The sequence below is a fragment of the Streptomyces sp. NPDC028305 genome, from assembly GCF_055569495.1.
Genome location: NZ_JBVHTN010000005.1, coordinates 115,344 through 230,686, shown reverse-complemented (window position 1 = coordinate 230,686; position 115,343 = coordinate 115,344). Strand labels below are relative to the sequence as shown.

Genomic DNA, 115,343 nt, shown 5'->3' with positions numbered 1-115,343 from the left:
CCCGTGGCCTGCCAGGTCCCCCGGATCTCCTCGCCCGCCTTCTCGTACGACTCCTTGCTGTAGTCCGGACGCCAGGTATCCCCCGAGAACAGCTCGCCCCACTCCTTCTGGGTGACTTCCTCCTCGCTCAGATGCGGGTTTCCGGCCACCGAGTTCGCCACGACCTTGTACGTGCCCTCGATGTACCGGTCCTCCTCCCACTGCATCCCCGCCGCGAGGCCCACCTTCTTGGCCAGCTTGTTCGCGTCCTGGATCAGGCCGCGCACCCCCCACTCCCAGCACTCACAGAAGTCCTCGAAGTCCTTGGCGAGGCCGTTGTGCCCCGCCTCCATCGACGTCAGCGACAACTCCTCGAACCCCGCCCCCTGCACCGCGCCCGTGGCCGACCCGATGTCCTTCAACTCGGCTATCGCCGCCCGCAAGCCCTTCGTGATGTCCTCTAACGCTTCCTTGTCCAGCGCGAGATCCGGCTCCTTGCCACCGCCACCGCTCACCGGGCGCCCTCCCCGGACAGCGCGATGCCCAGGGCACGTCTGAGCTCCTCCACTACACGCGTAGCGAGTTCACAGCAGCCACCCCGTCGTATCGCGATCTGCCCCGGCAGGCTCATCACGCCCCCTCACCCTTCATGGTCGAACCCCCGTGCTACGCAACGGTATTCGACAGACAACGGAGTGTCACCGCCATTTGCGGGCGTGTCACGGGCTCAGTGCGGTGGTTGCGGCCGCTCTGACTGGGTGCGTGTCGCACTCTCAGCGCAGAACGGCCGGCAGAGGGGAGGAAAGGGGGCAAGGAGCCGCCGTTGCCGTCAGGCCTCCCGGTGGCGCGGCGGGTGGGTGGTCCCGCCAACTCGTATCCATCACCAGCTCAACACAGATTTGCGGCGATTCTCTGCATGCGCAAGAAACCTTCATCGCTGCACGCGAGAACAACCTGGAACCGCGCCCGGCCCTTCACGCCACATCTACCAGCACATCCAGGAAGATGTGGCGGCCAAGGCGCGGGCCGCCGCGACGGCGCCGGCCTCCTTGCCCTGCCAGCACGCGCGAAGAGGCGGTGCACGAACCGATACGGGTGTGCACCGCCCCTTCGTACGCCATGCTCAGGAGGCCGCGATACTCCGCACGTTGAGTTCCTCAACGCGCTCCAAACCGGCCTCCTTCGTATCGACCCGCTTCAGGTCTGACCGGTACCGCCGCTCAGGTCGTGTAGTAGAAGGCGTAGCCGTCCTTGCCGCGCGGCTGACAGGTGAACGTGGTTATTGCACCCTTCTGGGCCAGAGTGTTCCCCACGGTCAGGCACTTGCCCAGGCTGCTGTACACGGTCCCCTGGTACGGCAGGAGCGGGCTGGCCGAGGCCGTCCCGGCGCCGAACATGGACAGGCCCACGGCCGCTGCCATGGCGCCGACGACAAGCGTGGCCTTACGGGAAACGGAATTCACTTTCTCTCCACTCTTTTCGATGCCTGAGGTCAGGCATTCCGGAATTCTCGCGAGATCGCCCGATCGGGCCGAACGGGCCGAACGGGCTGAACGGGGCATTCACGGAAGGCGCGGATAATGCGCGATCGGCTCCAGCGGAAAGCGGTTTTACTCGCCTTCCGCTCCTGCGTCCATCCTGTGGATTGCGAATACAGGTGTCGGGACTGCGAGGGTCGGAGCGGCGGCTGCCGCAGCGATCACTCCCCCTGCAGTGAGGGGCTTCTTGATTCGGGACATTGTCCGGCCGGCTCCTTGTGCTGCCGCCATACGTCGGATGGAAACCCAAAGGCCGACATCGCCCGAGAGAGCCGTCACCACTTAAACGGATCACAGTCGAACACCCTGGGGGAATGCGAGATTAGCAGGACTGACTTGTCATTAGGTGACATGATCCGTGCGCACTTTGTTCGCCTGCCCGCCGAAGGGAAACGACCGTACGGCGACTGCCAGGCCGGCCGATCGGGTCGACCCGAGCCGCCCACGTCGCGGCGCCGTACGACCGGGTCCTGGAGCAGTTCGGCTGCCACATCGGGGTCGTTGTCGTGCAGGTGGCGATGCCTGGCGGCGGGCGCCCGCATCACCCTCGGCCCACCGGACATGTCCTACGAACTGTGCGGCCAGTTATGGGCGGAGCCAGAGCCGGATCACGGCAACGGTGACGGTGCGGTGATTCTTCCAACGCCCGCCCCGGCCCATATCGCCTGAAACGATGAGTGTCCGCCACCGGTCACGCGACCCATCGGACAGCGCCTGATTCCTCCGGGCGTCGATCGTCCGGAACAGCGTCTCGCCCACATACCCAACCGCCCCGGCGGCGAAGGGTCATCGTACAGACGTGCCACCGGACCGGCTCGCCGTTGCGGCGGAAACGCAGCTGCTCCACGTCGCTCTCGTCGCGCACCAGCTCGACGTCGGCGGCTGACCACCGCGCCCCCCGTGCACGCCGGTCAGCCGCCGGCGCCGCGCGGCGCCAGCCCCTCCGTCACCAGTGTCAGCAGCCTGTCCATTTCGGCCGCGCCGTTGGGGTGGTGTTCCGTGGCGAGGGCGATGCCCGCGACCACGGTCAGCAGGTCGGCGGCGGTGGCGTCCGCCCGTATGGCGCCCGCGGCGACGGCGCGGCGCACCAAGGGGGTGGCGGCGGTGGCGAGTTGGGTGGCGCAGTGTTCGCCTTCGACGGGGGTGTGGCCGGTCAGGGCTGCCGCCATGCCGCGCGCGCAGGCGACGTAGTGACCGATGGCGCGCAGCCATTCCAGCAGCGCCGCTTGGGGGTCGTCCCGCGCGGTCAGGTCCGCGGCGAGGTCGCACAGGGCCTCGTACCGCTGCTCAAAGACGGCGGCGAGCAGGGCGCCACGGTTCGGGAAGTGCCTGCGCAGGGTCGCCGATCCCACCTGGGCGGTGCGGGCGACCTGCTCCAGCGAGACGTTCGCGCCGTGGACGGCGACCTCCTCCGCCGCGGCGGCGAGCAGGCGCGCGTGGTTGCGGCGGGCATCGGCGCGCTGTGTGCGGGATTGGACGTCGGACACCTTCGTCACCTTCGACCTTTGCTAAATGGCGGACCCCTCCGTATTGTACGCGGTAGATAAATGGCGGACCCCACCGTTTAGGAGGCTGCGGCATGACCACCGCATCCGCACACGCGCCCGTACTCGTCACCGGCGCCACCGGCAAACAGGGCGGCGCCACCGCCCGGGCCCTGCTCGCGCAGGGCATCCCGGTACGCGCCCTCGTACGCGACCCGGGCAGTGAACGGGCCCGCGCCCTGGCTGAGCTCGGCGCCCAGCTCGTCACCGGCGATCTGCGGGATCGCGACGCCGTGGCGCGGGCCGTGGACGGGGTGCGCGCCGTCTTCTCGGTGCAGATGCCGGACCTGGCCGACCTCCAGGGCGACGCGGAGTGGGTGTGCGGGCGCAACCTGATCGACGCGGCGGCCGAAGCGGGTGTCGAGCAGCTTGTGCACACCTCCGTCTCCGGCGCCGGACAACACCGTGAGGAACCCGGCTGGGCCGAGGGGCGCTGGAAGGCGGTGGAGCACTACTACGAGACCAAGACCGCGCTCCAGGACCGGGGGCGGGACGCGGGATTCCGGTACTGGACGCTCCTCAAGCCCGGCTTCTTCATGGAGAACTTCCTCGAACCCGGCTTCATGTTCGGCTCCGATGGCCGCCGACTGGTAACCGTCCTCAAGCCCGACACCGTGCTGAAGCTGATCGCCGTCCAGGACATCGGCCATGCCGCGGCGGCCGCCTTCGCCGACCCCGAGCGATTCCACGGCGTGGAGCTGGAACTCGCGAGCGACGAGCTCACCATGACCGAGGTCGCCGCCGTGCTCTCCCGCGCCAGCGGAACCGAACTGGCCGCGCCGGACATGACGGTGGAGGAGGCCATCGCCGCGGGCATGCCGCCCGTTTTCGGTGTCTCGTACGACCGGCTGAACGTCGTGGGACAGCCCGCGTCGCCGCGGTACGCGCTGGCGCTCGGCCTGAGCGTGACGGGCTTCGAGGAGTGGGCGCGGGAGCACGGGGCGGCTCTGCCGCCGGCCCGTCAGGGGTGACCGCTCGTGCTGCCCCGCGACCGCCAAGGTCACGGGGCGGCATCCGGCCTTGGAGACCAACGGGACAGCCAGTAACGCCAAGCACTTGATCTTGGATGACCGATAGCGCGTGAGGTCCCTTCAGCGCCGAGCGTCGGTCACGAGGGAGCTGACGCGGCTCTCGTACTCCCGCCGGGCCTTGCGCTGTGCCGGGATCGCTGGGTTGCCGTCGAGAGGCTGCCAGCGGGCGAGATGATCGCGGTGGACTGCGCCCTGGAGGGGTGGAGGCGGCTGAAGGTGCCGGACTCCCCCACCGGGCGGGGAGGCCGGAGACCGGCGGAACACGGTGGGGGCGCGAAAATTCGTGGGCGCCGGTCAAGTCCACAGTGCGGCAGACCCGGCGGGCGGCACGCTGGTGGATATGGCGACACCGGCCGACGGCCTCGCGACGCCGGGAACCTGACCGGCAGTCGGCGCAGAAGAGCGGCCACCCCAGCGTGCTGACCGGCGGCGATCGGCCGGGGAGGAGTCCCGCTATCCCTTTCGGCCGTATCTCGGCTGGCTCTCTACTCCGTGTTCTGCGTCCGAGTGCCTGGAGCGTACGGGCCAGGTCAGGGCCTGGGCCTTCCCGGCCGCGGCCCTCGCCCTCGCGGTCACGGCTTCTGGGTGGCCCGGTGCACGAAGGCGGGTGGGAGGTTTGGCCACACCACGGTCGAGCGTTCCAACCGGCTGAAACGGCGGGAAAGTTCGGCGGTGAAGTGACGGGCGGGCGGAGTCCAGGCCGCGTGCAGATAGGCGAAGGTGGTGAACCGGCCGCCGGGCTTGAGGACTTCGGTCACGGCGTCCAGGATGTGCCCGCGCTGTTCCCGTGGCATGACCGTCCACGGCAGCCCGGAGATCACCGCGTCGACCGATTCGCCCACCGCGGCGGCCAGCTCGGCGGCCGAACCCCGTATCACGGTCAGCCGTGTGTCGTGCCGGGTGGCCGACAGCCGTGCCGCGAGCACCGGGTTGAGCTCGATCGCGACGAGTCGTGCGTCGGGCGCGAGCCGGGCGAGGACAGCGTCGGTGAACACCCCGGTTCCCGGGCCGAGTTCGACAACGAGCCGAGCCCCCTCCAGGCCGATGCCCTCGGTCATCGCGTACGCCAGCCGTCGTGAACTGGCCGCTATGGCCCCGGTCATGAGGGGCCGTCTGAGGAACTCGGCGGTGATCGACATGGCGGCCATGGTGGAAGCACGCCGGGTGGCTGCACGTCGTATCCCCGGCCGGTACGTGTACGACCGTGGGAGGACTCCATGGCGCCCGTCGGGACGATGTGGGGGAGCGGCCCCGGCCGTAGCGTGAGGTGGTGCATCGGCTGATGGAGACCCTGCCCCGCTTGCGGCGGGGCCACCCGTGGCTGACGGACGTCCTGCTGGTCGTGCTCGTGGCGGTGCCGCCGGTGATCCGCCCGCAGCCGGGCTGGCGGCCGGTCTGGGTACAGGCGGGCGTGTACGTCGCCCTGGTGCTGCCCCTGCTGTGGCGCCGCCGTCGGCCGGTGCTCGTCGCGGCCCTGGTGACGGCGGCGTTCTGGGCGCAGTATCTCGGACAGGTGTGGGGACAGGAACCGGGACGCGGCGCCATCGCCCTGGCCGCGGTCCTGGCCACCCTCACTGTGCGTGGCCTGCGCCGCGCCGCCGCGGCGACGGTGGTCTGTGCCGCCGGCTGCGTTCTGCTGTGGATTCCCGCGTGGCAGCGGGACTACGGGGGCCCGGGTGCCCGGGGGGCCTGGCTCACTCCGCTCGCGGTGGGGCTCCTGCTGGCCGGGGCCTGGGTGTTCGGCGAGTACGTCCGTGCCCGGCGCGCCTATGTCGCCGAGTTCGAGCGGCGGGCCGCGCTCGCCGAGTCGGAACGCCTCGCCCTGGCCCGGGTCGCCGTCGCCGAGGAGCGGGCGCGCATCGCCCGCGAGATCCACGATGTCCTCGCGCACAGCGTGAGCGTGATGGTGCTGAACGCCGAGGGCGGCAGGCTGATGCGGCAGGTCGACCCCGCCGTCGTCGATCGCACCCTTGGCGTCATCAGCGCGACCGGCCGCGAGGCCCTCGGCGAACTGCGCCGGCTGCTGGAGGTGCTGCGCACCCCCGACGCGGACGCCTTGGCCGACGACTCCGGCTCCGGTCCCGATGGGGCCGCCGAACACCTCTCGGCCGATCTGCGGCGGCTGGTCGGACGCCTCAACACGAGCGGCAGGCGCGCCCTGCTGGACCTTCACGGAGAGCGGGACGGCCTTCCGGCGGATCTCACCGTGCAGACGTACCGCATCGTGCAGGAGGCGCTCACCAACGTCGTCAAGCACGCGCCGCCGGACACCACGGTCCATGTACGGGTCGACACCGGCAGGCAGGGGCCCGGGCGGCTGGTCCGCGTCAAGGTGGAGAACTCGGCCGGAGCGGGAGCCGGGACGGAAGCCGGAGCGGCGGGCGAGCGTCCCGCCCCGCTGCTCCCGTCCGGTCGCGGACTCACCGGCATGCGCGAGCGCACCGCCCTGTACGGCGGGCGCGTCGACGCCGGGCCCACACCCGACGGCGGCTACCGCGTCGCCGCAACCCTGCGCCCCGCCGAGCCCGAGCCCACCAGGGCGACCCCATGACCGACCCGACCCCGACCCCGACTCGCACCGCGTCATCGTCCCGGGTGCTGATCTGCGACGACCAGGAGCTGATCCGGATGGGGCTGCGCATGGTCGTCGACAGCCAGCCCGACCTCACCGTGGTGGGCGAGGCCGCCGACGGCGACGCGGCGATCGCGGGCGTGGCCGCCCTGGAGCCGGACCTCGTCCTCATGGACGTACGCATGCCCGGTCTGGACGGGCTCGCCGCGACCGAACACCTCTGCGCGCGGCCCCATGGGCCCCGCATCCTCGTCGTCACCACCTTCGACCTCGACGAGTACGCCTACGCGGCCCTGCGTGCCGGCGCCAACGGCTTCCTCGTCAAGGACGCCCCCGCCGAGGAGATCCTGGTGACCGTCCGCGCGGTGCTGCGGGGCGAGGTCATGGTGGCGCCCTCGCTGACCCGGCGCCTGGTCGAACGCTTCGTCCTGCACGCCCCCGCGTCCGCGCCCGCCCAGCGCAGCCGCCTGGCGGCTCTCACCGAGCGGGAACGGGAAGTCCTCGCCCTGGTCGCCCGGGGACTGGCCAACGGCGAGATCGCGGAGCGCCTCTTCGTCGGGGAGACGACCGTCAAGACCCACCTCGGCCGGATCCTGACCAAACTCGGCCTCCGGGACCGTATCCACGCGGTGATCTTCGCCTACGAGAGCGGGCTGGTACGGGTCGGGGACTGAGCGGGGATGGGCCTCCCGCCTGGTGGCCCGCATCGTTGTGGTGAGCGTGTGACAGGTCATACCGCGCACCAAGTCCAGAGCGGGTGGGGAAGACCACGGGCTGGATTCCTGGACCGCACACAGTGGATTCGGCGCCCCTACTTCGCGCCGGGGTCCAGCAGTCGGCGGATGCGCTCGTACTCGGCCGCCATCTCGGGCGTGGCGAGGAAATCGTCGAGATCGGCGGACACCTCGTGGTCGACGTCCTCGATGGAACGGATGGCGAGTTCGTAGAGCTCGCCGCGCCGGTTCTGCTCCAGGTAGCTCTTCCAGTGCGCCAACGCGCTGATGGCGGTGAGAACTCCCGTGTCCAGATCGTCATCGACCAGGATGCCGCCATAGATCGCCGCAAGCTGGTCGTGCAGCTCGGCGGCGCTGATCGTCAGGACGTTCGCGCAGGCGGTGGTGAGTGCCGCCCGGGCGTCTTCGGTGAGTTCGTCCTCGGCCGCACCGCGCAGCAGCTCCGGCCGCACCAGACGGGTGACCGTCTGCTCTCCGAAGGCACGAACACTGCCCTCGGTGGCTTCGACGATGAGCCGGAGAACGTCCGCCTCAAGTTCGCTGTACTTCACGCCCGCAGCCTAAAGTATCGGCTCCGAAAGTCCTTCGGGGGTTGGCTTCGGGGCCGGTCGTGGGGTCTACCGGGGGTTGACGACGTGCTGTCCCCTCCGGACCGCCGGGGGGAGACCCGCGCGTTCGCGGAACTGAAGGTTCTTCAGCGCGAACCCAGGGGTCCAGCGGTGTGTGTCAGGCTGACACGTCGGTGAGTTCGGGTGGAACACGAGGATGCTGAGCGATCCACAGACTTCGGCGGCGATGTCAGCGGACATCCTCGGCTATGACGGGCGCCCGCCGAACTGCCAGTTGTGCACCTCAATGTCGGCGTACCGGTCCGGGGTCAGGATGGCGCGTGCCGTGCCCGGGTCCGGCGCCCGGACCAGCACCGCGGTACCCAGCCAGGTGGCGCCGTCGTCGGACGGCAGCGGCCCGTAGGCGATCAGCTCGTTCCGGTCGGGCGGCACCGCGAGGTCGGCGGCCTGTCCCGTGCCGAGGCCGATCACCAGGTACCGGTTGCCGCCGGTCCGGCCGCCGGGATCCGCAGCTGGGTGTCCTCCGAGCCGCGCGGCCGGTTCATCTCGTCGATCGGGCACGCGACCACCCGGCCGGTCATCCGGTGGAGCTCGACCTTGTGCCGCAGCTCCAGAATCACCGACCGGGGGACCCCGAAGCCGTGCGCGCCTTTTCAATCGGCCCGGGATCGTACCGAAGTTCCGAGGGGTCGACCTCGTACGGGGCGGCCCACCAGTCAGGCACATAGCCATCTGGGTAGTGCTCAAAACTTCGGCACGTACTGCACCACTCCCACAGCCTTCCGCGGCCGGTGAAACTCTGTCCGCCAAGAACTTTCGGCTCGCCACCTTCCAGGATGTACCACCTGTGCAGCGTCCTCGCCGAACATACTGGGCACGGAGACGAAATCCGAGAACCGCTCCAGTCCTCGTTGAAGATCCGACGCCACTCCTTGTATACGGCTGTGCCGAGCTCACGCCACTCGGTCGATTCGCTCACCTGTTGCCCTCGATCCAATCCTGCAAAGCATTTCCAGACCCATAGGGAGTGCCATCGGCCAACGAGCCTTCGTCACCGTGAACTTCCCCATGGAAGCTCTGATGCTTTAGATAATATCGCGCGTGACTGAGCTCATGGGCAATGGTATTCGCCGCAGTGGCGTCATCGATGATTCCACTCGGACCGATGCGAATGACCCGGCCTCCTTCCGCGGCTCGCGTAACACCGGCCTGTCCCGGAGGGAGATCCGGATCGTAGATCACCCGGATGTCCTGGCCAGAACCCCTCAGATTGATACCGTACTTTTCGGCTACATCTCTGAGGTACGTGTCCTTGTCCAGGGCGTTGTCGAGTGTCCGCTCCACCTCTCCTTGCCTGGTCCCTCGCGCACCCCTCTCATCAGGTGCTTCAGGAGTGCACGGAGAGAGACCCAACGGGTCGACCAGCACATGGGGATTCCGGACGTAGGCAACGGGATTGGGAGCGGGCGCGAGCCCTAACGGGTCGCTCGAAAGATACCGGGCAGCCTCTGGGTCGTAGTACCGGTGCACGTTGTAGTGCAGACCGCTTTCGGGGTCGTAGTACTGACCCGGGAAGCGCAGCGGAGTGTACGCGGTGCTGCCTCGCGCCCAGGTCGTACGGCCCCACAACGTGGTACGGGTGCGCCAGACGATTTCGCCGCGCTCGTCGATGAGTTCCGTGGGGGTGCCGACCAGGTCGGTGACGATGGCGAAGAAGCGTCGATCGACTTCGTGTTGACCTGTGGAATCAGTGATGCGCTCGGTCTGGGCGACGGGATGGAGATGGGCGTGGTCCCAGGTAACCGTCACCAGGTCTGAGCGGCCCGGAACGGTCGTGGTCTGCTCGACGAGGGTGTTGTCGTCCCAGGTGAAGTCGGCCCGTTCCAGGACGGTTTCACCGTCCTCAGCCAATCGCAGCTTGGCGATCCGTCGGCCGAGAGGGTCGTAGAGGTAGCGCCACACCGTGCCGTCGGGGGTGGTGACGGAGGTCAACCGGTCCTCGCTGTCCCACGCGTAGCGCCAGGTGTCCGGCTTCTTCGACAGCCGGTTCTTCTGCCGCAGCGTGACCCGCCCTGCGGCATCGTGCTCGTAGCGGACCCGGCCCGCGCGGGTGATGCGGGTGCCGGTGTACGCGCGCTCGCCCGTTGCCTCCGCGCCCGGGTGCTTGGCGGGCCAGGTGGCGTGGGTCTGGTTACCCGACTCGTCATAGGCGTACGTCTCGCTCCAGCCCTCTCCCTGGACCGCTGTGACCCGGCCCGCCGCGTCCAGATCAAAGGTGCGGTGGCCGGTGAATTGGTCGTCAGTCGCGGTGAGGTGACCGTCGACCCGGTAGGTGTAAGCGCGGCGCTGGACCATCCCGGCGACCTCTCCCGCCAGGGACTGTTCGGCCAGACGGCCCGCCGGGTCCCATAGTTGGGACATGGACAGATCGCGGCCGATGTGGCGGACAACCTCACGGCCCGCGGCATCGTGCTCGAAGCCGAGGGTGTGGCCGGTGGCGGTCAGAGTCGTGCGGCGGCCTCCGGCATCGTAGGTGTAGACGGTGGTGGCTCCACCGGGGGTGGTGCGGCAGGTGCGGCGCCCCAGGGCGTCGTAGCGGTGCGTCGTCACACGGTCGGCCACCGTCTCGGACACCACGCGGCCCATCCGATCCCGCTGGAAGATCACCTCTGCGTCCGGGCCGACGGCCGAGACCAGCCGTCCGGCGGTGTCGTAGCCAAAGGTGGTGGTCTGTCCGGAGACGTCTCTGGCGACGACGCGGCCGAGCACATCACGTGCGAAGGAAACGGATTCCCCCATCGGGGTGGTGCGTGAGATCAGATCCCCGGTGGCGTCGTGCCCGTAGCGGACCGTACGGTCATCGAAGTCGGTCTCGGATATCAGTCTGCCTGCCGGGTCGTACTCGTAGGACCAGGTCAGCCCCTGCGGGTTGGTGACCTTGGCCAGACGCAGCTCGGCGTCGTGCTCGAACTCGTAACGCACCCCATCCGGGCCGGTCCGCGCGGCAAGCCGATCGAAGTGGGTGTACTCGTACGAGGTCACCCTGCCTGCGGCGTCGACGTGGTTGGTGCGGTTACCTTCACCGTCGTACGTCCACGACTCCTGTGCCCCACCCGGCCGGGTTCGACGCAGGAGCTTGCCCTCGACCGACCAGTCCAAGGCAGTCGTCGCACCGAGCGGGTCGACGATGGCGACGGGACGGCCGAACCCATCACGGCGGTAGATGGTGACCGCGCCGAGAGGGTCGGTGACCTCCACGGGCAGACCGGCGGCGTCGCAGCGCAACTGTGTCGTTTCGCCAATGGCGTTGGTGACCGCGGTGAGCCGGCCGAAGTCGTCATAGGCATAGCGAGTGGTGGCCCCGGCGGGGTCTGTGACGGCGATGCGGTTGCCGCGCTCGTCGTACTCCCGGGTCCAAGTGGCCCCGTCCGCCCCGGTCAACGTGACGGGCAGTCCCGAGTCGTTGTAGGCGACGCCGGCCCGCTTGCCATCGGGGCGGGCGAAACCCGCCAAGCGGCCGCACTCGTCGTAATGACATTCGGTGCGGCGCCCGAGGGCGTCGATGTGGGCCAGTAGCCGGCCGTGGCGGTCGTATTCGGTCCGGGTGTACGCGCCCAGCTGGTCGATCACGCCGACGACCTGGCAGGCGTCGTTGATCAGGTACTTGGCGGTGTGGCCGGCGGCCGTGGTGACGGTGGTGATCCGGTGGCCGGTGCGCTGGTCGACGCCGTGGTAGTCCAGCCGGATGGAGACATGGCCTTCGGTACCGCCCTCCGATATGCAGCGGTGGCGGTTGTCGTAGACGTAGTCGTAGCGGCGGTCGTTGGTGTCGGTCCAGGCGATGACGCGCTTCTCGTCGTCGTACTCGAACCGCAGCGGCAAACCGGAGGAGTTGAACACCTCCGTGAGATTGCCGTCGGTGTAGGCGTAGCGGACGATCTCCTGGTCCGAGCCGTCGGGGGCGGCGCCCGCGAGGTGCAGCGCGGTGATACGGCCGTCCTCGGCCGTCAGCTTCAGGTGGTAGCCCGCCGAATGGACGATGTCGGTCGGGGTGCCGTCGGGGGCGTAATGGAAGGCGATCCGGTTGCCGTTGCGGTCGCGGATCTCGTCGATCGGCGCGATGCCATCGGGTTCGTTCCGGGGCGCGGTGAAGGAGTACGTGCGGCCGTTGTCGACATCGGTGAGGGTGTAGTCGCCGTCGACCGTGCGCTCCAGCGGCCAGCGCGCGATGCCCGCCGTGGGCAGGGTCGGGAGGTCGGGTGCGGGGTGCGGGTAGTCCAGCAGACGGCCGTCCTCGCAGACGAACACCACACCCTCCGGGCCGATCTCCAGGTGCTGATCGGCCGTGCTCGACCACGAAGGCCCGAACCACCGACCCGCCGTGTAGCCGGACTCGACTTGGCGGCGGAAGACCAGCGGGAGCATGCCCGGCAGTGTCACGTCCGTCTGGGGCAGGAACATCCGGCCGGTGGCGAAGTCGATCGGGTCCGAGCCGTCCGACTTCTTCCCACTGTTGGGGGTGTCGTGGCCATGCGGCCCGTTCTCGTCCAGCAGGCCGCGGGCGGGCGGCTTCGTCTCGGCCACACGCCTCGCGGTGGTCGCGACCCTCTTGGCGCCGCCCAGGCCCCTGGTGCCGATCAGCTCGGGCACGAGTCGGCCGAGGCCCTCGGAGGGATCCTGCTGGAAGGTGTCCCACATGCTGCCCAACGTGCCCCACGGGTCATTGGCCATCTGGACCAGCCCGGCGGCCGTGCTGTTGAGATTGGTGACGTACTCCGCAGGGTGCGTGATGTTGTAGAGGTCGAAGGGGTTGATCTGCCGCGCGAAGCTGACGACGCCCGCGGTGCCCCTGATGATGCCGCCGTAGAAGTGCGAATAGTGCAGGGCCAGCCCCGTAAAGCCGTCGTTCACCTGCTCCGCGTACGACGGTTTGTCGGGCGCCGCGTCGCGCGCCGTCTCCACCGCCGCCTTCGCGGTCGTGTGCGCCTCGTTCCGCTGTCGCCGCGCCTCGCCCAGGATCTCCTGGGCGACATTGAGATGCGAGGTGCCCGGGTCGCGGAACTCCCCCGGCTTGTCCGGCAGCGTCGAGCGGTCACGCTCGCCGGCGGGTGCGGCGTTGTACGCGTCGACCGCCGTGTTGTACGCCGACACCCGCTCGTTGTGTGCCGAGCGGGCCTCCTCCGACGCCTGCTTGCCCTGCTTGTAGCGGGCGATGGCCTCCGCGGCCTGCCCTTGCGCCCACTCCACCGTCCCCGCGAAGCTGTCCAGCGCCCCGGCGGCCTTCTCACAGGCGTCAGCCGCCGTGAACCACTTCCTCGGCTGGACCGACACGCTCTCCCGGAAGGCGTCCGCCGCCGCGCCCTTGAGATGGTCGGCGTCCAGCCCGCGTAATCCCCTTCCCACATTGTCGAACGCGGTCTGGAAATCACTCAGATGATCCGCCGTGGAACGCAGCTTTCCAGGGCTGCCGTGGATCAGCTTCTTCGGGTCCTCGGTCTCGCCGAGCTGCATCTCGTCGACATTCGCGCCCAGCGCGTTCGCCGCCGAATCCGACGTTTCCCGGACCCAGTCCGCACCGCTCTCCCAGCCGACGTCGTCCAGCCGGTCCGCGGTCCAGTCACCGGCGACGTCGATGGCCTCACCGACGTCCTCCACCCGGTCCTCGACCCAGTCCTCCAGCGAGTCCGGAACGAAATCCCCCCACCCCATGATCGCTTATCCCCCGATCAGCGTCCGTATGAGCAACTCCCCACACGGTAGTGCCAAAGAACGGCAAAGTTGCGGTCAAGAAGTCCGCTGTTGCAAATCCCGCACAAACGGGATCCGGCTGTATCAGGGGGCGCGCGGGATCGGTTACTCCTCGTACCACTCCTTGATCACGTCATCGATGCAGTCACGCAAAGCCGACCTCCGGTCGGCCGCTCCGCCGCCGACGTCGATGCGCGCGGCCAATTCCTCGAGCGAGCGCCGGAAGCCCGGTTCGCCGTCCATAAGGTCGTCGAGGGCCGGAAACGCCATCAGCCGCAGGTAGTCCTCCAGGACACGTGCCAGCACGGGGTCGGGAGGGCTGGACGACGGCTGACCGGACGACGGGGAGATGCGCGACTCCGGGGCGTCCAGCATCCAGCCCGTGAGCAGTCCGTCCGCGAAGAGCAGATGGAGCCCCGGCGCCACCTGCACGCGCAAGCGCTCCGCTGTCGGCGCGTCCGGGCCGTCGCGCAGGAGGATCAGCTCGCGGTCGGTGCTCCATCGCGCCCCTGCGGGCTCGACGTGGAAGTCCGCCTTCGGCTCGATCAGGCGAAGGTTCCCCGGCGTGGACTCCGCCGACAGCCAGCCCAAAGCCCGGTCGCGGTCCTCTTCCAGATACTCCGGAATGCGCAGGGAGACCCGGGACAAAAGCCCGGTCGCGCGGTCGAACCGAAATTCGTCCACGCCTTCCGGTGAGTCCCAGTCGACGCTTCCGACGGTCTCGTGGATGACATACCGCTCGTACTCGGCCGCGTCCATGCGCGGACCGGCATCCACGAAAAGGCCCCTTGGGAAGTACCTGGGCGGTTCGGGGATTCCCGGAAGGCCGCACAGTTCGACGACGACTGAGGGTTCGAGCCTGAGCATCTGCGTCACCCCTCGGACGGGAAGTTCGGCCAGATCTCCTTGGCCGGGGCGATCGGGTTGCCGCCGGAGGGAATCTTGCCATTGATGATTTGATCCCTCGTGATCGGCAGTCCGGGTTCCTCGGGCGAGCCGCCGAACGCCTTGACCCCCGACTCCATACGAGGACCACTCGGCCCATAGCTGGTGACGATCTGCCCCGCGCGGGAGCCGGGTCCTTCCGTGATGACGATGTCCTCCCCCTGGTGGAAGAGCATGCGCCCGCTCTTTCCTTGAGACAGATAGACCGCGTCCGGGTTCGAGAGGATCTCGAGCTCCCGGGTGGGCGACAGATGGCCGTGGTAGCCGCGAGGCGACCCCTCGTACGGCTTGAGTTCTTTCCTGACACCGTTCTGCGCGTTGTTGACGACCTTGTCGGCCGCTTTGTTGGCCCGCTTGTACGGAGAGAGACCGAGCGGATCGGCCCATGTGTGCGGGTTGTGCACATAGGTGGCCGGGTTGGGGGCCGGGGCCAGCCCCAGGGGGTCCGGGGTGGCGTAGCGGGCGGTCTCGGGGTCGTAGTAGCGGTGCACGTTGTAGTGCAGGCCGCTCTCCGGGTCGTAGTACTGGCCGGGGAAGCGGAGGGGGGTGTACGCGGTGCTGCCGCGGGCCCAGGTCGTGCTGCCCCACAGGGTGGTACGGGTGCGCCAGGCGATCTCGCCGCTCTCGTCGACGAGTTCGGTCGGGGTGCCGACGACGTCGGTGACGATGGCGAAGAAGCGCTGGTCGATCTCGCGCTGACTGGTGGCGTCGGTGATGCGCTCGGACTGGGCGACCGGCTGAAGGCCGTCGTGGTCCCAGGTCAGGGTGACCAGGTCGGTGCGGCCGGGGACCGTGGTGGTCTGCTCGGCGAGGATCGCGCCGTCCCAGGTGAAGTCGGTCCGCTCGACCACCGTTTCGCCGTCCGCCGCCAGTCGCTGCTTGGCGGTGCGGCGTCCGAGGGGGTCGTAGAGGTAGCGCCACACCGTGCCGTCGGGGGTGGTGACGGAGGTCAGCCGGTTCTCGGCGTCCCACGCGTAGCGCCAGGTGTCGGGCTTCTTCGACAGGCGGTCCTTCTGCCGCAGGGTGACCCGGCCCGCCGCGTCGTGTTCGTAGCGGACCCGGCCCGCGCGGGTGATGCGCGTGCCGGTGTACGCGCGCTCGCCCGCCGCCTCCGCGCCGGGGTGCCTGGCGGGCCAGGTGGCGTGGGTCTGGTTGCCCGCCTCGTCATAGGCGTAGGTCTCGCTCCACCTCCTGGCGTGGACCGCGGTGACCCGGCCCATCGCGTCCAGCTCGAAGGAGCGGCGGCCGCGCAACTGGTCCTCGACGCCGACCAGATGGCCGTCGGCCCGGTAGGTGTAGGCGCGGCGCTGCACCATTCCGGCCGAGGGGCTGGTCAGGGCCTGTTCGGCCAGGCGGCCCGACGGGTCCCAGGCCTGGGACAGGGACAGGCTGCCCCCGATGTGGCGGGCGATCTCGCAGCCGGAGGCGTCGTATTCGGACGCCAGCGTGCGGCCGGAGGCGGTGAGGGTGGTGCGGTGGCCCGCCGCGTCGTACGCGTAGGTGGTGGTGGCGCCGCCGGGGGTGGTGCGGCGGGTGCGGCGGCCCAGGGCGTCGTACCTGTGCGTCAGCACGCGGCCGCCCACCAGCTCGGACTTCACCCGGCCCGCCCGGTCCCATTGGAGGACGATCTCGGTGTCCGGGCCCGTGGCCGAGACCAGATGTCCGGCCGGGTCGTAGGCGTAGGTGGTGGTCAGGCCGTCGGCGTCCTTGGCGACGACGCGGCCCAGCACGTCGCGCTCGAAGGCGATGGTCCGGCCCAGTGGTGTGGTGCGCGCGATCAGCTGCCCGGCGGCGTCGTGTTCGTAGCGGATGGTACGGTCGTCGAAGTCGGTTTCGGATATCAGCCGTCCCGCCGGGTCGTACTCATAACTCCAGGTGAGCCCCTTGGGGTTGGTGACCTTGGTCATGCGCAGCTCGGCGTCGTGCTCGAACGCGTAGCGCGCCCCGTCCGGGCCGGTCTGCGCGGCGAGCAGGTCGAAGTGGGTGTACTCGTACGTGGTCACCCCGCCCGCAGCGTCGACGTGGTCGGTGCAGTTGCTCTCGCCGTCGTAGGTCCAGGTCTCGCGCGTTCCGTCCGGGTTGCTCCGGCGCAGGAGGTCTCCCTCGACCGACCACTCCAGGCGGGTCGTGGCGCCGAGCGGGTCGACGATGGCGACGGGGCGGCCGAACGCGTCGCGGCGGTAGGCAGTGACCGCGCCGAGAGGATCGGTGATCTCCATCGGCAGGCCCGCGGCGTCACAGCGCACACGGCTGGTCTCGCCCAGGGCGTCGCTGATCGAGGTCACCCGGCCCAGGTCGTCGTAGATGTAGCGGGTGGTGGCCCCGACGGGGTCGGTGTCGGCGAGGCGGTTGCCGCGCGCGTCGTGTTCATGGGTCCAGGTGGCCCCGTCCACGCCGGTGACGACGGCCGGCAGGCCGAGGGCGTCGTAGGACACGTGCGACTGCTTGCCGTCGGGGCGGGTGAGGGAGACCAGGCGGCCGTGGTCGTCGTAGGCGTACGCGGTGCGGTGCCCGAGGGCGTCGGTGTGGGCCAGCACGCGGCCGTGGCGGTCGTATTCGGTCCGGGTGTACGCGCCCAGCTGGTCGATCACGCCGACGACCTGGCAGGCGTCGTTGATCAGGTACTTGGCGATGTGGCCGGCGGCGGTGGTGACGGTGGTGATCCGGTGGCCGGTGCGCTGGTCGACGCCGTGGTAGTCCAGCCGGATGGAGACATGGCCCGCGGTGCCGCCCTCGGCGATGCAGCGGTGGCGGTTGTCGTAGATGTAGTCGTAGCGGCGGTCGTTGGTGTCGGTCCAGGCGATGACGCGCTTCTCGTCGTCGTACTCGAACCGCAGCGGCAGGCCGGAGGAGTTGAATACCTCCGTGAGATTGCCGTCGGTGTAGGCGTAGCGGACGAGCTGCTGGTCGCTGCCGTCGGGGGCGGCGCCGGCGAGGTGGAGGGCGGTGATCCGGCCGTCCTCCGACGTCAGCTTCAGGTGGTAGCCCGCCGAGTGCACGATGTCGGTCGGGGTGCCGTCGGGGGCGTGGTGGAAGGCGATCCGGTTGCCGTTGCGGTCGCGAATCTCCTCGATGGGCGCGATCCCGTCGGCGCTGTCCCGAGGGGCGGTGAAGAAGTAGGTGAGGCCGGTGGTGGGGTCGGTGACGGTGTAGTCGCCGTCGAACGTGCGCTCCAGCGGCCAACGCGCGGACCCTGCCGTGGGGAAGGTGGGCAGGTCGGGTGCCGGGTGCGGGTAGTCAAGCAGGCGCCCGTCCTCACAGACGAAGACCACGCCCTCCGGACCGATCTCCAGGTGCTGGTCGGCCGTGCTCGACCACGACGGGCCGAACCACCGCCCCGCCCGGTAGCCCGACTCCACCCGGCGCCGGAACTCCAGCGGCAGCACGCCCGGCAGCGTCACGTCCGTCTGGGGCAGGAACATCCGGCCGGTGGCGAAGTCGATCGGGTCCGAACCCGTGGTGGTCTTCGCACCGTCGCGCGTGGCCCGCGAGGCCGGGCCGCCCTCGTCCAGCAGGCCGCGGCCGGGCGGCTTCACCTCGGCCACGCGCCGGGCGGTGGTCGCGACCTTCTTGATGCTGCCGAGACCCTTGGTGCCGATCAGCTCCGGCACCAGCCGGCCGAGGCCCTCGGAGGGGTCCTTCTGGAAGGTGTCCCACATGGTGCCCAACGTCCCCCACGGGTCATTGGACATCCGGACCAGGCCGGCGGCCGTGTTGTTGAGGTTGGTGACGTACTCCGCGGGGTGGGTGATGTTGTACAGATCCAGGGGGTTGAGCTGCCGGGCGAAGTTGACGATCCCGGCGGTCCCCTTGACGATGCCGCCCACGAAATGCGACGCGTCCAGGTTCAGCCCGTCCACGCCGTCCGCCAGCTGCCTGGCGTACGAGGGCTTGGCCGGCGCCTTGTCACGCGCCGTCTCCACCGCCGCCTTCGAGGTCGTCTGCGCCTCGTTCCGCTGCCGCCGCGCCTCCTTCAGAATGTCCTGCGCGGCCTGGACATCCGCCGTCCCCGGGTCATGGAACTCCCCCGGCTTCTCCGGCAGCGTCGACTTGTCACGCTTGTCCGACGGCTTCGCGTTGTACGCGTCCACCGCCGTGTTGTACGCCGACACCTTGTCGTTGTGCGCCGACCGCGCATCATCCGACGCCTTCTTGCCCTTCTTATAACGCGCGATCGCGGTCTCGGCCTGCTTCTGCGCCCACTCCACCGTCCCCGCGAAGTTCTCCAGCGCCCCGGCCGCCTTCTCACACGCGTCCGCGGCCGTGAACCACTTCTTCGGCTCGACCGACACACTCTCCCGAAAAGCATCCGCCGACTTGCCCTTGAGATGAGCGGCGTCCAGCCCCTGCAACCCCTTGCCCACATTGTCGAACGCGGTCTGGAAATCCCTCAGATGACCTGCCGTGGTCCGGAGCTTGTCCGGACTGCCGTGCACCAACTTCTTGGGATCCTCGGACTCACCCAACTGCATCTCGTCGACATCCGCGCCCAGCGCGTTCGCCGCCGAATCGGTCTTGTCCCGGACCCAGTCCGCACCGCTCTCCCAGCCGACATCGTCCAGCCGGTCCGCCGTCCAGTCACCGGCGACATCGATGGCCTCACCGACGTCCTCCACCCGGTCCTCGACCCAGTCCTCCAACGAGTCCGGAACGAAATCCCCAAGCCCCATGGACGCTCATCCCCCGATCAGCCGTTCAATCCTCGACGGATCCGGCCCTGGCGCAGGCCCGCTCCTGCTCCGGGACCCCGTCCCCACCTGCACAACGTGCAACCTTTGACACAATACGGTCGCGCCTCGCCGTGATCGCCGCTGGAGCTCAGGCTGTTGCAAAGCCCATACAAACGACATCGCCGGGCTCGACCGCCGCCCGGCACGGCCACCGAGCCGCCGTCGCCGCGGGCCACCGGGATGGAACTCCGAAGAGTTTCCCCCTGTTATTGCGCTCTGTTACCTTCCTTGTTCTGCCATGAAGAACATGGTTCAGCGGGTGGAGGAAGGCAGTATGGGGGACTCAGGGCTGTCTGAGCGTTGGCAGGCGTATTACGACGCGGCGGGCGGAACGGATACCGACGGCAAAAGCGTCCAAACCAGGCTGGCCAGTGCGGACGGGAATAAAGGGGATGGCAAGGGCGGCGGCGACGGCGATCTGAAATCGTCGAAGGGGCCGTGGAATACCGCGTCGACATCCATGGACGATCTGCGCCGGAATGCCGTGCGTGCGCTGGGCGACCTTCAGCACGGGCAGCAGGGCGCGGGAACGGCCAGCAAAGGCGTGGAGGGGCTGGAGAGCACCTCCATGCAGCAGCGGGTCTTCAACTCCTGGGAGGCCCGGCTGGAGGTCCTGCGCGATGAATGCGGCGAACTCATGGGAAAGCTGAAGAAGGCGGGCAATGACCTCGCCAACCAGGACGACGCCATTGAGGCGCTCTTCAAGGCGCAGGATACGAGGCCGATTCCCCCGCCGGGCGGCCCGTCGGGGAGTTGGTGACCGGCATCATGGTTACTTTCGCGCAGTTGAGGGCGCTTGACCCGGCCCAGTTCGAGGAGGCGGCGGACGGCTGGCACAAGGTCAGCAGCAATGCGAGCGCGTCCAAGGACCGGCTGGACAATGAGATCAATGCGAAGCTCCGCGGGGCTCTGAAGGGCCAGGGGGTCGGTACGGCGCTGGGCCGGCTGGAGCGGCTGAGCGAGAACTTCCACTACATGCAGGTGGAGTGCGCGCTGGTGCTCACGGCCTTGAACGGGCTGGCGGCGGAGTTGCGGGCGGCGAAGAAGAAGCTGGACAACGCCGTGCAGGACGCCCGGGACGCGGGGATGACCGTCAAGGAGGACGGTTCGGTGCAGTACACGCCCCCGCTGGTGTTGCTGCCCGGCCAGGAGTACGAGCCGGCGGGGAACGGCCGGACGCCGTTCGTCACCACGACGCCGAAGGAACGGGCGCAGGGGTTCGCCGACCGGATCGGTGACGCGCTGAAGGACGCGGCCGAGGCGGACGGCAAGTACGCGAAGACGCTGGGCAAGCTGATCACGGTGGCGGATCTGTCGGTCACCAAGGAGGACTGGACCGACGCCGACGCGGACCGCGGGGCGGTCAAGAAGACCGTCGGCGACTATCTGCGGGATATCCCGAAGGACAAGTCGCCCAAGGACAACGCGGCCTGGTGGAAGAGCCTGTCCAAAGAGGAGCAGGCGGAGTACATCTCCCTGTATCCGGCGAGCGTGGGCAAGCTGGACGGCCTTCCCGTCGAGGACCGCGACGAGGCGAACCGCGTCTGGTTCAACGAGCAGCGGGCGAAGTACCAGACCGAGCTGGCCAATCTCCCGCCCGAGCCCAAGCCCAGGAACATCATGGTCGGTCGCACTTCCATGACCAACCCTGAGTGGACCAAGTGGAACAACCATAAGAAGCAATTGGAGTCCTCCCTCAACGGCATGAAACGCATTCAGATGCGTTTCGATGACACGGGGAAGGCCGACGCCTTCGACAACACCCGGCCCAAGGGTTACAAACCGACCGGCGACGGGCTGCCGCCGGCGTATCTGCTGGATTTCGACCCCGAGAAAAACGGCCGCGCGATCATCGCGAACGGCAACCCGGACACGGCCGAACACACCGCGGTGATGGTCGGTGGCACCAACGGCACGCTCGGCGGCATCAACAAACCCGTTATCGCGGGCACGAACCTGTGGCAGGCCGCCAGCGCGATGCCGGGCGACCCCAAGGTGTCGACCATCACCTGGCACGGCTACGACGCTCCACAGAACTTTTTCCCGGAAGCCATGAAGGACAAGTACGCGGACCGGGCGGCGGGAGACTTCAACGACTTCCTGTCGGGGCTGCGCACCTCGCACGACCCGTCGGTCAACGACCACCTGTCGGTGCAGGCCCAGAGCTACGGGACCGTGGTGGTGGGCTCCGCCGCCCGCCAGGGCACTCTGGACGCGGACGACGTGATGCTCAGCGGCAGCCCCGGCGTACAGGTGGGGCGGGCCGAGGACCTGGACGTGCCCTCAGGACATGTGTGGAACCAGAAGGCGCAGGGTGACTGGGTGCCCAAGTGGGGGGCGCCCACCCATGGCCACCACGAGGGTCTGACGCAGTTCATCACCCCCAGCGACCCGATCTTCGGCGCCAACCAGATGGCCACCGACACCAAGGGGCACGGAAACTACTGGCTGGCCGGTTCGGAGAGCCTGGAGAACCAGGCGAGAGTCGTGGTGGGACGCTACGACGAGGTCCAGCTGAAGTAGCGGGGTGTTTTCGATGTCCGACGTATCCGATGCATCCGACGTGCCCGACTCCGGTGATCACGGTCTTGGCTACACCCCCGAGGAGCGGGAGGTCTCCGCGCCCCGGGAGGAGGCCAGGCAGCTCTCCAGCGAGCTGTACGACCTGCTGCGGGTGAAGGGGAAGACGACCGCGCCCGGCCCGGGCGTGGACGTGTGCGGCGACCTGGACCCGGAGACGTTCTATGTCATCCGCCACCTGTGGTCGGTGTACGGCGTGCCGGCCGGGGACCTCGAGGCCGGCTGGCAGGGCCTCAGCGAGGATCTCCCCCGGCACGGCTGGGAGATCGTCCACGAGGGGCGGGAGTCGACCGTCGCCCGGTCCCCGTTCCTGATGGCCGACTCCACCCGGAAGAAGTTCACCCTCAAAGCCACCTTGCTGATCCCGACCGCAAGGGACGCCGAGAGGAGCGGCGCGGAGGCCGGGATCATGTTCCACCTCGTCTCCGCCTGCTTCCGGGTCCCCGAGGGCACCACGGTGGACGCCTACTGAGCCCGTACGGCCCCGGGCACCGCGGAAACCGCGTGACCGGGGCCGCCGGCGCATCGGGCACCATGGGCGGTATGAGCTCTCGCACCCCGGCCGCCTGGGTCACCGTCGCGGCCTACGAAAACCTGCCCGGCCGTCCCCGGCCCCTGGCGGCCGCGCGCGCTTGACTGCGCGACCGCGGCATCGACTGGATGCCGTTCCGGCCGGAGGACGAGATCCGCTGCGAGGTGATGTGCGGCGTCGGGCCCGACGGCAGCCGCCACGGCTGGATCCGCGTCCACGTCCACCCCGACGCGCTGCGCCGCCTCGGGCTCCATCCCGACCAGCCGACCGCGAGGGTCGACGGACCGTCCCCGCCCGGCTGGTGGCACGCCGCCGCGGAGCGCGCCGCGGGCCGGGCGCCCCGGGGCGGGTAGCGCGCGCCCATCCCCTATCCCCGCGGCGTGCCGGGCGGCCTTCTCAGCCGGCCTCGGCAGTCTCGCTGTCCCCGCCGAGGGCGAGGGGCTGGGCGGCATAGGTGATGCGGACGACGCCGTCCGCGTGCCGGTCGGTGGTGGCCCGCACGCCGAAGACGTCGTGGAGGATCTCCGGAGTCAGGACGTTCAGGACTGGTCCCGCCGCCACCACGGTGCCGTCGTGGAGCACCACGAGGTGGTCGCAGAGCCGGGCGGCGAGGTCCAGGTCGTGCAGGACCGCCAGGGTGGTGATCCCGGTGGCCCGGATCAGGTCCAGGAGTTCGAACCGGGCCCGGATGTCGAGGTGGTTGGTGAGTTCGTCGAGTACGAGGAGTTGCGGACGCTGGGCGAGGGCGCGGGCCAGCAGGACGCGCTGGCGTTCGCCGCCGGACAGGGTCGCGTAGTCGCGGTCCTCGAACGGGCCGACACCGCACCGGTCGATCGCTTCGGCCACGGCCCGGCGGTCCTCGGCGCCGTCCCGCCCCATCAGGCCATGGTGCGGCGTACGCCCCAGAGCGACGATCTCGGTGACGGACAGGCCGGTGGTGTGACCGGAGTCCTGGAGAACAGCCGCGGTGCGGCGGGCGGCCGTGCGGACGGGCAGGGACCACACATCGTCCCCGCCCACCGTGACCACGCCGCCGGCCGGGCGCAGCGAGCGGTAGACCGCGCGCAACAGGGTGGATTTGCCGCTGCCGTTGGGGCCCACGAGCCCGACGATGTCGCCCTCGCGGGCTTCCAGGTTCACCTCCCGGAGGATCGGGTCGCGGTCCAGGGTGACGTGGAGCCGGTCCACGGTCAGCTTCATACGGTGTCCAGGCCCTTGTTGCGGCGCAGCAGCCACAGGAAGAACGGTGCGCCGAGCAAGGCGGTGAGGATGCCCAGTGGCAGCTCGTTGGGGCGGGTGAGGGTGCGGGAGAGGAGGTCGACGATCACGAGGTAGACGGCGCCCAGGAGTGCGGTCAGGGGCAGCAGTCTGCGGTGGTCGGCACCGACGGTGAGGCGTACGAGGTGGGGGATCATGAGGCCGACGAAGCCGATGCCCCCGGCGACGGCGATGACGGTGCCGGTGAGCAGCGCGCTGATCACCAGCAGGACGGCGCGCAGCCGGTTGACGTCCACACCGAGCGCGGTGGCGGACTCGTCGCCGGCCAGCAGGGCGTTGAGCCTGCGTCCGAACAGGGTCAGCACGGCGGTGCCGGTGAGGACCACGACCGTGACGGTGGGCAACTGGTCCCACTGGGCACCGGCGACGCTGCCCAGCATCCAGAACATCACGGTTCGCAGTTCGGTGGGGGTGGCCAGCAGCTGAACGAAGCTGGTCACCGACAGCAGGACGTAGCCGACCGCCACCCCGGCCAGCACCAGCCGGGTCGGGGCCAGTCGGCCCCGCCGCTGTCCGAGGGCGAAGACCAGGGCTCCGGCCGCGAGGGCGCCGACAAACGCCGCGCCCGACACGCCGAGACCGCCGACCGCGGCGCCGCCGAGGGTGATGACCAGCACGGCGCCGAGGGACGCGCCGTAGGAGAAGCCCAGGACGGTCGGGTCGGCGAGCGGGTTGGAGACCAGGGTCTGCAGCACCGCCCCGGCGACGGCCAGGCCCGCGCCGACCAGGGCGGCCAGGGCGACACGGGGCGCCCGGAAGTTCCAGACGATCTGGTCCAGCGCCGGGTCGCCGGTGGCTCCGCTGCCGGTGATGTGGCGCAGCAGGATCCGCCACACATCGGCCAGCGGGACGTTGACCGCTCCTATGCTCACCGCCACCACCATGGCGGCGACGAGTACGGCCAGCAGTCCGACCACCGCCAGCGACTGCCGCACGTGGCTCAGAACTTGTCGGGGTGCAGCATCCTGGCGATCTTCTCGACGGCGAGGTCGTTGCTGGGGCCCAGGTACATCGAGTCGGACAGGACCACGTATGTGTTGTTCTTGGCCGCCGGCCACTGAGGGAACTCCTTGAGCAGTTTCTTGGCGTAGGCCGCCGGATCGGGGTCGTTGTAGCCGATGACGATGAGCGCGTCGATGTCCGTGGCGGCCACTTTCTCCTTGCTCAGGTCGGCGAAGGAGGTCTTCGAGGCGTTCTGGAAGGCGTTCCTGCCGCCGGACTTGGCGAGGATGTCGTTGAAGATGCCCTTGGCGACGACGGAGCTGAAGTCGTTGCCGCCCATCACCATGTTGGAGAAGAGGACCATGACCTTCGGTTTCTTCTCGCCGTCGACCTTGGCGGACACCTCGTCGATGTGCTTCTTCGAGGCGGCGATCAGCTTCTCCGCGCGGTCGCCGACGTTGAAGATCCGGCCCATGTCCCGCAGGAGCGTGTAGCTGTCGTCGATGGTCATCCTGGAGGTGTCCTGGTCGCAGCCCTGCGGGGAGACATAGCTGTTCGCGTTCACCCCCTTGAGCTGCTCCCGGGTGGTGAAGCCGTTCTTGGCGTCGAAGCCGTAGGAGGTCGTGGACAGCACGAGGTCGGGCCGCAGGCCCAGCATCGCCTCGCGGGGGATGTCGTAGGCATCGTTGAGGTTGACGTTCCCAGTGGGCAGATCCTTGATGGCCTTGGCCCGGCCCGGTACCTCGGACATCCCGTAGCTCTGCTGGTTGGCCACGATCTGGTCGCCGAGGCCGAGGGCGAGCAATGTGGAGACCTCGGCGACGGAAGCCCCGTTCATGACGACCACTCTGCTGGGCGTCTCGGTGAAGGTCTCGGCCATTCCGCAGTTCTTGACGGTCACCGGGTAGCCGGGCTTCGCGGCTGCCGCGGATGTCTTGTCCCCGGCGTCATCGGTCGAGGAGTCGGCGCATGCCGTGGCGGCCAGACAGAGGGCTGCGGCCAGGGCGACGTCGACAGGACGCTTCTTCGACATGCTGGTTCCTTGCTGCGGGATGCTCGTGGGGCGGCGTGCTCTGATGCAGTAGTCGGGAAACAGAGCAGGCGAGTTCCCGGAGATGTCCTACTTCTCTCGGAGCGGCGAGATGGTGCCGGTTCCCGGCCGGGGCGGGCGGCGTTGCCCTTCGTCATCCTCAGGTGCGTGGCTCCAACGCCCCGGTTGCCGCGGCGGCGGTCGGCTCCTGGTGGTCGAAGGCGATCAGCGGGTCGCCGGTCAGCGGGTGGTCGACCACGGCCGCCCGTACGCCGAACACCTCGGCCATCAGCTCGGGCGTGAGGACGTCACGCGGTCGGCCGGATGCGAGCACGGCTCCGGCGCCACTGGCTTCAGATGGCCGTAGACGGTGCGCAGGAGGGTGGACTTGCCGCTGCCGTCGGGCCCGACCAGGCCAGTGATCTCGCCTTCGGCCGCCACCAGGTGCGCGCCGGCCACGACCGTACGGCCGGCGTAGGCGACGTGCAGGTCATCGATGTCGATCCGCCCCCCGATCCCGGGAGCCGGCACAGCGGGCGCCGGGCCCGCTCCGCCGGATGAGAGCAGCGCCCGAGCGCCCCGTCGCACCCACCACCGACACAGCCCCACCAATGGGGCTGTGTCTGTTTCCGAGCGCCCGCTCCCTTGGACCCCCGCAGGTCAGCGCACGTCGCCGCGCGGTTTCAACGGCAGGTTCGGCAGCTCGGGGGCGGGCAGGCGGTCTCCGTCGTAGCCGTTCACCTCGCCGAAGCGCGAGCCCGTCATCCAGTCCTCGCGCGCCTGCGTGATGTCCTCGTGGCTGCGGCCGATGAAGTTCCACCACATCACGATCTGCTCCCCGAACGGCGGCCCGCCGAGCAGCACCATCCGCGCGGCCGCGTCCGTGGTGTTGGTCAGCTCCAGCGTCCGGTTTCCGGGGGCGAGATAGCCGAGCTCGGCGGGGCTCAGCAGGGTGTCGGCCATGCGGACCTCCCCGCGGTCGAGGAGGAGGCCGTGCTCGAAGCGGGCGTCGATGTCCAGGGTGACCGTGGCGTGCGGCTCCAGGATGAGTTCGGCGCCGAGCAGGGGGGTGAAGGTGGGGACCGGTGAGGTGTCGCCCGCGAGGGACCCCAGGAAGACCCTGGCCTCGCCCACGGGCCCGTCCCCGGCCGCCTCGTCCCCGGCCGGGGCCTGCCCGGTCAGGGGGATGGCGCGCGGCTCGTAGTGCCGGAAGTCAGGGGCGGTGTCCCGGTGCGCCTCGGGCAGCGCGACCCACAGCTGTACGCCGTGCAGGATCGTGGTGCGGGCGGTGGAGACCTCGGAGTGGCTGATGCCGTGGCCGCCGGTCATCAGGTTGAGCTCGCCGGGCCGTACGAAGGCGTGGCTGCCCAGGCTGTCGCGGTGCTCGATCTCGCCGCTGAACAGCCAGCTCACGGTCTGGAGGCCGGTGTGCGGGTGGGGGGCGACGTCCATCCCGCCGGTGGCGGCGACGTCGTCGGGCCCGTAGTGGTCGGCGAAGCACCAGGCGCCGATCAGCGTCCGGGCCCGCTGTGGCAGGGTACGTCGTACCGTCATCGCGCGCGGGCCGCCCAGCGGGACGTCGCGCGGGGTCAGGATCTCCACTCGCGGGCCGGTCTCCTCGTCCGGGGAGCCGCCGCAGCGCTGCACGGCGGGCTGGGTCTCGGTGTTGCTCATGGCGCGACGCCTCCCAAGCGGGTGATAGTTGTACGCTCAACAATCACGATGATAGATCGACACCTCGGTGAGGTGCGCAACATACCGGAAGCGGCCGAAGCGGCCCGGTGAAGGAGTTCAGGTGACTGACGCGGCAGCGGCCTCCGCAGCGACCTCGATCGACGAGACGGCCTCCGCCGAGGGGCGGGGCAGGCGGGTCTTCATCGACAAGCAGAGCCCCCAGGTCTACAGCGCGATGGTGCAGACCGCCGAGGCGGTCCGCGCGACCGCCGCCGAGGCCGGGCTCGACCGGCAGCTCGTGGAGCTGGTCAACCTGCGGGTGTCCCAGATCAACGGCTGCGCGTTCTGCCTCAACCTGCACACCAAGGCCGCCCTGCGGGCCGGCGAGACGGCGCAGCGCCTGGGCGTGCTGGCGGCGTGGCGCGACACCGAGGTGTTCACCCCGCGGGAGCGGGCCGCGCTCGCCCTCGCGGAGGCGACCGCCAGCCCCGCGGACGCCGCCGCGCAGGAGGCGGCCTACGGGGTCGCGCGCCAGGCGCTGACCGACGACGAGATCTCGGCGGTGATCTGGGTGGCGATCGCCATCAACGCCTTCAACCGCGTCTCGATCATGAGCAAGCACCCCGTACGGCCGGTCCCGGCGCCGCGGCAGACGCCCTCCGCCTAGGGGGTGTCCGGCGGCCACGCGGCGGAGCCGCATATCGGTGCTGTTCCCCTACCCGCCCCTTCCCCCGGTGTCGAGCCCCTGCTGATTTGCGGCTCCGCCGCGCGGGGCTCCGCCGCGTGGCAAGGGCTTCGCCCCTGGCCCCCGGGTCCGGGGCGGAGCCCCCACGCGGCGGAGCCTCATAACGGCAGCGGCCGGGAAGGGGCGGGTAGGGGGTGAGCACGCCGCAGGCGTCACCAACCTGTCCGGTCAGCACACCTAGGCCGTGCCCAGCACCGTCGCCTCCCGCTCCGGGGCAAGGCCCACCGGCGGGCGGTCCGGGCGGTGGGGGGCGCGGCCGCCGAGCTGTCGCAGCCACTCCCAGGTGGCGGCCACGGTCCCGGCGACGGGACGGCAGCGCAGGCCGGCGGCGAGCGCCCGGGACACGTCCCCGCCGTACATCGTGTCGTACAGCTCCCCCGGCGGCAGCCAGACCGGCAGCTCGGTCCACGGCTCGACACCGGCCGCCAGGACCGCCTCCGGGTCCGTCCAGCGCAGCTCGGCGTCCGCCCCGGTGACGGCCACGCACGCCTCCAGCAGCTCACCGAAGGTCGTCTGACCCGGCGGGCCGACCAGGTTGTACGGGCCGCCGAGCCCGCGCCCGGCGGCGTCCAGCACCCAGCCGGCCAGGTCGCGGACGTCGATGTACCGGAGCGGCAGCTCGCGCGGCCCCGGCGCCAGGACCGGGCCGCCCCGGGCGATGCGGGTCAGCCACCACGGCAGCCGGCCGACGTTCTCGTACGGGCCCAGGATCAGCCCCGCCCGGGCCAGCAGCGCCCGCTCGCCGAACGCCGCCTCCGCCGCCAGCTCCCCGCCCCGCTTGGCCTCGGCGTACTCGACCGCTCCCGCGTCCGGCGACGCCTCCACCAGCGGGCCGTCCTCGTCGAGCCCGGCCGGGGCGGGGTAGGCGTAGACGGACCGGCTGGAGATGTAGACGTAATGCCCGGCCCGCCCGGCCAGCAGCCGGGCCGCGTCGCGCACGGCGGACGGCGCGCCCGTCCAGGTGTCGACGACGACGTCCCACTCCCCCGTGCCGTCCCCCTCCAGGGCCGCCAGGCCGCCCGCGGCGCTGCGGTCGCCCCGCAGGGCGGCCACGCCCGGGGGCGGGTCGTGGCGTCCGCGGTTGAACGCCGTCACCTGCCAGCCGCGCGCCAGCGCCTCCTCGGCGATGGCCCGCCCCACGAATTCCGTACCGCCCAGCAGCAGAAGCCTCATGACGGTGACTCTGCCCGCCGCGCGGGGCCGGCGGAATCGGCGCATGCTGTGAGCGAATCCGCTGTCAGCGGAACCCGGGCGCGGAAGACGGGTGCGGAGCGGTAGCGCTACGCCCCCGCCATGACCGCGCGCAGCGCCTCGGTGCCCGGGGCGCAGGACTCCCGCAGGGCGGACAGCTCGTCCGCGGGGAGGCGGAGGGCGGAGCCGCGCCGGCCGTGGTCGAGGGTGGCCTCGGCCGCCGTCAGCCACTCCTCCGCCGGATCGACGCCGATGAACTCCGCCAGCCGGGCCAGCTCCCGCCGGGGCGCGTCGAGCAGCTGCTCGTAGGACAGGGACGTACGGGAGCCCTCCGGGACCCGGGCCAGCGCCGTCAGACCCCGGGTGATCAGGTGCGACCACATCTCGCCGAACCGGGCGACCGGCACCGGCGCCTCCATCAGCAGCGCGGGGTCGAACCGCTCGGCGAACAGACCCGCGAGGTCGGGGGGCAGGGCGCGGACGTGCTCGTCGGTGAGCCGGGCCAGCAGGCCCGCCCCGGCGGCGCTCCTGGCGTCCATGGTGCGCAGGGTCATCCGGAAGCCGGGGTGGCGGCTCATCGACAGCGCGCAGTCCGGCCCGTCCCGGAACATATGGACGAACCGCGCCCCGGGGAACGCCTCCCGCATCCAGGGCACCCAGCCCAGGGAGCCGCCGGAGCGCTCGACGACCACCCCGCGGCCGAACCGCTCGGCCAGCAGCTCGAACAGTGCCGTGTAGTGGCGGGCGACCGGGCGGCCTGGCCACGCCGAGACCCGCGGCGCCAGCTCGTCGAAGAGGCCGTCCGGATCGTCGGTGAGGTGCGGCAGGACCATCATGCTCAGGGCGGGGATGCCGGTGGTCTCGGCCGAGAAGCGCCCGGGGCGCCGGTTGTAGAGGAACTCCGGAGCCGGGGCGCCGCTGCGGATCATCCGGTCGAAGCTCTCGTTCGGCCGGGTGACCAGCTCCCAGAACTCCGCGCCGGACACGGTCCGCGCGGGCAGCGGATGCCGGTGGGGCTCCATGCCGAGGGAGGTGAACAGCTCGTTGACGCTGAGGATGCCGGGATGCAGGTTCAGGACGTGCGACAGCGCGGTCGAGCCGCTGCGTCCGGTGCCGACGACGAACGTCAGGGGCCGCGTGCTGATGTGGTCCACCTCCGGTGCTGGCTCGCCGCGCGCGCGGAGGCGGTGCGGCGGTATGGCGGTACGGCGTGACGGGCGGCGGCCGTCGCGCGCGCGGCCGCCGGGCAGCGATCAGTAAAGGGCGTGGCGTCGGCGGGGCGCAAGGGTGTTGACGGCACTGGGGAGTTCGCCCGGCGGGGCGGCCGGGCGAACTCCCCATGAGTCTCGTACGTCTCCTCGGGGCGCCCGGCCGTCAGCCGCGGGCGATCGCGAAGACGTGAAGATCCGCGTTGTCCGGCAGGGTGACGCTCTTGATCGTCTTGCCGTCCGGCGCCCGGAACGCCTTGGTCGCGAAGATGTAGGCGTCCACGACGTCCTTGTCCCCGCCGCTGATGTTGCGGTACGGGGTCCTGGCCACGGTCACATTGCCGTACTGGACGGTCCCTCCGCCGCCGCCCACCGTCCAGTCGGTGAAGGCCAGCTCGGCGCTGTCCGAACTGCCGTCGGTGTAGGTGACCTTGGCGGTGGCCCGCTGGTTGCCGTTGACCGCGCTGCCGACGAACGACAGGGCGGTGGAGGCCGGCAGGTCGATGGTCTGGCCGTCGGCCGAGGCGTTGTCGGGGCGGCCGGCGGGCGAGTCGGGCCAGGTGAACTCCAGGCCCTGGACGGTGCCCCGGGCGCCCGGCGCGAGACCGGCCTCGGCCAGTGCCTGGCGCGAGTAGCTCCAGCCGCCGCCGTCGTAGTCGCCCTCGTCGTGCTCACCCGCGTCGTCGGTGGCGCCGACGTTGTTGTACGCGGCGAGCAGCCCGCCGGGCCCGGCGACGGTCACCGTGACCGGCTGGACGACCTCCGTGCCGCCGCCGGTCACCGTCACCTTCGCGTCGTAGAAGCCCTCGGCCGTGTCCTTCCCCGCGCGCAGCGTGATCTCGGCCGTGCCGTCGGGCCCCACCGCCCCGGAGGCGGGCGAGGCGGTGAGCCCGTCCGGGGCGTCGGCGGTGAAGCGCACCTCGGGACGGTCCCCGTCGCGGACGGGGACCGCGGCCACCTTCACCGTCAGGCTCTCGCCGGGCGCGACGGTGCCGGTGGTGGGCCCGACCCCGATCTGGTACGGCTGCTCGCCGTCGCGGAAGGACGGGGGCGCGTCGGCCGCGGCCGAGCCCCAGGCGCGGTTGGGCTCGGTGCCCAGGACGTACTCCAGCGTGCCGCCGCGCCCGACGAACGACTCCGGCAGCCAGGCCCGGCCGCTCGCCCGGCCGTCGACCTTCAGCGACTGGACGTACGGCGCGTCCGGCGCGGCCTGCGGGGCCCGGATGGAGATGTCACGGCCGCCGCGCTCGATCTCCACGCGCGGGAACAGCGGGGAGGCCAGCACCAGTTCGCCGCGGGAGGGGACCTGCGGATACATGCCGAGGGCCGAGAACACGTACCACGACGACATCTCGCCCAGGTCGTCGTTGCCGGGGATGCCGCCGGGCTCGGTGCTCCACAGCTGCCGCATCGCCGCGCGGACGGTCTCCTGGGTCTTGTACGGCGCTCCGGCGTAGTCGTACAGATACGGCACGTTGATCGACGGCTCGTTGTCCAGTTCGGCCTTCTCGCCGCCCGCGCCGGTGAGCGCCCAGCCGCCGTCGGCGTCGTGGAAGAAGGAGTCCAGGCGCTTCACCGCGGCGTCCCTGCCGCCCAGGGCGGCGAACAGGCCCGCCGGGTTGTGCTGCACCATCCAGGTGTACTGGGCGCTGGTGCCCTCGACGAAGCCGTTGCCGGTGGCCGGGGTGAAGCCGGTGACCCAGCTGCCGTCCGCCTTGCGGTTGGCCATGTAGCCGCCGGTGGCCGGATCGGCGGCCGCGTTGAAGTTGTTCTGCCACCACTGGGCGCGGGCCGTGAAGGCGCGGGCGGTGTCCGGCTCCCCCGCCGCCTCGGCGAGCTGCGAGATCGCGAAGTCCGCGCCGGACATCTCCAGGGTCTCGGCCGCCCCGCCCCAGGCGTTGGAGACGGACGGCATGTAGTGCAGCTTCAGATACTTGTCGAGGGAGGGCCGCTGGCCCACCGACATGATCGGCTTACCGGCCGGGCTGGTGTCCTTCTCCGTCGGTACGGTCGCGGCCCGGACCAGCGAGTCGAGGGCTCCGTCGAGGTCGAAGCGGGTGCCGCCGAAGGCCCGGATCCCGGCGAGGGCGGCGGCCGACGGATCGCCGTTCATGACATGGGTGCCGGAGGAGTTGTGGATCCACCGGTCCCACACGCCGCCGTTCTGGCGCGCGAAGTTCAGCAGCGACTGCGCGATGTCGGAGCCCCGGCCGGGGTCGAGGAGGGTGAGCAGCTGGACCTGGGAGCGGTAGACGTCCCAGCCGGAGAAGGTGCCGTACTGGGCCCGGTGGCCCGGGGTCACCGAGTGGACCTCGCCGTCGCTGCCCCGGTAGCGGCCGTCGGTGTCGCTGATGACGTTGGGGTGCAGCAGCGCGTGGTAGAGCGCGGTGTAGAACGTGGTGCGGTCCGTGTCCGAGCCGCCGCCGACCCTGATGTCGGCCAGCCGGCGGCGCCAGGCGTCGTACGCGGCGTCGCGCACCTGCCCGAAGCCGCGCCCCGGCGGGTTCTCGGCGGCCAGATTGGCCTTGGCGCCCGCCTGGCCGACATAGCTGATGCCGACCTTGACCCCGACCCGGCGGGTGCCGTCGGGGAAGCGGAGGTAGCCGCCGGAGCCCTTCCCGGCGACGGGGCGGCCGTCGGTGCCGTAGCCGCCCGTGCCGCCCTCGGCGGTCGTGGTGCCGGGGCGCAGCCGGTCGTCCTGCCAGGTGCCGTGGGCGGTGAACGCGGTGTCGAAGGTGGCGGTGAAGTGCAGCGTGTAGTAGCTGCGGCGCCCCTCGGGGTCGAGGTAGCCGCAGAAGTTGCCGCTGGTGACCGAGCCGGAGACGGTGCGGCGCGCCGGGTCGATCGTGAGGTCCGCGTCCGTGCTGCCGACCTCGGACGCGGAGGTGCGGATGAGCAGCGAGGCCGCCTTGCCCTCGGGGTAGCTGAAGCGGGCGGACCCGGTGCGGGCGGTGGCGGTCAGCTCGGCTCCGGCGCCGGAGGCGAGGGTGACCCCGTACCGGCCGGGCCGCGCGGTCTCGTCCTCGTGCCGGAAGTCGGACGCGTACACCTCGTCCTTGGTGTCCGCGGCGGGGGACGAGGTGACCTCGCCCGGGAAGGGGAAGAACGGGATGTCGCCGGAGCCGCCCGCGCAGCCGGTGCCGGACATATGGGTGAGGCTGAAGCCCCGGATGCGGGTCGCGTCGTACTGGTAGCCGCCGGGGGCGGCGGTGCGGGTGGCGTTGCCGCGAGTGTTCTCGGGGCTCCAGGAGAGCATGCCGAACGGGACGACGGCTCCGGGGTAGGTGTTGCCGCCGTTGCGGCTGCCGATGAGCGGATCGACGTAGGCGGCGGGGTCCTTGACGAGTGCGGCCGTCGTGGAGGTCGGCTCGGCCGCCGCGGGGGTGGCGGTCAGCGCGGACGCGAGCAATCCGGCGGTCAGGGCCACGGCCGCCAGGGCGGCCGGGGGTCTTGAGGGCATCGCGGTCCCATCCTTCGCACAGGGCCGCGTTCGCCAGGTCGAGCAAGCCGCAGGGACCGTACCTCACTCGGCGCGGCGGGCGTAAGGGCGCCTCGGGCCGCCTGGCCGCGTCAACAGCCTTCAGCGGACAGGGACTTGACAGCCCGGGCCGGTTGACGGCGTACTGATCTCTACAGCCCTTTTGACAACGTTGTCGCGTTTCCGGGTCGACCAAGCCACGTCCACACGACCGACAACGAGGTTTCGCGCGCCCGCCAAGCGGACCGCCATCATGGACACATGATTGTCCGCCGGCTACGTGACACCGAGGAGGACGCCGAGGCGGTACGTACCGTGGCCGCCGCCGCCTTCGGCACCTCCCGCGCCCTCCTCGGCGAGACCGACGACGAGTGGCCGCCGCGCCGCATCGCCTCCGTCCACGGCCGCAACCGGCACCTCGCCCGCACCGACCCCGGCGGCTGCTGGCTCGCCGTGGACGACGACGGGATGCCGGTCGGCACGGCGCTGTCCCACAGACGGGAGGGCACCTGGGGGCTGGCGCTGTTCGCGGTGCTGCCGAGGGCGCAGGGGCGCGGCCTCGGCCGTGAGCTGCTGGCGGCGGCGCTCGCGTACGGGCGGGCGTGTCTGCGCGGGATCATCGTCGGCTCCGAGGACCCGCGGGCGGCCGCCACGTACAGGCAGGCGGGTTTCACCCTGCACCCTGCCATCCGCATGCGCGGAATCGTCAACAAGGAGCGGCTTCCGGCGCCGGACGGGGGCGTGTTCGAGGGCGGCGCCAGGCAGCGGGACATGATGGACTCCGTGGACCGCCGCACCCGGGGCGGGGCGCACGGGCCCGACCACGAGTTGCTGCTGCGCCAGTGCCGGCTGTTCGTCTCGGACGACCTAGCGGGCAGCGGATACTGCTACGTCGGCGACGACGGCAAGGTCGAACTGCTGGCCGCGACCTCCCGGCGGCTGGCGACGCGGCTGCTGACCGCCGCGCTGCTCAGCCTGCCGGAGGGCGCCGAGGCCCGGGTCCCGAGCCTGACGGCCGAGCAGGAGTGGGCGGTCGACGTGGGGCTGGCGGCGGGGCTGGAGCTGTCCACCCAGGGCTATGTGTGCCTGCGCGGGATGCGGCCGCCGACTCCGTACATCCCGTCCAGTACTTTTCTCTGATGTACGTGTCAGTGCCGCCCGATACGATCTACGGCACACATGCTTTCGGGGGAAACCAGATGGACGAACGGACGACAGGCGACGGTGACGATGCCGGAGCCGACGCCGGTGGCGGACGGCTGCGCCGCGCCCTGACGGGCCGGCGAGGACGCGCGGCGCTGGCGGGCGGACTCGCCGTCGCGCTGGTGGCGGGGTGGCTGGTCATCAGGGCCGTCGACGACGCCGACGCCGCGAAGAGATACTGCTGGGGCGCCTGGTCGGAGCAGGACGAGCCGTCGCTCCTCCTTGAGAGGGACGACCGTGCCTTCCGGGAGACGGCCCCGACACCCGAACGCCCACGCGGCTCGTGCACGATCACCGCGAGCAGGACTTACGGCACCGACGAGACCATCCCCGAGAAGATCTCCGTCAGTTACGGCACCGGCCCGAAGGACGCGAAGAAGCGCCGTGCATGGCTGGCCGGGCTCTTCGCCGGTGCGAGGGATCAGCTTCCCGAGGGGCTGCCGGGCTTCGTCAGCCAGGGCTCCGCCACGCTGGTGCTCCCCGAGAAGTGCGATGTCGACGGCCGCCCCTCGGTCGTGACCGTCAGCGGCGTGCAGAGCGACAATAAAGGCGACACCGCCCGTCTGCCGAACGTCTCGTCCGAGCCGTGGAAGGCGGGGCAGGTGCTCATCAAGGTCGCCAACCGTGGTATGGAGAAGGCCGGTTGCGCGCCGGAGAAGCCGCTGGGCTTCACCGCGCCCATCGTGCCGGGACACGCGCCTGACACCACCTTCGCCACCAGCTTCTCCCCGGGCGCCTGCCGGATCGACGGGCTCGGCCCCGCACCCCGCCGTGGCGAGGAGGACGAGGAGGGCCTGCACTCCGTCGTGGGCCCGGTCGGCGACGACCTGCAGACCTGCGTCGTCCGCTGGTACGAGGACATGGCCGCCCAGTTCACCATGACCGCCCAGCCCCGGCTGGTGAAGCTCTTCGACGGCCTCACCGGCGGCGCCCCGCTCGCCCGGGGCTGGCGCGGCCAGGGCTATGCGGACACGGATGGCGCGCTCGTCCGGACCGGGTGCGCGGGCCGTACGACGGTGATGTTCATGGAGAGGACAGCCATCGCCAAGGCCACCCCGTTCGCCACCCCGTCGCGCGTCTTCCCCGGCTACGCCACCGCCGTGGCCAAGCGCCTCGGCTGCGCCGCCGTCACACCGCATGGAGACTCCACATGAGCACCCCTGATGAGCTGCGGCGACAGGAGCACATCCGCATCGCCACCGAGGCAGTGCGCAAGGGCCGGTGGGCGCGGCGTGGCCGCCGGGCCTGGGGCCTGCTGCGGTCCCGGCCCGGTCAGCTGATCTCCGTGGGGGTCGTGGGCGCGCTCCTCGGCGGCCTGCTGACCGCCTGGCAGACGACCGGCCTCTCGTGGTCGGACGGGGAACAGACCGTGTGCTGGGGGACGCTCCCCAAGAAGGACGCGGAGATGTTGTTCCGCGACGATCTCTCGGTCCGCGCCGAGGAGATCCGCCCCAGCGACGGGAACGACAGCTCCTCTGATGCCCAGGGCGCCTGCCGGCTCCTGGCGCTGGACGACGGCCGCCCCGTCGCACATATCGACTTCCGGCTCCACCAGCTCGACCCGCAGTACGACCCGCAGACCACGGGCTGGCTGGCGGACTTCCTCTCCCCGCTGGCGGTGCCGTTCGGCAAGGGATTCGTCGGGATGGCCTCGGAGAACCGGACCTGGCTGGCGCTCCCCCGCGGTTGCGCCGACGCGAGGCTCTCCGACGGGCCCGCGGTCGTCGACGCGTCCTGGGGCAGGCTGCCGATGAGCTCCCGCGACAAGCCCCGCTGGCGGGATGAGGTGGCGCGGGCGACCGTCCGGCTGGCGAACGGCGCCATGCGTGCCCTGCACTGCGACGGCACCCTCCCGCTCCCCGGCAGACTTCCCGCAACCCCGCGCCAGAAGAACACCGAGCCACGACGGCTCTGCGGCATCGACGGGCTGAGCCTGGCCCTCTCCAAGGACGAGCGCTACCAGCTCGACGGCACGCTGCTCGCACACAGCCCCGGAACGGCCCGCGTCTGCGGCGTCGGTCTCGGTGTCGCCGCGACCCGGGCGCGGCTGCGGCTGGTCACCGTCGAGGACCCGCGGCTCGCCCAGGTCCTCTCCGAGCTGGCGAGCACCATGGGACGGCGCGAGTACGACAAGAGAGGCAGCGCTTCCGACCGCTCGGACCTGGCTCTGTACCAGACCTCGTGCCAGACCGGTCTGGTCATCTTCCTCGTCCAGGACGACGGCACCGGCATGGACGACCTTCCGCGCAACCTCCTCCCCCGCTACGCCGCCGCCGAGGCGGAGCGACTGGGCTGCGGCCGGGTGAAGGTCGAGTTGCCGCGCTGACCGCCGGGCACCGAGGAGGCCGCCACTCGCAGGAGGCCACTGACCACGGCAGCCTGCGGGTTACGCGCTGGTCTAGCGTTCGGAACATCGGGGGCATGTGTGGCCCAATCCCAGGGCTACGCTGGACACATGAGTGCAGACCTGGCAAGGCGAGTCCGAGAGGCACGGAAGCGCGCTGGACTGACACAGAAGGAGTTGGCGCGGCTGTCGGGCGTGTCTCTGTCCTGGATTCGAGCGCTGGAACAGGGGGCCTACACGGACACCCGGCTGGAGACCGCACGCAAGATCGCGGCGGCCGTTGGCGTTCCCACAACGGCCCTGATAACAGATCACGCCGAAGAACCGGCGGACGCGGCGACTGCTGACCAGTGGGAGCCCGTAAGCGCTGCTGTCCTGAACCCGCTCAGCGTCCCCGAGGAACCTGCCCAAACACCAACCGTCGAAGGTGTGCGGGACGCGCTGACCGCCGCTACCCCTCTCTTCTCGGATGACGCCTTCAGCGAACTTCGTGCAATTCTCCCGCACTTGCTGCGAGACGCAGACAGACTTGCGGAACTCGAACCGGCTGGACAGTCGGTTCGAGCCAGGCTGTTGCAATTGACCGGCTGGTTGCTGACGCAATCCCGCGAGTTCGATGCTGCGGAAGTCGCTCTACGCCGTGCGTTCAACGCAGCTCCCGACGCACTTCATGCAGCTACCACCGTAAGCACACAATGTTGGCTACTCCTGCGGAGGGGGCGATTGACTGAGGCTCGGGAACTGGCGATTCGTTGGGCCGATGATGTTGAGCCACGCATGTCCCGAGCAACCGCAGATGAGTTGTCCGCTTGGGGTTGGCTTCTGTTGCGGGTATCAGCGGCCAGTATCAGAGATGGCCGGGATGATGAGGCGAAGGCAGCTTTGCGGTTGGCTAAGTCAGCAGCCGTAGCTATGGGAAAGGAAGCAGTTCCTAGCGAGGATTTTCTCCGGGCATTTGGACCTGTGACTGTGGACTTGAAACGTGCCGAAAATGCGATGGTGTCAGATCATCCGGACGAGGTCCTTCGGATTGCGTGCAGCAATCCGGCCAAACGGCTCAGCCCAACCTCGAATAACCGTAACCGGCATCTACTAGATGTCGCTGACGCCCACTCGCAGATGCGCGAATACTCGGAAGCCATCGACACACTGACGCGAATCAGAGTCGCGTCCCCGCAGTGGTTGCCAAATCAGCGGTACGCACGTGACATCCTCGGGAGAATTGTTGAGAAGCGCCGGACGCTGACGCCGGAGATGCGCGAGTTGGCTACGGCGGTCCGTCTACCCCTGTAGCTCACACATTCGCTGGTACTTCGCACTGGCGGGCGCCATAACTACCAGTGACATGATTAGTGCATTTCGTCACCCTGGGGCTACCCAGACCCTCAGGGAGGCACCCGTGACCTTCGAAACCGCTCCCCCGCCGACGCCTACCCCCAGGCAAGCGACACACCGCGCGCTGGATGAGCTGCGTGCGGCGCTGGATATGCGCGGCATTACCCTCCCGTCACTCGACCTGGCCCCCCTGACGCTGGCCGCCATCCACAACGGCGCCCTGGTGCGCGACGCCAAGCACGATCACTTCGGCGTCTACAGGGACAGCGAATGGCAGGCACGCCCGGAAGATCTTCGCTGCCCGGCAGGGGGTTGCCGTGCCTGAGCGTGAAGTCTCGGAACACCCCCGCGCCGCTGACATTGAGCAACTTCAAGCGGCGTACCTCATGCACCGGGCCGAGTGCCAGACGTGCACGCCCGACCAGTCGTGCGACATAGCGCGACGGCTGGAAGAGGCGCGGCGTACGGCGGGAGCTTCATGAGCGCGAACTGTGCGGAGTGCGCCCGCCTGGAGCGCGAGAAAGAAGCGGCGCGTCGAACGGGAGACCTGAGCAAGGTCACAGACTGTGCGGTGTTACTGAGGCGCCATCCCGACCACAGCAAGAGGCGCGCTCGCGCTGGAAGGGGGCGGGTATGACTCGGGTTGTCTACCGGTTCCGTGAGTTCCAGCTCATCCCCGACACCGAGCCTGACGCCGAACCGCTCACGTACGTGATGCAGTGCGCGGTGTGCGAGCAGTCAGGGAAGCGCGGCGACGACCAGGCCACCGCGCACACGTGGGCGACCGGCCACCTGAAAGCGAACCCGGACCACTACACCTATCGGGAGATCATTACCCGCCCCTGCCGGTTCGAACCGGGAGCGTGGCGGTGACGCGAACCATCATGAGAGGTTCGGACCTGGTACTCAGCGCCGAACGCGCACAAGGAGCGCCGGACGGGATCTATCTGGCCGAGTGCATGGCGTGCCCCGCCACGTCGGGGCGAGTGGACAGCAACCCCGGTCCCGTCGCGCGCTGGGCCATCCTCCACGCACAGCAACAGGGGCTGAATCATGGTCAGTTCCTCGTGACCGTTGAGCGTCACTGGCGTGTGGACCCCGTGCGCACCCCGAACGCACGCGGCACGGTCACGCTGCCCCCGACCCACAGCGCCGGCGCCACCAACCGGACGCCCGCCACGCACCGCGCCCCCAGACGCTGGGGCACCTGCTGGCGTCGCACCGTGGCATGCCTGGGGCGATGCGCCGGGCCGCTGGTCCTGACCACGTTTTTCTTGGGCGCCGCACTCGGCGGCTACCTCATCGGGACCGGTCAGAACACCGGCTGACCCGCTGATGACGCCGCACGGCCCAGTGACTTTGTGGTGAGTATGAGACGGCGACACGCCGTCGCTTCGGCGTGTCGCCGTCTCAAACTCACCGCAAGCCCATGCCTCGGCTGTGCTAGTCGATATGCTCCAGAACTCTTACTCAAGAACATCGGGACTTTCCGAAGCTGGGGTTCCGCCATAGACCCCGGGGTCTGGGGCGGAGGTCCCCGCCGGATACCCCCTGATCCCGGCAGCGAACAGCGAACGGGCCGCACCCCCGCGCAGGGGAGTGCGGCCCGTCGACCCGTCCGTAAGGACTCGCGTCCGGGACTTACTTGCGGAGCAGCGAACGCAGCACGTACTGCATGATGCCGCCGTTGCGGTAGTAGTCCGCCTCACCGGGGGTGTCGATGCGCACGACCGCGTCGAACTCGACGCCTGTGTCGGTGGTGACCTTCACCGTGCTCGGGGTGGTGCCGTCGTTCAGCTCGGTGACGCCCGTGACGGAGAAGGTCTCCTCGCCGGTCAGGCCCAACGAGAGCGCCGAGGCGCCCTCCGGGAACTGGAGCGGCAGCACGCCCATGCCGATGAGGTTCGAGCGGTGGATGCGCTCGTACGACTCGGCGATGACGGCCTTGACGCCCAGCAGCGCGGTGCCCTTGGCGGCCCAGTCGCGGGAGGAGCCGGAGCCGTACTCCTTGCCGGCCAGGATCACCAGCGGGACGCCCGCGGCCTGGTAGTTCTGCGACGCGTCGTAGATGAAGGAGACCGGGGCGCCGTCCTGGGTGAAGTCGCGGGTGTAGCCGCCCTCGGTGCCCGGCGCGACCTGGTTGCGCAGCCGGATGTTGGCGAAGGTGCCGCGGATCATGACCTCGTGGTTGCCTCGGCGCGAGCCGTAGGAGTTGAAGTCGCGGCGCTCGACGCCGTGCTCGGTGAGGTACTTGCCGGCCGGGGTGTCGGCCTTGATGGCGCCGGCCGGGGAGATGTGGTCGGTGGTGACCGAGTCGCCGAGCTTGGCGAGCACCCGGGCGCCGGTGACGTTCTGGACCGGCGCCGGGTCCATGGCCATGCCCTCGAAGTACGGGGGCTTGCGGACGTAGGTGGACTCGGGGTCCCACTCGAAGGTGTTGCCGGTCGGGATGGGCAGCGCCTGCCACTGCGCGTCGCCCGCGAAGACGTCGGCGTAGCTGGTGTTGAACATCTCCTGGCCGATCGCGGAGGCGACGACCTCCTCGACCTCCTTCTCGGAGGGCCAGATGTCGGCCAGGTGGACCGGGTTGCCGCTCTGGTCGGTGCCGAGGGCGTCCTTGGTGATGTCCACCTTCATGGAGCCGGCGATGGCGTACGCGACGACCAGCGGCGGGGACGCCAGGTAGTTCATCTTGACGTCCGGGTTGATCCGGCCCTCGAAGTTGCGGTTGCCGGACAGCACGGAGGTGACGGCGAGGTCGGCCTCGTTGACGGCCTTGGAGACCTCCTCCGGCAGCGGGCCGGAGTTGCCGATGCAGGTGGTGCAGCCGTAGCCGACCAGGTTGAAGCCCAGCTTGTCGAGGTACGGGGTGAGGCCCGCGCGGTCGTAGTAGTCCATGACGACCTTGGACCCGGGGGCCAGGGTGGTCTTGACCCACGGCTTGCGGGTCAGGCCCTTCTCGACGGCCTTCTTGGCCACGAGGGCGGCGGCGACCATGACGTACGGGTTGGAGGTGTTGGTGCAGGAGGTGATCGCGGCGACGGTGACGGCGCCGTGGTCGATCTCGTACTGGCTGCCGTCGGGGGCGATGACCGGGGTCGGCTTGGTCGGCACGCCGTTGTGGTCGAGCGCGGGGGCGTCGGAGGCCGGGAAGGACTCCTTGCCCGCCTCCTCGTCCTCGGCCACGTAGTTGCGGATGTCCTGGGCGAACTGCTGCGCGGCCTCGGCCAGCACGATCCGGTCCTGCGGGCGCTTGGGGCCGGCGATCGACGGGACGACCGTCGACAGGTCGAGCTCCAGCTTCTCGGAGAAGTCCGGCTCGGCGGCCGGGTCCAGCCACAGGCCCTGCACCTTGGCGTACGCCTCGACGAGCGCGAGCTGCTGCTCGCTGCGGCCGGTGAGCTTCAGGTAGTTGATGGTCTCGACGTCGATCGGGAAGATCGCGGCGGTGGAGCCGAACTCCGGCGACATGTTGCCGATGGTGGCGCGGTTCGCGAGCGGGATGGAGGAGACGCCCTCGCCGTAGAACTCGACGAACTTGCCGACCACGCCGTGCTTGCGCAGCATCTCGGTGATCGTGAGCACCAGGTCGGTGGCGGTGGTGCCGGTCGGCAGCGAGCCGGTGAGCTTGAAGCCGACGACGCGCGGGATGAGCATCGAGACCGGCTGGCCCAGCATCGCGGCCTCGGCCTCGATGCCGCCGACGCCCCAGCCCAGCACGCCCAGGCCGTTGACCATGGTGGTGTGCGAGTCGGTGCCGACCAGGGTGTCGGGGTAGGCCTGTCCGCCCCGGACCATGACGGTGCGGGCCAGGTGCTCGATGTTGACCTGGTGGACGATGCCGGTGCCCGGCGGGACGACCTTGAACTCGTCGAACGCCGTCTGGCCCCAGCGCAGGAACTGGTAGCGCTCCTTGTTGCGCCCGTACTCCAGCTCCACGTTCTGGGTGAACGCCTCGGGGGTGCCGAAGCGGTCGGCGATGACCGAGTGGTCGATGACCAGCTCGGCGGGGGCGAGCGGGTTGATGCGGGCGGGGTCGCCGCCCAGCTCCTTGACGGCCTCGCGCATGGTGGCGAGGTCCACGACGCACGGCACACCCGTGAAGTCCTGCATGATCACGCGGGCCGGCGTGAACTGGATCTCCTGGCTGGGCTGGGCGCTCGGGTCCCAGTTGCCCAGCGCGCGGATGTGGTCGGCGGTGATGTTCGCGCCGTCCTCGGTGCGGAGCAGGTTCTCCAGCAGCACCTTCAGGCTGTACGGCAGACGGGCGGACCCCTCCACCTTGTCCAGCTTGAAGATCTCGTACGACTCGTCGCCCACCTGGAGCGTGCTGCGGGCGTCGAAGCTGTTCGCCGACACGACTGTCTCCTTCATGCATGATCTCGCGCGTACTACCGCAATCCTGCCGTCACATGCCCTCGCCCATCAGGTAAGGTCAGGCTTACTTAGGCAAGCCTTACCAGTGCGGCCGCGGTGCGCCTTCTGGCAGATATCTCGATGTCAAGATAACCCTAATACATGGACCGCCGCACGGGGGGCTTGCACCGCCATGCCCCGCGTGGCGATCTTCCGCGCCTCCGCGCACCATGAGGGTCATGCGAAGGAGGACCGCATGGACTCCTCGAGCACCCCTCCGGCCGAACCTCCCGAAGGATCTGCCGGCGCATCATCCGGCGGCTCCCCCGCCGAGCCTCCGCTGAGCGCCGCCGAGCGCCGGGAGTACGAGCGACTGCGCAAGGCACACGCCGTACGCCACCGCCGACTCCGGTACGCCGGCGCGTCGGTGCTGCTGGTGCTGGCCGTGCTGCTCGCCCCGCTCGCCGTGGTCGCCACCTGGACGCACGAGGAGGTGACCGACACCGACCGGTACGTCCAGACCGTGGCTCCGCTGGCCTCCGACCCCGCCGTACAGAACGCGGTGACCGACCGGCTCACCAAGCGCGTGGTCTCCAACGTCGATGTGGCGGGCGTCACCGCCGCGCTCTCCAAAGCCCTGGACCGGGTCGGCGCCCCGCCCCGGGTGGCCGACAGCGCCAAGCTGCTGACCGAGCCGCTGAGGACCGCCCTGACCACGGCTGTGCACGACGTGGTGGCCAAGGTGGTGCGCAGCCGGCAGTTCGCCCAGGTGTGGACCGCCGCCAACCGCCGGGCGCACGCCGCCGTGGTGAAGGTGCTCACCGGAGAGGGGAGCAGCGCCGTCCAGGCCAGGGGGAACACCATCGTCCTGGACCTCGGCACCCTCATCGACAACGTCAAACACCGGCTGGTCGCCGCGGGCTACCAGAAGGCCGCCCACATCCCCACCGTCGAGCGGACGATCCCGCTGCTGAAGACCCAGAAGCTCGACAAGGCGCAGAGCGCCATGCGGCTGCTGGACGTCCTGGGCGTCTGGCTGCCGGTGACGGCGATCGTGCTCGCCGCCCTCGCCGTGTGGACGGCCCCCGCGCACCGGGTGGCGCTGATGAGCGTGGGCGTCGGCGTGGCGGTGATGATGCTGGTGCTGCTCGTCGGCCTGGCCGTCCTGCGCCGCGTCTATCTGGACTCCGTGCCGCCCACCACGCTGCCCGCGGACGCCGCCACCGTCATCTACGACACGTTCGTGCGGTTCCTGCGCGAGAGCACGCGCACCATCCTGGTCGTCGCGGTGATCACCGTGGTGTCGGGCTATCTGTACGGCCCCGGGCGCGGCGCCCGCGCCGTGCGCTCGGGGGCCGCGCTCGCCACCGGCGCCACCGGCCGGTCCCTGGCCCGCTTGGGGCTGCGTACCGGCGGCGCCGGCCGCTGGCTGGACGCCCACCGGGGCTGGACCACGGGCGTCGTCATTTCCGGCGGCGCGCTCGCCCTCGTCCTGTGGAACCACCCCACCCCGGCGTCGGTGGCGCTCGTCCTGGGCATCGTCGTCTTGGTCCTGGCGCTGCTGGGCGTCCTCGCGGCGGCTGCGGACGGGCGTCACCGGCATCCGTTATCGGTGGCGCGCCCCTTATCGGTGGCGGTGGCGGCGGTGAGTTCCCGCGGCCGTCCGAGGTGGCAGCCTGGTACGCAGGAGGCAGGCGGTGAGTTCCGGTTCCGGCGGAGACGAACACCGGCCACCCCGGTTCGGCAGAGCGCGGAGTGTCCTGGCCTCGGCGCGCGCCCCGGCACCGGCGATCGCCCGGCTGATGGAGCGGCTGCTCGCCGTCAACACCCTGGAGGCCGCCACCCGGCTGGCCGCCCAGGCGTTTCTGACGGCCCTGCCGCTGCTGATGGCGGTGGCGGCCTTCGCCCCGGCGGGATGGAAGAACCTGCTGGCGGACTCCGTGCGCTCGGTCGTCGGTGTACACGGCAAGGCGCTGGCGGAGCTGCGCCGGACCCTCGCCGCGTCCGGCACGACCAGAAAGCCCTCGGGCGCCGCGGGCCTCGTGGTGGCGCTGATCGCGGCCACCGCCTTCAGCCGGGCCCTCCAGACGGTCTGCGAGCGGTGCTGGAGCCTGCCCAGGGCGCGGATGCGCGTGACGGCGTGGCGCTGGCTGCTGTGGCTGCTGGTCTGGCTGGCGGTGCTGTTCGTCCAGGCGCCGCTGCGCAGGGGCTTCGGCGCCGGGATCGTCTCGGGACTCGTGCTGTCCCTGCTGTCGTCCGTCCTGCTGTGGTGGTGGACCCAGCACCTGCTGCTGGGCGGCCGGGTCGGGTGGCTGCCGCTGCTGCCCGGCGCGGTGCTCGCGGGCGCCGGCGCCGTCGCGCTGGGCTATGCCTCCCGTCTGGTCATGCCGCGGGCCATGGACCGCAGTCTCGCCGACTTCGGCCCGCTCGGCCCCGTCTTCACGCTGCTGTCCTGGCTCATCGCGGCGTTCCTGATCGTGGTGGCGGGACTCGTGATCGGCCGTCTGGTGGCCTCCTCCACCTGGTACGCGCGGCTGGTGGGCCGGCCGCCGTACACCCCGGATTCGAACGCTCGCGCCAAGGACGCTCCCTGAGCGTCAGCCACCCGGCGACCGGGCCATCGGGTGCCGCGCGAGCCGGAATACTGAGGCGATGGATCCGCACCTGCTCCGCACCTTCGTGTCCGTGGCCCGCCGCGCGTCCTTCTCGGAGGCCGCCCGCGACCTGGGGTTCACTCCGTCGGCCGTGTCGCAGCACATCGCCACGCTCGAAGCCGATCTGCGGACCCCCCTGCTGACCCGGCGTCCGGTGGCGCCGACCGCGGCGGGCGCTCGGCTGCTGGAGCACGCGGGCCCGCTGCTGCGCGGGCTGGACGCGGCCCGTGCGGACGTCGAGCGCCTCGCCGGCGCCACCGCCGCCCGGCTGACGCTCTGCGCCTCGCCCCTGGCCATGACGGTCCGGGTCGCGGCGGCCCTGGCCGAGGCGCGCCGGGCCCACCCGGGCGTGCGGACGGCCGTACGGGTCCTGGGCCGCGGCGAGATCCCCGCGGCGGTGGCCGCCGGGCAGTTCGACCTCGGGCTGACCGACGGTCTTGCGGCGCCCGGCGACCCGCTGCCGCTGCCTGCCGGCGGCCCGCTGTCCGCACTGGCCGTCGCCGAGGGCTCGCTCGTCGTGCCGCTGCCCCTCGGCCATCCGCTGGCCCGCCGCCTCGGCCTGCGGCTGACCGACCTCGCCGACGCGCGCTGGCTGGACGCGCCCGAGGCCGCCGTCCCGCTGCGCCGGCTGCGCGCCGCGAGCGGCACCGACGGCTTCCGCGCGGCGCTGCGGTACGAGGGCACCGACGTACGGGCGCTCCTCGCCCTGGCCGCCGCGGGCCACGGCCTGGCCCTGCTGCCGCACTCCGCCGCCGAGGGCGCCCCCGGCCTCGTCGCGGTCCCGCTGGTCTCCCCGCGCCTGGTGCACCGCGTGGAGCTGCTCCACGCGGCGGCCCTGCACGACCCGGCGGCGGACTTCGCGGAGCTGGTGACGGGCATCGTGGCGGGGACGGGGTCGGGGTCGGGCGGTCACCGGTACGAGTGATCGCCCGCCCTCAGCCGCCGCCCGCGAGGCCGTTCCGCACCAGGGCCAGCAGTTCGTCGTCGGAGAGCCCGATCGCGCGGGCCTGGCCGACCAGGCCGTGGACGCCCTCGACGAGGCGGGCGCGGCCGGCGGAGGTGGCGGCTCCGGTGACCACGGCGCCGCGGCCGCGGCGCAGTTCGATCAGGCCCTCTTCGCGCAGGCGCTGGTAGCCGCGGAGGACGGTGTGCACATTGACGCCGAGGGAGTCGGCGAGGGCACGGGCGGCGGGGAGACGCTCGCCGGGATGGACCGTGCCGTCGGCGATGGCGCGGCGTACGGAGGCGGCGATCTGGTCGCCGAGCGGGACCGGGGAGCCGGGGTCGACCGTGAACAGCATGTCAGCTCGCCGCCGCCGGACGGTCCCCGCCGCGCTCGGCGAGGGCGCGGTCGACGAGGGTGTTGAGCAGCGCCGCGGCGGTGCGGGCGTCGTCCACCGTCACCACGAACTCCTTGCCGGTGCTCAGCCGCAGGCACAGCGCGTCCCCGGAGCGCAGCACCACGCCGCGCCTTCCTGGCCTGATCCGGTAGCCCCAGCCGCCGAAGTCGCCGACCGCGTCCACCCGGCGGCTGGTGGCCTCCTCTATGCGGCCGAGCGGCACCCGCAGGCGGGGCAGCCGGACGACGGGCGGGGACACGGTCAGGCCGCGCCGGTCGACGGTGACCCGGCAGCCGGACAGCAGCACGGCGATCGCCCCCACGACGGCCATCGGCAGCCCGCTCCTGGGGTTCACGGTGAACGCCAGCACCGCGCCCACGCCCGCGAGCCCCAGCCCCGCGGCGAGCAGCACGCGTGAGGTGACGGTGCGCGTCCAGCTGGCGGCCTCGCCGTTGCCGAGCGGCAGGCGGTGCGGCACACCTGCGGGGCCGGGCGCGGGCGCGGCGTCCGCCCCGGCCAGCAGCCAGCCCACCCCTCCGGCGGTCAGTGCGCAGGCCAGGGCCACGGCCAGCTGCCACATCGGGAAGCGGACGTCGGCGGCGTCGGGGACGTCGGCATTGACGAAGAGCGTGGCGGGGAACGCGTAGCCCAGCAGCCCCGACACCCCGTATGCGAACGCGGCCATCAGGCGCAGCGAGCCGAGGCCCCGGCTCGGGCGATGGGCGAGGACGGCGAAGACCGCGCACTGGACCGCGAGGAGGGTGATGGCCACCGCGAGGAACGAGCCCGCGCCGGCGAAGCCGTCGGCCTTGCCGCTCGCCGGGAAGTGGGTGGCGAGCGGATCCGGGAGCCGGTCGCGCAGGGCCGCGTAGGTCGTGAGGACGGCGGCGCAGGCGAGGGCGGAGGGGAGGCCGATCACCAGGGTGCGGCGCTGGGAGTCATTCACGGCTGCCTCCGATTCGTCGACTGCCTGCATATTAGTTGTTCGCATGCTAGTAGAACAATATTCCCGGGAGTGGCCCGCTTCCGACACGCTCACCCGAACGCCGCTCCCGTCGCGCGTGCATCTCATATCTGAGATAGCCTCTGCCGTATGACTGACGACTACCTCTCTCGCATCGGCAAGCTCATCCGCGACGCGCGACAGCATCGTGGCTGGACCCAGACGCAGCTCGCGGAGGCGCTCGGGACCAGCCAGAGCGCGGTCAACCGTATTGAACGAGGCAACCAGAACATCAGTCTTGAGATGATCGCCAGGATTGGCGAGGCGCTCGACAGTGAGATCGTCTCGCTCGGATACGCGGGTCCGATGCATCTGCGGGTCGTCGGCGGCCGTCGTCTCTCGGGCGCCATCGACGTCAAGACGAGCAAGAACGCCTGCGTCGCCCTGCTGTGCGCGACGCTGCTCAACTCGGGCCGTACGACCCTGAGAAGGGTCGCCCGGATCGAGGAGGTCTACCGGATCCTGGAGGTGCTGGGCAGCATCGGCGTCCGCACCCGCTGGATCAACGACGGGGCGGATCTGGAGATCGTGCCGCCCGCCGAGCTGGACCTGGCCGCCATGGACACCGAGGCGGCCCGCCGGACCCGCAGCGTCATCATGTTCCTGGGCCCGCTGCTGCACCGCATGGGGCAGTTCAGGATTCCGTACGCGGGCGGCTGCGACCTCGGCACCCGCACCGTGCAGCCGCATATGACCGCGCTGCGCCACTTCGGCCTCGAAGTGACCGCCACGGACGGGATGTACCACGCCCGGGTGGACCGCGCGGTGGCCCCCACCCGCGCGATCGTGCTGACCGAGCGCGGCGACACCGTCACCGAGAACGCGCTGCTGGCCGCGGCGCGGCACGACGGAGTCACCGTGATCCGCAACGCCTCCCCCAACTACATGGTCCAGGATCTGTGCTTCTTCCTGGAGGAGTTGGGGGTCAAGGTCGAGGGGGTGGGCACCACCACGCTCACCGTGCACGGCCTCGCCGAGATCAACCGTGACGTGGACTTCGCCCCGTCCGAGGACCCGGTGGAGGCGATGAGCCTGCTGGCCGCCGCGGTGGTGACGGAGTCGGAGCTGACGATCCGGCGGGTGCCGGTGGAGTTCCTGGAGATCGAGCTGGCCGTGCTGGAGGAGATGGGCCTGGACCACGAGCGCAGCGCCGAGTACCGGGCGGACAACGGCCGCACCAGGCTGCTGGACCTGACCGTGCGGCCCTCCAAGCTCCAGGCCCCCATCGACAAGATCCACCCGATGCCGTTCCCGGGGATCAACATCGACAACGTGCCCTTCTTCGCGGCCATCGCCGCGTCCGCGCAGGGCTCCACGCTGATCCACGACTGGGTCTACGACAACCGGGCCATCTACCTGACCGAGTTGAACCGGCTCGGCGCCCACGTCAAGCTCCTCGACCCGCACCGGGTGCTGGTCGAGGGCCCGACCCGGTGGCGGGCGGCCGAGATGATGTGCCCGCCGGCGCTGCGGCCCGCGGTCGTGGTGCTGCTGGCGATGATGGCGGCCCCGGGGACGTCGGTGCTGCGCAATGTGTATGTGATCAACCGCGGTTACGAGGACCTTGCGGAGCGGCTGAACTCGATCGGCGCGCAGATCGAGACCTTCCGCGACATCTGACCGGCCGACCGGGGAGCGCGCCCGCGCCCCTCCCCGCCGGCCGGAACGCCGGCCGGCGGGGCGGCCCCTCGGGCGTCACCGCCTTCCGGCGCTTCACCGAGTGGTCCGAAGGCCGGATGTGGGCCAAGCTGCGCCACCGGCTTCCCGACCGCCGACTCCTCCCGTCATGGGCATGAATTCGGGCAGGGTGAGGGCCGAATGGGCCGGTCGTCCCTCCGCGGGGGGCATGGCGGTGAGATTGCGCAGCATGTCGTTGCGCTGCTTCAGGGCCCGGGCGGTGGTCGGGAAGAGTGTGGCGTCGCCGTCGCCGACCAGGTCCTGATTCAGGGTCACAAACTCACGGGTGTTGTGTTCGTAGGCGGCGAAGCCCGCGGCGTGGTCCCGGTCGGCCAGGGAAACGGCGAGCATGTACGCGCCGACGAGCGCGAGGCTGGAGCCCTGTCCGGTGAGGAACGAGGGCGCGTACGCGGCGTCGCCCACCAGTGCGACCCTGCCGCTGGACCAGCGGGGCATGCGGATCTGGCTGACCGCGTCGAAGAACAGGTCATCCGCGTCGCGCATGGCGGAAAGCATGCCGGGGACCTCCCATTTCGCGTCGGCGAAGACCGCGGCGACCAAGTCCCGTTGGGCCTCCGGGTTCCGGAACGCGTCGTACGGCGGTTCCGGGTGGGCGAAGGGCAGGAAGGCGTGCACCTCGTCGTTGTCCCCCACGGCGTAGAGTGCCGCGGCCGTGCCCGGGGCGTTCCACATCATGACCTCGTGGGAGAGCCCGAAGGTGTTGCGCATGGTGAACCCGGCGAAGCAGTAGCCGAGGTACCGGTGGAACTGCTCTTCGGGGCCGAACAGGAACTCGCGGGTGCGTGAGTGCAGTCCGTCCGCGCCGAACACCATGTCGAACGTACGCCTGCCACCCCCGCGGAAGGTGACGTCGACCCCGTGGCCGGACTGGTCGAGGGTGTCGATGGAGTCGTTGAACAGGAACTCCACGTCGTCACGGACCGCCGTGTAGAGGGCGCCGGCCAGATCCCCGCGCCGCACCTCCAGGTCCTGTCCCGCGACACCGCCGGTGAGGGTGTGCGGATTGACCGAGGCCACCTTGCCGCCGTCCTCGTCGAGGAAGGTCAGCCGGCCCAGGTCGATGTGCGCGTCCCGCAGTCGCGGCAGGATTCCCATCCTCCGGACGACCTCGAGTGCGGTGCCCCGCACGTCGATGGGATAGCCACCGTCACGAATGGTGCCCGCCTTCTCGACTACCGTGACGGCGAACCCGTAGCGGTTCAGCCAGAACGCGAGGGCGGGCCCCGCGATGCTGGCCCCGGATATCAGAACCTTGCGCCTCGGCGTGGTGCGGATATCTCTCAGCGGTTCGGTGCGGGTCATTCCTTGACTCCTTTGCTCATGGTCCGGGTGACGAGGAGGGACAGCGCCGTGACGGCGCCGGCTATGACGAAGCCGGTGACGAAGGCCGATTCGGCCGGGACATCCGAGCCGGAAGGGGTCGCGGCGGTGAGCATCGCTCCGCTGACCTGCGCACCCACGGCGTAGCCGAGCACGCGAGTCACCAGGACCAGGCTGGTGGCGATGCCGGTGTCACCTTGGTCGACGGAGGTGGCGGTGCTGGTCACCATCGCCGTGACGCACAGGCCGTTGGCGAGCGCGATCATCGCCTTGCCGATGATGAGGTGCCAGACCTCGCTGTGCACGGCCGCCAGGGCGGTCAGGGCGGTGACCATGATGACGATCCCGGTGGTGACCACGGCACGCGAGCCGAAACGCCGCGCCCCGATGCCACTGATCGGCCCGGCCAGCGACGCGGCCACGGCGCCGGGCAGCAGGAAGAAGCCGATCTTGGTGGCGCTGGCCCCGAACCCGTACTCGTCGGCGTCCACCGCGAACAGCTGTGGGACGAGATAGACCGCCATCGAGGTACCGGCGCAGATCACGAACGTCAGCACACACGACTTCCACACCGCGGGCCGTGCCAGCATGCGCAGATCGACCATCGGCGAGGCCGCACGGCGCTCAACGGCTGTCCATCCGGTCACGAAGGCGGCCAGCACCACGATGAGGGCGCCGAGCACGAGTGGCTGTGAGCCGATGTCGGGCGCCAGCGCGAGTACGAGCATGAGCGTGACCAGCGTCCCGCTCAGGAGAACCAGGCCGGGCCAGTCGATCCCGCCGTCGTCCGGCCGGCCCGGCGGATCATCCGGCATCAGCCTGTTCACCAGCAGGGTGGCCCCGATGACCGCGAACGTCGGCAGCGCGAACATCCAGTGTCGGGACAGCCCTTCCGCCACGGGCCCGGCCGACAGCGTTCCCGCCATCCCGCCGCCCACGAACAACCCGCTGACCGTCCCGATGGCCACCTTCGACTCTCCCGCGGGGAGGTGTTTGCGCACCAGGATGAACGACAGGGGCAGCGCGCCCACCATCGCCCCTTGCAGGACCTGACCGAGCAGCAGCACCGGCAGGTTCGACGCCAGGGCGGACACCAGACCACCGGCACAGACCACCGCCATCAGCCGGATCAGGACCCGTTTCCCGCCGTAGCGGTCGCCTAACTTGCCTGCGACCGGTGTGACGAGCGCGCCGGTGATGAGGAGCACGATGCTGAGCAACGCCCCTTCGGCGGGACTCATATCCAGTTCGCGTTGCAGGAGCGGGAGCGTCGGCGTCACCACCGACTCCAGGGCACCGGTGGCGACTGCCAGCATGCCGAGGGCTGCGACAGCGGCCTTCCCGATGCGAACCGGGGGAGCCAGAGTTGCGGTCATGGACGTCCTTTCCGTCATTGCCGGGCGAGGAAGGGGTCGGCCGTACGCGGAGCGCTGCCGCCGTGCCGGGCCCGGCGCGGGCACAGCGGCCGTTCACTCGACTCGAGATTACACTACACCGTGCAGTGTAGGAGAGTTAGGATGTGCCCATGCCGACCACGAAGACACTGCGCGAGGGGTCCACGCGGAAGCGGGCCGCGATCCTCTCGGCAGCCCGGGAACTGTTCCTCGCCGACGGCTTCGACCGGTCCAGCGTCGACGCGGTCGCCGCCCGGGCCGAGGTGTCCAAGCGGACGGTCTACGACTACTTCGGCGACAAGCAGACGCTGCTGCAAGCAGTCGTCGACGCCATCGGCGAGTCACTGATCAGCACGATCCGGCACACCCTCGACGACACCCTCACCGAGGCCACCGAGGCCACCGACCTCGAGGACGCCCTGGTCACGTTCTCGATGCGCATCGCGACCGACATGCTCGACTCGGCGGAGTACGCAACGCTGCGACGACTGGTCCGGGCGGAATCCGGCCACCTGCCGCACCGGGGCTACAACTCCCTGGCCGACACCCCCGAAGAGGCACTCGCCGAGCGGTTCGCCGCCTTCGCCGCGGCCGGGCTGCTCCACGTCCCCGACCCCCGGCTCGCGGCCGACCAGTTCATCGCGCTGACCTTCGGCGTCGCGCTGGACAGGCTCGGCTCCGCGAATGCCGCGGAGGACGCCCGCGTCCGGCCACTCGTCGTCGAGGGAGTGCGGACCTTTCTCCGGGCCTACCGAACCAGGTAGGGCTGGGGCACGCACGAAAGAACAGCGCCCACGCCCCTACGGGAGCACCGCGATGCCGTCCAGCTCGACCAGCGCCGCCTCGTCCCACAGCCGTACGACGCCGATGACCGCCATCGCGGGGTAGTCGCGCCCCGCCAGCTCCCGCCAGATCCGCCCGAGTTCGGGCGCCGCGGCACGGTAGGCCGCGACGTCGGTGGTGTGCACGGTGAGCCGGGCCAGGTCCGCGGGGGCGCCGCCGACGGCGGCCAGGGCGGTGAGCAGATTGACGAGCGCGCGGCGGAACTGGGCGGGGAGGGTGGCGCCGACGACCGCGCCCGTGCCGTCGAGCGCGGTCTGGCCTGCCAGGAAGACCAGGCGGCCGCCGGTGGCCGTGACGGCGTGGCTGAAGCCGGTGGGCGGGGAGAGCTCGGGCGGGTTGACACGCGACAGGGACGGGCGGGAGGCGGCGCCGGAGCGCTCCGACGGCTCGGGGGGCTCGGGCAGCTCGGGCAGCTCGGGCAGCTCGGTCACCGGTACAGCTCCTTCGCGATGATGGTGCGCTGGACCTCGGTCGCCCCCTCGTAGATCCGGGGCGCGCGGACCTCGCGGTAGAGGTGCTCCAGGAGATGGCCGCGGCGCAGCGCCCGCGCGCCGTGGATCTGCACGGCGGCGTCCACGACGTACTGGGCGGTCTCGGTGGCCAGGAGCTTGGCCATCGCCGAGCTCCCCGCGACACCGGACGCGCCCTCGTCGTACGCGGTGGCGGCCGCGTAGACCAGGAGGCGGGCGGCCTCGGTCCGGGTGGCCATCTCGGCCAACTGGTGGGAAACGGCCTGGAGGTCCTTCAGCGGCCCGCCGAAGGCGGTGCGCTCCCCGGCGTGGGCCACGGAGGCGTCGAGCGCGGCCTGGGCCATGCCGACGGCGAACGCGCCGACGCTCGGCCGCAGCAGGTTGAGGGTGCGCATGGCGACGCCGAACCCCTTGTCGGGCGTGCCCAGGACGTCCTCGCGGGTGACCGGGACGCCGTCGAAGGCGAGGCTGCCGATGGGGTGCGGGCTGAGCATCTCAAGCCGCTCGCCGGTGAGTCCGGGCCGGTCGGCGGGGATGAGGAAGGCGGTGATCCCGCGCGAGCCCGCGCCCTGGGTGGTGCGGGCGAAGACGACGGTGAAGTCGGCCTCGGGGGCGTTGGAGATCCAGCGCTTTTCGCCCTCCAGCCGCCAGCCGCCGGCCCCGTCCGGGTCGGCCCGCAGGGCGAGCGCGGCGGCGTCGGAGCCGGCCTGGGGCTCGCTGAGCGCGAAGGCGGCGACCGCGCGGCCCGCCCGGACCTCGGGCAGCCAGCGCGCGTACTGCTCGGGGCTGCCGGACAGCACGATCGGGTAGCCGCCGAGGCCTTGGAGGGCGAGCGCGGTCTCGGCCTCCGTGCACTCGCGGGCGAGCGATTCGCGCAGCAGGCACAGGTCGAGGGCGCGCACCGGCCCGTCGTCGGGGAACAGCCGCCGCAGCAGGCCGAGTTCGCCGAGGGCCTCGGTCAGCGGCCGGTTGACCCGGCCGGGCGGGCCGCTGTCGGCGAGCGGGCGCAGCAGGTCGCGGGCGAGGGACCGCACTTCGGCGCACCAGCGCCGCTGCTTCGGATCGAGTGCGAACGACGGCACCGGCCACTCTCCGATCGGGCGTTTATCGCGATCTGTTGACTGTCGTCACCATCACGTTACGCTGACAGGGCGACTTCAGGCACGGCATGTGCAGGCATAGGGGGCGCGTCCTCGATGGAGCTCAGGCCTTCGGCGCACACCGACACCTTCGCCCGGGACCATCTGCCGCCCGCCGGGCAGTGGCCCGACTTCCTCCTCGACCTGCCCGGGCCGCCCCGCCCCGACCGCCTCAACTGCGGCGCCGAGCTGCTGGACCGCACCGTCGAGCGGTACGGCGCGGACCGGGTCGCGGTGCGCGCCGCCACGGGCGAGACATGGACGTACGGCGAACTGCGCGCCCACGTCGACCGGATCGCGCACACGCTCACCGGCCCGCTCGGCGTGGTGCCCGGCAACCGGGTGCTGCTGCGCGGCGCCACCTCGCCATGGCTGGCCGCCTGCTGGCTGGCGGTGATGAAGGCGGGGGCGGTCGCCGTGACCGTGCTGGCCGCCCACCGGGCCCGGGAGTTGGCGACGATCTGCGAACTGGCCCGGATACGGCACGCCCTGTGCGACATCCGCTGCGTGGACGACCTGGTGCGGGCCGGGGTGCCGGGGCTGCGGACGACGTACTACGGCGGCGACGGGCCCGGCGACCTGCTGCGGCTCGCGGCCACCGCGCCCGCGTCGTACGAGGCCGTCGCGACCTCAGCCGACGACGTGGCGCTGATCGCCTTCACCTCGGGGACGACCGGGCGGCCCAAGGGGTGTATGCACTTCCACCGCGATGTGCTGGCCATCGCCGACACCTTCTCCGCGCAGGTGCTCCGGCCGCGCCCCGAGGACGTGTTCGCGGGCAGCCCGCCCCTGGGCTTCACCTTCGGCCTCGGCGGGTTGGTCGTCTTCCCGCTGCGCGCGGGCGCCTCCGCGCTGCTGGGCGACTGGGGCGGCCCCGAACGGCTGCTGGCCGACATCGCGCGCCACCGCGTCTCCGTGCTGTTCACCGCGCCGACCGCGTACCGGGCGATGCTGGCGCGGCTGGACGGCGCGGCGCCGGACGGCGGCGCGTACGACATCTCCTCGCTGCGCCGCTGCGTATCGGCCGGCGAACACCTGCCCGCGGGCATCTGGCACGCGTGGCACCGGGCCACCGGGCTGCGGATCATCAACGGCATCGGGGCGACCGAGTTGCTGCACATCTTCATCTCCGCCGCCGACGACGCGATCCGGCCGGGCACGACCGGGGTCCCGGTGCCCGGCTACGAGGCGCGGGTGGTGGAGTTCTCGGACACGGACATGGCCGCCTGGCCGCGGCCGGTCCCGGACGGCCGCCCCGGGCTGCTGGCGGTGCGCGGGCCCACGGGCTGCCGCTATCTGGCGGACGAGCGGCAGCGCGAGTACGTCCGGGACGGCTGGAACCTCACCGGGGACACCTTCATCCGCGACCCGGACGGCTACTTCCGGTATGTGGCACGCGCCGACGACATGATCATCTCGGCCGGGTACAACATCGCGGGCCCGGAGGTCGAGGAAACGCTGCTGCGCCACCCGGATGTGGTGGAGGCCGCGGTGACCGGGCGGCCGGACGAGCGGCGGGGCACGGTCGTGGTGGCGCATGTGGTGCTGCGGCCGGGCGCCTCGCGCACGGACGAAGCCGTGGCCGCGCTGCGGGAGTTCACCGCCGCGGAGCTGGCCCCGTACAAGTGCCCGCGCGAGTTCGTCTTCCTGGACGCCCTGCCCCGCACCGCCACCGGCAAGCTCCAGCGCTATCTGCTGCGGAACGGGGAGGCGCAGCGCGGTGAGCTGGGCACGAGCGGCGCCCTAGAGTAAGCGCGTGACCGGCCAGCACACCCCTCGCTCCCTGATCGTCACCTTCTACGGCGCCTACGGCCGCGGCGGCGCCGGCCGCCCGGCCGGCCCCGTCCCCATCGCCGCGCTGATCCGGCTGCTGGGCGCGGTGGGCGTGGACGCGCCCTCCGTGCGCTCCGCCGTCTCCCGCCTCAAGCGGCGCGGGCTGCTGGTCCCCGACCGCACGGACGCCGGAGCCGCCGGATACGCCCTCTCCGAGGACGCGCGCCAGTTGCTCGACGACGGCGACCGCCGCATCTACGGCCGCCCGGGGGCGGGTCACGGCACGGGACAGGCCGCGGGGGGCTGGCTGCTCGCCGTCTTCTCCGTCCCGGAACAGGAGCGCAACAAGCGGCATCTGCTGCGCTCGCGGCTGGCCCGGCTGGGCTTCGGCACCGCCGCGCCCGGGGTGTGGATCGCCCCCGACCACCTCTACGAGGAGACCCGGCACACCCTGGCCCGCCTCGAACTCTCCTCGTACGTCGACCTCTTCCGCGGCGCCCACGCGGGCTTCGAGCCGACGGCGCGGTCGGTGCGCCGCTGGTGGGACCTGGACGAGCTGGCGACGCTGCACCGCGCCTTCCTCGACGCCCGGGAGCCGGTGCTGGAGCGCTGGACGGGCGGCGGCGCGCCGGAATCCGGGACACCGGAATCCGGGACACCGGAATCCGGGACACCGGACCTCGGGACACTGGACCCCGAGGACGCCTACCGCGACTACGTCCTCGCCCTGGACTCCTGGCGGTTCCTCCCCTACGCCGACCCCGGGCTGCCGACCGCGCTGCTGCCGCGGGACTGGCCCGGCATCCGGGCGGCGGAGGTGTTCGCGGCGCTGCACGACCGGCTGTACGACGCGGGCGCCGGGTACGTGCGGGAGGTGCTGTCGACCACGCGGGCCTGACGCCTGGGCCCTGTCCGGCGGATCTTGACGCCTGCGGCGGGGTGGGGACAGAATCCGCCGGGCGCCCGGCCTTACGGGTTCATACGCCGATCGCGCCGTCGATCCGCTCCCGCAGCAGGTCGGCGTGGCCGTTGTGGCGGGCGTACTCCTCGATCATGTGGATCAGGACCCAGCGCAGCGAGACCGCCCCGCGCCATCCGTCGTCGGCCGTGATGTCCAGGTGGGGCGCCTCGGTGACGAAGCGCTCGGCGAAGGCCACCTCCGCGCGCCAGGCCTCCCACGCCTCGGCGACGGCCGCGGGACCGGCCACCGCGCCGTCGAAGTCCCGGTCGGGCTCGGCCTCGGTGGAGAAGAGCAGCGGCACGTCCTGCCCGGCCAGCACCCGCCGGAACCAGCGGCGCTCCACGTCGGCGAGATGCCGGACCAGCCCGAGCAGCGAGAGCGTCGAGGGCTCCACCGAGCGCAGCGACAACGCCTCCTCCGCGCCCCCGCACTTCAGTTCCAGGGTCGCCCGCTGGGCCGCCAGGAAGTCGATCAGCATGCCCCGCTCGTCACCGGTCGTCCGGGCGTCGAGGCGGCGGTCCTGCTCCTCCGCGACGAACAGCTCGGCCCTTCTGCGTATGGTCATGTCGGTCATCATCGTCCATCGGCGCGGCCCGTCGGGGGTCTGCGGCTGCCCGCGCGGTACGGGAGCGGCCAGGGCGCGCCGGGGCCGGTGTAGCCCTGTTCTGCGGCGGCGTGCAGGGTCCAGTGCGGGTCGTAGAGATGGGGGCGGCCGAGCGCGCACAGGTCGGCGCGGCCCGCCAGCAGCAGGGAGTTCACGTCGTCCCAGGAGGAGATGGCGCCGACCGCGATGACGGGGACGCCGAGTTCGTTGCGGATCCGGTCGGCGTACGGGGTCTGGTAGGAGCGGCCGAAGTCGGGGCGCTCGTCGGGGACGACCTGGCCGGTGGAGACGTCCACGGCGTCCGCGCCATGGGCGGCGAAGGCGGCCGCGACGGCGACCGCGTCGTCCCCGGTCGTGCCGCCCTCGGCCCAGTCGGTCGCGGAGATGCGGACCGTCATGGGGGCGTCGGCGGGCCACACCTCGCGTACGGCGTCGAAGACTTCGAGCGGATAGCGCAGCCGGGCCTGGAGGGCACCGCCGTAGGCGTCGGTGCGGTGGTTGGTGAGCGGGGAGAGGAAGCCGGAGAGCAGATAGCCGTGCGCGCAGTGGAGTTCGAGGAGGTCGAAGCCGGCGCGGGCGGCGCGCCGCGCCGCGGCGGCGAACTGCTCGCGGACGGCGGCGAGCCCGGCGGTGTCCAGGGCGTGCGGGACCTGGCTGACGCCGGGGCGGTAGGGCAGCGGGGAGGCGGCGGACAGCGGCCAGTTGCCGCGCGGAAGGGGATCGTCCATGCCCTCCCACATCAGCCGGGTGGAGCCCTTGCGGCCGCTGTGGCCGAGCTGGACACCGAGTGCCGTGCCCGGGGACGCGGAGTGCGCGAAGTCGACGACCCGGCGCCAGGCGGGTTCGTGCGCGTCGCTGTACAGGCCCGCGCAGCCGGGGGTGATGCGGCCCTCGGGGCTCACGCACACCATCTCGGTCATCACCAGGCCCGCGCCGCCCAGCGCACGCGCGCCCAGGTGGACGAGGTGGAAGTCGCCGGGCGTGCCGTCCCGGGCCGAGTACATGTCCATGGGCGAGACGACCACGCGGTTGCGCAGGGTCAGGCCGCGCAGCCGGAAGGGGGTGAACATCGGCGGGGTGGCCGGGGGCACGGAGGCCTCGCGCTCGACCGCCGTCACGAAGGCCGCGTCGCGCAGCCGCAGATTGCCATGGGTGACGCGGCGGCTGCGGGTGAGGAGGTTGAAGGCGAACCGGCGGGGCGGCTGATCCACGTACAGCGCCAGGTTCTCGAACCACTCCAGGCTGGCGCGGGCCGCGCGCTGGGTCGACTCGACGACCGGGCGGCGCTCGGCCTCGTACGCGGCGAGCGCCTCCGCCACCGAGAAGCGCTCTTGGACGTGGTCCGCAAGGTGCTTCGCGAGATGGTCCGCGAGCGCCACCGCGTCCTCCATGGCGAGCTTGGTGCCGGAGCCGATCGAGAAGTGCGCGGTGTGGGCGGCGTCGCCGAGCAGCACCGTGTTCCCGTGCCACCAGCGCTCGTTGACGACCGTGCGGAAGGCCGTCCACTGGGAGCGGTTGCCGCGCAGCGGACGGCCCCCGAGGGCGTCGGCGAAGAGAGCGGCGCAGCGCTCCGCGGACTCCCGCTCGTCCAGGCGGTCCAGGCCCGCGCGACGCCAGACCTCCTCGCGGGCCTCGACGATGACGGTGCTGGCGCCCGGCCGGTAGGGGTAGCCGTGCAGCTGAAGCACGCCGTGTTCGGTCTCGGCCACCTCGAAGCGGAAGGCGTCGAAGGCGAAGTCGGCCGCGAGCCAGATATAGCGGCAGCGGTGGGTGGTCAGACGGGTCCTGAAGACGTCGGCGCGGGCCTGGCGGGTCGCGCTGTGCACGCCGTCCGCGGCGATCACCAGGTCGTACGAGCGCGCCAGCTCGGCCGCGGGCGGGGCCAGGGTGCGGAACCGGAGCCGGACGCCCAGGGCCCGGCAGCGCTCGTGCAGAATGCGCAGCAGTCGGCGCCTGCCGAGGGCGGCGAAGCCGTGGCCGCCCGAGGTCAGCGTCCGGCCGCGGTGGACGACGTCGATGTCGTCCCAGCGGACGAACTCCGTCCGGAGGGCGGCGTGGACGGCGGGGTCGGCGTCCTCGATGCCGCCGAGGGTCTCGTCGGAGAGGACGACGCCGAAGCCGAAGGTGTCGTCGGGGGCGTTGCGCTCCCAGACGGTGACCTCGGGCTCCGGGGTGAGGCGGCGCAGCAGCGCGGCCGCGTACAGCCCGCCGGGGCCGCCGCCGACGACGGCGATCCGCAGGGGGCGGGCGGGCGACAGCCGCCCGCCCGGCGGGGCCTGCGTCGGCCGGACGCGCGCCCGGCCGGCGGGGGCCTCGGCCGGCAGGGGCGGTTGGGTCCGCTGGGACGGTTGGGGCAGCGGCGTCGGCCGGCCCCGCTGAATCCGCTCGGACGGCGGCGACGGCGGCGACGGCTGGGTCCTCTGAGCCCGCCGGGGCGGCCGGGGCGGCGGCGTCGGCCGGCTCATCGCCCTTGCCAGTGGGGCGGGCGCCGAGCCGTGAACGCGGCGTGGAACTCGGCGTAGTCGGCGCTGTTCATCAGCAGCGCCTGCGTGGCCGCGTCCATCTCGATCGACGCGCCCAGCGGCATGTCGAGCTCCGCCGTGAGCAGCGCCTTGGTCTGGGCGAGGCCGAGCGCGGGCCCGTCGGCGAGGCGGCGGGCCAGCGCCGCGGCCTCGGCCGCCGCCCGGCCCTCGTCGACGAGCTTGCTGATCAGGCCGATGCGCTCGGCCTCCGGGGCGCGCACCGGCTCGCCCAGCATCAGCAGCCGGGTGGCGTGCCCGAGGCCCACGACGCGCGGCAGCAGATACGCGGCGCCCATGTCACCGCCGGACAGCCCGACCTTGGTGAACAGGAACGAGAAGCGGGCCGAGGGGTCGGCGACCCGGAAGTCGGCGGCCAGGGCCAGCACCGCGCCGGCCCCCGCCGCGGCCCCGTGCACGGCCGCGACGACGGGGAAGGGGCACTCCCGCAGGGCGCGCACGACCTGCCCGGTCATGCGGTTGAAGTCGAGCAGCTCGCGGGTGTCCATGGCAAGGGTGGCGCCGATGATGTCGTCGACGTCGCCGCCGGAGCAGAAGCCGCGGCCCTCCCCGCCCAGCACCAGGGCCCGTACGGAGCCCTCGCGGGCCAGCTCGGCGATCAGGTCGCGCAGATCGGCGTAGGCGCCGAAGGTGAGCGCGTTGAGCTTCTCGGGGCGGGCGAGGGTGACGGTCGCGACGCCGGCGTCGAGGGCCAGGCGCAGATGCCGCCACTCCCCGGTCCCGGTCGCGGAGCCGGTGAACGGACTCATGGGCCAGGGCCTCCTTCAGCCGGGCGGCTGGTGCCTGCCCTTCGAAGTTATCACCCAAGTGTGACTGTCGTCACGAGTGCACGATAAGTGCGGCGTGGAGTACGGCCGGAGAGCCCCCGGGAACCCCGACATCCGACAAACGAGTAGTCATAAGTCACATCAAGAGTGGTCTACAGCCTCTTGCGGCGCTATCGTCCGCTTCATACTTCCTCCGGCTACCGCTGGGAGGCACCCGAGAGACCGTGAGGTTTCGCCACCGACTGGACCGAGCCGTGCCCGACCCCGCCTCCACCACCGCCTCCTGGCGCTTCGCCCTGCCGCACACCACGGCAGCCGTCCCGCTTGCCCGCGCGCTGGTCCGCAACACCCTCGCGGACACCGGCGCGCCCGTGGACGGCCACACCGCGGAGCTGCTCACGGCCGAGCTGGTCGCCAACGCGGTGCAGCATACGGACGGCGACGAGCCCATAGAGCTGGCGGTGGAGCTGACGCCGGACGGGGCGTGGCAGGTCGAGGTGCACGACCAGGACCCGAACCCGCCCGCCGGCCTCCGCGAGCCCGGCGGGCCAACCGGCCCCGTCGCCCCGACCGGCGCCGACCCGCGCGAGGTCTCCGAGCGCGGCCGCGGCCTCCAGCTGCTCCGGACCCTCAGCGCGGAGGCGGGCTACCGCCCCACCCGCGAGGGCAAGGCGATCTGGTTCAGGCTGCCGGCCACGGTGCGCTGAGACCGTCCAAGCGCTGAGACCGTCCGGGCGTCAAGGCCGTCCGGGCGTCAAGGCCGTCCGAGCATCAAGGCCGTCCGAGCGTGGCGACCAGCACCGCCTTGATCGTGTGCATCCGGTTCTCGGCCTCGTCGAAGACGACGGAGTGCGCGGACTCGAAGACCTCGTCCGTGACCTCCAGCGAGGTCAGCCCGTGGCGCTCGTGGATCTCGCGGCCCACGGCGGTGCCCAGGTCATGGAAGGCCGGCAGGCAGTGCAGGAACTTCACGTCGTCGTTGCCGGTGGCGCGCAGCACGTCCATGGTGACCGCGTACGGGCCGAGCAGCGCTATGCGCTCGTCCCAGACCTCCTTGGGCTCCCCCATCGACACCCAGACGTCGGTGGCGACGAAGTCCGCACCGGCCACGCCCTCGGCGACGTCCTCGGTGAGGGTGACGCGGGCGCCGGAGTCCTTCGCGAGCGCCTGGGCCCGCTCCACGACCGCCTCGTCGGGCCACAGCCCCCGGGGCGCGACGATCCGCACGTCCATCCCCAGCAGCGCGCCGGTGATCAGGTAGGAGTTGCCCATGTTGTAGCGGGCGTCGCCGAGGTAGGCGAAGCACACCTCGTCCAGCGGCTTGTCGGTGTGCTCGGTGACGGTGAGCACGTCGGCGAGCATCTGGGTGGGGTGCCAGTCGTCGGTGAGGCCGTTGTAGACGGGCACCCCGGCGTACGCGGCGAGCTCCTCGACCACGTCCTGCCCGCTGCCGCGGTACTCGATCGCGTCGAACATCCGGCCCAGCACGCGCGCGGTGTCCTTCACCGACTCCTTGTGGCCGATCTGCGAGCCGGCCGGGTCCAGGTAGGTGGTGGAGGCGCCCTGGTCGGCGGCGGCGACCTCGAAGGCGCAGCGGGTGCGGGTGGAGGTCTTCTCGAAGATCAGCGCGATGTTCCGGCCCTTGAGGTGCTGGACCTCGGCGCCCGCGCGCTTGGCCGCCTTCAGCTCGGCGGACAGGGCGACGAGCTGGCGGAACTCCTCGGCGGTGAAGTCCAGCTCCTTGAGGAAGTGGCGGCCGGTGAGATCTGTCGCCATGTCGGGCTCCTAGGGTGCGATCGGGAAGACCGTGGAAGTCTATACGAGCCACTGCATATATACGGAAGCCCATTCGGGCTGTGATCCCGGGCACTGCGAGAGGTTTCCGGCCGATCTGCCCCGATATACGGCTCCGCCGCGTGACGCCGCGGGCGTCACACGGGGTCGCGCTCGACCGGGCAGCTCATACAGCGCGGGCCGCCCCGCCCCCGGCCCAGCTCGCTGCCCGGGATCGTGATGACCTCGATCCCGCGCTTGCGCAGATACGTGTTGGTGGTCGCGTTCCGCTCGTACGCGAGGACCACCCCCGGCTCGACGGCGAGCACATTACAGCCGTCGTCCCACTGCTCCCGCTCCGCCGCGTGCACATCCTGCGTGGCCGTGAGCACCCGGATGGCGTCTAGCCCGAGCGCGGCCGCTATCGCCCGGTGCATATGCTCCGGCGGATGGTCGGTGACCTTGAGCTCCTGGTCGGCGACGCCCGGCTCGATGGTGTACGAGCGGAGCATCCCCAGGCCCGCGTACTGAGTGAAGGTGTCCCCGTCGACCATGGTCATCACGGTGTCCAGATGCATGAACGCCCGCGCCTTGGGCATGTCGAGCGCCACGATCGTCCGTGCGGAGCCCGCCGCGAACAGCCCGCGCGCGAGCATCTCCACCGCCTGCGGCGTGGTCCGCTCGCTCATCCCGATCAGCACCGCGCCGTTGCCGATCACCAGGACGTCGCCGCCCTCGATCGTCGACGGATAGGCCGCCTGGCCCTCCGACCAGACATGGAAACCGTCGTCCGCGAACAGCGGGTGGTGGCGGTAGACGGCCTCGTAGTGGACCGTCTCGTGCCAGCGGGCGGGCCAGCGCATCGCGTTGATGGACACCCCGTCGTACACCCAGGCGGAGGCGTCCCGCGTGAAGAGGTGGTTGGGGAGCGGATTCACCAGGAAGTCGTCCGGCTCCATGGTGTGGAAGCGGATGGAGGTCGGCTCCGGATGCCGCTCCAGATACTCCCGCTTGGTCATGCCGCCGATCAGCGCCTCCGCCAACTCGGCGCCGCCCAGCTCGTCGAAGGCCGCCCGCAGATGGTCGGTGGCCAGCGGACCGTACTCCTTCTCGTCGAAGACGCGGTCCAGCACCAGCGCCCGCGCCGCCGGGACGGCCATGGACTCGGCCAGCAGATCCCCGAACAGATGCACCTCGACGCCGCGGTCGCGCAGCACGTCCGCGAAGCCGTCGTGCTCCTGGCGGGCCCGCCGCACCCACAGGACGTCGTCGAAGAGGAGCGCGTCCTTGTTGGAGGGCGTGAGCCGCTTCAGCTCCAGGTCTGGACGGTGCAGAATGACGCGGCGCAGCCGCCCGGCCTCGGAGTCCACATGGAATCCCATGCCTCCATCTTCGCAAGCTACCGGGCCGCGAGGACGACGATCAGCACCAGCGCGACGGAGATCAGCCCCAGCAGGACGGACACCCACAGCTGGCCGGGCTGGAGATCGATCCGGCCACCGTCCTCGCCCCGATACGGCCTCCGGAGCGGCCACCAGCGGCGCGCCCCGCGCCGGGCGACGGCCTCCGCCGCGGCCTCGCGCTCGCGGCACTCCTCGGCGGCGCTGGTGAACAGCTCCTTCCAGGCCCGCTCGCCGAAGCCGGTGGGCTGCCGGGAGTCCACGATGCGGCGCACCACCTCGCGGCCCGCGCCACCCCGCGCGGCCCACAGCGCGGGCATCACGCACGCCAGCAGTTCGGGGGTGCCGCCGCGCTGCGCGCAGGGCCGGACCAGGCCCTCGTACAGCATCAGCGCGTTGCGCACCCGCAGCCGGTCGTCGTGGCCCGACCGCTCCGGGGTCTCCAGATAGAGCCTGGCCAGCAGCACCTTCTCGCACACCGCGTCCGCGAGCTCCGGCCCGCGCTCGGGGGCGCGGCGCACCAGCTCCACGACGACGCGGGTGGCCCGGTCGGCGGCCATCCCGCCGTCGAGCGCGCTCAGCAGCAGGCCGTCGTCGGCCTCGCGGAGCGCCGCGGGGAACCCCTCGCCGCCCTGCCGCAGCGCCTCGCGCAGCCGCCGCGCTCCGCCGGCTACCGCTGGGAGGTGCCCCCGCTCCGCCTGATCGGTCGTCTCGTCTGTCCCCTCGTCTGTTGCCTCGTCTGCTGCCTGGTCATCCACGATCGCCTCTTCCACCATCACCGTTCTTCTCCTCACAGCGCTTCCAGCACCTCCCGTATCCGTGTCGCGGCCCGCGGGTCGAGCGGTTTCCGGCCCTCCTGCGCCAGCAGGGGGAGGAAGTCGCACAACACCGCCAGCTGCCGCTCGTCGCCGGCCGCCCGCCGCATCCAGCCCACGAGCGCGTCCTCGGCGGCCCCTGCCGATCTGGCCCAGGTCAGCGCGGCCCGCAGCAGCTCGGCCAGCGCCGTCCGGCACTCGGGGCGAGCCGCCAGCAGCCCCGTGGCCAGCGGCCAGGCGGCGTACGGCGCCAGCTCCGGCGCCTCCCGCAGACCCCACAGGTGCGAGGTGCGGGTCCGGACCGCGCGCAGCGCCGTCAGCAGCGCGAGGTCGCGGCGGGAGCGGCGGGTGTCGGCCAGCCAGTGGGCCAGCCGCCCCAGCACGGCCTCGGGGTCCGCCCCGGCCAGCAGCCGCACCGCGCTGTACGAGGCGGTGGAGCCGCCGTCCGCGGCCGCGATCCGGCCGAGCTCCTCCAGGGACGCGGCGGGCGAGCCGGCCGCCAGTCCGTAGCCGTGGGCGAGCGCGGCGGTCTCGCGCTCCCGCTCGTCGCCGCCCTCGGACCAGCCGCGCAGCAGGCCCGCCACGGCGGGGCGCACCTCGGCGTCACGCGACGCCTCGGCGAGCGCGGTGGCCGCCGCCATGCGCTGCACCGGGCTGTCCCCGCGGGCCAGCGGGAGCAGCAGCTCGGTGAGGCCGTACAGATAGTCGCGGGCGCTGAGCACGCCCGCGGCGACGGCGGCCCGCACCCACACCTGGGGCCGTGGGTCGTCACACAGCCCGCGCAGCCAACGCGCCATCGGGCCGCGCGTGTTGTGGTGGTGGTCCCACACCTCGAAGAGCACAGCGGGCGCCAGCCGGCGGCCCTGGAACCACACCGTGCGGACCGGTACGGAGGCCTCGCCCAGGTCCTCCACGCCCTCCCCGAGCATCGCCCGGGCGGCGGCGGGCAGGGCGTCGGCGGGCGCGGTGAACACCGGGCGCCCGGGCGCGTACTGCGGGTCCAGGGTGACCGCCAGCTCCCAGGCCAGCAGTTCGGCGGCCTCGGCGGTCAGGCTGTGGGACGAGCCGTCGAAGACGGCGAGCGCGATGCGCAGCGCCGCCCGGCGCAGCGCGGGCAGCGCTGCGGGCAGGGTGCCGGGGCGGTCGGCGTCCGCGAACCACGCGCACGCCTGGCGCGGGGCGAACGACCGGCAGCGCGCGAGCAGTTCCGCCTCGGACAGGGCGCCCCGGGCGTGCTGGGCGAGGTGGCGGGCCAGCCGGGCCGCCTCGCCCGGCAGCGGCTCCTCGAGGCCCAGGGCCTCGGTCACCTCGGCGCGCCCGGCGGTCGCGCGGGCCCGGCGGAGGAGGTCCTGCGGCTCGTCGGCCAGCAGGTCGGACAGGTGCGCGTCGAGCACATCGGCCGCGGCCGGGGGCTCGTACGGCACGGCGTGGCGGTGGCCGCGCAGCAGCCGGTCGGCCGCGGCGCCACCGGGGACGAGGACCACCGCGAACGCCTCGTGCTCGGCGAAGTGGGCGCGCAGCCGGTCCAGGAGGCCGCCGGGCCCGAAGTCCGTCGGTTCGGTGGGCAGTTCGAGCAGATAGCCGTGGCCCCGCGCGGTCTTCTCCCCCGCGGGGACCGCGCATTCGTCGCCGGGGCCGGGGCCGGGACCGGCGGCGGGGGCCGCGCCAAGCCGCCAGACGCCGCCGCCGGTCGTCCCGGCCAGCTCGGCCAGGAGCGCGAGCGCGGTCCAGCCGCGCCCGGTGCCGGGCTCGCCGCACAGCGCGAGGAGGTGGGTGCGGCGCAGATGGTCCCGCATGGCGGCGTAGCCCGGGCCCCGGCGGTGGATCCGGCGCAGCCGGACGAGTTCGTCGTGGGACACGGGCCCCTCGGGGAACGGGCCGGCCGGGGCGGAGAGCACTTCGCCCCCGTGGGGCTCGGGATGCGCGTCGTGGCGCAGACTCGCGCGCGCCTCGCGGGCCGCCCGGGCGCCGCCCGACTCGCCCGCGGTGCCCAGCGGGCTGTCCACGGGGATGTCCAGGGGGGCGCCGGTCCGTTCCTCGGGCGGGGTGTTCCGCCGCGTCCGACTGTCCGCGTGGCCGGTCTTGATTCCGCTCATCGCCCCGCCGTCCTTCATGCCTGGTGCCGCTCGTGTCCGGCGCCGCTCGTGTCCGGTGGTCGAAGTGGGCGGCGGGGCGCTGCCCCCGTGCCTCCGCTCCGCCGCCCTTCTCCGGTGTCGGGCGCTGGGCCGCGTACACCCCCGTCGCACACGGCCCGACTCCCGGTACCTTCTTCAGAGTCGCGGCCCGGCGCGCGGACGGCTGTAGCCGTTTACACAGTCGGCGGAGATTCCCGGAGGCCTGCGCGCGGGCGGCCGAAGGCGGACGGGCCGCCCCCGGTCACCCCGTCGCGCGCCCCTCGGCCAGCAGGCGCAGCAGTCCGGTGTCCACGACCACGAAGCGGCGCGAGGCGGTCCGTACGACGCCCTGGTCGCGCAGCAGCCGCAGCGCCTTGGCGACCGCTTCCCGGGTCGACCCCACGGCGGCGGCGATGTCGTGCTGCGGCAGCGGCAGGTCCACGGAGATGCCGCCGTCGGCCTCCGGGCGCCCGGTGCGCTCCGCGAGTTCGACGAGGCGGGCCGCCAGGCGCTGGAGCACCTTCTCGGAGGCCAGGGAGCGGCGCTCGCCGTCGGAGGCGCGCAGCCGGGAGCTGAGCTGACGCATGATCAGGATGGTGGCGGCGGGCCGCGCGGCCAGATACGCGCGGAAGCGGTCCCCGGAGACGATGACCGCCTCCAGCCGCCCGAGCGCGGTGACCGTGGCGCTGCGCGAGCCGTGGTCGACGGCGGCCTGGTCGCCCACCACCTCGCCCGCCCCGCGCAACGCCAGTATCAGCCGGACACCGCGCTCGGTCTCCACCGAGACGGTGGCCCACCCGGAGGTGATGGCGACCACGAAGGCCGTGCGGTCGTGTTCCCGCAACACGACCTGGGAGGGCTCGTACGTCCGTGGTCTGCCGAGCGCGAGCAGCGCGCGCCGGTCCTGCGCCGGGAGTGCCTGAAGGAAGGGCCGACCGCCCTCGAAGAGACTCATCCGCCCTCCCCGCTCGGTGCCACGCGGCGGAGCCGCATATCGATAAGTGCGTCGTCCGGCTCGCGGAGTCGACCTCAACTGTCCCTGTTATCAGGGCTGTTCCAGTTATAGGCACGGCGGGTGGGGGTTGCGGAAGCCCCGCGACAGTCCTGAGACAGTCCGGCGAGAACCCTGCGACCGAGACCCGGGCGACAGCACGCTAGGCACATGTCACTGGCACGTCAATGGCGCCTCGCCGTCCGGTCCCGTCCGGTGCGCAACACGGCCGCCGCGCCCCTGCCCGCCCGAATTTCAGCCCGTCCGGCGTTTGAGGACCGGGGTCCGGGGCGGAGCCCCGGTTGTGGGAAGGGGCGGGTAGGGGAGCAGGCCCGCCGCAGGCGGACCCGCGCTAGAGCCGGGGGTCGACCGGCTCGGACTCCAGGGCCAGCACGCCGAACACCGCCTCGTGGACCCGCCACAGCGGCTCCCCCTCCGCCAGCCGATCCAGCGCCTCAAGCCCCAGCGCGTACTCCCGCAGCGCGAGCGACCGCTTGTGGCCCAGGTGCCGCTCGCGCAGCCGGTCCAGGTTCTCCGGGCGGGTGTACTCCGGACCGTAGATGATCCGGAGATACTCGCGGCCGCGGCACTTGACGCCCGGCTGGACGAGCCGACCGCCCGTGCCGCCCTCCTTGCGCACCAGCCCCGCCAGCGGCTTGACCACCATGCCCTCGCCGCCCGCCTCCGTCAGGTCCAGCCACCACCGCACGCCCCCGGCGACCGACGCCTCGTCCTCCGTGTCGACGATCAGCCGACGGGTGGGGGCCAGCAGCCGGTTCACATACTTCGGGACGAAGGCGCAGATCGAGTTGTTCGCGTAGGCGTCCAGCTCCTCCCGCTCGACGATCCGGTCGATCAGCGCGAGCTGCTGGTCGTGCGGGAGCTCGGCGAGGCTGCGGCCGCGCGCCGCCAGGATCTGGAACGGCGCCAGCCGGATGCCGTCCAGCCCGTCCGTGCCGCGCGGCCCCACCACACGCCGCGCGCCGGTCTCCGACTTCTCGCCCGGCCAGCCCTGCCCCGGATCGCCGACCGGCCAGCAGTAGCGCCGGTAGGCCTCGGTGAAGGCGGCCGCGTCCACGGCGCGTTCGCGCTGCTTGCCGAGCAGGCCGGCCACGTCCACGCCGCGCGCGGCGGCGGACTCCAGGGCCGCGAGCGCCCCGGGGAACACCGCGCCCGAGGCCGCGCCGACGGCCGCGTACTGGTTGCGCAGCAGCCCCTCCGCCTTCAGCGACCATGGCATCAGCTCGGCGTCGAGCAGCAGCCAGTCGGTGTCCAGCTCCTCCCACAGGCCCTCGTGGCCGATGGTGCCGCGCAGCCGCTGCAGGATGCGCTCGGTCGTCGTCGGGTCGTCGAAGAACGGCCGGCCCGTGCGCGTATACAGCGCGCCGGACACGCCCTCCGGAGCGCCGAAGCGCTCGGCCGCGGCCTCCTCGTCGCGGCAGACCAGCACCACCGCGCGCGAGCCCATGTGCTTCTCCTCGCACACCACCTGGCGCACCCCGTCCGCCCGGTAGGCGGCGAACGCCTCCGCCGGGTGCTCCAGGTAGCCGTCCTCCCGCGAGGTGGCGCAGGGGGCCATGGTCGGCGGGAGGTACGGGAGCAGCTTCGGGTCGATCGCGAAGCGGCTCATGACCTCCAGCGCGGCCGCCCCGTTCTCCTCCTTCACCGCGATGCGGCCCATGTGCCGGGTCTCGATGACGCGGCGGCCGTGGACGTCCTTAAGGTCGAGCGGGCGGCCGTCGGCGCCGCCGGGGGCCTCGGTGGTCAGGGGCTTGACCGGCTCGTACCAGACCCGCTCGGCGGGGACGTCCACCAGCTCGCGCTCGGGCCAGCGCAGGGCGGTCATCCGGCCGCCGAAGACACAGCCGGTGTCCAGGCAGATGGTGTTGTTCAGCCAGGACGCCCGAGGCGTGGGGGTGTGGCCGTAGACGACGGCGGCGCGGCCGCGGTAGTCCTCGGCCCACGGGTAGCGCACGGGCAGGCCGAACTCGTCGGTCTCGCCGGTCGTGTCGCCGTACAGCGCGTGCGAGCGGACCCGGCCGGAGGTGCGGCCTTGGTACTTCTCGGGCAGCCCGGCGTGGCAGACCACCAGGGCGCCGCCGTCCAGCACATAGTGGCTGATCAGCGAGGCGATGAAGTCCCGGACCCGGTCACGGAAGGCCGGGTCCGCGGCGTCCTCCTTCTCCAGCTGCTCGATGGTCTCGGCCAGGCCGTGGGTGTGCTGGACGTTGCGGCCCTTGAGGTAGCGGCCCAGCTTGTTCTCGTGGTTGCCGGGCACGCACAGCGCCGCGCCCGAGGCGACCATGCCCATCACCAGGCGCAGCACCCCGGGGCTGTCGGGCCCGCGGTCCACGAGGTCGCCGACGAACACGGCGGTGCGGCCCTCGGGGTGGGTGGCGTCCACGGGGCGGCCGAGGGTGTCGCGGTCCAGGGCGTAGCCGAGCCTGCCGAGCAGGGTCTCCAGCTCGGAGCGGCAGCCGTGGATGTCGCCGATGATGTCGAACGGACCGGTCAGGTGGCGCAGGTCGTTGTAGCGGCGCTCGGTGACGATCCCGGCGGCCTCGACCTCCGCCTCGCCGCGCAGGATGTGGACCTTGCGGAAGCCCTCGCGCTCCAGGGACTTCAGCGACCGGCGCAGCTCGCGGCGCTGGCGCGGGATGACATGGGCGGGCAGGCCCGCGCGGTCGGGGCGCTCGGCGTTGCGCCGCGCGCAGACGCTCTCCGGCACGTCGAGGACGATGGCGACCGGCAGCACATCGTGTTCGCGGGCCAGCTCGATCAGGCTGCGGCGGGCCTGGGACTGGACGTTGGTGGCGTCGACGACGGTGAGCCGCCCGGCGGCGAGCCGCTTGCCCGCGATGTAGTGGAGCAGGTCGAAGGCCTCGGGGGTGGCGCTCTGGTCGTTCTCGTCGTCGGCGACCAGCCCGCGGCAGACGTCGGAGGAGACGATCTGGGTGGGCAGGAAGTGGCGCCGGGCGAAGCTGGACTTGCCGGAGCCGGTGGTGCCGATGAGGACCACGAGGGACAGGTCGGGCACGGCGAGGCCGCGCGTGGCGGTGGTGGTGGTCATGCGGCCGTCTCCTTCGTGGTCGTGGCGGGGATCTCGGTGGTCTGTGCCATGTCGGCTTCGGCGCGGAGGCGGAACAGGGCGAGCTGGGTCGGCGGGCCGACCTCGGGGTCGTCGGGGCCGACGGGCCGGAACTCCACCGCGTATCCGTGGCGTTCGGCCACCGCCTCCGCCCAGCCGCGGAACTCCTCCCGCGTCCACTCGAAGCGGTGGTCGGGGTGGCGCACCCGCCCGGCGGGCAGGGTCTCCCACCGCACGTTGTACTCCACGTTCGGCGTGGTCACCACGACCGTACGGGGCCGGGCGGCGCCGAACACCGCGTACTCCAGGGCGGGCAGCCGCGGCGGGTCCAGATGCTCGATCACCTCGCTGAGCACCGCGGCGTCGTATCCGCGCAGCCGGCTGTCGGTGTACGCGAGCGACCCCTGGACCAGCTTCACCCGCTCCGAGCGGCGCTCGCTCATCCGGTCCAGGCGCAGCCGCCGGGCCGCCTCGTTGAGCGCGCGTATCGACACATCGACGCCGACGATCTCGGTGAACCGCGCCTCCTTGAGCAGCGCGCCCACCAACTGGCCCTGGCCGCAGCCCAGGTCGAGCACCCGGGCGGCCTCGGCCGAGCGCAGGGCGTCGAGGATCGCCTCGCGCCGCCGCACGGCCAGCGGCACCGGCTTCTCCTCGGTGTCGGAGCGCTCGTCGACCGCGTTGTCGATCTCCTCCACCTCCGTGTCGTCCGCCTCCGCGAGCCGCACCAGCTCCAGCCGCTCCAGGGCGCTGCGGGTCAGCGACCAGCGGCGGGCCAGATAGCGGCTGGTGATGAGCCGCTGCTCGGGGTGGTGCTCGAGCCAGCCCTCGCCGGAGCCGATCAGCTTGTCCACCTCGTCCGGGGCCACCCAGTAGTGCTTGGCGTCGTCGAGCACCGGCAGCAGTACGTACAGATGGCGCAGCGCGTCGGCCAGCCGCAGCTCGCCCTCCAGCACCAGCCGGACATAGCGCGAGTCGCCCCACTGCGGGAACCGCTCGTCCAGCGGGACCGGCTCGGCCGTCACCGCCCAGCCCAGCGGCTCGAACAGCCGCACCACCAGCTCGGCACCGCCGCGCGCGGGGAGGGCGGGCACCTCGATCCTCAGCGGCATCGCCCGCTCCGGCAGCTCGGGGCGCGCCTTGCACCGGCCCTTGAGGGCGCTGGAGAAGACGCTGCTCAGGGCGACGGCGAGCAGGGAAGAGGCCGCGTACGGGCGGTCGTTGACGTAGTTCCCCAGGGCCGCGTCGGGGGCGCCGCCCCGGCCCTTGCCCCGGCCCCGGCGCACCAGCGCCACCGGGTCCACCTCCAGCAGCAGCGCCGCCGTGCAGCGCTCGCTGTCCGCCTCGGGGTAGAAGACATGCGCCGTGCCATGGGAGGTCGAGAACCGCTGCGCGTTGTCCGGATGCTTGTGCAGCAGAAATCCGAGGTCGGTCGCGGGGCTCTCGGCGCTGCCGGTGGTGGTTATCGTCAGGAACACCCGTCCGAGTATCGCCGGACCCCCACCGCGTTTCTAATTGTTTAAGCCCGTTCCTCTCGCACGGGTTGCTCGGGTTACTCGCGTTGTTCGGGCCCTCTCCTCACCTCCCCTCGTCGGCCATCACGGCCGCCAGTTCCTCGATCCGGTCCGGCCCCACCCGGCAGCAGCCGCCGATGAGCCGCGCGCCCGCGTCGCGCCACGCCTTCACCCGCGCCGGGTCGAACGTGGCCCGCCCGCGCCAGCCGCGGGCCTTGGCGTCCCACTCCTCGCCGCTGTTCGGATAGACGACCACGGGCTTGCCGGTGGCCTCGGCGGCGATCTCCACCGCCCGGTCGGCGTCGCCCGGCTCGCAGCAGTTGACGCCCACGGCCAGCACCTGGTCGTTCCCCGCCGCCAGGGCGAACGCCTCGCGCAGCGGCTGCCCGGCCCGGGTGTGCTCCCCCGCGATGCTGTACGACAGCCACACCGGCACCCCGCAGCCCTCGACCGCCCGCAGCAGCGCCTCGGCCTCGTCGGTGTCCGGCACCGTCTCCAGCGCGAGCACATCGGGCCCGGCCGCGGCCAGCGCCTCGATACGCGGCCGGTGGAACGCCTCCAGCTCGCCGACGCTGAGCCCATAGCGCCCGCGGTACTCGCTGCCGTCCGCCAGCATCGCCCCGTACGGCCCGACGGAGGCGGCCACCCACACCGGCCGGTCGACGGTGCCGCCGCCCGCGCCCTCCGCCGCCCGGCGCGCCAGCTCCACGCTGCGCTCCAGCAGCGCCGTGGCCTCCTTCTCCGGCACGCCCCGGCGGGCGAACCCCTCGTAGGTCGCCTGGTAGCTGCTGGTGATCAGCACCTGTGCGCCCGCCCGCGCATACGCGGCGTGGGCCTCCTCGATCTGCTGTGGGTCGTCGGCCAGCAGCCGGGCCGACCACAGCTCGTCGGAGAGATCGCAGCCCTGCGCCTCCAGCTGGTTGGACAGCCCGCCGTCGAGGACGAGCGGCCCGCGCTCCAGGGCGGCGGCCAGGGACGTACGGCGGGCAGACATCACAGGTGCTCCTTGCTCAGGGTGGTGCGGTGGTGCGGTGTTGCGTCAGTGCGGTGCTGCGTGGGGTTCAGCCGAGCTGGGCCTGGACCTGGGAGGAGATCAGCTCCAGGTGGTCGAGGTCGTCGAGGTCCAGAATCTGGAGGTAGATCCGGGACGAGCCGGCCTGCGCAAAGCGGCCGATCTTGTCGACGACCTCGGCCGGCGAGCCCGCCAGGCCGTTCTCCTTCAGCTCGTCCACCTGACGCCCGATGGCGCCGGCCCGCCGGGCGACCTCGGCGTCGTCCTTGCCGACGCAGACCACCAGCGCGTTGGAGTACACCAGGTCGTCGCCCTTGCGGCCGGCCGCCTCGGCCGCCGCCCGCACCCGCCCGAACTGCCGCTCACTGTCCTCCGCCGAGGCGAAGGGCATATTGAACTCGTCCGCGTACTGCCCCGCGAGACGGGGCGTGCGGGTCTTCCCATGGCCGCCGATCAGCACGGGCACCTGGCCCTGCGCGGGCCTGGGCAGCGCGGGAGAGTCGGCGAGCTGGTAGTACGTCCCCTCATAGCTGAACGTCTCGCCGACCGGCGTGCCCCACAGGCCGGTGACGATGGCCAGCTGCTCCTCCAGCCTGGCGAACTTCTCCGCCGGGAAGGGGATGCCGTAGGCCCGGTGCTCCTCCTCGTACCAGCCCGCGCCCAGGCCCAGCTCCACGCGCCCGCCGGACATCTGGTCCACCTGCGCGACCTGGATCGCGAGCACGCCCGGCAGCCGGAAGGTCGCCGCCGTCATCAGGGTGCCCAGCCGGATCCGCCGGGTCTCGCGCGCGATCCCGGCGAGGGTGATCCACGCGTCGGTGGGGCCGGGCAGCCCGTCGACATCCCCCATCTTCAGGTAGTGGTCGGAGCGGAAGAACGCGTCGAACCCGAGGTCCTCGGTGGCCTTGGCGACGGTGAGCAGGGTGTCGTAGCTCGCCCCCTGCTGGGGCTCGGTGAAGATTCGCAGATCCATGCGTCCCATCCTGCACTGTCATGCCGCGCCACCCCACTCCAGCACCGTGAGGTGCCTCAGCATTCCGTGCACCCGGTCCCGCGCCTCATCCGCCGCGTCGATCGCCTCGACGCACTGCCAGTAGAGCGCCTCCTCGTCCGTGTTGGAGGCGACGCCGACCAGCGCGAAGCCCGCTTCCGCGAGCAGATCGCCGAGGGCCGGCAGCACCTCCCTCGGATCTCCCACCTCGGTCAGCTGACTCGCCCGTAAGCCCCCGCCGCGCAGGGCGGGGTGGTGCAGCGCGGGGTGGAACAGTGCGCCGCGCGCCCTGCTTCCCGCCTCGCACAGGCCGCGCGCCTCCGCACGCGCCGCCGCCGGGCCGCTCGCCACGAAGCGACTGCCGATCGCCTCCGCGAGCGCCTGTATCTGCCAAGCTTCGGCCACGATGTCGTGCACGGTCCCGGCCTGCGCCAGGGCGCGCCGAGTGACACCGATCAGCCGCATAGCGTCCATGACCCGAACCCCTCTCAACGGACTTCCCACACCCGTCACTCCTCCACTACCCAGAGTGATGACTAACAGGCAGAAAAGCTAGGGGAATTCAGGAATCTGTTGACAACAGTTGCGCTATGGATAACTTTGTCACTACGGAGAGTGACAGATCCAAGATCTTTACCGCTTGGTGGCCGGGAAACGGAGCTCATTGCGGTCGATCTTGGCGGCGAGAGCCTCCAGCGCGTCGATCCCCAACACCTCGCAGAACTGGAGCAGATACGCCAGCACATCGGCGACCTCGTCCTCGACCCGGGCCGCGCTCCCCTCGTCCTCCATCACCCGCGCCGACTCCTCCGGCGTCAGCCACTGGAAGATCTCCACCAGCTCCGACGCCTCGACGCTCAGCGCCGTGGCCAGGTTCTTGGGCGTGTGGTACGGCTGCCAGTCGCGCGCCGCGGCGAACGCGGCGAGCCGACGCTGCAACGCCGGCACGTCCGCGGGGTGGTCCCGGGGCGGGTCATCGGGGTGTCGGTACTCTCGTGCCTCGCTCACACCCCAGGTTTACCACTGTCGCCCCCGTGACCTCCCCTGCCCCCGGCAGGTCCGCCACCGGCGGCTCCGCCACCGTCCCCACCAGCCGGATGTGCCCCCGTGCGCACATCCGCGCCGCGACCCCCAGCAGCGCCCGCGCCTGCCGCCGGTCCAGGCACCGGTCGAACCCGTCGGCCAGCACCGTCAGCGCCTGCCGCGCCGAGAGCGCATCCGCCCCCGCGTCCATCTCCAGCACCCCCGGCCCGGTGAGCAGCACCAGCGCGAGCGCGATATAGCGAAGCTCGCCGTCCCCCAGCCGCTCGACGGGCATCGCCCCCAGCTCCCCCTGGGCCAGCAGCGCCCGCACCACCCCGCCCGCCGGGCCCTCCGTGACCAGGTCCTCCACCGGCCCGGTGCACCCCGCCCGCACCGCCGCGACCAGCGCCGCGTGCCGGCTGCCGCACTCCCGGCTGGTGCGCCGCAGCACCGCCGCGAGGTTCTCGCAGCCGCCCCGCAGCCGCCCGTCCCGCGGCGGCACCGGCGCCCGCATCCGCTCCGGCCGCGGGTCGCACACGAAGACCGACCGCAGCGCCACGACGACCTGCTCGGCGGCGGCCAGCGCGAGCAGCTGCCCCTGGGTGTTGCCCGCCACCCGCAGCGGCAGCAGCGAGGTCGCCAGCCGGTCGTCGGGCAGCGGCGCCCGGGTCACCGCCACCGCCCCCGCCGTGTGCCAGGCGGCCTGCACCCGGCGCCGCCCCGGGTCGCGCAGCGCCGTCTCCAGCAGGGTCTCCCCCGCGCCGGTCATCCGCTCGCCCACGATCCGCAGCTCGGGCTCCGCCTGCACCGCGACATCCAGCCGCACCGGCCCGACCGGGCCGTCCACCGTGCAGCCGATCCGGAAGCCGCGCCGCCCCTGCCCGTCCGGCCGCGCGCGCCGCGGGATATACCCCGCGGGATCGCGGAAGACCTCCTCCAGACGGTGGCCGCCCGCCAGGCGCGCGAGCGCCGCGTACGCCTCCAGCACACCGGACTTGCCGCTTCCGCTGGGCCCGGCGATCAAGGTGAGCGGCCCCAGGGGAAAGGCCGCGCGGCAGTGTGTCTTGAAGGCCGAAAGCCTCAACTCCGTGACGACCGGCCGCAGTCCGGATGCGCTCATGCCCCGGAACGTATCTCCCGCACCGCACCGCCGAACCGTTCCGTCTTCCGTATCTTCCTAATCTTCCTACGATCGGGGGATGGTGGCCGCCCGCCTGACATGACGAACCGAGGAGCACGGGTCTTGCCTGACAGCACGTTCTGGATCGCCGCACTGACCGGCGGCACCGCCGTCCTGGCCAGCTGGGTCACCAGCCGGGGCAACACCCGGGCCGCCCGGATCCAGGCGGAAACCGCCGCCAGGGCCCAGCAGTCGGAGCGGCTCCGCGAGGGCAGGCGCACGGCGTACCTCGATCTGATCGAGCACGCGCACCAGACGGCCGAGGTGTACTGGGAGGTGTCCGCCGCCCAGCGGACCGCCGACCCCGAACGCCGGGCCACCACCCTCGCCGAGCTGGTCGAACGGGAACTCGACGCCTACGGAAAGCTGCGGCGGCGCGTGCGCGTGGTGGAGCTGGAGGGGCCGCCAGGCGCCGCCGCGGCGGCGAACGCCCTCCAGAAGGCGACCGGCCCGTTCCACCGCGCGCTGCGGGGCATGCGGTCCGACGACCCCGAGGCCGTAGGGCACTTCGATGCCGCCTACCGACCCTTCTGGAGCGCCCTCACGGACTTCGTCGACGCGGCACGGGACGCGCTGCACGCGGAATGACCACGAGGAATGACCGGCGACGACGGCGGGCGAGCCCATCAGCGCGTCATACGGCCTACGGGCGGCCAGGCTCCCCTCGCCGCAGGCGAGCGGAGCCTGGCCGCCCCGGGCACGCGCGTGAATTCGACCAAATCTGCTATGGCTTCAGAAATCAGTTGGCGCGCGAGAAGGAATTGCAGCGCGAGTTATCACTTTTCGACGGGGTTGAGGAGGGAGTACTTGACCCAGCCCTTCTTCCCCTTGTTGGCCCCGCTGGTGACCTTACCGTAGCTCCACTTGTAATCCTTGGTGCAGTACTCGGTGAAATCGGTACCCTTGGAAAGGAGTCCAAGGGAGGTGTAACTCGTTCCGGGGCCGCTGCGCAGGTTCACGGCCGCCGAAGCCTCCTTGGTCTGCGTAACGATCAGGTTGCACGCCCTCGGCAGGGATGCCGCCGAGGCGGTCGGGGCGGTGAGCACGGCGCCGCCGAGGATTACGGCAGCGGACGCGGCAGTCGCCGCTATTCGCCGGGCAATTATCACTTCTCTTCTCCTTGATTCGTCAGATGATCGCGATGGATTGCCAACTGAAGCAAGGGGATTCCTGACTCATGAAGCCCCCGTAGGTCAGCGACCCGAAAAAGACGTACTTCCCCAACACCAGCCGGGACAGAATGCACTTGGCCGCCCGGGCGCTTGGGGGTTGCGCCGGCTTGGTCCTTGCTCGGCGCGTCGTGCGCGCTTGGTTCTCACGCGCGCGAAGTAGACCCTACCCGATCATGTAGACGGTCTTTCGCCCCCGCGTACGCCGAGTCAGCGTACGCACACGGCCCGCCCCGTACCGATCAACTCGGTACGGGGCACGCCGTCATCGCACCGGCACCGCCAGGTACTGGAACTCCAGGAACTCCTCGATCCCGACCCGGCCGCCCTCCCGGCCCAGCCCGGACTGCTTGACGCCGCCGAACGGCGCGGCCGGGTTGGACACCAGACCGGTGTTCAGCCCGACCATGCCCACCTCCAGCCGCTCGCCGACCCGGAAGGCGCGGTCCATGCCCTCGGTGAAGACATAGCCGACCAGGCCCCAGGGGGTGTCGTTGGCCCGGCGCACCACCTCGTCCTCGTCCTCGAAGGTGAGGATCGCCGCCACCGGGCCGAAGATCTCCGTCGCCATCAGCCGGCTGCCGGGGTCCACGTCGATGAGCACGGTCGGCGGGTAGAAGCAGCCCGGCCCCTCCGGGGTACTGCCGCCGACCAGCACCCGGGCGCCGCGCTCCACCGCGTCGGCGACCAGCTCCTCGACCTTGGCGCGGCCCGCGCCGTCGATCAGCGGGCCCACGTCGACCCCGTCCTGCGTGCCCGGGCCCACGACCAGCGCGCCCATGCGGTCGGCGAGGCGCCGGGCGAACTCCTCCGCCACCGTCCGGTGGACGAAGAAGCGGTTGGCGGCGGTGCACGCCTCGCCCATGTTGCGCATCTTGGCCACCATCGCGCCGTCCACGGCCACATCCAGGTCGGCGTCGTCGAAGACGATGAACGGGGCGTTGCCGCCCAGCTCCATCGAGGTGCGTACGACAGCGTCCGCGCACTGGGCCAGCAGCAGCCGCCCGACCTGCGTGGAGCCGGTGAAGGACAGCTTGCGGATCCTCCCCCCGCGCAGCAGCGGCTCGCAGACCTCTCCGGCGCGGGAGGTGGTGACGACGTTCAGCACGCCGTCCGGCAGCCCGGCCTCCTTGAGGATCCCGGCCAGCGCCAGGCTGGACAGCGGGGTCTGCGGAGCGGGCTTGAGCACCATCGTGCAGCCCGCCGCGATGGCCGGGCCGATCTTGCGGGTGCCCATGGCCAGCGGGAAGTTCCACGGGGTGATCAGCAGGCAGGGGCCGACCGGGCGGCGCCCCAGCACCATGCGGTTGCGGCCGTCCGGCAGGACGCCGTAGCCGCCGTCGATCCGCACCGCCTCCTCGGAGAACCAGCGGAAGAACTCGGCCGCGTACGCCACCTCCCCCCGCGCCTCGGCCAGCGGCTTGCCCATCTCGGAGGTCATCAGGGCGGCGAGTTCATCGGTGCGGGAGAGGATGATCTCGTAGGCGCGGCGCAGGATCTCGCTCCGGGCGCGGGGAGCCGTACGGGCCCACTCCTGCTGCGCCTGGACGGCCGCGTCCTCCGCGAGCCGGGCGTCCTTGGGGCCCGCGTCGGCGACCTGGCAGAGGATCTCCCCGGTGGCGGGGTCGTCCACGGGCATGGTGGCGCCGTCCGCGGCGTCCGCCCAGGCACCGGCGATGAACAGCTGCTTCGGAACGTCGTCGATGATGCTCACGGAATCACTCCTGACGGGTCAGCGGGGTCGAGTCGTGCTGCGAGATGACGGGCGTCAACGGCCCGTCGGCGAAGTGCCGACCGCCACCGCGTTCTCCCACGCCCGCAGGCCCTCGTCAATCGCCGCCTCGTCGATCACGAGCGCCGGGATCATCCGCACCACCTGGTTCCAGGCCCCGCACAGCAGCAGAAGCAGCCCCTCGTCCACGGCGGCCCGCTGCACCCGGGCGGCGGTCTCGGGGTCGGGCTCGCCGTCCTCGGTGACGAACTCGCCGGCCAGCATCAGCCCGAGGCCCCGTACGTCCCCGATGGCCGGGGTCCGCTCGGCCACCGCCTCAAGGCCCAGGCGCAGCCGCGCCCCCATCGCCTCGGCGTTCTCCACGAGCTTCTCGTCGCGCACGACGTCGAGGGTGGCGCAGGCCGCGGCGCACGCCACCGCGTTGGCGCCGTACGTGCCGCCCTGCGAGCCCGGCCACGCCTTGGCCATCAGCTCCTCGGAGGCGGCAATGCCGGACAGCGGGAAGCCGCTGGCCAGCCCCTTGGCGGTGACCAAAATGTCCGGCACGACGCCGAAGTGCTGGTGTCCCCAGAACCGTCCGGTGCGGCCCACGCCGGTCTGCACCTCGTCGAGGATCAGCAGGAAGCCGTGGCGGTCCGCCCGCTCCCGCAGCCCCTCCAGGAAGGCGCGGGTCGCGGGCACGTATCCGCCCTCGCCGAGCACCGGCTCGACGATGACCGCGGCCGTGTCGGCGGGCGAGGAGATCGTCTGGAGCGTGTAGTCGAGCTCCCGGAGCGCGAAGCGGGTGGCGGTCTCCTCGTCCCAGCCGTACCGGTAGGCGGTCGGGAACGGGGTGACGACCACCCCGCTCATCAGCGGCGAGAAGCCGGACCGGAAGCGGATGCCCGAGGTGGTCATGGCGGCGGCGGCCACGGTCCGGCCGTGGAAACCACCGTGGCAGACCAGGACGTTGGGGCGGCCGGTGGCCTGGCGGGCCAGCCGCAGCGCGGCCTCCACGGCCTCGCTGCCGGAGTTGGTGAAGAACAGGCTGTCCAGGCCGGGCGGCAGCACCTCGCCCAGCTTCTCGACCAGCCGCCGCAGCGGCGGGTGCATGACCGTCGTGTACTGGCCGTGGACGAGCGTGCCCACCTGCTCCTGGGCGGCCGCGACCACGCTGGGGTGACAGTGGCCGGTGCTGGTGACCCCGATGCCCGCGGTGAAGTCGAGGTAGCGGCGCCCGTCCTCGCCGTAGAGGTGGACGCCCTCGCCCCGGACCGCCACCACGGGTGTGGCCTGGCGAAGGTGCGGCGACAGTGCGGTCATATGCGTCTCCGGCCTGGGTGGTGGTGTGTGCTTCGGCCCTTCGAGGATTCCCACCGCCCCGGCCGTCGACAACGCGTGAACTGTCCAGGGCGGCCGCGTCGTTCGGACAGTGTGTCAACCGCACGGCCCTCTCGGCCGCCCTCCGACCGCTCTTGCGCAGGTCAGCGATGCTTGTCAGAGTGGCCCGACACGCAGGGAGGCGCCGTGGGCGAGAACCACCGGGCGGCCGGGCCACCGGACGCGGACGGCCCGGGCGCGACCGCGGTCGGCCACCCGCTCACCGTGGCCGACGTGCTGGCCTTCCCCGTCCTGGCCGCCGGGCAGCCCCGGGTGGTCACCGGCGCGGCCGGACTCGGCCGCCCGGTCCGCTGGGTCCACATCACCGAGCTGACCGACCCCGCCTCCTTCCTCAAGGGCGGCGAGCTCGTCCTGACCACCGGCATGCCCCTGCCCGAGGACGCGGCGGGGGTGCGCCGATACGTGGACGAGCTCGCCGACATCGGGGCCGCCGCGCTGGTCATCGAGCTGATCCGGCGCTACCACCGGCCGCCGCACGCGCTCGTCCAGGCCTGCCGGAACCGTGGCCTCCCCCTGGTCACCCTGGCGAAGGACGTCAACTTCCTGGAGGTCACCCAGGTCGTCCACGCGCGCATCCTCGGCGACCAGGCGGAGGCGATGCGCAGGACCCAGCGGATCCACGAGGCGTTCACCGCGCTGACGCTGCGCGGCGCGGGCCCGGAGGACGTGGTGCGCGCGGCGGCGGAGATGAGCGGCCACACGGTCGTCCTGGAGAACCTGGTGCACCAGGCGCTGATCTGCGAACCCTCCGGCTCCACGGTGGAGGATGCGCTCAGCGGCTGGGAGCAGCGCTCCCGGGCGACCCCGCCCGGCGACCACGCGGAGGTGCTCGGGCCCGAGGGCTGGCTGGTGGCCCCCGTGGAGTACCAGGGGGAGCGCTGGGGCCGGGTGGCCATGCTGCCCGCCGGGCACTCCGATGCCTCCGCTTTCGGGCCCGAGGACGTGGCCGTGCTGGAGCGTACGGCGATGGCGCTGACCATCGCCCGGCTCATCCACGCCACCCCCTGGGAGCGCACGGCGCAGCGCAGCGCCCTGCGCCACCTCGCCGAGCAGCGCCACCGCTCGCCCGAGGACGCCCGCGCCCGCTTCGCCGCGCTGGGCCTGCCCGCCGACGCCGGACGTTTCGTCGCCGTCCTCATGGACCTGCGAAGCAGCGCCGACGGCGACGGCGCGGAGCCGGAGAGCCGGCTGTCCTGCGAGCTCCGGACGGCGGGCGTTCCGGCGCTCGTCGGCGCCCTGTCCCCCGGCCGGATCGGCCTTCTGCTGGCCCTGCGCCCCGGCCGGCCGTGGCGGCCCACGGTCGAACGGCTCAGCCGCGTCGCGCTGGACCTGGACCCGGGGGCGGTGGTGAGCGTCGGCTCCGAGGTCACGGACCTCTCCGACGCCGCCCGTTCGCTGCGCGAGGCGGCCCGCGTGGCCGAGGCGGCCCTGCCCGGCCAGCCCCTCCCCGCGGGCAGGTCCTTCCACGAGCTGTCCGACATCGGGCTGCGCCGACTGCTGTACGCGCTGCGCGAGGACACCCGCATCCAGAGCTACGCCGAACGGCAGCTCGGCCGGCTCATCGACCACGACGCCCGGCACCACACCGACCTGCTCGCGACCCTGCGCCACTACCTGGACGCGGCGGGCAACAAGACCACGGCGGCGCGCCGCGGCGGCCTGTCCCGGGAGACCGTCTACCAGCGCCTGCGCACCATCGAGCGGCTGCTCGACTGCGACCTCGAATCCGGCGAGCAGCGCATAGAGCTCCAGGTGGCCCTCGCGGCGCTCGACGTCCTGCGGGTGCGCTGAGCCGTCATACGGCGGCTGTCGGGGCGGGGTCAGTAGACGTCGCGCACATAGCGCTTGTCCGCGGCGAGCTGTTTGACGTACGCCGCCGCGTCCGCCTCGCTCAGGCCGCCATGGACGGCGGCGATGTCCCGCAGGGCCTGGTCGACGTCCTTGGCCATGCGGGAGGCGTCGCCGCAGACGTAGAAGTGGGCGCCGTCCTGGAGCCAGGACCACAGCTGGGGGCCGTGTTCGCGCATCCGGTCCTGGACGTAGATCTTGGCCCGCTGGTCGCGGGAGAAGGCGGTGTCCAGGCGGGTGAGAGCGCCCTCGGCGAGGAGGGCGGTCAGCTCCCGCTCGTAGTAGAAGTCGGTGGCCCGGCGCTGCTCGCCGAAGAACAGCCAGTTGGGCGCGCGATGTCCACGCGCCCGGCGCTCCTCCAGGAAGCCGACGAAGGGGGCCACGCCGGTGCCGGGGCCGACCATCACCATGGGGGTCGCCGGGTCGGCGGGCGGGCGGAAGTACGGCGAGCGCTGGACGTGGACCGGCACCGGGGTGCCGGTCGGGGCGTCGGCGAGGAAGGGCGAGCAGACGCCCTGGCGCGGCTGTCCGTGCACATTCTCGTACCGGACCACGGAGACCGTCAGCGACACCAGATGGGGGTCGGTCAGCGGGCTGGAGGATATGGAGTACAGGCGCGGCTGGAGGCGGCCCAGGACCCCGGCCCACTCCCGCGCGTCGGCCCGTATGCCGAACTCGGCGACCACGTCCACGGCCTGCCGGCCCCAGGACCACTTCGCCAGCTCGCCCTTGTTGTCCGGGCGCAGCAGCCGCTTCAACCGGTGCGGGTCGCGGGCGCGTTCGGCGGCGAAGCGCAGCAGCTCGGGGGTGACGCGGGTGATGTCCAGGTGGCGGGACAGGCCCTCGCCGAAGGAGACCTCCCCCGCGCCGTCGACGTCCACGGCGGCGTCCGTGTCCAGGCCGGTGAGGGCCAGCCACTCCGCCACGAGGTCAGGGGAGTTGAGCGGCCGCACGCCGAGCGCGTCGCCCGCCTCGTAGTCGAGGGGCTCCTCGCTGTCGCGGGTGTCGAAGGTGAACTGGCGGACCTCCTTGTCGGAACCCGGTCGGCTGAGCAGCCGGTTCCCCGCAAGGCGGGCGGTGACCGGGGCGAGGCGCTTGGCGCGCGGGGCCTGCCGCGCCGCGGGGGCCGCCGGTTCCGGGGCGGCCCGCAGGGCGGTGAGCACCCCGTCGAGCCAGGCGTGGGCCGCCGTCTCATAGTCCGGCTCGCAGTCCGCGCGCGGCGCCAGCCGCACCGCGCCCAGCTCGTCCATGCGCCGGTCCAGGCGGCGGCCGTGCCCGCAGAAGTCGTCGTACGAGGAGTCCCCGAAGGCGAGGACGGCGTAGCGCCGGCCCTCCAGGCGCAGGGCGTCGGGCGCGGCCAGGGTGTCCCAGAAGCCCGCCCCGTTGTCGGGGGCGTCGCCGTCGCCGAAGGTGCTGGTGATCAGCAGCAGATCGACGCCGGCGGGCAGGGCGGCGGGGTCGGCCTCGTCCATCGCGACCAGGGACGCGGTGTGGCCGCCCGCGGCAAGCCGCGCGGCGGTGGCGGCCGCGAACTCCTCGGCGTTCCCGGTCTGCGAGGCCCAGAGGATCACCACCTGGCGCCCCGGGGTCGCGTCGGTCACCTTGGTCGCCTTGGCCGCCTCGGCCGAGCGCTGCCGGGGGGCCGTGGGGGTACGGGAGTACATCCCGGCGAGCACGCCGTTGACCCACAGGGTGTGCTCGCGGGTGAACGGGGCGTCCAGGGGCAGCACGGGAACGCCGGGGGCGCCGGACGGGATCCCGGCCAGGAAGCCCACCAGATACCGCCGTTCGTGCTCGGCCAGCACCGGCGGCGCGGCGGGCTCCAGGCCGAAGGCGGCGGCCGGACCCTCGCCCGGGGCGGGGTTCGCCACCGCCACAGGGACCTTCACCGCAACCGGCGTGGGCACCTTCGCCAACGAGACGGCACACACCTTCAGCTCGGGCTGGAAGGACAGCGGATCGACGGCGTCACTGGTCACCGCGTTGACGCTCAGATACTCCCCGAACAGGTCGTTCCAGTGGAACGGCGCGAAGCAGGCCCCCGGCCGCACCCGGTCGGTGACGACCGCGGGCAGCACGGCGCGCCCGCGCCGCGAGGCGACCTCCACCGAATCCCCGTCGGCGATGCCAAGACCGGCCGCGTCCCGCGGGTGCACCTCCACGAAGGGGCCGGGGTTGAGCTTGTTCAGCTTGGGCACCTTGGCGGTCTTGGTCAGGGTGTGCCACTGGTGCTGGAGGCGGCCGGTGTTCAGGACGTACGGGTAGTCGTCGTCCGGCATCTCGGCGGCCGGGATGTGCGGGCGGGCGTGGAAGACGGCGCGGCCGCTCGGGGTGGGGAAGGTCGGCGCACCGTCCTCGCCGACGTACCGGATGGGGTTGCGGTCGGGCCCGTCCGCACGCGCCGCCGGCCACTGCACCGGGGTGGTCCGCAGCCGCTCGTAGCTCACACCGCGCAGGTCGTAGCCGGTCTTGGGGTTCCAGGCCCGCTTGATCTCCTCGAAGACCTCCTCGGCGCTGTCGTACGAGAACCCCTGCTCGAACCCCATCCCACGGGCGACCGCGGCGATGATCCGCCAGTCGGCCATCGCCTCACCGGGCGGGTCGGCGGCCGGCTGGGCGAGGGTGAGGTCGCGCTCGCTGTTGATGAGCACGCCCTCGGCCTCGGTCCACAGGGCGCCGGGCAGGACGACATCGGCGTACGCGTTGGTCTCGGTCTCGGCGAAGACGTCCTGGGTGACGACGAACTCGGCGGCCTCCAGGCCCTCGATGACCGTCCTGCGGTTGGCGACGGAGGCGACCGGGTTGGTGCAGATGATCCAGCACGCCTTGATCTCGCCCTCGGCCATCTTCTGGAACATCTCGACCGTGCCCTTGCCGACACCGTCCGCCCTGACCGTGCCCGCCGGCAGCCCCCACAGCTCCTCGGCGAACGCGCGCTCGTCGTCGACGAGAACCGAGCGCTGCCCCGGGAGCCCCGGCCCCATGTACCCCATCTCGCGGCCGCCCATGGCGTTGGGCTGCCCGGTCAGGGAGAAGGGCCCGCTGCCGGGGCGGCAGATCGCGCCGGTGGCGAGATGCAGGTTGATCAGGCCGTTGGTGTTCCAGGTGCCGTGTGTGGACTGGTTGAGCCCCATCGTCCAGCAGCTCATCCACTCCCCCGCCTCGCCGATCAGCCGGGCGGCCTCGCGGATGTCGTCCTCCGGGATCCCGGTGATCTCCGCGACGGCGGCGGGCGGATAGTCGTCGAGGAAGTCGGGCATCGCCTCCCAGCCCTCGGTATGCGCGACGATGAACTCGGGGTCGGTGTGGCCGTTCGCATGCAGCAGGTGCAGCAGACCGTTGAGCAGTGCCAGGTCCGTACCCGGCTTGATCTGGAGAAACAGATCGGCCTTGGCGGCGGTGGCGGTGCGCCGCGGATCGACGACGATCAGCTTCGCACCCGCCTTCACCCGGTCCATCATGCGCAGGAAGAGGATCGGGTGGCAGTCGGCCATGTTGGAGCCGATGACGAAGAAGACGTCCGCCCTGTCGAAGTCCTGGTACGAGCCGGGCGGCCCGTCGGCGCCGAGGGACAGCTTGTAGCCGGTTCCGGCGCTGGCCATGCACAGCCGGGAGTTCGACTCGATCTGGTTGGTCCGGAGGAACCCCTTGGCCAGCTTGTTCGCCAGGTACTGCGCCTCGAGGCTCATCTGCCCGGACACATACAGGGCGACCGCGTCCGGCCCGTGCTCATCGACGACGGCCCGCAGCCGCCGCGCCGTCTCCGCGATCGCCGCGTCCACGGCGGCCGGCTCCGGCTCCTCCCCCCGCGCGGGCCGCATGAGGGCCGTGGTCAGCCGCCCCGGAGCGGCCAGCATGTCCGCGGTGGTCGCGCCCTTGGTGCACAGCCGGCCGAAGTTCGCGGGATGCTCCTTGTCACCGGCCGCCTTCAGCACCGCACGCCGCCCGTCCGGCCCCCTGCCGACGTCGAGGACCATGCCGCAGCCCACCCCGCAGTACGAGCAGACCGTCCGCACCTTCGTCGTGCCCTCATTCCGCGAGCCCGGTGCGACCACGCGCGTCCCTCTCTCCTGATCGACCTAATTCGGCCCTTCGTGACCGCCGTACGTTCGTGACCGTACGAACGACTCATTACGCGGGGGTCTCCGCGGCTGATCGTCAGGGGTAACACCCACCGCACAGATACCGGTGGGGCGATGTGAGCGCGGTCAGGAGCGCTTCGCGGCGGGCTCCAGAATCGCCACGCACTCGACGTGGTGCGTCACCGGGAACAGGTCGAACGCGCGCAGCCGCCGCGGCACATAGCCCGCCTCGCGGAAGTAGGCGAGGTCGCGGGCCAGGGCCGCCGGGTCGCAGGCCACGTAGGCGATGCGGCGCGGGCCGAGGGAGGCCAGGCGGGTGACGGTCTCCTTGCCCGCGCCGGCGCGGGGCGGGTCCAGGACGATCAGGTCGGCCTCGGTGATGCCGGTGCGGGGCAGGACCTGTTCGACCTTGCCGTGCTCGATCCGGACCCGGTCCAGGTCGGCGAGGTTGTGGCGGGCGTCCTCGACCGCGCGCTTGCCGGCCTCGATGCCCAGGACCGCGCCGCGCTCCCCGACCCGCTCGGCGAGCGCGCCGGCGAAGAGGCCGACCCCGCAGTACAGGTCGAGCGCCATCTCGCCCTTGCGGGGCATCAGGCCCTGCATGACGGCCTCGACGAGTACGTCCGCGGCCTTGGGGTGGACCTGCCAGAAGCCGCCCTCGCCGACCCGCCAGGTGCGGCCCGCGGCGCGCTCGCGGACGAAGGGGCGGCCGTGTACGCGGTGCACGGCGCGGGTGCCCTCGCGGCCCTGGGGTTCGCCCATCCGCAGCACGGAGACCGGCCGGTCCAGCTCCACCAGCGGAAGCCGGCCGCCGGGGCGCGGGGTGAGGACGACCTGGCGGTCGGAGGAGCCCGTGGCGGCGATCGCCTCCACGGTCGCGATCTGCGGCCATTCGCGCTTCTCGACGCCCAGCTCGGTGACGCCGGGGGCGGCGATCAGGCAGTGGTCGACGGGCTCGACCTCGTGCGAGCGGTGGCGGCGCAGCCCCGGGCGGCCCTGCTCGTCCACCGCGTACTGGACCCGGGTGCGCCAGGCCGGGACCTCGCCGCGGGCGACCTTGTCGCCGGGGGCGGGCTCGACGGTGCCGTCCCAGCGGGCCTCCTCGGGGGTCAGCCCGGCGAGCCGGCTCAGCTGCTCGGTGATGACCTCCGCCTTCAGCCGGCGCTGGGCGCCCGGGGCCGCGTGCTGCCAGTCGCAGCCGCCGCACCGGCCGGGGCCGGAGAACGGGCACGGGGCCTCGACCCGGTCCTTGGACGCCTCCAGCACCCGCACCGCGTCGGCGCGCAGGAAGCGCGAGTCCGTCTCGCCCTCGGTCACCCGGGCCACGACGCGCTCGCCGGGCAGCGCGTGCCGGACGAACAGCACCCGGCCCTCGGCGGTGCGGGCGACGCAGTGGCCGCCGTGTGCGACCGGCCCGACCTCGACCTCGTACTCCTCGCCGACCAGCGATGCTTGGGGGTCACGGTGCATGGCGGCTCGGCTCCAGAGGGTGCGGCTGAGAGTTCGGCTGGGGGTGGTGGGGCTGGGGTGGACGAGAGCGTCCACCGATCAGCCCACCAGTCTAGGCCCTCGGCTGCCCGCCGCCGACCCTCGCCTTGTCTGCTTTTGCCTTATCGGCTTTTGCCTTGTCCGCGGCCTTCGGCTGTCCCACCGGGCCGCGGCGCACCGCGCCCGGCGCATGCCACTCGGCCCGCTTGCGGGCGCGCTTGCGGGCCAGCTCGGAGGAGTCCAGCTGCCAGGGCACCGAGGTCACCATCACGCCCGGGGTGAACAGCAGCCGGCCCTTGAGCCGCAGCGCGCTCTGGTTGTGCAGCAGGTGCTCGTACCAGCGGCCGACCACGTACTCCGGGATGTAGACGGAGATCACGTCGCGCGGGCTCTCCCGGCGCAGGCTCTTGACGTACTCGATGGCCGGCCGGGTGATCTCGCGGTAGGGCGAGTCGAGGATCTTGAGGGGGACGTCGATGCCGCGCTCGGTCCACTCGGCCTGGAGCGCCTTGGTCTCGGCCGGGTCCACGCTGACGCTCAGCGCCTCCAGCTTGTGGGAGCGCATCAGCTTGGCGTAGGCCAGGGCGCGCAGCGTGGGCTTGTGGATCTTGGAGACGAGGACGATGGAGTGCACCCGGGAGGGGCGCACGGTCGTCTCGTCCTCGTCGTCCTCGTAGGCCGACAGCTCGCCGGAGACGCTGTCGTAGTGGCGGCGGATCGCGCTCATCAGCCCGTAGAAGACGACCATGCCGAGCAGGGCGACCCAGGCGCCGTGGGTGAACTTGGTCAGCAGCACCACGACCAGCACCAGGCCGGTGAAGAAGGCGCCGAAGGTGTTGATCGCGCGCGAGCGGAGCATCCGGCGGCGCGCGGCGGGGTCCTGCTCGGTCCGCAGATGGCGGTTCCAGTGCCGCACCATGCCGGTCTGGCTGAGCGTGAAGGAGACGAAGACGCCGACGATGTAGAGCTGGATCAGCCGGGTCGAGTCCGCGCCGTAGATGTAGACCAGGATGGCGGCTGCCCCGGCGAGCAGCACGATGCCGTTGGAGAAGGCGAGCCGGTCGCCGCGGGTGTGCAGCTGGCGCGGCAGATAGCGGTCCTGGGCGAGGATCGAGCCGAGCAGCGGGAAGCCGTTGTACGCGGTGTTGGCGGCCAGGAACAGCACCAGCGCGGTGGCCGCGGCCAGCACCACGAACAGCAGGGAGCCGTCGCCGAAGACGGCCGCCGCGACCTGGGTGATCACCGGGTCCTGGGTGTAGCCCTCGCCGAGTGCCACGCCCTGCTTCAGCAGGTCCCTGGCCGGGTCCTCGGCCATCTTCACATCGGTGGTCATCGCCAGGGCGATGATCCCGCAGAACATGGTGACGGCGAGGCCGCCCATCAGCGCCAGCGTGGTGGCGGCGTTCCGGCTCTTGGGCTTGCGGAAGGCGGGCACGCCGTTGCTGATCGCCTCGACGCCGGTGAGCGCGGCACAGCCGTCGGAGAAGGCCCGCAGCAGCAGGAAGACCAGCGCGAATCCGGCGAGCCCGGTGTGCTCGGCCTTGATCTCGTAGCCGGCGGTGGGAGCCTTCATGTCGTCGCCGAGGACGAGTCCGCGGTAGGCGCCCCAGGCGATCATGATGAAGACGCCCGCGACGAAGACATAGGTGGGGATCGCGAACAGCTTGCCGGACTCGCGCACTCCGCGCAGGTTCATCAGGGTCAGCAGCAGGATGATGGCGATCGCGAACGCCGCTTTGTGCTCGACGATGAAGGGGACCGCGGACCCCAGGTTCTCCACGCCGGAGGAGATCGACACCGCCACGGTGAGCACATAGTCGACCAGCAGGGCGCTGGCCACGGTGAGCCCCGCCCGGGGGCCGAGGTTCGTGTTGGCGACCTCGTAGTCCCCGCCGCCGCTGGGGTAGGCGTGCACGTTCTGGCGGTACGAGGCGACCACCGTGAACATCAGCACGATGATCGCGACGGTGATCCATGGGCTGTAGTTGTAAGCCGACGCCCCCGCGACCGAGAGAACGATCATCACCTGCCCTGGCGCGTATGCGACGGAGGACAGCGGGTCGGAGGCGAAGACGGGGAGCGCGATGCGCTTGGGGAGGAGTGTCTCTCCCAGCTTGTCGCTGCGCAGCGCCCGCCCGATCAGGATCCGTTTAGGAACGTCGGTCAGTTTGGACACGGAGAGGATCGTAAGCGGTCGCCCGTCCCGCCGCCCACCCCACGTCGGGGGTGGGCGGCGGAGTCGCTGCTCACTGCCCGCGCCACCAGGCCGCGAAGGCGCCCCAGCGGCGCCGCTGGGCCCCGTGCTCGGACGGGGTCCGGCTCGGCTCGGCGGGCGGAGCCGACGGCGAGGAGACGGGCTCGGCGGGTGTCCGCCGGCCGTTCTCCTGGGGCCCGCGGGGCTGCTGGGGGATCCCTGCCGGGGCGGCCGTCTGGGCGGGCGCGGAGACAGCCGCCGGGACGAGCCCGGTCGTGACAGGGAAGCGGACGGGCAGCTCCGCCAGCGCGCGGTGGAAGGGGCCGGGACGCCAGGCCAGCTGGTGGGCCGGCACGGCCAGTTCCACGTCCGGGAGCCGGTCCAGGAGCTTCTCGATGGCGACCGAGGCGATCACCCGGGCCGGGCTCTCGGCGGGGCAGCGGTGGGCGCCGATACTCCAGGCGAGGTGGGCGCGGTTGCCGAGGCGGCCGTCGGAGGTCAGCTCGGGGTCCGTGTTGGCCGCGGCGTAGCTGGTGAGGATCGGCTCGCCCTGGCGGATCCGCACCCCCGCGAGGTCCAGGTCGCGGCGGGCGAACCGGGTCCCGAAGTTGGCCAGCGGAGGGTCGGTCCACAGGACCTCGTCGATGGCGTCCTGGACGGGCATGCTGCCCCCGGAGAGCTCACCCGCGAACCGGTCGTCGGAGAGCAGCAGCAGCAGCGCATTGGCGATCAGGTTCAGCTGGGGCTCGGTCCCGGCGGCCATGATCAGCGAGAGCTGCTGGAGCAGCTCGTCGTCCCCCAGCCGGGAGGGGTGGGCCAGCATCCACGAGGTGATGTCGGCTCCGGGCCGGTCGCGCTTGGTGGCGATCAGGCCCGCCATGTAGTCCATCAGCTCCTGGTTGGCCTCCACCGCGTCCTCGCCGCTGTCGAAGAGCTTCGCCATGATCCCGACCAGGCGCAGCCCGTGTTCGGCGGGGTAACCGAAGAGCTGGTTGAACACGAGCAGCGGGATGGCCGCGGCGTACTCACTGAGCAGATCCGCCTCGCCCTTGTCGGCGAAGTGGTTGATCAGCGTGTCGGCGCTGCGCTCGACGTACTCGCTCAGCGCGTACGGGTCCAGCCGGGTGAGGCTGTCGGTGATCGCGCCGCGCAGCCGGGCATGGGCCTCGCCGTCGTTGAACAGGGCGTTGTTGCGGTACATCATCATCGGGCCCACCGGGCTGTCCGGCGGGATCCGTCCCTCGTTCAGCGCGCGCCAGCCGCGGGGGTCCTTGGCGAACCGCTCGGTGTCGCGCAGCACCTCCAGCGCGAGGGAGTAGCTGGTGATCAGGTACGCCTCGACCCCGGGAGACAGCTCGACCGGGGCGATGGGCCCGTATCGGCGGAGCCGCTCGTAGTGAGCGTGCGGGTCGGCGGCGAAGTCGGGTCCGTACAGGGGCAGGCCCTGGGCGGCGGGGCGGCCGGGGCTGCCGGCTCCGGGGTGGCCCGCGTGCGCGGGACAGCCCGGTGGCGGCATGGCTCCGGCGACGGCCTCGACGTCGGGGCGGTGGGTCACGCATGCTCCTGGGAAGTCTGGGCCTGGCGGTTCTGCAGGTACTGCACAAGAGCGATCAGGGCGTGGGTCGAGGAGACCCGGTCCCGGGCGTCACAGGTGACGAGCGGGGTCTCGGGGAGCAGATCGAGTGCTTCCCGGACCTCCGCCTCGGCGAAGCGCGGCGCCCCCTCGAAGTGGTTGACGGCGACCGCGTACGGGAGGGAGTGCTCCTCCAGGATGGCCATCACCGGGAAGGACTGGTCGAGCCGCCGGGTGTCGGCGAGGACCAGGGCGCCCAGGGCGCCGCGCGTCATGTCCTGCCACAGCCGGGTGAAGCGCCGCTGTCCGGGGGCGCCGAACAGGTACAGGACCAGGGTGTCGCTCAGGGTGAGGCGGCCGAAGTCCATGGCGACGGTGGTGGTCGTCTTGTCCTCGATCCCGGCGAGGTCGTCGACGAGCGCCCCGGCCTGGGTCATCGTCTCCTCGGTGCGCAGCGGCTTGATCTCCGACAGCGAGCCGACGTAGGTGGTCTTGCCGACGGCGAAGTGCCCGACGACCAGCAGCTTCACCGCCGTTCGCACCGTCTGCGGCAGATAGACCGCCTTCTCAGAGGCGAGCGCGGAGTCCATCGAGCACCTCCTGCAGAAGCTGGATGTCGGGCAGGTCGGCCGTGGGGATGGGCGACCGCGTGGTGATGTGGCCACTGTCCACGAGGTCGCCGAGCAGGACCTTGGTGACGCTGACCGGCAGTTGCAGATACCCGGCGACCTCGGCGACCGAGAGGGCGCCGCCGAGGCACAGTTCCATCAGCCGGCGCTTCTCGGGACTGAGGCCGGCGAGCGGCCGGTCGGTGTGCGCCATGACCAGCGTCACCAGGTCGAAGGTGTTGCGGGTCGGATAGGCACGGCCGTCGGTCACGACATACGGCCGTACCAGTCCTCGTTCGCGCCGGGCCGGGGTCATGCCGGGCTGCCGATGCCCTGTCGGGTGGCGCCCTGGCGCGGCGGGCTGGTCAGCTCCTTACCGAGCCGGTCGACCAGCTTCTGCATCCGGTAGCTGACCGCCTCCATGTCCACGGACTCGGTGGCGGAGACGGCGAGGTACGCGCCGGGGCCGGCGGCGATGAGGAAGACATAGCCGCCGGCGAACTCGACGAGCGTCTGCTGCCAGGGCGTCTCCTCCCGCTCGCAGAACTCGGCGGTGGAGCGGCTGATCGACTGGAGGCCGGAGAGCGCCGCGGCCTGGCGCTCCGCCTCGTCCCGTGCGATGCCCTCGGAGTAGGCCCGCAGCATCCCGTCTGCCGAGAGCAGGATCGCGTGCCGTGCCTCCGGCATCTTCACGACCTCGTCGAGCATCCAGCCCAGCTCGTTGTTTATGTGGTCGTTCATGCCTGGCGATTCCCTTCTTCGGTTTGGGGGTCGGCGCCCTGGTTGTCGGAGCGGCCGGTGCGGGTGCCGCGTGCGAAGGCCCCCATGCGCTGGGCCGTCTCCTCGGCCGAACGGACGCGGTGCGAGCCGGTCTCGGGCTCCGGGGTGCTCGTGGGCCAGTCGTCCGCCGACTGGGCGATGGGCTGCCGGCGGCGGCGCTTGGGCAGCCCGCCGGCCGTCGAGCCGTAGGTACGTGACGCTTCGTCGATCTCGGACGGGTGGTCCAGCCCGGACGGGGGCTGGGCCTCCGGGGCGGGCGCGGACGGCTGCGGCGCGGACGGCTGCGGCGCGGGCCGCTGGGGCGTCCGCTGCGGCGGCACCCCCGGCTGGGGCACCTGCTGCTGGGGCACCTGCTCCGCGGGCGGCTCGGTCCGGCGGGCGGCGCGGGTCTTGCGGGTGGGCAGGGAGGGGATGGTGTGCAGGGACGACTGCTGGGGCTCCTGCGGCACGGCCTGCTGCCCGCTGCCCTGGTCCTCGGCGTCGACGTGGGTGAGCAGCGCGGTGGGGAGGAAGAGCACGGCGCGCACACCGCCGTACGGGGACCTGGTGTCGACGGAGACGCTGAAGCCGTACCGCGCGGCGAGCAGGCCGATGACGGCGAAGCCGAACTGGGGCGGGTCGCCGAGCCGGGCGACGTCGACGGCGCGCTCGCCGGACAGCAGCCCGGCGGCGCGCTGCACCTCCAGGCCGTCCATGCCGACGCCGGCGTCGTCGATCACGATGACCGCGCCGTTGTGCACCGGCTGGAGGCTGACCTCGACGTTGGTGTTGGGCTGCGAGTGGCGGGCGGCGTTGTCCAGCAGCTCGGCGACGGCGAGCACGACCGGCTCCACCGCCCGGCTCACCACGGCGACGTCGACCAGGGCGTGCACCTGGACCCGGCGGTAGTCACGGATCCGGGACTTGGCGCCCCGTACGACATCGGTCACCGGGGAGGAGATCCGCTGACGGCCGGGCCAGGACCCGCACAGCACGGCGATGGCCTGGGCGCGGCGGCCGAACTGGGAGTTGGAGTGGTCGATCTCCAGGAGGTCCCGGAGCACATCGGGGTTGTCGTGCCGGTCCTGCATCTGGGAGATCGACAGCTGCTGCTCATTGGCCAGACCCTGGAGGGCGCGCATCGACGCCTTGAGCGCCGCCTTCGCCGAGGCGTCGGCCCTCGCCTGTGCCTTGTCCACCGCGCGGGTGAACAGCTCCACGACCCCGTGCAGACTCTGCGCGAAGGCGGTGCCGGCCAGCCTTTCGTCCCTCAGCCCGGGCAGCGGCGAGGGTTGGCTGAGCGTGTCCGCGATGACCGGGAGGCGCATCTCGAGGAGATGCTGAAGCTCCTCGTCGCGCGCCCTCAGGTTGTCCTCGAGTGTGGCGTTACGCCTGCGCACGCCGGCGTTGATCGTTCGCTGGCGTATCAGCAGGACGAAGACGACGAGCACGACGACGGCCAGGCACCAGCTCACCGCCTCCGATATGTGATCTGTCATCAGAATCCTCGTGCAGGAGAACGCGGGCGCGGAAGGAACGGTTCAGTGCCCTGATGTCCCGTCCGGAAACGGAATACGGCGATCATCTTAGCCACGCCGGTGACCAGACGTCCGATGCGCGCATCAACATTCGAACTGCGGGGCCATGATTGCCGTTTCTGGTGAAGATCCCATGAAGATCGGGAAGGCGGCGGGGAGATGGTGATGCCTCAGCCCGGGACAAATACGACCACCCCGCCGTCGAGCCGCGATGCCACCCCGCCCCGCGTCCCGGCACCCGGCGACACGCCGACCACGGAGGCCGCGGACGCGCGGCGCGACGCCTCGCGCACCCCCCGGAACGTTCGCAAGCGGCAGTGCGCGTTCCGGGACGGTTCCGGCAGGGCCCCGGCGCGGCGGGGACTCCTGTACGCCGTATAGGTCACGGCCTCGACCAGGACCTGAGCAGGGGACTCGGGGCCGTCACACAAGTGCGGATACGGTGGTGACAGACGTTGCGGCGGCCGGCTTTCCGCTGCCGCGCGGCATCGACATCGCGGGCCTTTTGCCCCGCTGTCACCCCGTAGGCCTGGAAGGAAGATGTGAGCAGGGTGTTTGTGCAGTTCAGCACGGTAATGAGGAGTGCGGGGTAGTCGCATGCATATCGTGATCATGGGCTGCGGCCGGGTGGGTGCGGCGCTCGCCCAGACCCTGGAGCGACAGGGACATACCGTCGCCGTCGTCGACCAGGACCCGACCGCCTTCCGCCGCCTCGGTGCGGGCTTCGGCGGGCGCCGGGTGACCGGCGTCGGCTTCGACCAGGACACCCTGCGCGAGGCCGGCATCGAGGAGGCCGGGGCCTTCGCCGCGGTCAGCAGCGGCGACAACTCCAACATCATCGCGGCGCGGGTCGCGCGCGAGATGTTCGGCGTGGAGAACGTGGCGGCCCGTATCTACGACCCCCGCCGCGCCGAGGTCTACCAGCGGCTCGGCATCCCGACCGTGGCCACCGTGCGCTGGACCGCGGACCAGATGCTGCGGCGGCTGCTGCCGTCCGGCGCGGAGCCGCTGTGGCGGGACCCGAGCGGCGGGGTGCAGCTCGCCGAGGTGCACACCTCCCCCGCCTGGGTGGGCCACAAGGTCAGCAGGCTTCAGGAGGAGACCGGCGTGCGCGTCGCGTTCCTCACCCGGCTCGGCGAGGCGATGCTGCCGACCTCGGAGACGGTGTTGCAGGAGGGCGACCTGGTGCACGTGATGATGCGCACCGACGAGGTCGAGAAGGTCGAGGCGGCCTTTGACGAGGGACCTGAGGAGGCCGGACGGTGAGCAGGGGGCACCTCCCAGCGGTAGCTGGGGGAGCACGCACGGCAGCCGGGCCGCAGACGAAAGCGAAAGCCGCGCCTCTGCGCCGTGCGGGCGGCAGTGACATCAGCCGCTGGCGCGGCGGGGCGAACGAGGAGGCGCTGTGAGAGTCGCGATTGCCGGGGCGGGCGCCGTGGGGCGCTCCATCGCGGGCGAACTGCTGGAGAACGGGCACGAGGTGCTGCTCATCGACAAGGCGCCGACCGCCATCTCGGTGGAGCGGGTGCCGCAGGCCGAGTGGCTGCTGGCCGACGCCTGCGAGATCACCTCACTGGACGAGGCCGCGCTGCAGCGCTGCAACGTGGTGATCGCGGCGACCGGTGACGACAAGGTCAACCTGGTCGTCTCGCTGCTCGCGAAGACCGAGTACGGGGTGCCGCGGGTGGTCGCCCGGGTCAACAACCCCAAGAACGAGTGGCTGTTCAACGAGGCGTGGGGCGTCGATGTCGCGGTTTCCACGCCGCGGCTGATGTCGGCGCTGGTCGAGGAGGCGGTGAGCGTCGGCGACCTGGTCCGGCTGCTGCGCTTCAGCCACGGCGACGCCAACCTGGTGGAGCTGACGCTGCCGCCGGAGGCGGCGCTGGCCGGCACCCGGGTCGGGGACGTGGAGTGGCCGGAGGACACCTCGCTGGTCACCATCATCCGGGGCACGCGCGTGCTGACCCCGAGCAAGGACGACGTCCTGGAGGCGGGCGACGAGCTTCTCTTCGTCGCGGCCCAGGCCCGCGAGGAGCAGTTGGAGGAGCTCCTGTCCGTCCAGCGCGCGGACGCGTCCTAGCCACCACCGCACCCCCGTACACAACGAAAGCGCCGGGCGGCCGATTACGGGCCGCCCGGCGCTTTCGTGTGACGTGTCGGGGCGCTCAGGCGCGCGGCGGGTGGCGCCGGTCCGCGGATTCCTGCCGGGCCTCGTCGACGATCTGGTCGGCCCACTCCGCCAGCAGCGGGTCGGCGGCCTTCTCCGCCTCGGCCTTCACCCGCTCCCGCTCCTGCTCGGCCTTCTCCTCCGCCTCCATCTCCGCGATGACGTCGATCGGCGGCGGGGCCTTGGCCAGGAATATCCACGTCAGATAGACGGCCAGCAGGAACGGCGGAATGCCGAGCGCGACCTTGACCCAGCCGAGCTGGGTGGCGTCGCCCCACCAGTACAGCGGGAAGAGGATCGCCGACTTGGCGAGCAGGATGAGACCCCAGGCCCAGGTGGACTTGGTGTACGCGCGGAACCGGCCGGGGTTGCGGGTGCGCCAGGAGAGGTTCTCCCGGAGCATCGGCCCGAGCAGCACGCCGATCAGCGGATAGCGGAAGATCGCCGAGAGGACGTAGGCGACCGCCAGCCCCAGGGTGTAGAGCATGCCCGGCAGATAGAAGTTCTTCGCGTCGCCGGACATCATCGCGAAGATCGCGCCGAAGGCGACCCCGAAGACCCCGCTGAAGGCGTGCTTGAGGGTCTCCTTGCGGATCAGCCGGGCGAGCGCGAGAAGCACCGTGAGCCCCAGCGACGCCAGGGCCGCCAGGTGGATGTCGCGCTTGATCGTGTAGAGCAGTACGAAGACCAGTCCGGGAACGGTGGTGTCCACCATGCCCCGCACCCCGCCGAACGCTTCCAGAAGCGCGGTGTCCGCCGCCGCTCTGCTCTGCGCGGCGGACCGCTTTTCGGCCTCGGTCGGCTCGTCGTCTCTCGTCACCGGCTACTCCTGTCCGAGCGGTCGGAGTTCGTACTTGGGGTTGAACAGCACCCGGCGGCCGTGGCTCATGGAGATCCGGCCGGTGGCGATCAGTCTGCGGCCGGGCTCGATCCCGAGGATGGAGCGGCGGCCCAGCCACACCACGTCCAGGGCGGCGGTCCCGTCGAAGAGCTCCGCCTCCAGCGCGGGCACCCCGGCCCGCGGCCGCAGTGTGACGGTGCGCAGTGTACCGGCCACCTTGACTATCTGCCGGTCACCGCAATCGCCGATCTTGGTGCATCCGGCGGCCTCCGCGTCCTGCTGAAGCTCCGCGGAGTGAAGCTCCTCCTGGGAAGTCGAAAGCCGGTCCAGCATCCGCCGGAAGCGGCCGACCGGCTTGTCTGACTTGCCGGGTGGCTGGTCTGGGACACTCATACGGCCAGCGTACCGGGGCGCTCTCACAGGGTCGCCGCCCAACCGGCGCGCACGGCCCGAACCGGCGCTCACGGCGCGGACGGGCGCTCACGGCGCGGGACGGGCGCTCATGGCTCGAAGCGGTAGCCCATGCCCGGCTCGGTGACGAAGTGGCGCGGGTGCGAGGGGTCGGCCTCCAGCTTGCGGCGCAGCTGGGCCATATAGACCCGCAGATAGTTGGTCTCGGTGCCGTACGACGGGCCCCAGACCTCCTGAAGCAGCTGCTTCTGACTGACCAGCCGGCCCGTGTTGCGGATCAGGACCTCCAGCAGATGCCATTCGGTGGGCGTCAGCCGGACGTCCGCGCCGCCGCGGTTGACCTTCTTGGCGGCCAGGTCGACCGTGAACCCCTCGGTCGCCACCACCGCGGCGTCCCCGCCCGCCCCGGCGGGCTCGGCGCGGCGCACGGCGGCGCGCAGCCGGGCCAGGAGCTCGTCCATGCCGAAGGGCTTGGTGACATAGTCGTCGGCCCCGGCGTCGAGCGCCTCGACCTTCTCGTCCGAGGTCTGGCGGGCCGAGAGGACGAGGATCGGCACCCGGGTCCAGCCGCGCAGCCCCTTGATCACCTCGACGCCGTCCATGTCGGGCAGGCCCAGGTCGAGCACGATCACGTCGGGGTGGCGGGTGGCGGCGAGCCGGAGGGCGGTGGCGCCGTCCGAGGCGGAGTCGACCTCGTACTTGCGCGCCTTCAGGTTGATCACGAGGGCGCGCACGATCTGCGGCTCGTCGTCCACCACGAGCACCCGGTTCATCTGACGGCCTGCCTTTCGCTCCGCTGTGGTCGATTGTGGCTGATCACGAGGTGACCTGGGCGGGCAGCCCGGAGCCGACCGGCGCCCGGCCGGCGGCGGCCAGGGTGAGCACCATCGTCATCCCGCCGCCCGGGGTGTCCTCGGCGGCCAGCCGGCCGCCCATCGCCTCCACGAAGCCGCGGGCGACCGCGAGCCCGAGGCCGACCCCCGCGCCGCGCGGGGCGTCGCCGTACCGCTGGAAGGGCTCGAAGATCCGGTCCTTGGCGCTGTCGGGGACGCCGGGGCCGCGGTCGGCGACGCGCAGCTCGACGCGGTCGCCGAGGGCGCTCGCGGACACCAGGACGGGCCGGCCGGCCGGGCTGTACTTCACGGCGTTCTCCACGATGTTGGCGACGCTGCGCTCCAGCAGGCCGGGGTCGACCGCGACCATCGGCAGCTCCTCGGGGATGTCGAGGCTGACGCCGCTCTCCGGGACGCCGACCAGGGCCATCGGCACCACCTCGTCGAGGTCGATCTCGCGGATCAGCGGTGTGACGGTGCCGGTCTGGAGCCGGGACATGTCGAGGAGGTTCCCGACCAGGTGGTCGAGGCGGTCGGCGCCCTCCTCGATGCCCTCCAGCAGCTCGGCCTCGTCCTCGGGCGACCAGGCGACGTCGTCGGAGCGCAGCGAGGACACGGCCGCCTTGATGGCCGCCAGGGGGGTGCGCAGATCGTGGCTGACGGCGGCCAGCAGCGCGGTGCGTATGCGGTTGCCCTCGGCGAGCTCCCGGGCCCGCTCGGCCTCGAGGGCCAGCCGCTGCCGGTCCAGGACCACGGCGGCCTGGGCGGCGAAGGCGGCGAGCACCCGGCGGTCGGCGGCGGGCAGCACCCGGCCGGAGAGCGCGAGCGCCATGTGGTCGCCGACCGGCATGTCGACGTCCGCGTCCTCGGGCCGCTCGGGCGGCGGCGCTCCCCCGCCGCCGCCGACGCTGCCCGCGCAGGTCCAGGGGTCGACGTCGCTCTCCCGCTCCAGCAGCGCCACGGAGTCCATGGAGAAGGTCTCGCGGACCCGCTCCAGCAGCGCCGTAAGGCTCGTCTCGCCGCGCAGCACGCTTCCCGCGAGGAAGGACAGCACCTCGGATTCGGCGCGCAGCCGGGCGGCCTGGTGGGTGCGGCGCGCGGCGAGGTCGACGACGGAGGCCACACAGACGGCCACGGCGACGAAGACCGCGATGGCGAAGATGTTCTGGGGGTCGGCGATGGTCAGGGTGTGGGTGGGCGGGGTGAAGTAGTAGTTGAGCAGCAGCGAGCCCACGGCCGCCGAGCCGAGGGCGGGCAGCAGCCCGCCGAGCAGCGCCGCCACCACGGTGAGGAACAGGAACAGCAGCACCTCGTTGGCGAAGCCCGGTCCGCTGTCGGAGGCGAGCGCGCCGCCCACGTGGGTGAGCAGCACGGTGAGCAGGACCGGCCCGGCCACCGCCACCAGCCAGCCCGCGATCAGCCGGGTGCGGCTGAGCCGGGCGCCGCGCGCGACCGGCAGGCCGCGGCCCTTGGCGACCTCCTCGTGGGTGACGATGTGCACGTCGAGGTCGGGCCCGGAGTCACGGGCGACGGTGGCGCCCACGCCCGGCCCGAAGATGTACTGCCAGGTCTTGCGGCGGCTGGAGCCGAGGACTATCTGGGTGGCGTTGACCCCGCGCGCGAAGTCCAGCAGCGCGCTGGGGATGTCCTCCCCGATGACATGGTGGAAGGTGCCGCCCAGGTCCTCCACGAGGGTGCGCTGGATCGCGAGCTCCTTGGGCGAGACGGAAGTCAGGCCGAGGCCGTCGCTGCGGGCGACGTAGACGGCCAGCACCTCGCTGCCCGAGCCCTTGGCCGCCATCCGGGCGGCGCGGCGGATGAGGGTGCGCCCCTCGGGGCCGCCGGTGAGGCCGACGACGATGCGCTCGCGGGCCTGCCAGGTGGAGCGGATGCTGTGCTCGGAGCGGTACTGCTGGAGGTACTCGTCGACCCGGTCCGCCGTCCACAGCAGGGCCAGCTCGCGCAGCGCGGTGAGGTTGCCGGGCCGGAAGTAGTTGGACAGCGCAGCGTCGACCTTGTCGGGCTGGTAGATGTTGCCGTGCGCCATCCGGCGGCGCAGCGCCTGGGGCGACATGTCGACCAGCTCGATCTGGTCGGCGCGGCGGACGACCTCGTCGGGCACGGTCTCCCGCTGCCGCACGCCCGTGATCGACTCCACCACGTCGCCCAGCGACTCCAGGTGCTGGATGTTGAGGTTGGAAACAACATCAATGCCTGCCCGCAGCAGCTCCTCGACGTCCTGCCAGCGCTTGGCGTTCCGGGAGCCGGGGACGTTGGTGTGGGCGAGTTCGTCGACGAGGGCGACGGCGGGGCGGCGGGCCAGGACCGCGTCCACGTCCATCTCGGTGAACAGGGCCTCGCGGTACTCCATCTTCCGGCGGGACACTTCTTCGAGACCGCGCAGCATCACCTGGGTGCGGGGGCGGCCGTGATGCTCGACGAAGCCGACGACGAGGTCGGTGCCGCGCTCGGCCCGCCGGTGCCCCTCGGACAGCATGGCGTACGTCTTGCCGACGCCCGGCGCCGCGCCGAGATAGATCCGAAGCTTGCCGCGTCTCATGGCCCCATTTTCCCCGTCGGGCGTTACCCCTGGTTGCGCGGGTTTCCCGTGGTGCGGGTACTCCCGGTCGTACGAGCGTCAGCGCTTGACGACTCTTGGGGATTCTCAACGATAACGAACCTCCCTTCCGACCACTTTTGATCGCTATTGATGCCTCCCTGACGACCATGACCGCACTATTGACGCCTTCTTTACGCACGTTCTTTACGCACGCATGAAAAGGCCGGTGGGCCGCACTCCGAGGGAGGGAGTGCGGCCCACCGGCGCCCGCTGGCGTCAGGCTCTGCCGACGACCTGGAATCAGCCGGAGGCCAGCGAGCAGCCCGCCAGGGCGTCGAGACCAGAGGGGGCGGTCGCGCCCTGGCGGGAGATCGAGATGCGGATGCGGTCGATGGTCGAGGCTCGCTTGTCCTTCAGCGGGCCGAGGATCGCGTTCTGGACGAAGTTCGGGCCGCCCTGGCCCACCGTCGAGGCCAGCCGCTTGTTGGCCTCGTCGATCTGCGTCTGGAGCAGCGTCAGGTTGCGGTCCACCTCCGCCTGCGAGGCCGCGGGCACCGCGCCGACCTTCGACGCGACGTCCGGGCAGCTGATCGCCTGCCCGGTCCCCGAGCCGGCCCCGGCGTCCGAGCCCGCGCCGTCCTCCGCCCCGGAGCCCGGATCCGTGGGCTCGGCCGTGGCCGGGGCGGACGCCGGCGGCTCCGCCGCGCCGGAGCCCGCGTCGCCGCCGGCGCCCGCGTCGCCGCCCGCGCCCGCGTCGCCGCCCGCGCCCGCGTCGCCGCCCGCGCCCAGGGCGCACTCGGAGAGCGCGTCCAGCCCCTGGGGCTTCTCGGCATGGCGGCCGATGGAGATCGCGATGCGGTCCAGGGTGGACTTCCGCTTGTCCGCCAGCGGGCCGAGGATCGCGTTCTGGACGAAGTTCGGGCCGCCCTGCCCCACCGTTGAGGCCAGCCGCTTGTTGGCCTCGTCGATCTGCGTCTGCAACAGCGCCAGGTTGCGGTCCACCTCCGCCTGGGCCTGGGCGGGGATCTCGGGAAGGGAGCCCGTCACGTCGGGGCAGCTGATGGAGGACGCCGCTTTGGTGCTCGCGTTGTTGCTCGCTCCCGAGCCGTCCTGCCCGGCCATGGCGGCTCCCACGGCGACAGCCGCGCAGGTAACACCGCCGATGGCACCGACAACTATGACGCGCCGACGGTGCAGTAACGGAAGGCCACGGGACATCTGATCACCTCGTGAGGTCACAAACAGCAACGGTCTACTGGTCGCGCCCCGTCCTGCCCCTGCTCCGGGTCGCGCAAGGTCTCGCGCCCATCAGTACGGGCGGGGTGACGGCTGTGTTCAATGTGTCCCGAGAGAAACCCGAGAAAAAATCCGAGAAAAACCCCGAGAAAAAACCGCTGCGAGGAAAAGCGCAGGTCACCCGGGCAAGCCGAGGGGCCCGGGAGCCTGGCTCCCGGGCCCCTCGGGCTCGGACTGACTGGCGACGGCCGCGCGCGGCGGGCGCTCAGCGCACCTCGCTGATCTCCGGACCGCGCTGGAGCCGGTCGGCGCCGCCCGCGAACCGCGAGCCCTGCGCCTCCTCCTGCTGCACCCCGTCCGGCACCATCTGCGCGTCGTCCGGCAGCTTGAGGACGATCGGATCGCGCGGGGCCATCGGGCCCTCGCCGCGCACCACGACCGTGTCCCGGAAGATCGCCTCCAGCAGGCTGCCGGTCTCGGGCTGCACCGCGCCCTGCCCGGAGATCACCCCGCGCAGGAACCAGCGCGGCCCGTCCACCCCGACGAAGCGGACGACCTGCACGCCGTTCTTGCCGTCGGGCAGCTGCACCGGCACCTGGGCGCGCAGCTCCCAGCCCAGCGGACCCTCGACCTCGTCGACGACCCCGCCCTGCTGGGTGATGCCGGTGGCGATCTCGTCGCGCACCTCGCCCCAGATGCCTTCCTTCTTGGGCGCTGCGAACCCCTGGAGCTGGACGGCGCTGTCCCGCAGCACCACCGTCGCGGCGACGATCGCGTCGCCCGCGACCTCCACCCGCAGCTCCATGCCCTCGACCCCGGGCACGAACAGGCCGCCCAGATCCACCCGGCCCTCACCGGGCTCACGTACCTCGGATACGTCCCACGGCCCTTCGGGGCGCGGCGCCGGGGGCAGGCTCACCCTCTCGGCGACGGCGTCCTCTCCGGGATCCGCGGCGTCCTCCGCATCCTCGGCCAACTCCTCGGAGGCCACGTCGAGCGACTCGACGTCCTCGTCCTTGCTGCGCTTGCGGCGACGTCCGAACACGTCATCGTCCTTCCCGGTCGGAACCGACCGAAGCGTACCTATTCCCACCCGATGCCCTACCCGTTGAACCGTCCACGGCGGCATGACCGCCGGTGGACCCGAAGCCCCCGTCGGCCCGCGCCGAACCGGGAAGCTCCGCCACCTCGTGGAAGCGCACCTTCTCGACCTGCTGGACGATCAGTTGGGCGACCCGGTCGAGGCGCTCGAACCGCACGCTCTCGCGGGGGTCCAGGTTGACCACGATCACCTTGATTTCTCCACGGTACCCGGCATCGATGGTCCCGGGCGCATTCACCATGGCGACCCCACAGCGGGCGGCGAGTCCGGACCTCGGATGCACGAAGGCGGCATACCCGTCCGGGAGCGCGATAGACACTCCGGTCGGCAGTACGGCGCGCTCACCGGGGGCGAGCTCGACCGCCTCCGTGGTGACGAGGTCGGCACCGGCATCGCCGGGGTGGGCATACGCGGGGATCGGCACCTCGGGGTCCACCCTGCGGATCAACACGTCTACGGGCGTCACACTCATGCCTTCACCTTCGCCTTTGTTCCCTTCGCCGGCAGCTTCTCCGACCACGGCGCGCTCATGGATTCACCTCGAACGCGCGCGCGAGCTTCACCTGGTCCGGATCGGCGAGCGCCGCGTCGATCTCAGCCGGCCGGCCGTTCTTGAGGAAGTGGTCGACCTTGACCTCTATGAAGACCGCGGCGGCGCGCACCGCGACCGGGCCGTCCGGGCCGCCGATCCGGCCCGTGGCCTCGGAGTAGATCTTGCGTCCGTGCACCGCGGTCACCCGCGCTTCCAGATGCAGCACGGTGCCCACGGGCACCGGCCGGAGGAAGTCCGTCTCCAGCCGCCCGGTCACCGCGATCACCCGCTGGAGCCAGCTGAGCGAGCCGAGCGTCTCGTCCAGCGCCGAGGTCAGCACCCCGCCGTGGGCGAGGCCCGGCGCTCCCTGGTGGATGGGGTCCACGGTGAACTCGGCCGTGACGCTCACTCCGTCCCCCGCCCGGATCTCAAGGCGCAGACCGTGCTCCTGGCCGCAGCCGAAACACCCCTCGTAGTGCCCGCCGAGCACGTCTCCGGGCGCCGGGGCGTCGGGGTGCCTGACGGGTGCCCTGGAGCCGTCAGGCGGGTTCAGCGCGGTCCTTGTTCCACTCACAACGGCTGACCTTACCCGCGCGGGAAGCGCCGGTCGGCGGCCATGCCAAGCTTGAGCCCATGCAGCCTTACGAAGAACGCCTGACCGCACCCCGTTCATGGTGGTTCATCGCATTTCTGATCGGGGTGGCGACGGCACTGATCATGCTCCCCTTCGGGACGCTGCCCATGCTCGGCGGACTGATCGGCGGGGCGGCGGCCTCCGCCGTCGTGGTGAGTTCCTACGGTTCGGTGCGGGTCCGGGTGGTGGCGGGCTCGCTGGTCGCGGGCGACGCCAAGATCCCGGTGTCGGCGCTGGGCACGGCCGAGACGCTGGACCGCGACGAGGCGGTCGCCTGGCGCACCTACAAGGCCGATCCGCGGGCGTTCATGCTGCTGCGCAGCTACATCCCGACCGCGCTGCGGGTGGAGGTCACCGACCCGCAGGACCCGACGCCGTACGTCTACGTCTCGACCCGCGACCCCGAGGGCCTGTCCGCCGCGCTCTCGGCCGTACGGGCCCAGTAGCCGCGCGGGCTACGCCTCCAGCGGCGGGAGCGCGATCCAGGGCACCTGCCGACCGCGCAGATCCTTGCGGATCTTCCGGGCGAGCTTCTTGGTGTCGCGCCGGTTCATCGCGGCGCCCACGGTGGCGCCGATCATGAAGGGCGCGAGGTTCGGCAGATTGCGGAAGCTGCGCTTGAGGACCTGCTGGCGCAGCTCACGCTTCATCTGAACGCCGAGCGCGGCGTTCACACTGGCCGGGACGGCGGCGTCGACGCCGCGCTCCTCGGCCCAGGACCCGAGGTACGCGATAGCGCGCTGCCGGACGGTGCCGGGCGCGCGCACCCCGTAGACCTCATGGAGCTCGGCGATGAGCTTGATCTCTATCGAGGCGACGCCGATGATCTCGGCGGCCAGCTCGGTGGGCATGGCGGGCGGGGCCGGCAGCATCGCCGCGGCGCCGACGCCCGCGCCCACGGTGGAGGTGCCGTTAGCCGCACCGGCCACCAGTTTGTCCGCGATCTCCTCCGGGCCGAGCCCGGGGAACTGCTTGCGCAGCGCGGCCAGGTCGCGGACCGGGATGCGTGGAGCGTTCGCGACGATCCGGTCGGCGACCGCGTAGACCCCCGCTCTTGCGCGCTCGCCTCCCTTCCGGGCACCTTGGCCGATGGCGGCCGCGAGCGAGGCCAGCCGGCCTCGCTCGACGTGCGCTCCGGTCACGTCACCATGCTCCGCGTCCACGCCTGACCCGCGGCTACGCCGCGCAGTCGCGGCAGATCGGCTGGCCGTTCTTGGTCTCGGCGGCCAGCTGGCTGCGGTGGTGCACAAGGAAGCAGCTCATGCAGGTGAACTCGTCGGCCTGGCGGGGCAGCACCCGCACGGACAGCTCCTCATTGGAGAGGTCCGCGCCGGGCAGCTCCAAGCCCTCGGCCTGCTCGAACTCATCCACGTCGACAGTCGACGCGGACTTGTCGTTACGCCGGGCCTTCAGCTCCTCAATGCTGTCCTCGTTGACGTCGTCGTCGGTCTTGCGTGGGGTGTCGTAATCCGTTGCCATGTCGCTCTCCCCCTCTGGGTGTCTGCGGTGTCTCCAGCGCACGTAACGCGTGAGAGGCCGGACTTGTGCCCGACCCGAGGCGGAGATTTTGCCTCACATCAAGGTCTGTTACTCAATCGACACCCAACCGCACCCCTGAAGAGGTGATCGGCTTGGATGGCGATCGGGACCGTACACGGTCCGAAAGTCGCATCCACATGCGCCCTCACGTGTACTTCCCGTGATCACGACCTCGGGAAACCCGGACTTTCCCGGCTTTCCACCGGTCGCGACGATCACACAGAGTATATGGCTTGAAATTCGCCCATGTGATCGATCACACAGGATACAGGCGGGGGTCGGATCGCCAAAATTCCTCCCAAAGCGAACGCGCTCACGGCGATGTCCAGGACCTTCTCCGGCGCGGGCTCCGCTGCGGGATCCGCCGCCTCAGAGCGGGAGCACCACGCGCATGACCAAGCCTCCGCCGTCCCGCGGCTCGGCGGTGATCCGCCCGCCGTGGGCCCGGGCCACCGAGCGGGCGATCGACAGACCGAGCCCGACGCCCTTGTCGCTGCCCGTGCGCTCGGTGCGCAGCCTGCGGAACGGCTCGAAGATGTTGTCCAGCTCGTAGGCCGGGACCACCGGCCCGGTGTTCGCCACGACCAGCACCGCCTGCCCCGTCCCCTCCTGGACCTCGGTGGTCACCTCCACCCAGCCGTCCTCGGGGACGTTGTACCGCACCGCGTTCTGGATGAGGTTCAGCGCGATCCGCTCCAGCAGCACGCCGTTGCCCTGGACGACGGCGGGGTCGCGCACCCCCCGTACCTCCACGCCCTTGTCCTGCGCCTCCGTACGGACCTGCTCCAGCGCCTGGGAGGCGACCTCGGCGAGGTCCACGCGCTTGCGGTCGACGATCTCGTTGTCGCTGCGGGCGAGCAGCAGCAACCCCTCCACCAGCTGCTCGCTGCGCTCGTTGGTGGCCAGCAGCGTCTTGCCGAGCTGGGACAGATCGGGGGACGCCTGCGGGTCGGAGAGCTGCACCTCCAGCAGGGTGCGGTTGATCGCCAGCGGGGTGCGCAACTCATGCGAGGCGTTGGCCACGAACCGCTGCTGGGCGGTGAACGCGCGGTCCAGGCGCTCCAGCATCTCGTCGAAGGTGTCGGCCAGCTCCTTCAGCTCGTCGTCCGGGCCGTCCAGCTTGATCCGCCGGGACAGGTCCGAGCCCGCCACCTGGCGCGCGGTGCGGGTGATCCGGCCCAGCGGCGAGAGCACCCGGCCGGCCATGGCGTAGCCGAAGGCGAAGGCCAGCACGGCCAGGCCCAGCAGCACCAGCAGCGACCGGCGCAGCAGGGCGTCGAGGGCGAGGGCGCGCTGGTGGTTCATGCACTGGGCCACCGCCTGGTTGAACAGCGTGGTGCTGCTGTTGCTCGGCAGCTCACAGCTGGGGTCGGTGAGGCTGTAGTCCATCTTGACGATCTGGAAGGGAAGCTTGCTGCTCCCCTGGAGAACGTCCGCCGCCAGCAGATAGATGATCGTCAGCAGCACCACGCCGGCGATCAGGAACATCCCGCCGTACAGCAGGGTGAGACGTATCCGGATCGTGGGGCGCAGCCAGGGCCGCGGGCTCGACGGCCGCGGGTCCCAGCTGGGCTTGGGTGGTGCGGTGGGCGGAAGCGGGGTCGTGGCCATGCCCGGTCAGATCCGGTAGCCGGAGCCGGGCACGGTGACGATCACCGCGGGCTCGCCGAGCTTGCGGCGCAGCGTCATGACGGTGACCCGGACCACGTTGGTGAACGGGTCGGTGTTCTCGTCCCACGCCTTCTCCAGCAGCTGCTCGGCGGAGACGACGGCGCCCTCGCTGCGCATCAGCACCTCGAGCACCGCGAACTCCTTGGGGGCCAGCTGGACCTCCCGGCCGTCCCGGAAGACCTCGCGACGGTTGGGGTCCAGCTTGATCCCGGCGCGCTCCAGGACGGGCGGCAGGGCGACGGTGGTGCGGCGGCCGAGCGCCCGCACCCGGGCGATCAGCTCGCTGAAGGCGAAGGGCTTGGGCAGATAGTCGTCGGCGCCGATCTCCAGGCCCTCGACGCGGTCGCTGACATCGCCGGAGGCGGTGAGCATCAGCACGCGGGTGGGCATGCCGAGCTCGACGAGCTTGCGGCACACATCGTCGCCGTGGACCAGCGGCAGGTCCCGGTCAAGGACGACCACGTCGTAGTCGTTGACCGAAATCCGTTCCAGGGCGGCGGCCCCGTCGTACACGACGTCGACGGCCATGGCCTCCCGGCGCAGTCCGGTGGCCACCGCATCGGCGAGCAGCTGCTCGTCCTCGACGACGAGTACACGCACGGTCGTCAGTCCTTCCCTTGGGCCCCATGGGCGCGATCCGGCCGGACTCGATCGGCGCCCGGCGCCTCCATCCTGCCTCGAAGGCTCATAAACCGGCGGTAAGGGGGATCCGGAAGGGACTGCTCAAGATTCTTTTTCGGCAGAGGTTTCCGCTCGCGGAGCGATGGGGAGGACGACTGCACACCCGCGATCACGCCCTGTATGTGGCATCCCACAAGCATCTGTGCCATCAGCAGGGACCACGCACGTGATCGTCCCGCCGTCGGCACACCCCCGTGCCACCGACCCACGACGAGGGGGCGCACATGGACGCGTTCACCGCAGGGATTCTGCAGCGTATAGAGACCACCAAGTCCGACCTCACCCGCGCCCGTGAGACGGGCGACGACTTCCTCGCCGACGTCGAGCTGTCGGAGCTTGAAGACCTCCGCCGACTCGCCGCCGAACATGGCGTGGAGGTCGGTGCGATCGCCTGACGGCGGTCCTCCGGCACCCACGTCACCGACCCCGCGGCGCCCCGGCTGCCCTTGTGGCACCGGGGCGCCGTGCTGTCCCTCGACGGGGCCCTCAAGCGGTCGGCGCCCGGTCGGGGCGCTCGTCAGTCGTGCCAGGCGCCCAGGTCCTCCAGGAGCCGCTGGAGCGGCTCGAAGAGGCCGGGGGGTGCGGCGATGGTGAGCTCGCCGGACGCCAGGACGCCCGGGCGGCCTCCGGTCAGCGCGCCCGCCTCGCGGGCTATCAGCTCGCCGGCCCCGTAGTCCCAGGGGTTCAGCCCGCGCTCGTAGTACGCGTCGAGCCGGCCGCAGGCCACATCGCACAGGTCGATCGCGGCCGATCCGCCGCGCCGGATGTCGCGCACCTTCGGCACCAGCGCGCGGACGACCTCGGCCTGGCCGACGCGCCGCTCGGTGAGGTAGCCGAAGCCGGTGCCCACGAGCGCCTGGTCGAGCACGGGCGCGGGGCGGCAGTGGATCCGCTCCCGGCTCCCCTGTCCCTCGTGCGCCACGACGTACGCGCCGCCGCCGAGGACCGCCTGGTACGTCTCGCGGCGCATCGGCGCCGTCACCACGCCCACGACCGTCTCGCCGCCCCACTCGGCGGCGATGCTCACCGCCCAGGCCGGCAGGCCGTAGAGGTAGTTGACCGTGCCGTCGAGCGGGTCGATCACCCAGCGCACCCCGCTGCTGCCCTCGGTGCTCGCGCCCTCCTCCCCCAGCAGGCCGTCGTCGGGGCGGCGCTCGGCGAGGAAGTCCGTGATCAGCTTCTCGGCGGCCAGGTCCATCTCGGTGACCACGTCGATGGGGCTGCTCTTCGTGGCGGCCACGCCGAGGTCGGCCGGGCGGCCGTCGCGCAGCAGCTCTCCCGCCCGGTGGGCGGCCTCCAGGGCGACGTCGAGCAGTTCGGTCGTGAGGGAGTCGGTCATCGTGCTCCTAGTGCTCCTTGAGGCGTGCAGGCAGGCGTGCGGGCGGGCGTGGTGGCCGGGCTTCCCGGGCCGGGGCGGTGGCGCGCGCTCAGTCCGTGCCCGCGGCGGCGGGCCGCGGCGCCCGGGCCGGGCAGCAGCCCGCCGGGCAGAGGTCGTGGCTCGGGCCGAGCGCGCCCAGCGCGCAGCGCTGCGGCGCGGCGGCCTCCCGGCCGGCGGCGAAGCGCTCGGTGGCCGCGCGCTCCAGCACCAGCTCGCGCACCGCGGCCGCGAAGCGCGGGTCCGCGCCCACGGTCGAGGCGCGCGCGACCGGCAGCCCCAGCTCCTCGGCCTTGGCCGCCGCCTCCGTGTCGAGGTCGTACTTGACCTCCATGTGGTCCGAGACGAAGCCGATCGGGACCATCACGGCGGCGGGGGCGCCCGCGCCGTGCACCTCCTCCAGGTGGTCGCAGATGTCCGGCTCCAGCCAGGGGATGTGCGGGGCGCCGCTGCGCGACTGGTAGACCAGGCGCCAGGGGTGCTCCACGCCGGTCTCCTCGCGCACCGCGTCCGCGATCAGCCGGGCCACGTCGAGGTGCTGGGCGACATACGCGCCACCGTCCCCGTGGTCCCGCGGCGGGCCGGAGGTGTCGGCGGCGGCGGTCGGGATGGAGTGTGTGGTGAAGGCGAGGTGGGCTCCGGCGCGCACCGCCTCGGGCAGCCCGGCGAGCGCGGCGAGCGTCGCGTCGATCATGGGACGGACGAAGCCGGGGTGGTTGAAGTAGTGCCGCAGCTTGTCGACGCGCGGCGGCTCGAGGCCCTCCGCCTCCAGCGCGGCGAGCGCGTCGGCGAGGTTCTCGCGGTACTGGCGGCAGCCGGAGTACGAGGCGTACGCGCTGGTGGCCAGCACGAGGACGCGGCGGTGGCCGTCGGCGACCACCTCGCGCAGGGTGTCGGTCAGATAGGGCGCCCAGTTGCGATTGCCCCAGTAGACGGGCAGCTCGAGGCCGTGCTCCGCGAAGTCCTTGCGCAGCGCCTGGAGCAGCTCGCGGTTCTGCGCGTTGATCGGGCTGACCCCGCCGAAGAGGAAGTAGTGCCGGCCCACTTCCTTCAGTCGCTCGCGGGGGATGCCGCGCCCGCGCGTCACGTTCTCCAGGAACGGCACCACGTCTTCCGGACCCTCGGGACCGCCGAAGGAGAGCAACAACAGGGCGTCGTACGGGGCGGAGGACCGAGCGTGGGATGGCTGGGCTGACTGATCCGGCATGTTCCCGATCCTGCCACCCGGCACTGACGGGCGGGAAATGCACCTGCGCCGCCCTGTGGATGCCCGTAACCTGTGTCGGCGTCTACGTTCCTTACCGCTCAGCCGCATACCTGCTCATCGCCGTGCCCACGACCTGCCCACCCGCGGAGCCACCCCTTGCCCAGTCCCGGCCCTTATCGCGCGATCTTCGCCGCCCCCGGCACCAAGGGGTTCGCCGCCGCAGGGTTCCCCGGCCGGCTGATGATCTCGATGGAATCCATCGGCGTGGTCACCATGATCTCCGAGCTCACCGGCCGGTACGGCCTGGCGGGCGCGGTGGCGGCCACGCTCGCGATCTCCTCGGCGTTGCTGGGCCCCCAGGTCTCCCGGCTGGTGGACCGGCACGGCCAGCGCCGGGTGCTGCGGCCGGCCGCACTCGTCGCGCTCACCGCCCTCGCCGGGCTGCTGCTGAGCGCGCATCTGCGCTGGCCGGACTGGACGCTGTTCGCGTTCGCCGCGGCGGCCGGGTGCGTGCCGAGCCTCGGGGCGATGGTGCGGGCCCGCTGGGCGGCGCTCTACCGAGACGTGCCGCGGAAGCTGCACGCCGCGTACGCCTTCGAGTCCGTCGTCGACGAGGTCTGCTTCATCGTCGGCCCGATCCTGTCCGTCGGGCTGTCCACCGCCTGGTTCCCGGAGGCGGGCCCCCTGCTGGCCGGCTGCTTCCTGGCGATCGGGGTGGTGGCGCTGACCGCACAGCGCGCCACCGAGCCGGTGCCGCATCCCCGCGAGCACCACACCGGCGGCGCGGCGCTGCGCTCGGCCGGGCTGCTCGTGCTGGTGACCACCTTCGCGGCCGTCGGCGCGCTCTTCGGGGCGATCGACGTGGTGACGGTGGCCTTCGCCGAGGAGCAGGGCCACAAGGCCGCGGCGAGCGTGGTGCTCGCCATCTACGCGGCGGGGTCCTGCCTGGCGGGCGCGGTCTTCGGGCTGCTGCGCCTCACCGGCTCGGCGCCCCGTAGGTGGCTGCTGGGTGTCTGTGCGATCGCCGTGAGTATGATCCCCCTCCAACTGGTCGGGAACCTTTCGTTTCTGGCCGTGGCGCTCTTCGTCGCGGGCCTGGCCGTCGCACCGACGATGGTCACCACCATGGCCCTGGTCGAACAGCACGTGCCACGCGCACGACTGACCGAGGGCATGACCTGGGTGAGCACCGGGCTCTCGGTCGGAGTGGCGCTCGGCTCGTCGACCGCCGGCTGGGTGGTCGACGCCTCCGGGGCGCGCGCGGGGTACGCGGTGTCGGCCGTGGCCGGGGCGTTCGCGGCGGCGGTGGCGTTCCTCGGGTACCGCCGGCTGCGGTCGGCGCCACAGCGGGAGGGGTCGGGTGCGGATGGCCGTAAGAACCGTAAGGACCATGAGGGCCAGCCGGAACGGCGTGTGGCGTAACTGGGCGGGGAATGTGATCGCCCGGCCCGCGCGCAGCATCGCCCCCTCGTCCACCGCGGAGCTGGCCGAGGTGGTGCGCCGGGCGGCCGAGGAGGGCCTGCGGGTGAAGCCGGTGGGCACCGGGCACTCCTTCACGGCCGTGGCCGCCACGGACGGGCTGCTGATACGTCCCGAGCGGCTGGCCGGGGTCCGGGAGATCGACCGGGAGGCGGGGACGGTGACCGTCGCGGCCGGCACCCCGCTGTGGCAGCTCAACCAGACCCTGTCGGCGCACGGCCTGTCGCTGACCAATATGGGCGACATCATGGAGCAGACGGTGTCGGGGGCCACCGCCACCGGCACGCATGGCACCGGCCGGTCAAGCGCGTCGATCGCCGCCCAGATCAGGGGCCTGGAGCTGGTGACGGCGGACGGCTCGGTGCTGCGCTGCTCGGACCGGGAGAACCCGGAGATCTTCTCCGCCGCCCGGATCGGGCTCGGGGCGCTGGGCGTGGTCAGCGCGATCACCTTCGCGGTGGAGCCGGAGTTCCTGCTCACCGCACGCGAGGAACCCATGCCCTTCGACCGGGTCATGGCGGATTTCGACCAACTTGTCGCCGAGAACGAGCACTTCGAGTTCTACTGGTTTCCGCACACCGGAAACTGCAACACCAAGCGCAACAACCGCGCCGATGGGCCCGCCGCTCCGCTGGGCCGGGTGAGCGGCTGGGTCGACGACGAACTGCTCTCCAACGGCATCTTCCAGGTGGCCTGTTCCGTGGGGCGGGCGGTGCCCGCCACCATCCCCGGCATCGCCAAGATCTCCAGCCGGGCGCTGTCGGCCCGCACGTACACGGACATCCCTTACAAAGTCTTCACCAGTCCGCGCCGGGTCCGCTTCGTGGAGATGGAGTACGCGGTGGAGCGCGAGGCCGCGGTCACGGCGCTGCGCGAGCTCAAGGCGACCGTGGAGCGCTCGGGCCTCAGGGTCGGCTTCCCGGTGGAGGTGCGCACCGCGCCCGCCGACGACATCCCGCTGTCCACCGCCTCCGGCCGGGAGACCGCCTACATCGCGGTGCATCTGTACCG

Annotated in this window: 94 protein-coding genes and 3 pseudogenes (2 of these 97 cut by a window edge); 30 read left to right on the top strand and 67 right to left on the bottom strand. The window is 71.8% G+C overall.

Annotation, left to right across the window (positions count from 1 at the left end):
* The 4 genes and pseudogenes from ACZ4WQ_RS21980 to ACZ4WQ_RS21965 form a co-directional block, all read right to left on the bottom strand.
* Positions 1-494, bottom strand: the 5' portion of a protein-coding gene (locus ACZ4WQ_RS21980) for a hypothetical protein (protein ID WP_398373726.1). Its footprint begins 88 nt before the window's first position; the window shows 494 of its 582 coding nt (coding positions 1-494); its start codon is at positions 492-494; its stop codon lies beyond the left edge, outside the window.
* A 705-nt stretch (positions 495-1,199) separates the two neighbouring features.
* Positions 1,200-1,442 (bottom strand): hypothetical protein, encoded by a 243-nt coding sequence (locus ACZ4WQ_RS21975; protein WP_398373725.1) that lies wholly within the window; start codon positions 1,440-1,442, stop codon positions 1,200-1,202.
* Between the two features lie 494 nt (positions 1,443-1,936).
* A pseudogene (locus ACZ4WQ_RS21970) lies at positions 1,937-2,029 on the bottom strand (DUF1062 domain-containing protein); the annotation flags it as partial.
* Between the two features lie 399 nt (positions 2,030-2,428).
* The gene (locus ACZ4WQ_RS21965; protein ID WP_398373724.1) at positions 2,429-3,004 is read right to left on the bottom strand and encodes a TetR/AcrR family transcriptional regulator; all 576 of its coding nucleotides are present in this window, start codon (positions 3,002-3,004) and stop codon (positions 2,429-2,431) included.
* Positions 3,005-3,096: 92 nt separating this feature from the next.
* Between ACZ4WQ_RS21965 and ACZ4WQ_RS21960 the strand changes: the two genes are divergently transcribed.
* A complete protein-coding gene (locus ACZ4WQ_RS21960; protein ID WP_398373723.1) occupies positions 3,097-4,032 on the top strand; it encodes an NmrA/HSCARG family protein in 936 nt (311 codons plus the stop codon).
* 632 nt (positions 4,033-4,664) lie between these two features.
* On the opposite strand, the gene ACZ4WQ_RS21955 is transcribed toward ACZ4WQ_RS21960, so the two are convergent.
* On the bottom strand, positions 4,665-5,231 hold the full coding sequence (locus ACZ4WQ_RS21955) for a class I SAM-dependent methyltransferase (RefSeq protein WP_311723675.1): 567 nt from the start codon (positions 5,229-5,231) through the stop codon (positions 4,665-4,667).
* Positions 5,232-5,362: 131 nt separating this feature from the next.
* On the opposite strand from ACZ4WQ_RS21955, the gene ACZ4WQ_RS21950 reads away from it, so the two are divergent.
* Together ACZ4WQ_RS21950 and ACZ4WQ_RS21945 are read left to right on the top strand one after the other, a co-directional pair.
* Positions 5,363-6,643, top strand: a complete 1,281-nt coding sequence (locus ACZ4WQ_RS21950) for a sensor histidine kinase (RefSeq protein WP_358847750.1) — start codon at positions 5,363-5,365, stop codon at positions 6,641-6,643.
* The gene (locus tag ACZ4WQ_RS21945; protein ID WP_311723677.1) at positions 6,640-7,338 is read left to right on the top strand and encodes a response regulator transcription factor; all 699 of its coding nucleotides are present in this window, start codon (positions 6,640-6,642) and stop codon (positions 7,336-7,338) included. The genes ACZ4WQ_RS21950 and ACZ4WQ_RS21945 overlap by 4 nt, the downstream gene beginning before the upstream one ends.
* A 137-nt stretch (positions 7,339-7,475) precedes the next feature.
* Here ACZ4WQ_RS21945 and ACZ4WQ_RS21940 read toward each other — a convergent pair whose 3' ends face one another.
* The 5 genes from ACZ4WQ_RS21940 to ACZ4WQ_RS21920 form a co-directional block, all read right to left on the bottom strand.
* The gene (locus tag ACZ4WQ_RS21940) at positions 7,476-7,949 is read right to left on the bottom strand and encodes a hypothetical protein (RefSeq protein ID WP_311723678.1); all 474 of its coding nucleotides are present in this window, start codon (positions 7,947-7,949) and stop codon (positions 7,476-7,478) included.
* Between the two features lie 264 nt (positions 7,950-8,213).
* Positions 8,214-8,699 carry a hypothetical protein gene (locus ACZ4WQ_RS21935; protein ID WP_394816729.1) on the bottom strand — a complete coding sequence of 162 codons (486 nt, stop codon included), beginning with the start codon at positions 8,697-8,699 and terminating at the stop codon, positions 8,214-8,216.
* 243 nt (positions 8,700-8,942) lie between these two features.
* Positions 8,943-13,676, bottom strand: a complete 4,734-nt coding sequence (locus ACZ4WQ_RS21930; RefSeq protein WP_398373722.1) for a putative T7SS-secreted protein — start codon at positions 13,674-13,676, stop codon at positions 8,943-8,945.
* 144 nt (positions 13,677-13,820) lie between these two features.
* Positions 13,821-14,492, bottom strand: coding sequence for a hypothetical protein (locus ACZ4WQ_RS21925; protein WP_398373721.1), 672 nt, complete (start codon positions 14,490-14,492; stop codon positions 13,821-13,823).
* Positions 14,493-14,587: 95 nt separating this feature from the next.
* Positions 14,588-19,330, bottom strand: a complete 4,743-nt coding sequence (locus ACZ4WQ_RS21920) for a putative T7SS-secreted protein (RefSeq protein ID WP_398373720.1) — start codon at positions 19,328-19,330, stop codon at positions 14,588-14,590.
* A 298-nt stretch (positions 19,331-19,628) separates the two neighbouring features.
* Here ACZ4WQ_RS21920 and ACZ4WQ_RS21915 point away from each other — a divergent pair, with 298 nt between their 5' ends.
* The 4 genes from ACZ4WQ_RS21915 (at position 19,629) to ACZ4WQ_RS21900 (ending at position 22,855) form a co-directional block, all read left to right on the top strand.
* The gene (locus ACZ4WQ_RS21915; protein WP_311723683.1) at positions 19,629-20,150 is read left to right on the top strand and encodes a hypothetical protein; all 522 of its coding nucleotides are present in this window, start codon (positions 19,629-19,631) and stop codon (positions 20,148-20,150) included.
* Positions 20,147-21,913 (top strand): alpha/beta hydrolase, encoded by a 1,767-nt coding sequence (locus ACZ4WQ_RS21910; RefSeq protein ID WP_398373719.1) that lies wholly within the window; start codon positions 20,147-20,149, stop codon positions 21,911-21,913. The genes ACZ4WQ_RS21915 and ACZ4WQ_RS21910 overlap by 4 nt, the downstream gene beginning before the upstream one ends.
* A gap of 13 nt (positions 21,914-21,926) precedes the next feature.
* Positions 21,927-22,442 carry a hypothetical protein gene (locus ACZ4WQ_RS21905; RefSeq protein ID WP_385346121.1) on the top strand — a complete coding sequence of 172 codons (516 nt, stop codon included), beginning with the start codon at positions 21,927-21,929 and terminating at the stop codon, positions 22,440-22,442.
* Positions 22,443-22,630: 188 nt separating this feature from the next.
* Complete coding sequence (locus ACZ4WQ_RS21900; protein ID WP_385346123.1) at positions 22,631-22,855, top strand: hypothetical protein; 225 nt, start codon at positions 22,631-22,633, stop codon at positions 22,853-22,855.
* A gap of 43 nt (positions 22,856-22,898) precedes the next feature.
* On the opposite strand, the gene ACZ4WQ_RS21895 is transcribed toward ACZ4WQ_RS21900, so the two are convergent.
* The 6 genes and pseudogenes from ACZ4WQ_RS21895 to ACZ4WQ_RS21870 all read right to left on the bottom strand — a co-directional run bounded on the left by ACZ4WQ_RS21895 (position 22,899) and on the right by ACZ4WQ_RS21870 (position 27,426).
* Positions 22,899-23,702, bottom strand: coding sequence for an ABC transporter ATP-binding protein (locus ACZ4WQ_RS21895; RefSeq protein WP_398373717.1), 804 nt, complete (start codon positions 23,700-23,702; stop codon positions 22,899-22,901).
* Entirely contained in the window at positions 23,699-24,664 is a 966-nt protein-coding gene (locus tag ACZ4WQ_RS21890; RefSeq protein WP_361186260.1) for a FecCD family ABC transporter permease, read from the bottom strand. Before ACZ4WQ_RS21890 ends, ACZ4WQ_RS21895 begins: the two co-directional genes overlap by 4 nt.
* 56 nt (positions 24,665-24,720) lie before the next feature.
* Positions 24,721-25,755: an ABC transporter substrate-binding protein gene (locus ACZ4WQ_RS21885; protein WP_358847296.1), complete on the bottom strand. Its 1,035-nt coding sequence runs from the start codon at positions 25,753-25,755 to the stop codon at positions 24,721-24,723.
* 157 nt (positions 25,756-25,912) lie between these two features.
* Positions 25,913-26,041, bottom strand: a complete 129-nt coding sequence (locus ACZ4WQ_RS21880; RefSeq protein ID WP_468022343.1) for a hypothetical protein — start codon at positions 26,039-26,041, stop codon at positions 25,913-25,915.
* A gap of 53 nt (positions 26,042-26,094) precedes the next feature.
* A pseudogene (locus ACZ4WQ_RS21875) lies at positions 26,095-26,256 on the bottom strand (ATP-binding cassette domain-containing protein); the annotation flags it as partial.
* A gap of 156 nt (positions 26,257-26,412) precedes the next feature.
* Positions 26,413-27,426: a pirin family protein gene (locus tag ACZ4WQ_RS21870; protein ID WP_385346130.1), complete on the bottom strand. Its 1,014-nt coding sequence runs from the start codon at positions 27,424-27,426 to the stop codon at positions 26,413-26,415.
* Between the two features lie 157 nt (positions 27,427-27,583).
* Between ACZ4WQ_RS21870 and ACZ4WQ_RS21865 the strand changes: the two genes are divergently transcribed.
* Positions 27,584-28,093: a carboxymuconolactone decarboxylase family protein gene (locus tag ACZ4WQ_RS21865; protein WP_398373999.1), complete on the top strand. Its 510-nt coding sequence runs from the start codon at positions 27,584-27,586 to the stop codon at positions 28,091-28,093.
* Positions 28,094-28,348: 255 nt separating this feature from the next.
* On the opposite strand, the gene ACZ4WQ_RS21860 is transcribed toward ACZ4WQ_RS21865, so the two are convergent.
* The 3 genes from ACZ4WQ_RS21860 to ACZ4WQ_RS21850 all read right to left on the bottom strand — a co-directional run bounded on the left by ACZ4WQ_RS21860 (position 28,349) and on the right by ACZ4WQ_RS21850 (position 34,030).
* Entirely contained in the window at positions 28,349-29,344 is a 996-nt protein-coding gene (locus ACZ4WQ_RS21860) for an NAD-dependent epimerase/dehydratase family protein (protein WP_398373716.1), read from the bottom strand.
* Positions 29,345-29,451: 107 nt separating this feature from the next.
* Complete coding sequence (locus ACZ4WQ_RS21855) at positions 29,452-30,516, bottom strand: sulfotransferase (RefSeq protein ID WP_385346134.1); 1,065 nt, start codon at positions 30,514-30,516, stop codon at positions 29,452-29,454.
* Between the two features lie 220 nt (positions 30,517-30,736).
* Positions 30,737-34,030, bottom strand: coding sequence for a GH92 family glycosyl hydrolase (locus ACZ4WQ_RS21850; protein ID WP_398373715.1), 3,294 nt, complete (start codon positions 34,028-34,030; stop codon positions 30,737-30,739).
* A gap of 279 nt (positions 34,031-34,309) precedes the next feature.
* Here ACZ4WQ_RS21850 and ACZ4WQ_RS21845 point away from each other — a divergent pair, with 279 nt between their 5' ends.
* From ACZ4WQ_RS21845 to ACZ4WQ_RS21815, 7 genes are all read left to right on the top strand, one after another.
* A complete protein-coding gene (locus ACZ4WQ_RS21845; protein WP_398373714.1) occupies positions 34,310-35,188 on the top strand; it encodes a GNAT family N-acetyltransferase in 879 nt (292 codons plus the stop codon).
* A gap of 59 nt (positions 35,189-35,247) precedes the next feature.
* On the top strand, positions 35,248-36,405 hold the full coding sequence (locus tag ACZ4WQ_RS21840) for a hypothetical protein (protein ID WP_361186226.1): 1,158 nt from the start codon (positions 35,248-35,250) through the stop codon (positions 36,403-36,405).
* A complete protein-coding gene (locus tag ACZ4WQ_RS21835; protein WP_398373713.1) occupies positions 36,402-37,577 on the top strand; it encodes a hypothetical protein in 1,176 nt (391 codons plus the stop codon). The genes ACZ4WQ_RS21840 and ACZ4WQ_RS21835 overlap by 4 nt, the downstream gene beginning before the upstream one ends.
* A gap of 129 nt (positions 37,578-37,706) precedes the next feature.
* Positions 37,707-38,888 (top strand): helix-turn-helix transcriptional regulator, encoded by a 1,182-nt coding sequence (locus tag ACZ4WQ_RS21830; RefSeq protein WP_311723696.1) that lies wholly within the window; start codon positions 37,707-37,709, stop codon positions 38,886-38,888.
* A gap of 106 nt (positions 38,889-38,994) precedes the next feature.
* Positions 38,995-39,255: a hypothetical protein gene (locus tag ACZ4WQ_RS21825; protein ID WP_311723697.1), complete on the top strand. Its 261-nt coding sequence runs from the start codon at positions 38,995-38,997 to the stop codon at positions 39,253-39,255.
* A gap of 308 nt (positions 39,256-39,563) precedes the next feature.
* Entirely contained in the window at positions 39,564-39,803 is a 240-nt protein-coding gene (locus ACZ4WQ_RS21820) for a DUF7848 domain-containing protein (protein ID WP_385346145.1), read from the top strand.
* A complete protein-coding gene (locus ACZ4WQ_RS21815) occupies positions 39,800-40,258 on the top strand; it encodes a DUF7848 domain-containing protein (protein WP_311723699.1) in 459 nt (152 codons plus the stop codon). The genes ACZ4WQ_RS21820 and ACZ4WQ_RS21815 overlap by 4 nt, the downstream gene beginning before the upstream one ends.
* Positions 40,259-40,571: 313 nt before the next feature.
* Here ACZ4WQ_RS21815 and acnA read toward each other — a convergent pair whose 3' ends face one another.
* Both acnA and ACZ4WQ_RS21805 read right to left on the bottom strand, forming a co-directional pair.
* The gene (gene acnA / locus ACZ4WQ_RS21810; protein WP_398373712.1) at positions 40,572-43,289 is read right to left on the bottom strand and encodes an aconitate hydratase AcnA; all 2,718 of its coding nucleotides are present in this window, start codon (positions 43,287-43,289) and stop codon (positions 40,572-40,574) included.
* A gap of 234 nt (positions 43,290-43,523) precedes the next feature.
* Positions 43,524-44,150, bottom strand: a complete 627-nt coding sequence (locus ACZ4WQ_RS21805; RefSeq protein WP_468022342.1) for a hypothetical protein — start codon at positions 44,148-44,150, stop codon at positions 43,524-43,526.
* Positions 44,151-44,983: 833 nt separating this feature from the next.
* On the opposite strand from ACZ4WQ_RS21805, the gene ACZ4WQ_RS21800 reads away from it, so the two are divergent.
* Together ACZ4WQ_RS21800 and ACZ4WQ_RS21795 are read left to right on the top strand one after the other, a co-directional pair.
* Entirely contained in the window at positions 44,984-45,880 is an 897-nt protein-coding gene (locus tag ACZ4WQ_RS21800) for a ribonuclease BN (protein WP_385346153.1), read from the top strand.
* 58 nt (positions 45,881-45,938) lie between these two features.
* Positions 45,939-46,865 (top strand): LysR family transcriptional regulator, encoded by a 927-nt coding sequence (locus tag ACZ4WQ_RS21795; RefSeq protein WP_398373710.1) that lies wholly within the window; start codon positions 45,939-45,941, stop codon positions 46,863-46,865.
* A gap of 10 nt (positions 46,866-46,875) precedes the next feature.
* On the opposite strand, the gene ACZ4WQ_RS21790 is transcribed toward ACZ4WQ_RS21795, so the two are convergent.
* On the bottom strand, positions 46,876-47,241 hold the full coding sequence (locus tag ACZ4WQ_RS21790) for a GntR family transcriptional regulator (RefSeq protein WP_398373709.1): 366 nt from the start codon (positions 47,239-47,241) through the stop codon (positions 46,876-46,878).
* 1 nt (position 47,242) lies between these two features.
* A complete protein-coding gene (locus ACZ4WQ_RS21785; protein ID WP_468022341.1) occupies positions 47,243-48,226 on the bottom strand; it encodes an SdpI family protein in 984 nt (327 codons plus the stop codon).
* 147 nt (positions 48,227-48,373) lie between these two features.
* Here ACZ4WQ_RS21785 and ACZ4WQ_RS21780 point away from each other — a divergent pair, with 147 nt between their 5' ends.
* Positions 48,374-49,903: a helix-turn-helix domain-containing protein gene (locus tag ACZ4WQ_RS21780; protein ID WP_311723707.1), complete on the top strand. Its 1,530-nt coding sequence runs from the start codon at positions 48,374-48,376 to the stop codon at positions 49,901-49,903.
* A 174-nt stretch (positions 49,904-50,077) separates the two neighbouring features.
* Here the strand turns inward: ACZ4WQ_RS21780 and ACZ4WQ_RS21775 are convergent.
* Positions 50,078-51,283, bottom strand: a pseudogene (locus ACZ4WQ_RS21775) (FAD-dependent monooxygenase); the annotation flags it as partial.
* Positions 51,280-52,677 carry an MFS transporter gene (locus tag ACZ4WQ_RS21770; RefSeq protein WP_398373707.1) on the bottom strand — a complete coding sequence of 466 codons (1,398 nt, stop codon included), beginning with the start codon at positions 52,675-52,677 and terminating at the stop codon, positions 51,280-51,282. The gene ACZ4WQ_RS21770 and the pseudogene ACZ4WQ_RS21775, both read right to left, overlap by 4 nt.
* 149 nt (positions 52,678-52,826) lie before the next feature.
* On the opposite strand from ACZ4WQ_RS21770, the gene ACZ4WQ_RS21765 reads away from it, so the two are divergent.
* Entirely contained in the window at positions 52,827-53,459 is a 633-nt protein-coding gene (locus ACZ4WQ_RS21765; RefSeq protein ID WP_398373706.1) for a TetR/AcrR family transcriptional regulator, read from the top strand.
* Positions 53,460-53,495: 36 nt separating this feature from the next.
* Here the strand turns inward: ACZ4WQ_RS21765 and ACZ4WQ_RS21760 are convergent, their stop codons facing one another.
* Positions 53,496-53,888: a RidA family protein gene (locus ACZ4WQ_RS21760; RefSeq protein WP_358847333.1), complete on the bottom strand. Its 393-nt coding sequence runs from the start codon at positions 53,886-53,888 to the stop codon at positions 53,496-53,498.
* 77 nt (positions 53,889-53,965) lie between these two features.
* A complete protein-coding gene (locus tag ACZ4WQ_RS21755) occupies positions 53,966-55,090 on the bottom strand; it encodes an acyl-CoA dehydrogenase family protein (RefSeq protein ID WP_311723710.1) in 1,125 nt (374 codons plus the stop codon).
* 114 nt (positions 55,091-55,204) lie between these two features.
* Between ACZ4WQ_RS21755 and ACZ4WQ_RS21750 the strand changes: the two genes are divergently transcribed.
* Positions 55,205-56,899 (top strand): AMP-binding protein, encoded by a 1,695-nt coding sequence (locus ACZ4WQ_RS21750; RefSeq protein ID WP_398373705.1) that lies wholly within the window; start codon positions 55,205-55,207, stop codon positions 56,897-56,899.
* Between the two features lie 4 nt (positions 56,900-56,903).
* Positions 56,904-57,818 (top strand): PaaX family transcriptional regulator, encoded by a 915-nt coding sequence (locus tag ACZ4WQ_RS21745; RefSeq protein ID WP_398373704.1) that lies wholly within the window; start codon positions 56,904-56,906, stop codon positions 57,816-57,818.
* 79 nt (positions 57,819-57,897) lie between these two features.
* Here ACZ4WQ_RS21745 and ACZ4WQ_RS21740 read toward each other — a convergent pair whose 3' ends face one another.
* The 3 genes from ACZ4WQ_RS21740 to ACZ4WQ_RS21730 are packed head-to-tail and all read right to left on the bottom strand — an operon-like array spanning position 57,898 to position 61,774.
* Positions 57,898-58,446 carry a DinB family protein gene (locus ACZ4WQ_RS21740; protein ID WP_398373703.1) on the bottom strand — a complete coding sequence of 183 codons (549 nt, stop codon included), beginning with the start codon at positions 58,444-58,446 and terminating at the stop codon, positions 57,898-57,900.
* Positions 58,447-58,454: 8 nt separating this feature from the next.
* The gene (locus tag ACZ4WQ_RS21735; RefSeq protein ID WP_398373702.1) at positions 58,455-60,950 is read right to left on the bottom strand and encodes a bifunctional salicylyl-CoA 5-hydroxylase/oxidoreductase; all 2,496 of its coding nucleotides are present in this window, start codon (positions 60,948-60,950) and stop codon (positions 58,455-58,457) included.
* Positions 60,947-61,774: an enoyl-CoA hydratase family protein gene (locus tag ACZ4WQ_RS21730; protein ID WP_311723714.1), complete on the bottom strand. Its 828-nt coding sequence runs from the start codon at positions 61,772-61,774 to the stop codon at positions 60,947-60,949. Before ACZ4WQ_RS21730 ends, ACZ4WQ_RS21735 begins: the two co-directional genes overlap by 4 nt.
* Positions 61,775-62,046: 272 nt before the next feature.
* On the opposite strand from ACZ4WQ_RS21730, the gene ACZ4WQ_RS21725 reads away from it, so the two are divergent.
* On the top strand, positions 62,047-62,499 hold the full coding sequence (locus ACZ4WQ_RS21725; protein ID WP_311723715.1) for an ATP-binding protein: 453 nt from the start codon (positions 62,047-62,049) through the stop codon (positions 62,497-62,499).
* A 64-nt stretch (positions 62,500-62,563) separates the two neighbouring features.
* Here ACZ4WQ_RS21725 and argF read toward each other — a convergent pair whose 3' ends face one another.
* The 12 genes from argF to ACZ4WQ_RS21665 form a co-directional block, all read right to left on the bottom strand.
* Complete coding sequence (argF, locus tag ACZ4WQ_RS21720; protein ID WP_311723716.1) at positions 62,564-63,568, bottom strand: ornithine carbamoyltransferase; 1,005 nt, start codon at positions 63,566-63,568, stop codon at positions 62,564-62,566.
* 155 nt (positions 63,569-63,723) lie between these two features.
* Positions 63,724-64,947 (bottom strand): arginine deiminase, encoded by a 1,224-nt coding sequence (locus tag ACZ4WQ_RS21715; protein WP_311723718.1) that lies wholly within the window; start codon positions 64,945-64,947, stop codon positions 63,724-63,726.
* Positions 64,948-64,964: 17 nt separating this feature from the next.
* The gene (locus tag ACZ4WQ_RS21710; RefSeq protein ID WP_398373998.1) at positions 64,965-65,741 is read right to left on the bottom strand and encodes a hypothetical protein; all 777 of its coding nucleotides are present in this window, start codon (positions 65,739-65,741) and stop codon (positions 64,965-64,967) included.
* Between the two features lie 14 nt (positions 65,742-65,755).
* The gene (locus ACZ4WQ_RS21705) at positions 65,756-67,876 is read right to left on the bottom strand and encodes a hypothetical protein (RefSeq protein WP_398373701.1); all 2,121 of its coding nucleotides are present in this window, start codon (positions 67,874-67,876) and stop codon (positions 65,756-65,758) included.
* A 280-nt stretch (positions 67,877-68,156) separates the two neighbouring features.
* Positions 68,157-68,849 (bottom strand): Crp/Fnr family transcriptional regulator, encoded by a 693-nt coding sequence (locus ACZ4WQ_RS21700; protein ID WP_311723721.1) that lies wholly within the window; start codon positions 68,847-68,849, stop codon positions 68,157-68,159.
* A gap of 388 nt (positions 68,850-69,237) precedes the next feature.
* The gene (locus ACZ4WQ_RS21695; protein ID WP_398373699.1) at positions 69,238-71,955 is read right to left on the bottom strand and encodes a polynucleotide kinase-phosphatase; all 2,718 of its coding nucleotides are present in this window, start codon (positions 71,953-71,955) and stop codon (positions 69,238-69,240) included.
* Positions 71,952-73,451, bottom strand: coding sequence for a 3' terminal RNA ribose 2'-O-methyltransferase Hen1 (locus tag ACZ4WQ_RS21690; protein WP_398373697.1), 1,500 nt, complete (start codon positions 73,449-73,451; stop codon positions 71,952-71,954). The genes ACZ4WQ_RS21695 and ACZ4WQ_RS21690 overlap by 4 nt, the downstream gene beginning before the upstream one ends.
* Before the next feature lie 100 nt (positions 73,452-73,551).
* Positions 73,552-74,481, bottom strand: coding sequence for a homocysteine S-methyltransferase (gene mmuM / locus ACZ4WQ_RS21685; protein WP_398373696.1), 930 nt, complete (start codon positions 74,479-74,481; stop codon positions 73,552-73,554).
* A gap of 67 nt (positions 74,482-74,548) precedes the next feature.
* Positions 74,549-75,472, bottom strand: coding sequence for an LLM class F420-dependent oxidoreductase (locus ACZ4WQ_RS21680; protein WP_311723726.1), 924 nt, complete (start codon positions 75,470-75,472; stop codon positions 74,549-74,551).
* A gap of 18 nt (positions 75,473-75,490) precedes the next feature.
* The gene (locus ACZ4WQ_RS21675; RefSeq protein WP_311723727.1) at positions 75,491-75,964 is read right to left on the bottom strand and encodes a DUF6099 family protein; all 474 of its coding nucleotides are present in this window, start codon (positions 75,962-75,964) and stop codon (positions 75,491-75,493) included.
* A 159-nt stretch (positions 75,965-76,123) separates the two neighbouring features.
* On the bottom strand, positions 76,124-76,498 hold the full coding sequence (locus tag ACZ4WQ_RS21670) for a nucleotide pyrophosphohydrolase (RefSeq protein ID WP_385346188.1): 375 nt from the start codon (positions 76,496-76,498) through the stop codon (positions 76,124-76,126).
* On the bottom strand, positions 76,464-77,633 hold the full coding sequence (locus ACZ4WQ_RS21665) for an AAA family ATPase (protein ID WP_311723728.1): 1,170 nt from the start codon (positions 77,631-77,633) through the stop codon (positions 76,464-76,466). The genes ACZ4WQ_RS21670 and ACZ4WQ_RS21665 overlap by 35 nt, the downstream gene beginning before the upstream one ends.
* 123 nt (positions 77,634-77,756) lie before the next feature.
* On the opposite strand from ACZ4WQ_RS21665, the gene ACZ4WQ_RS21660 reads away from it, so the two are divergent.
* On the top strand, positions 77,757-78,281 hold the full coding sequence (locus ACZ4WQ_RS21660) for a hypothetical protein (protein WP_311723729.1): 525 nt from the start codon (positions 77,757-77,759) through the stop codon (positions 78,279-78,281).
* Positions 78,282-78,469: 188 nt separating this feature from the next.
* Here ACZ4WQ_RS21660 and ACZ4WQ_RS21655 read toward each other — a convergent pair whose 3' ends face one another.
* The 3 genes from ACZ4WQ_RS21655 to ACZ4WQ_RS21645 all read right to left on the bottom strand — a co-directional run bounded on the left by ACZ4WQ_RS21655 (position 78,470) and on the right by ACZ4WQ_RS21645 (position 81,896).
* Positions 78,470-78,802, bottom strand: a complete 333-nt coding sequence (locus ACZ4WQ_RS21655; RefSeq protein WP_358847327.1) for an SH3 domain-containing protein — start codon at positions 78,800-78,802, stop codon at positions 78,470-78,472.
* Positions 78,803-79,127: 325 nt separating this feature from the next.
* Positions 79,128-80,567 (bottom strand): NAD-dependent succinate-semialdehyde dehydrogenase, encoded by a 1,440-nt coding sequence (locus ACZ4WQ_RS21650; protein WP_398373997.1) that lies wholly within the window; start codon positions 80,565-80,567, stop codon positions 79,128-79,130.
* Positions 80,568-80,630: 63 nt separating this feature from the next.
* Positions 80,631-81,896: an aspartate aminotransferase family protein gene (locus ACZ4WQ_RS21645; RefSeq protein ID WP_398373695.1), complete on the bottom strand. Its 1,266-nt coding sequence runs from the start codon at positions 81,894-81,896 to the stop codon at positions 80,631-80,633.
* 204 nt (positions 81,897-82,100) lie between these two features.
* On the opposite strand from ACZ4WQ_RS21645, the gene ACZ4WQ_RS21640 reads away from it, so the two are divergent.
* Positions 82,101-83,765: a PucR family transcriptional regulator gene (locus ACZ4WQ_RS21640; RefSeq protein ID WP_398373694.1), complete on the top strand. Its 1,665-nt coding sequence runs from the start codon at positions 82,101-82,103 to the stop codon at positions 83,763-83,765.
* Positions 83,766-83,794: 29 nt separating this feature from the next.
* Here the strand turns inward: ACZ4WQ_RS21640 and ACZ4WQ_RS21635 are convergent, their stop codons facing one another.
* The 8 genes from ACZ4WQ_RS21635 to ACZ4WQ_RS21600 form a co-directional block, all read right to left on the bottom strand.
* Positions 83,795-87,799, bottom strand: a complete 4,005-nt coding sequence (locus ACZ4WQ_RS21635; protein ID WP_398373996.1) for a molybdopterin-dependent oxidoreductase — start codon at positions 87,797-87,799, stop codon at positions 83,795-83,797.
* Positions 87,800-88,030: 231 nt separating this feature from the next.
* Positions 88,031-89,374: a class I SAM-dependent RNA methyltransferase gene (locus tag ACZ4WQ_RS21630; protein ID WP_358847745.1), complete on the bottom strand. Its 1,344-nt coding sequence runs from the start codon at positions 89,372-89,374 to the stop codon at positions 88,031-88,033.
* A gap of 91 nt (positions 89,375-89,465) precedes the next feature.
* A complete protein-coding gene (locus ACZ4WQ_RS21625; RefSeq protein WP_311723735.1) occupies positions 89,466-91,568 on the bottom strand; it encodes an APC family permease in 2,103 nt (700 codons plus the stop codon).
* A 70-nt stretch (positions 91,569-91,638) separates the two neighbouring features.
* Entirely contained in the window at positions 91,639-93,141 is a 1,503-nt protein-coding gene (locus ACZ4WQ_RS21620; RefSeq protein WP_311723736.1) for a cytochrome P450, read from the bottom strand.
* Complete coding sequence (locus ACZ4WQ_RS21615; protein ID WP_311723737.1) at positions 93,138-93,749, bottom strand: GTP-binding protein; 612 nt, start codon at positions 93,747-93,749, stop codon at positions 93,138-93,140. Before ACZ4WQ_RS21615 ends, ACZ4WQ_RS21620 begins: the two co-directional genes overlap by 4 nt.
* Positions 93,727-94,083 (bottom strand): DUF742 domain-containing protein, encoded by a 357-nt coding sequence (locus ACZ4WQ_RS21610; protein WP_311723738.1) that lies wholly within the window; start codon positions 94,081-94,083, stop codon positions 93,727-93,729. The genes ACZ4WQ_RS21615 and ACZ4WQ_RS21610 overlap by 23 nt, the downstream gene beginning before the upstream one ends.
* Positions 94,080-94,508 carry a roadblock/LC7 domain-containing protein gene (locus tag ACZ4WQ_RS21605; RefSeq protein ID WP_311723739.1) on the bottom strand — a complete coding sequence of 143 codons (429 nt, stop codon included), beginning with the start codon at positions 94,506-94,508 and terminating at the stop codon, positions 94,080-94,082. Before ACZ4WQ_RS21605 ends, ACZ4WQ_RS21610 begins: the two co-directional genes overlap by 4 nt.
* A complete protein-coding gene (locus ACZ4WQ_RS21600; RefSeq protein WP_385346201.1) occupies positions 94,505-96,025 on the bottom strand; it encodes an ATP-binding protein in 1,521 nt (506 codons plus the stop codon). The genes ACZ4WQ_RS21605 and ACZ4WQ_RS21600 overlap by 4 nt, the downstream gene beginning before the upstream one ends.
* A 636-nt stretch (positions 96,026-96,661) precedes the next feature.
* On the opposite strand from ACZ4WQ_RS21600, the gene ACZ4WQ_RS21595 reads away from it, so the two are divergent.
* Positions 96,662-97,330: a potassium channel family protein gene (locus ACZ4WQ_RS21595; protein WP_311723741.1), complete on the top strand. Its 669-nt coding sequence runs from the start codon at positions 96,662-96,664 to the stop codon at positions 97,328-97,330.
* Positions 97,331-97,469: 139 nt separating this feature from the next.
* Complete coding sequence (locus ACZ4WQ_RS21590; protein ID WP_311723742.1) at positions 97,470-98,144, top strand: potassium channel family protein; 675 nt, start codon at positions 97,470-97,472, stop codon at positions 98,142-98,144.
* Positions 98,145-98,229: 85 nt separating this feature from the next.
* Here the strand turns inward: ACZ4WQ_RS21590 and ACZ4WQ_RS21585 are convergent, their stop codons facing one another.
* The 8 genes from ACZ4WQ_RS21585 to ACZ4WQ_RS21550 all read right to left on the bottom strand — a co-directional run bounded on the left by ACZ4WQ_RS21585 (position 98,230) and on the right by ACZ4WQ_RS21550 (position 106,320).
* Positions 98,230-99,051 carry a DUF3159 domain-containing protein gene (locus ACZ4WQ_RS21585; RefSeq protein WP_385346203.1) on the bottom strand — a complete coding sequence of 274 codons (822 nt, stop codon included), beginning with the start codon at positions 99,049-99,051 and terminating at the stop codon, positions 98,230-98,232.
* A 3-nt stretch (positions 99,052-99,054) separates the two neighbouring features.
* Entirely contained in the window at positions 99,055-99,465 is a 411-nt protein-coding gene (locus ACZ4WQ_RS21580; RefSeq protein WP_311723744.1) for an OB-fold nucleic acid binding domain-containing protein, read from the bottom strand.
* 107 nt (positions 99,466-99,572) lie between these two features.
* Positions 99,573-100,256, bottom strand: coding sequence for a response regulator (locus ACZ4WQ_RS21575; RefSeq protein WP_311723745.1), 684 nt, complete (start codon positions 100,254-100,256; stop codon positions 99,573-99,575).
* A 43-nt stretch (positions 100,257-100,299) separates the two neighbouring features.
* Positions 100,300-102,876, bottom strand: coding sequence for a sensor histidine kinase KdpD (locus tag ACZ4WQ_RS21570; RefSeq protein ID WP_311723746.1), 2,577 nt, complete (start codon positions 102,874-102,876; stop codon positions 100,300-100,302).
* 300 nt (positions 102,877-103,176) lie between these two features.
* On the bottom strand, positions 103,177-104,094 hold the full coding sequence (locus tag ACZ4WQ_RS21565) for a hypothetical protein (protein WP_398373693.1): 918 nt from the start codon (positions 104,092-104,094) through the stop codon (positions 103,177-103,179).
* Between the two features lie 283 nt (positions 104,095-104,377).
* Entirely contained in the window at positions 104,378-105,157 is a 780-nt protein-coding gene (locus ACZ4WQ_RS21560; protein WP_311723748.1) for a DUF3710 domain-containing protein, read from the bottom strand.
* Position 105,158: 1 nt separating this feature from the next.
* Positions 105,159-105,686 (bottom strand): dUTP diphosphatase, encoded by a 528-nt coding sequence (dut, locus tag ACZ4WQ_RS21555; RefSeq protein WP_311723749.1) that lies wholly within the window; start codon positions 105,684-105,686, stop codon positions 105,159-105,161.
* Between the two features lie 55 nt (positions 105,687-105,741).
* Positions 105,742-106,320 (bottom strand): PaaI family thioesterase, encoded by a 579-nt coding sequence (locus ACZ4WQ_RS21550; protein WP_311723750.1) that lies wholly within the window; start codon positions 106,318-106,320, stop codon positions 105,742-105,744.
* A 59-nt stretch (positions 106,321-106,379) separates the two neighbouring features.
* On the opposite strand from ACZ4WQ_RS21550, the gene ACZ4WQ_RS21545 reads away from it, so the two are divergent.
* Positions 106,380-106,826: a DUF3093 domain-containing protein gene (locus ACZ4WQ_RS21545; RefSeq protein ID WP_311723751.1), complete on the top strand. Its 447-nt coding sequence runs from the start codon at positions 106,380-106,382 to the stop codon at positions 106,824-106,826.
* Positions 106,827-106,835: 9 nt separating this feature from the next.
* On the opposite strand, the gene ACZ4WQ_RS21540 is transcribed toward ACZ4WQ_RS21545, so the two are convergent.
* The 4 genes from ACZ4WQ_RS21540 to ACZ4WQ_RS21525 form a co-directional block, all read right to left on the bottom strand.
* Positions 106,836-107,543: a hypothetical protein gene (locus ACZ4WQ_RS21540; RefSeq protein WP_398373692.1), complete on the bottom strand. Its 708-nt coding sequence runs from the start codon at positions 107,541-107,543 to the stop codon at positions 106,836-106,838.
* A gap of 13 nt (positions 107,544-107,556) precedes the next feature.
* A complete protein-coding gene (locus ACZ4WQ_RS21535; protein WP_009714537.1) occupies positions 107,557-107,859 on the bottom strand; it encodes a DUF4193 domain-containing protein in 303 nt (100 codons plus the stop codon).
* 429 nt (positions 107,860-108,288) lie between these two features.
* A complete protein-coding gene (locus ACZ4WQ_RS21530) occupies positions 108,289-109,530 on the bottom strand; it encodes a sensor histidine kinase (RefSeq protein WP_311723753.1) in 1,242 nt (413 codons plus the stop codon).
* Between the two features lie 6 nt (positions 109,531-109,536).
* Positions 109,537-110,190, bottom strand: a complete 654-nt coding sequence (locus ACZ4WQ_RS21525) for a response regulator transcription factor (protein WP_311723754.1) — start codon at positions 110,188-110,190, stop codon at positions 109,537-109,539.
* Positions 110,191-110,495: 305 nt separating this feature from the next.
* Between ACZ4WQ_RS21525 and ACZ4WQ_RS21520 the strand changes: the two genes are divergently transcribed.
* Positions 110,496-110,666, top strand: coding sequence for a hypothetical protein (locus ACZ4WQ_RS21520; RefSeq protein ID WP_170066589.1), 171 nt, complete (start codon positions 110,496-110,498; stop codon positions 110,664-110,666).
* 122 nt (positions 110,667-110,788) lie between these two features.
* Here the strand turns inward: ACZ4WQ_RS21520 and ACZ4WQ_RS21515 are convergent, their stop codons facing one another.
* Entirely contained in the window at positions 110,789-111,610 is an 822-nt protein-coding gene (locus tag ACZ4WQ_RS21515) for an inositol monophosphatase family protein (RefSeq protein ID WP_398373691.1), read from the bottom strand.
* Between the two features lie 88 nt (positions 111,611-111,698).
* A complete protein-coding gene (locus ACZ4WQ_RS21510; RefSeq protein WP_398373690.1) occupies positions 111,699-112,853 on the bottom strand; it encodes a ferrochelatase in 1,155 nt (384 codons plus the stop codon).
* 156 nt (positions 112,854-113,009) lie between these two features.
* On the opposite strand from ACZ4WQ_RS21510, the gene ACZ4WQ_RS21505 reads away from it, so the two are divergent.
* Both ACZ4WQ_RS21505 and ACZ4WQ_RS21500 read left to right on the top strand, forming a co-directional pair.
* Complete coding sequence (locus ACZ4WQ_RS21505) at positions 113,010-114,275, top strand: MFS transporter (RefSeq protein ID WP_398373689.1); 1,266 nt, start codon at positions 113,010-113,012, stop codon at positions 114,273-114,275.
* Positions 114,220-115,343: the 5' portion of a D-arabinono-1,4-lactone oxidase gene (locus ACZ4WQ_RS21500; protein WP_468022340.1), read on the top strand. 211 nt of this gene lie beyond the right edge of the window; only the first 1,124 of its 1,335 coding nucleotides appear in the window; it begins with the start codon at positions 114,220-114,222; its stop codon lies off the right edge, out of view. Before ACZ4WQ_RS21505 ends, ACZ4WQ_RS21500 begins: the two co-directional genes overlap by 56 nt.

Bases quoted from the DNA above. Each gene is read 5' to 3' on its own strand.
- ACZ4WQ_RS21600 (WP_385346201.1), bottom strand. From the start codon at position 96,025: ATGACAGATCACATATCGGAGGCGGTGAGCTGGTGCCTGGCCGTCGTC.
- argF (WP_311723716.1), bottom strand. From the start codon at position 63,568: ATGGCGACAGATCTCACCGGCCGCCACTTCCTCAAGGAGCTGGACTTC.
- ACZ4WQ_RS21700 (WP_311723721.1), bottom strand. From the start codon at position 68,849: ATGAGTCTCTTCGAGGGCGGTCGGCCCTTCCTTCAGGCACTCCCGGCG.
- ACZ4WQ_RS21570 (WP_311723746.1), bottom strand. From the start codon at position 102,876: ATGAGACGCGGCAAGCTTCGGATCTATCTCGGCGCGGCGCCGGGCGTC.
- mmuM (WP_398373696.1), bottom strand. From the start codon at position 74,481: ATGTCTGCCCGCCGTACGTCCCTGGCCGCCGCCCTGGAGCGCGGGCCG.
- ACZ4WQ_RS21915 (WP_311723683.1), top strand. From the start codon at position 19,629: ATGAAGAACATGGTTCAGCGGGTGGAGGAAGGCAGTATGGGGGACTCA.
- ACZ4WQ_RS21820 (WP_385346145.1), top strand. From the start codon at position 39,564: ATGACTCGGGTTGTCTACCGGTTCCGTGAGTTCCAGCTCATCCCCGAC.
- ACZ4WQ_RS21695 (WP_398373699.1), bottom strand. From the start codon at position 71,955: ATGACCACCACCACCGCCACGCGCGGCCTCGCCGTGCCCGACCTGTCC.
- ACZ4WQ_RS21645 (WP_398373695.1), bottom strand. From the start codon at position 81,896: ATGACCGCACTGTCGCCGCACCTTCGCCAGGCCACACCCGTGGTGGCG.
- ACZ4WQ_RS21930 (WP_398373722.1), bottom strand. From the start codon at position 13,676: ATGGGGTGGGGGGATTTCGTTCCGGACTCGCTGGAGGACTGGGTCGAG.
- ACZ4WQ_RS21710 (WP_398373998.1), bottom strand. From the start codon at position 65,741: ATGGTGGAAGAGGCGATCGTGGATGACCAGGCAGCAGACGAGGCAACA.
- ACZ4WQ_RS21545 (WP_311723751.1), top strand. From the start codon at position 106,380: ATGCAGCCTTACGAAGAACGCCTGACCGCACCCCGTTCATGGTGGTTC.
- ACZ4WQ_RS21705 (WP_398373701.1), bottom strand. From the start codon at position 67,876: ATGAGCGGAATCAAGACCGGCCACGCGGACAGTCGGACGCGGCGGAAC.
- ACZ4WQ_RS21850 (WP_398373715.1), bottom strand. From the start codon at position 34,030: ATGCCCTCAAGACCCCCGGCCGCCCTGGCGGCCGTGGCCCTGACCGCC.
- ACZ4WQ_RS21565 (WP_398373693.1), bottom strand. From the start codon at position 104,094: ATGTCCCGTGGCCTTCCGTTACTGCACCGTCGGCGCGTCATAGTTGTC.
- ACZ4WQ_RS21580 (WP_311723744.1), bottom strand. From the start codon at position 99,465: ATGAGTGTCCCAGACCAGCCACCCGGCAAGTCAGACAAGCCGGTCGGC.
- ACZ4WQ_RS21635 (WP_398373996.1), bottom strand. From the start codon at position 87,799: ATGGTCCTCGACGTCGGCAGGGGGCCGGACGGGCGGCGTGCGGTGCTG.
- ACZ4WQ_RS21795 (WP_398373710.1), top strand. From the start codon at position 45,939: ATGGATCCGCACCTGCTCCGCACCTTCGTGTCCGTGGCCCGCCGCGCG.
- ACZ4WQ_RS21735 (WP_398373702.1), bottom strand. From the start codon at position 60,950: ATGAGCCGGCCGACGCCGCCGCCCCGGCCGCCCCGGCGGGCTCAGAGG.
- ACZ4WQ_RS21665 (WP_311723728.1), bottom strand. From the start codon at position 77,633: ATGAGCGCATCCGGACTGCGGCCGGTCGTCACGGAGTTGAGGCTTTCG.
- ACZ4WQ_RS21945 (WP_311723677.1), top strand. From the start codon at position 6,640: ATGACCGACCCGACCCCGACCCCGACTCGCACCGCGTCATCGTCCCGG.
- ACZ4WQ_RS21885 (WP_358847296.1), bottom strand. From the start codon at position 25,755: ATGTCGAAGAAGCGTCCTGTCGACGTCGCCCTGGCCGCAGCCCTCTGT.
- ACZ4WQ_RS21905 (WP_385346121.1), top strand. From the start codon at position 21,927: ATGTCCGACGTATCCGATGCATCCGACGTGCCCGACTCCGGTGATCAC.
- ACZ4WQ_RS21610 (WP_311723738.1), bottom strand. From the start codon at position 94,083: ATGACCCCGGCCCGGCGCGAACGAGGACTGGTACGGCCGTATGTCGTG.
- ACZ4WQ_RS21780 (WP_311723707.1), top strand. From the start codon at position 48,374: ATGACTGACGACTACCTCTCTCGCATCGGCAAGCTCATCCGCGACGCG.
- ACZ4WQ_RS21770 (WP_398373707.1), bottom strand. From the start codon at position 52,677: ATGACCGCAACTCTGGCTCCCCCGGTTCGCATCGGGAAGGCCGCTGTC.
- ACZ4WQ_RS21805 (WP_468022342.1), bottom strand. From the start codon at position 44,150: ATGGTGTTCCCCCTGGCCTGGACGGCGCTGCTCCCCTCTCCGGTGAGC.
- ACZ4WQ_RS21515 (WP_398373691.1), bottom strand. From the start codon at position 111,610: ATGACCGACTCCCTCACGACCGAACTGCTCGACGTCGCCCTGGAGGCC.
- ACZ4WQ_RS21845 (WP_398373714.1), top strand. From the start codon at position 34,310: ATGATTGTCCGCCGGCTACGTGACACCGAGGAGGACGCCGAGGCGGTA.
- ACZ4WQ_RS21900 (WP_385346123.1), top strand. From the start codon at position 22,631: ATGCCGTTCCGGCCGGAGGACGAGATCCGCTGCGAGGTGATGTGCGGC.
- ACZ4WQ_RS21790 (WP_398373709.1), bottom strand. From the start codon at position 47,241: ATGCTGTTCACGGTCGACCCCGGCTCCCCGGTCCCGCTCGGCGACCAG.
- ACZ4WQ_RS21765 (WP_398373706.1), top strand. From the start codon at position 52,827: ATGCCGACCACGAAGACACTGCGCGAGGGGTCCACGCGGAAGCGGGCC.
- ACZ4WQ_RS21955 (WP_311723675.1), bottom strand. From the start codon at position 5,231: ATGTCGATCACCGCCGAGTTCCTCAGACGGCCCCTCATGACCGGGGCC.
- ACZ4WQ_RS21890 (WP_361186260.1), bottom strand. From the start codon at position 24,664: ATGGTGGTGGCGGTGAGCATAGGAGCGGTCAACGTCCCGCTGGCCGAT.
- ACZ4WQ_RS21675 (WP_311723727.1), bottom strand. From the start codon at position 75,964: ATGGACGCTATGCGGCTGATCGGTGTCACTCGGCGCGCCCTGGCGCAG.
- ACZ4WQ_RS21730 (WP_311723714.1), bottom strand. From the start codon at position 61,774: ATGAGTCCGTTCACCGGCTCCGCGACCGGGACCGGGGAGTGGCGGCAT.
- ACZ4WQ_RS21870 (WP_385346130.1), bottom strand. From the start codon at position 27,426: ATGAGCAACACCGAGACCCAGCCCGCCGTGCAGCGCTGCGGCGGCTCC.
- ACZ4WQ_RS21605 (WP_311723739.1), bottom strand. From the start codon at position 94,508: ATGAACGACCACATAAACAACGAGCTGGGCTGGATGCTCGACGAGGTC.
- ACZ4WQ_RS21715 (WP_311723718.1), bottom strand. From the start codon at position 64,947: ATGGGATTCCATGTGGACTCCGAGGCCGGGCGGCTGCGCCGCGTCATT.
- ACZ4WQ_RS21880 (WP_468022343.1), bottom strand. From the start codon at position 26,041: ATGGCCGAGGTGTTCGGCGTACGGGCGGCCGTGGTCGACCACCCGCTG.
- ACZ4WQ_RS21835 (WP_398373713.1), top strand. From the start codon at position 36,402: ATGAGCACCCCTGATGAGCTGCGGCGACAGGAGCACATCCGCATCGCC.
- ACZ4WQ_RS21840 (WP_361186226.1), top strand. From the start codon at position 35,248: ATGGACGAACGGACGACAGGCGACGGTGACGATGCCGGAGCCGACGCC.
- ACZ4WQ_RS21520 (WP_170066589.1), top strand. From the start codon at position 110,496: ATGGACGCGTTCACCGCAGGGATTCTGCAGCGTATAGAGACCACCAAG.
- ACZ4WQ_RS21935 (WP_394816729.1), bottom strand. From the start codon at position 8,699: ATGGCTATGTGCCTGACTGGTGGGCCGCCCCGTACGAGGTCGACCCCT.
- ACZ4WQ_RS21575 (WP_311723745.1), bottom strand. From the start codon at position 100,256: ATGAACCGGGTGCTCGTGGTGGACGACGAGCCGCAGATCGTGCGCGCC.
- dut (WP_311723749.1), bottom strand. From the start codon at position 105,686: ATGAGTGTGACGCCCGTAGACGTGTTGATCCGCAGGGTGGACCCCGAG.
- ACZ4WQ_RS21595 (WP_311723741.1), top strand. From the start codon at position 96,662: ATGCATATCGTGATCATGGGCTGCGGCCGGGTGGGTGCGGCGCTCGCC.
- ACZ4WQ_RS21960 (WP_398373723.1), top strand. From the start codon at position 3,097: ATGACCACCGCATCCGCACACGCGCCCGTACTCGTCACCGGCGCCACC.
- ACZ4WQ_RS21740 (WP_398373703.1), bottom strand. From the start codon at position 58,446: ATGACCATACGCAGAAGGGCCGAGCTGTTCGTCGCGGAGGAGCAGGAC.
- ACZ4WQ_RS21510 (WP_398373690.1), bottom strand. From the start codon at position 112,853: ATGCCGGATCAGTCAGCCCAGCCATCCCACGCTCGGTCCTCCGCCCCG.
- ACZ4WQ_RS21680 (WP_311723726.1), bottom strand. From the start codon at position 75,472: ATGGATCTGCGAATCTTCACCGAGCCCCAGCAGGGGGCGAGCTACGAC.
- ACZ4WQ_RS21830 (WP_311723696.1), top strand. From the start codon at position 37,707: ATGAGTGCAGACCTGGCAAGGCGAGTCCGAGAGGCACGGAAGCGCGCT.
- ACZ4WQ_RS21750 (WP_398373705.1), top strand. From the start codon at position 55,205: ATGGAGCTCAGGCCTTCGGCGCACACCGACACCTTCGCCCGGGACCAT.
- ACZ4WQ_RS21535 (WP_009714537.1), bottom strand. From the start codon at position 107,859: ATGGCAACGGATTACGACACCCCACGCAAGACCGACGACGACGTCAAC.
- ACZ4WQ_RS21630 (WP_358847745.1), bottom strand. From the start codon at position 89,374: ATGCACCGTGACCCCCAAGCATCGCTGGTCGGCGAGGAGTACGAGGTC.
- ACZ4WQ_RS21530 (WP_311723753.1), bottom strand. From the start codon at position 109,530: ATGGCCACGACCCCGCTTCCGCCCACCGCACCACCCAAGCCCAGCTGG.
- ACZ4WQ_RS21860 (WP_398373716.1), bottom strand. From the start codon at position 29,344: ATGAGGCTTCTGCTGCTGGGCGGTACGGAATTCGTGGGGCGGGCCATC.
- ACZ4WQ_RS21615 (WP_311723737.1), bottom strand. From the start codon at position 93,749: ATGGACTCCGCGCTCGCCTCTGAGAAGGCGGTCTATCTGCCGCAGACG.
- ACZ4WQ_RS21920 (WP_398373720.1), bottom strand. From the start codon at position 19,330: ATGGGGCTTGGGGATTTCGTTCCGGACTCGTTGGAGGACTGGGTCGAG.
- ACZ4WQ_RS21895 (WP_398373717.1), bottom strand. From the start codon at position 23,702: ATGAAGCTGACCGTGGACCGGCTCCACGTCACCCTGGACCGCGACCCG.